Raw genomic sequence first — 112951 nt, 5'->3', positions numbered from 1 at the left:
CCCTACATGCGCGGGCGCATGAGTGGCGTGCACACCTATATCGCGCCATTCGGGATCGGCCAGGTGATGGATGGCGGTGCAGTCGGCGAAGTGATCGAAAGCAATTTCGACGGGCTGAAGCCGGGTGACCATGTCAGCTCGATGCATGGCTGGCGCGAAGCCTATACGGCGCCGGGTGCCGGACTGACCAAGATCGACACCTCGATCCTGCCACCGCAGGCCTTCCTCGGCATTGCCGGCATGCCGGGCCTGACCGCCTATGTGGGCCTCAAGCGCATGATCGACCTGCAGCCCGGCGAGACCCTGTGGATGTCGGCCGGTGCCGGTGCTGTCGGCTCATCGGGCATCCAGTTCGCCAAGGCGATGGGCGCAACCGTGATCGCCACGGCCGGTGGTGCGGAGAAGTGCGCCTTCGTGAAGTCTCTCGGCGCCGACCATGTGGTCGACTACAAGGCGACCGACGATCTGACCGCCGCCATTACAGCGGTCGCGCCGGACGGCGTTGACGGCTATTTCGAGAATGTCGGCGGCACGCATTTTACAGCAGCCCTCAACACGTTGCGCCGCAAGGGCCGCATCGCCGCCTGTGGCATGATCCAGCGTTATAACGACACCAGCGCCGCCACCCTGCCTGACAATCTGACCATGATGATCGGCAAGTCCCTGACCATTCGCGGTTTCATCGTCTCCGACCATGCCGACATGTTCACCGATTTCGTGAGCGATCTCGGCAACTGGATGGCCGCGGGCAAGATCAAGCCCGCCGAAACGGTGATGGACGGTATCGAGAATGCCCCGGCTGCCTTCTCCGGCCTGTTCACCGGCCAGAATACAGGAAAGATGCTGGTCAAGATCTGATGACGAGCCAGGGCCAGGGAGACGGGGGCGTTGACGACAAGGTCGGCAAGACCCGCGTCCTCGAGGACGTGCTCGACGAGGTACTGAGCTTCAATTACCGAAGCCTACGCACCTTGCGGGACATCTTCCTGCGCCCCGGCACCGTCGCCCTGGCTTTCCTCGACGGCGACAGGAAGCGCTACACACCGCCCATGCGCGTCTGGTTCGGCGTGCTGACCTGGATGTTCCTGTTGTCAATGGTCTGGGGCGGATGGGGTGAAATCATCTGGCGGATTTCCGGAGACGGCGCGGCGTTCGGAGACGCTGTTCGCGAAGGGCGTCGCGACATGGACGCGGTCCGCGCAGCAATTTCCACCATGGCCGCCCTGCTCTATGTCCCGATTGAAGCCTTGCTGGTCCTGCCCGGCGTGATCGCGCTGAAATCCATGCGCAAGGGCATCAACTTCCTGCGGTCCACCCAATGCTATTTCATTCCGGTCACGGCAGGCGCCGTCTCCAGCACGCTGGTCCTGATCGCCTCCAGCATTTGGCCCGACATCCTGAAATGGGCCTTTCCCATCAATACCGGAATATTCGTGCTGATTGCCGCGCAGGTCGTCCATGCCGGCTTTTCGTCGGGTATTGCGGGATTGATCGGCAAGACTGTCCTGCTGACCGCTGTCGTCACGGCACTGTCGATGCTGGCCCGGATGCTGACCCTTGTAATCAGCATTTTCTGGGCGCTGGCCCAGGTACCGCCTGTCAGTTGACCGACCCGTCCTGACTGGCCGCGTCGGGCAGCTGCAGCCAGAAGCAGGCGCCGCCGCTATCCGCCGCCCGATACCCCAATTCACCGCCCATCAGCTCGGCCAGCTCGCGTGAGACGGCGAGGCCGAGCCCGGTGCCGCCATGGGACCGTGTCGAGCTGCCATCAACCTGGCTGAAACGCTCGAACACCGTCGTCTCGCTGCCGGGCGGCACGCCCGGGCCGTCATCCTCGACGCAAATTCGGACCGTGCCGGCCGTGCCGGGCTCGACCCTGACCCGTGGCGCATGCCCGGCAAACTTGAACGCGTTCTCGACGAGACTGGCCAGAACCTGCACGGTCTTACGGTAATCAGCTGTGACCTCCATCAGGCCGCGATCAAGCGCCTGCACAACAATATCGTCACGAAAATTCGCCGGACCACCCACGCTGATCGCTTCGGCGGCGGCCTGCCCGATATCGAACCGGCTCACGTCCACTGCGAGGGTTCCATCCTGGAGGGCCGCGGCATCCAGAATGGCATTGATGGTGTGCAACAAGGAGCGGCCGGACCGGTCAATCGTGTCCAGCCATTCTGTGGTTTCTGCCGGCCCGACACCAAGACGGAGAATTGTGACCCCGCCTAGAATGCCATTCAGCGGTGTCCGCAATTCATGCGATGTATTGGCCAGGAACTCGGTCTTCGAGCGGTTCGCGGCCTCTGCGGCAGTCCTGGCCTGTTCCGCCTGCAGGACAGCCTCACGCAATTGTTCATTGGACTCGCGCAAGCGGTCGGCATTGCGCTGCCGCTCGGACAACTCCATCGCCAGACCGATATACTCCGCGACAGCGCCGGCAAAAGCGACATCTTCCTCGTGCCAGGGGCGTTGTTCGCCGGTCTTCTCACAGCAAACCACGCCGCGCAGTCCGCTGAGGTCACGGATCTGGGCATCGAGCATCGAGTGGATGTCGAGCACATCCAGATAACCGACCGCGAACTCGCAGGTTCGCGGGTCTGCTCGCGCATCATCCGCCGCGATCACGCGCGCGGTCTTGAAGGCATCGAAATAAGAAGGAAAATCGAGTGCATTCAGGATGCCCTCGCTCGACAAGCGGTCATCCGGCGCCTCGTGCAGGCATTCGCAGTGCAGGGCGGTGTCATCATTCCGGAGCAACCAGATACTGGCCCGCTCGACCTGCAACATGGCGGTCAGCGACTGGACGGCAACGCGCATGAAGGCGGTCACGTCATCGCCGGTCTGCCGCCCGACCTGCATCAGCCGATCGAGTTCCGCATTATAGCGACGCAGGCGTCGCTCTGTCGTTCCAGACTGTTTCATGGCTTCTGGGCCAACGCCCGCCCTGCTAGTGCTGATTGAGAAAGGGTTCGCAAATCTTGCTGATTTGCTCCGGATCGTACGGGCGTTCGATCACGCCGGCGAGCGGAAACGGCGATAATTGCTCCAGCAATCCCTGGCTCATCGCAGCGGTGACAACCAGAATCCGCGGCAGCAAGTCGGCGCGTGTACGGCTGATATCCTCGACGACCTCGATGCCACCGACAATCGGCATCATGACATCAAGCACCACCAGATCATAATCGACATCGACGATCCGCGTCGCTGCACCGACACCGCTCGTCAACTCGTCAATCTCGCATTGGCCACTCAGCGACCAGCGGAAAATTTCACGATTAACGGCATCATCATCGACTATGAGAATTCGGTTGCGCACCCGGTCGCTGCTCCCTGCCCGTTGGACGCAACCTTTCGCATCTTGATGCAAAACGCAATCAACTCAGGGTTAACGCCGGGTCAGGCGCCCGAGGGTCCAGCCGGCAGCGATCGCCGCGGCAAGTGGGGCCAGCGTCTCTCCCGCACCTGCGAATACCGCAAGCAAATAGACCAGCAAACCTGCTGCAAGTGCGAACGGGAGCATGCGAATCGGGCGATTCGTCGAAGCGGCGTTATGATGCGGTTCACCCTGATACATGCTGTTCAATGTACGCAATTTGGGGGCCGAACTGTGAAAAACCGCGTTTTACCGGGGAAATTGCAGCGATTTGGCCCGGATTCGCCTGTTGCAGCTTGCAATCACGGGCGGTTCTTGGCCTTGATGGACCGTCAACGAACACGCGACTACCGGACGGATACGATGACCGTACTTGCCGGACCGCGAACAACTGGGGGGAACCCTATGAACAAGTCTGATCTTGCCAAAGCCGTCGCCGAAAAAACCGGCCTGTCCCGTGCACAAGCGGGCGAAGCTGTTGATTCCGCCATCGAAGCCATCGTCGGCTCGGTGAAGGGCAATGACAGTGTCCAGATCGCTGGCTTCGGCACCTTCTATGCCAAGCACCGTGAAGCCCGTGAAGTGCGCAACCCGCGCACCGGCGAAACGATGATGTCCAAGGCTCGCACCCAGGCGGCTTTCCGCCCGGCAGCGGCTCTGAAAGACATCTGATCCAGCCTTTCAGGTACCGATCAAGTGAAACGCCGTCCGGAGATCTCCGGACGGCGTTTTTCTTTGTCTGGTATGTGACGCCGAATTCAGGCCGCGTTGGCAGCCGAGTTGTTGTTGCGGACCCGCTTCAGGCTCTCGGCAATGCGGAAGGCCATGTCGAGCGCCTGGTCGGCATTCAGGCGCGGATCGCAATGGGTGTGATAGCGCGCCGCCAGATCAGCCTCGGTGACCGTCTTGGCGCCGCCGACGCACTCGGTCACATCGCGACCGGTCATCTCGAAATGCACACCGCCGGGATAGGCCCCCTCGGCATAGAGTACATCCATGAAGCCCTCGAGTTCGGACAGGATGCGGTCAAAGTCGCGGGTCTTGTAGCCATTTGAGGTTTTGTGGGTGTTGCCGTGCATCGGGTCGGACGACCAGACCACCTTGCGGCCGGCCTTGGTCACGGCGGCGGCGAGCTTGGGCAAGTTCTTGACCACATTATCGGCGCCCATGCGCACGATCAGGACGAGGCGCCCGGCCTCATTGTCCGGGTTCAGCGCGTCGATCAGCGGCAGCAGGTCGTCCGGCTGCATGGTCGGGCCGCATTTGACGCCGACGGGATTGGCGATGCCCCGCGCATACTCGACATGGGCCCCGTCGAGCTGACGGGTCCGCTCGCCGGTCCAGATCATGTGCGCCGAGGTGGCATACCACTGGCCGGTATTGGGGTCGCGGCGGGTCAACGCTTCCTCGAAGGGCAGATGCAGCGCTTCGTGACTGGTGAAGAAGTCGACCGCTTCCAGCGACGGCGCACTGTCGCGACCGATGCCGCAGGCCTTCATGAAGGCCAGGGCTTCGGAGATGCGCGCCGCGGTCTCGGCATAGCGTTCCGCCGCCGGGCTGTCGCTGACGAAGTCCTGGGTCCACTGGTGGACATTGTGCAGGTCGGCATAACCGCCTGACGCAAAGGCGCGCAGCAGGTTCAGTGTCGAGGCTGACTGGTCATAAGCGCGGATCAAGCGCTGCGGATCGGGCTCACGCGCTTCCGGCGTGAATTCGGGTCCATTGACGCTGTCACCGCGATAGCTGGGCAATGACACGCCATCAATGGTCTCCATGTCCGCCGAGCGGGGCTTGGCGAACTGGCCCGCGATCCGGCCGACCTTCACGATCGGCTTGGAGGCGGCAAAGGTCATCACCACCGCCATCTGCAGCAGCACACGGAAGGTGTCGCGCACCCCCTCGGTCGAGAACTCCTTGAAGCTCTCGGCACAATCACCGCCCTGCAACAGGAAGGCCTTGCCCGCCGTCACATCGGCCAGCTGGCGCCGCAGGCGTCGTGCCTCGCCGGCAAAGACCAGAGCCGGACGCGCCGAAAGCTCGGCAATCGCGGCATCCAGCTTGGCGGCATCCTTGTAGTTCGGCATCTGACTGACGGGTTTGGAGCGCCAGGATTGGGGGGACCAGGTCATGTTACTCTGCTGCTTTCAACTCCGGCGGTGTCCACTTTTCCTTCATGGTCACCAGCTCTTCCGCACTGGTCGGATGCACGGCGCATGCCGCGTCATATTGATCCTTGGTCAGGCCCGCCTTAACGGCGATCCCGGCCAGCTGGATCATCTCAGGCGCATCCGGCCCGACAATATGCACGCCCAGCACCCTTTGTGTCTCCCCGTCGACGACGAGTTTCATCAACATCCGGGATGCATCCGACGTGAGCGATGATTTCATAGGCCGGAACGAGGTCTTGTAAACATCAACCTGTGCAATTTTTTTGCGCGCATCTACCTCTGACAGGCCGACAGAGCCAACAGGAGGCTGCGTGAACACCGCTGACGCAATGTCTTCGTGATCATAGGCAGTCGGGGTGTCACCAAACACGGTTGCCGCAAAGGCCGCCCCTTCACGAATGGCCACCGGGGTCAGATTGACCCGGTTGGTGACGTCGCCAACGGCGTAGATATTGTCCGCGGTGGTCTTGGAATAGGCATTGACCTTGATGGCACCGTTGGGGTCGAGCGCCACACCGGCCTTGTCGAGACCCAAGCCGTCAACGTGCGGGCTGCGTCCGATCGCGTACATGACGACATCAGTGTCGATATGGTTGCCATTATCCAGGTGCACGCGCTTGCGCCCGTCCGGCAGGGCTTCGATCTTCTCGAAGACCGTGTGGGTGATCACCCGGACGCCCGAGCGCACCAGTTCTTCATGCACATGGCTGCGCACATCATCGTCAAAACCGCGCAGCACGGTGTCACCGCGATAGACCTGGCAGACCTCAGCGCCCATGCCGGCGAAGATCTGCGCGAACTCGCAGGCGATATAGCCGCCCCCGGCGATCACGACATGCCGGGGCAGGCTTTCCAGGTGAAAGGCCTCATTGGAGGAAATGCCCAGCTCGGCGCCCTCGAGCTCCGGCACGTAAGGAGTCCCGCCGACCGCGATCAGGATCTTGTCGGCGGTAACTGTCCGGCCCGATTTCACCAGACGGATCGTGTGCGCGTCCTCGAACTCGGCCCGCTCCTCGATCACCTCGACACCGGAATTGTTGAGATTGCGGCTGTAGATGCCCGACAGGCGATCGATCTCGGCATCCTTGGCAGCGATCAGCCTTTCCCAGCTGAACGAGGTCTCGCCGACACTCCAGCCATAGCTCTCGGCCAGCTTGAATGTCTTGGCGAACTCGCTCGCATAAACCAGGAGCTTCTTGGGAACGCAGCCGCGGATCACACAGGTCCCGCCGACCCGATACTCCTCGGCCACAGCGACACGCGCCGCGCCATGCTGTTTGGCCATGCGGGCCGCGCGAACGCCGCCGGAACCGGCGCCGATAACGAAGAGGTCGTAGTCGTACTGGGTCATTCAAAATGCCTCATTGCGTGCAGCAGAGCCTAAAGCTCCATCACCCGCGCTTCACCGTCCTCGCCGACGATGACAACACGAGCGAGATTGATGAACAGGCCGTGCTCGACCACACCGGGGATGGCCTTCAGCGCCCTGTCAACAGCACCGGCATCCGGGATCGCCTCGCAGGCGCAATCAAGAATGTAATTTCCGCCATCGGTGACCAATGGCTCCAGCCCGTCGCCCTTGCGGCGCAACTGGACGTCCGGCGATTTGATCCCCGCCCTGCGCAAAGCCTCATAGACCTGGCTGGCAGTCAGTGAAAAGCCGAAGCGGTCGACCTCAACGGGAAGCGGGAACTTGCCCAGGGTCGCAACCAGCTTGCTCTCATCGACCATGACGATCATCAGATCGGACGCATGGGCGATGATCTTCTCGCGCAACAGGCAGGCGCCGCCGCCCTTGATCAGCTGGAACCGGCCGTCGACCTCGTCGGCGCCATCAATGGTGATGGCGATATTGTTGACATGGTCGACATCGATCAGCGGCACGCCATTCTCGGCGGCAATCTGGGCGGTGCGCTGGGAGGTCGGCACACCGCGCACGTCCAGACCGTCCTTGATCTTCTCGCCCAGCAGGCGGAGAAAAATCTCTGCCGTCGAGCCGGAGCCGAGCCCCAGCGTCATGCCGCTTTCGATATAGTCGAGCGCAGCGGCCGCCGCGAGCGTCTTCTGGCGCAGGGCCGTCATTGGTCGACGCCACCGAGCAACACGTATTTGAGTTCCGTAAACTCCTCGACGCCCCACTTGCCGCCCTCGCGGCCAATGCCGCTTTCCTTGACGCCGCCGAACGGGGTCGAGGCCGCGCCGACCATGGGCGCGTTGACGCCGATCATGCCGTATTCAATGCCCTCGGTCAGACGGTGCACCCGGCCGACATCCTGCGTGTAGATATAAGCGGCGAGGCCGAACGGCGTGTCATTGGCCATCTTGATGATGTCGGCCTCTGTTTCCGCACGGTAGATGGACGCCACCGGTCCGAAAATTTCCGAACACGAAACATCCATCGCCGGATCACCGCCATCGATCAGGGTCGGGGCATAGAAGGAGCCGCCCAGCTCCTCTATCAGGGGCTTGCCGCCGGTGACAATGCGGGCGCCGGCATCGCGGGCTTGGCTCACCAGCTGGTCGACACGGGCGACCGCTTTCATGTGGATCAGCGGACCGACCGTGGTCTCAGCGTCAAAACCGTCACCGGCCTTGAGCTTGGAGACGCGTGCTTCGAGCGCCGCGACCAGCTGGTCGGCAATGGCCGGCTGGGCGATGATCCGGTTGGCCGAGACACAGGTCTGGCCGGAGACCCGGAATTTCGAGGCGATGACACCGTCGGCCGCCTTCTCGATATCGGCATCATCCATGACGATGAAGGGCGCATTGCCGCCCAGTTCAAGGGCCACACGTTTCACCGTCGAGGCGGCCTGGCTCATCAAAAGCTTGCCGACCGCCGTCGAGCCGGTGAAACCGACCATGCGGACATCGCTGGAACTGGTCAGCACGCCGCCGATGGACGGCGCATCACCACACACCACATTGAACACGCCATCGGGAATACCGGCGCGTTTGGCCAGCTCCGCCAGGGCCAGGGCCGAGAGCGGGGTTTCCGGTGCCGGCTTGATCACCATGGTGCAGCCAGCCGCCAGGGCCGGCGCGCACTTGCGGGTGATCATCGCGACCGGGAAATTCCACGGGGTGATACAGCCGACCACACCGATCGGCTGACGGATCGTCCAGCCACGCGAGCCCGGGAAAGGCGTCGACAGGGTCTCGCCATGCACGCGCTTGGCTTCCTCGGCCGACCACTCGACGAAAGAGGCGCCATAGGCGACCTCGCCTTGCGCTTCCTTGTTCACCTTGCCCATTTCGAGCGTGATCAGGCTGGCGAGATCCTGCGTGTTCTCCAGGATCAGCTGGTGCCATTTCATCAGCAATGCAGCGCGCTGGAAGGGCGAGACCTTCTTCCAGGTCTCGAAGGCGCGTGTCGCGGCGGCAACGGCCTGGCGGGCCCCCGCCTCACCGACATCACCAATGGTGGCGATGACTTCATTATTGGCCGGGTTGAGCACATCGACACCACCTTCACCGCCGACCCATTGGCCATCGATAAAGCTGTCAGTCCGATAAAGGCTGGGGTCCTTGAGGCGTTCCGTCACACTCATGTCTGGCTGTCCTTCCTGGCCTTGCGGGCTTGCTTTGCGGCATTGAAACGGGCCGCCCAGCCCGGCTTGTGGGTTTGCGGGGTGCGAGCGAGCGCAAGCGCATCAGCGGGCACATCCTGGGTAACAATCGTGCCGGTCGCCGTGAAAGCGCCATCGCCGACCGTAACCGGAGCGACCAGGCACGTATTCGATCCGATGAAGGCATTGTCGCCGATCACGGTGCGGTGCTTGTCGTATCCGTCGTAATTGCAGGTGATGGTCCCGGCCCCGATATTGGCGTTCGCGCCAACCGACGCATCGCCGATATAGGTAAGGTGCGAGACTTTTGCGCCCTCTGCGAGCTGCGATTTCTTGATCTCGACGAAATTGCCGACCTTCGAGCCTTCTCCCAGCTCCGCGCCAGGGCGCAAGCGCGCGAACGGTCCGGCATGGGCGCCGCGTTTGAGATGCGCGCCCGCAATATGCGAATGGGCGTGGACGACCACGTCCTCCTCGATCACCACACCGGGGCCAAACACCACATTGGGCTCGATCACCACGTCACGGGCGATCTGCGTGTCATGGGCGAAGAAGACCGTCTCCGGGGCAATCAGGGTCACACCGTCCGCCATCATCGACTGGCGCATGCGCGACTGGAAGGCCGCCTCGGCCTCGGCCAGGTCGGCGCGGGAATTGACGCCCAACACCTCATCGGCATCGGCCACCACCACGGCGGCGCGCAGATCGCGGGCCCGGGCCAGGCCAACGACATCGGTCAGATAATACTCACCATTGGCATTGTCATTGCCGACTTCGCCGAGCAGGTCGAACAGAAGCTCTGCCGGTGCGGCCAGCACACCGGAATTGACCAGGCCGACCGCGCGTTCGGCCTCACTGGCATCCTTGAACTCGACAATCCGGTCCAGGTCTCCGGCCTCATTGGTGATCAGGCGGCCATAGGCGGCAGGATCATCCGGTTCAAAACCCAGCACGGCGACCGATGCACCGCCTTCCAGCGCCTCGAAGACCCGGGCAACGGTTGCGGCAGTGATCAGCGGTGTGTCGGCATAGAGGACAATCGCATCGCCGGACAGGTCAGCCAGCGCCGCGCGGGCGGCGAGCACGGCGTGGCCGGTCCCCTTGGGCGGGTCTTGCAGCGCGGTGCGTGTTCCCAGCGCCTCGGCCGCATCGCGGACGGCAGGCGAATGGGCCCCCCAGACCGTGACAATGTCGGACGCACCGCAATCACCGGCCAGGGCGACCGCCCAATCCAGCATGGGTCGGCCTGCAACCTTGTGCAGGACCTTGACCGTTTTCGACTTCATCCGCGTTCCTTGGCCGGCAGCGAGGATGATAGCGGAGCGGGATCGGGACATTGCGGCTTCCTTGGCTGGTGGAATCGGCGACTTCGACCTGTCAGGCGCTATAGCCTATCGCTGTGGTGCGCGTAACCTAGCTTCTCCTGCACTGCCCGTACAAAGGTCTGATTTCATGCTCGACTCCCGTGACGCCGCCCTGTTTGCCGACGCCGCGATCGCCTTTGACCTCGACGGCACGCTGGTCGATACCGCGCCCGACCTGCTGCGGGCCCTGAATGCGGTGATCGAGCCGCGCGGGCTTGAACCGGTGGCTCTGGCAGCGGTGCGGGCAATGGTCGGACGCGGCGCTCTGGCGCTGCTCGAACGTGCCCACGCGGCCCAGTCGGTAAGGCTTGAAGATCCCGAAGCGGCGGTCGCCGACTTCATCGAGATCTACCAGTCTGACGTCGCCGCCCACTCAACACCATTCGAAGGTGTCGAGACCACGCTCGCCTGGCTTCGGGCACAGGGCTGCCGCCTGTCGGTTTGCACCAACAAGCCATCTGTCCTGTCGGACATGTTGATCGGGGAATTGGGACTGTCGGGCTATTTCGACCGCATCATCGGTCCCGAGCGGACGACGGCAAAAAAGCCTGCCGCGGATCACCTGCTCGACGCCCTGGGGGACGGCTATGCTCGCGCCGCCCTGGTCGGTGACAGTGAGCCTGATGTCGCGTCAGCTGCGGCGGCCACCCTGCCCAGTGTCATCATGAGCTATGGCTACAGCGAAAGACCGGCCGGCTCCTTGGGAGCCGACCGGGTCATTCATGCATTCAGCGATGTACCGCTGGCGCTCGCCGAAATCTGGCGAGGCTCGACCTGATCAGGCCGAGCGACGCTCGCGGCCTGCGTCATTGGCTGCGCGGGTCGGCATGCCATTGACGAGGTTGGAGCGCACATCCGTGCGGGCAGAGCGCATGGCGGGCATGAAGCCAGCTTCCACGAGATCCACGGAAACATCATAGCCGCGCTCGGCCCAATAGGCTTCAATTCGCGCTTTAAGACGACGCGCACCTTCGGGCGTGCACAGATCATTACTCATGAACAAAACCTCCTACTCGGCCGAAGCTTCCCCCGGCCGGGAATTGCGTCCAATCTGGTGATTGACGGGACGGGCCACGACGGCCGCGTTCCAGCTTGGTGGAGGCTGATATAGGCAGACTGGTCATATGACGAGAGCATGACGGTGTGGCAAGTTGTCGCACCTTGAGCGCGACACATCTGCGCTTCAACTTCCACATGTGGTTGACCGGGTAGAAGTGCCTGCTTATACGCTCGCTTTCCGGAAACACCGGGCGATTAGCTCAGCGGGAGAGCACCTCGTTCACACCGAGGGGGTCACTGGTTCAATCCCAGTATCGCCCACCATTTCCACTCCGCATTGATCCCTGAAAACAGTATTTCGCGCCAGCCGACCTGACTGGTGCACCGCTTGGGCGAGCGATTCTCGCCGCGACATCTACCCTGCGTCGCTTCCGCGCAGTCAATTTCTGCACGGATTTCTTGCGAAACATTCTCAGAAGTGAGAGGAGTGGAGCACGTCAATAATATTGGGTGCGACATGAATTCCGTGAAACTCCTTGCCGCTGCCGCCGGGCTTGCCCTGGCAGCCTGTTCCCAGCCGGCCACCGATAGCGCGTCCGGCGATTCCGAAGCCGCCGCCGAAGCGCGTGTCGTGAACGTCTATAGTGCCCGCCACTATTCCAGCGACGCGGCCATCTACGCCGCCTTCACCGAATCGACTGGTATCGAGGTCAATCTGGTCTCGGCCAATGGCGACCAGCTGATCGAGCGTGTCCGCGCCGATGGCGAGCGCAGCCCGGCCGATGTCATCATCACCGTCGACGCCGCCCGCCTGCACCGGGCCGAGCAGGCCGGCCTGTTCGCATCCGCCGACTATTCCGACCTGGCCTCCGGTATCGGGGCCAACCTGATCGATCCGGAAGGCTATTGGGTCAGCTTTGCCAAGCGTTCCCGCGTGATCGCCTACTCGAACGACCGCGTTCAGCCGGGCGAGATCGCGACCTATGAAGACCTCGCCGATCCGCGCTGGGAAGGCCGCATCTGTGTCCGCGAGAGCGGCAATGCCTACAACCAGTCCCTGCTCGCCGCGATGGTCGCCCATCTGGGTGAGGACGGGGCCCAGGCCTGGGCCCAGGGCATTGTCGACAACATGGCCCGCGAACCGCAGGGCGGTGACCGCACCCAGATCAACGGCATTGCCGCCGGTGAGTGCGACGTCGCCATCCTCAACCATTATTACTATGCGATGATGGTCAATTCCGAGGATCCGGCCGCCCAGGCCGCCGCCGCCGCGGTCACGCTCTTCTTCCCGAGCCAGGAGACCACCGGTGCCCATGTCAACGTGTCCGGCGCCGGCATCGCCGTGAACGCCCCGCACCCCGAAGAGGCGCGTGAACTGATTGCGTTTTTCCTTGGCGACTACGCCCAGCGCGCCTTTGCCGAAATGACCAATGAGATTCCGGTCCGCGGTGATGTCAGCTGGGACAATCCGACGCTGGCCGCCATGCTGCCCTTCACCGAGGACAGCCTGAACGTCTCCGAACTGGGTGACCACAACGAAACCGCCCAGCGCATTTTCGACCGGGTCGGCTGGCAGTAGTGGACAAGGCGGGATCACCATCCCGCCTGCCGGGCCGGACATCCGGCCTGGCAGTCCTGGCGGCGCTGGTCTGCGCCGCGCCGGTCCTCGCCGTGGCGTGGATCGCGCTGACCCGCGACAGTGGTGACTATCTCCAGCACCTCGCCCAGACCCGCCTGCCCGTCTACCTGACGACCTCGGCCCTGGTCGCCCTGGTCGCCGGTGGCGGGGCCGGCCTGATCGGCACAGTACTGGGCTGGCTGATCGCCCGAACAGAGTTTCCCGGCCGCAAGGCACTCAGCTGGATCCTCATCCTGCCGCTGGCGGTGCCGGCCTATGTCGCCGCCTATGCCTGGCTCGACCTCAGCCAGGCCGGTGGCCCGCTCGACGCGCTTACCGGCGGCTTGTTCCCGACCATTCGCGGCGGTGTCGGCGCCGGGATGATGTTCGCGCTCGTTCTCTACCCCTATGTCTACCTGCTGGCCCGCGACACCTTCGCCGGCCAATCCGCCGACGCCTACAATGCCGCCCGCACGCTGGGCGCCGGCCCCCTGACCGCCTTCTGGCGCACCTCCCTTCCCATGGCCCGCCCGGCGGTGGCCGCTGGCCTGGCGCTGGTGGCGATGGAAAGCCTGGCCGACTATGGCACCGTCTCGCATCTGGGCGCCCCGACCCTGTCGATCGGGCTGATCCGCGCCTGGAGCGGCGCCGGCTCCCTGGTCGACGCGGCCCGCCTGTCGCTGGTTCTGGTCTTCATCGCCATCGTCGTGTTCGGCCTCGAACGGGCCCAACGCAGTCGCGCCCGCAGCGTCAACGCCGCCGGACGGCACAAGCCGGCACCGCGCCTCACACTGCGCGGTGGCGCCGCCATCGCCGCGCTTCTCGCCTGTCTGGCGCCGCTGGCGCTTGGCATGGTCATACCGCTGGGCCGACTGGTCTGGCTTGCCGCCCACACCGAGACCGCAACCGGGCTGGCCGCCGCCAGCCTGCACAGCCTGACCCTGGCCGGGATCACCGCCCTCATCGCAGCTGCCCTGGGCCTTGCCACGGCCTATGCCCTGCGCAGCCGTACCGCCATCGCCACCCTGGCCGCCCGTGCCGCAGGCCTGGGCTATGCCGTGCCGGGCGCTGTCGCCGCGGTTGGTGTGATCGCCATCCTTTCGGGCACGCAGGCCCTGATCGACCCGGCCTGGCGCAGCCTGACCGGCGAGGTCTTCCCGATCCTGTTGACCGGTACCGGCGCGGCGCTGGTCTTTGCCTATCTGTCGCGCTTTGCCGCCGCCGCGATCAGCCCGGCCGAGACGGCCCTGGCCCGCGTCACGCCCTCGCTCGATGGCGCGGCAAGAATCCTCGGCGCCACGCGTCAGCGCCGCGTCTGGCATATCCACTGGCCGCTGATTGCTGCCGGGGTGACCTCAGCCGGCCTGCTGGTCTTTGTCGAAGTGCTCAAGGAATTGCCGGCGACGATGATCCTGCGCCCGTTCAACTACGACACGCTGGCCATCATCGCCCATAATTTCGCCAGCGATGAGCGTCTGGGCGAGGCGGCCCTGCCCTCCCTCCTCATTCCGCTGGTCGCCCTGCTTCCCATGATCTTCGTGGCCCGCTACCTATCCAGACAGGATCGCTAGCCAGAACGCCCCGGGGGAACGCCGCATGGCGGACACACGCACAGTGTTGAGCATTCGCGGCGCGGAACGCCGCTACCGGGCCGACCACGCTGCCCTGGCTGGTGCCGACCTCAATCTGCATGCCGGACGCATCACGGCTCTCCTCGGCCCCTCAGGCAGCGGCAAATCCACCCTCCTGCGCGCCATTGCCGGACTTGAGCGGCTGGAGGCCGGCTCGATCTGCCTGGGCGCGACCGTCTGGAATGACCACACCACCCATGTCGCGCCGGAGACGCGCCGGGTCGGCATGGTGTTCCAGGACTACGCCCTCTTCCCGCACATGACCGCCCTGGCCAATGTCGCCTTCGGGCTCACCGGCCCCGACAAGACCGCCCGCGCCATGACCCAGCTGGAGGTCGCCGAACTCGGCCACAAGGCCAAGGCCTATCCGCACGAGCTGTCCGGCGGCGAGCAGCAGCGGGTCGCTCTCGCCCGCGCCCTGGCGCCGCAGCCGGCTGTGGTGCTGCTGGACGAACCTTTCTCCGGCCTCGACCGACGCCTGCGCGGCGAGCTGCGGGAACGCACGGTCGACACGCTGCGTGCCGCCGGCACCACCGCCCTGATCGTCACCCATGACGCGGAAGAGGCGATGGCCGTCGCCGACGAGCTGGCCCTGATGGATGGCGGCCGCATCATCCAGACCGGCCCGCCGGACGATGTCTGGATGACACCGGTCAGCGCCACGGCTGCGAAGCTGCTGGGCGATGTCGAGATTATCGAGGCACAGGTCACGAACGGTCAGGCGGAGACCCCGTTCGGGCCTGTTGATGCCAACGGATTCGAGGACGGCCAACCCGTCTCTGTCCTGGTCCGCCCGCGCGCCTTCACGCTGAGCCTCGATCCTGATGGTCCCTGCACCATCACCCGCCGTCGCTCCGCCGGCCCACACCTGACGCACCGCTTTGCTGGCGCAGGCGGCGAATGGTCGGCCCAAACGCCGGCACCGTCACCGATCCGCGAGGGCGATCGAGTGAGTGTGGAGCTGGACCCCGTCTATGTGCGGGTTGTGGCGGCGTAGCGCGTAGGCGCACACTTTCAGGCGGGAGAACGACCGCTACTTCCCGCCCGGCCAGCTCAAATTCAGCGACGGGCGCACGGCTTCCGGGCGGTCCTCGACCTCGAAACTGACCGCCACCATCCACGGCTTGTAGTCCGGATCGACCTTGACGAAGGCGGCGACGACCTCGTCGCGATAAATGGTTTCGATCGGCTGGGCGCGGCCCGGCCAGATGCGGAATTTGATGCGTACGAATTCGCGTCCGGACGTCAGCGCCACCCGGCCGACATTCGACGGGCGCGACAGGAATATGCCGGGGAATTGCTCGTGAAACCCGTGCATCAGCTCAGTCGCCCGCGCTTCGGCCTTGTCCTTCGCCTCGGCATCACCGGTCAGGGTCACATCGACAATGCAACGGATATAGCCGCGCGGATAATTGATCACATTGGTAATGGTACGGTTGGGAATGAAAACGCTGGCGCCTACCGCATTCTCAAGCTCCACAAAACGCATCGTGATCGACTGGACGATCCCCGTCTGGCCGGAAATCTCGACCAGGTCACCGACATCGAGCAGGTCGGAGAAGATGAAGGTGACCCCGTTGACCAGATCCTGCACCACGCCCTGGGAACCGAAACCGATGGCCAGGCCGATCACCGAGGCACTGGCCAGGTAGGCGGTCAGCGACACGCCCAGCTCAGCGAGTATGAAACCCAGCGTCAGGAACCAGACCGAGAACATGATCGCGCTGGCCGCCATTGAGGTCACCGAGCGAAGCTTGGAGTATTTGCGCTCGGTCCGCGTCGCGATGATGAGATCCGCCACCAGACGGATACCGAATACGAGGATATTGGCCAGCACGGCAATGGCCGCAAAGACCAGCAGACGCCCCCATAGCGGTGCGGTGTCGAGTGTTTCGGACAGGGGGGAGGTGACGTATTCCAAGTCCAGGTCTCCGGATGCGGGCGGGTGGTAGCGCTCTGAGGGACGATGCATGGGCGCATCGCCAAGCGGACACTCTCCTATCCCGTCCCGCCTTTGTCATCCCCGCAGTATGTCCGGCGAAGGCCGGACGGATGGCGGGGACCTAACTGCCTGCAACCACATAGGTCCCTGACTTGCGCCCGGCCTTCGCCGGGCATTCATCAGGGATGACAAAGGGGCTGTATGCGGCCACACAGCAAAACGCCCCCACCATCCGGCAGGGGCGTTTCAGTGCAAGCGTCATACAGTGTGGCCTAAGCGACTTTCGCCAGCTTGGCGGCGCGCTTTTCCTCGATGCGCTGACGGGCGATCTCGTCGGCGATGAGGTTGGAGGGGCGGCCCTCGCGGTCCGACTGGTCGAGGATTTCAGCCAGCGTCTGCTCGAGACCGACCAGCTTGCCCTTGACCCATTCCGGATTGAAGTCACCGGCAATCTCGCCCATCACATTGATGATGCCGCCGGCATTGAGGACATAATCCGGTGCGTAGATGATGCCGCGCTTGAGGACTTCGGCGCCCATTTCGCGGGTGGCCAGCTGGTTGTTGGCGGCACCGGCAATGATCTTGGCCTTGATGCGGTCAATCGTGTCCGGATTGATCACCGAGCCCAGCGCGCACGGGGCAAAGACATCGACATCGAGGCTGTAGATATCGTCGAGACCGACGATGGTGGCGCCGTGCTCGGCCTTCAGACGCTCGAGGCCATCCTGGTTGATATCGGTGATGAAGAGTTCCGCGCCGGCCCTGGCGAGATGGCCGGCCAGATAGGTGCCGACATGGCCGGAAGCGCCCTGGATGGCGACTTTCACGCCGGCGAGATCGGACTTGCCCAGGCCACGCTCGACACAGACCTTGAGGCCGCGGAACACGCCTTCGGCGGTCACCGGTGACGGGTCACCCGAAGCCGCCTTGCCTTCCGGCAGGCCGACCACGTGTTCGGTAGAGGCGCGTACGGCCATCATGTCGTCCGGGCTGACACCGACATCCTCGGCCGTGATGTAGTGGCCGTTGAGGCTGTCGACGGCGCGGCCGAAGGCTTCAAACAGCGCCTTGCGGTCAAACGGGCCTTCCGGCTTCATGATGACGGATTTGCCGCCACCGATCGGCAGGTCGGCCATGATGTTCTTGTAGCTCATGCCCTGGGACAGGCGCAGCGCGTCCTGGAGGGCGGCTTCGGAATTGGGATAGGACCACATGCGGCAGCCGCCGCAGGCCGGGCCGCTGACCGTCGAATGGACACCGATGATGGCTTTCAGCCCGGTGACTTCGTCGGTCGCGAAAAGAATTTTCTCGTGATTGTCGAAAGACGGATGCTCGAGAACGCTCATGAGCCACAAACCCTTTTGTTCAGCTGTTGCGGCTGCCGTTTCCGGGGCCGCGATTTCGGGCGCCGGAATACCGCTTCAGACGCCAACACACAAGCGGTCAGAAACACCCAAGGATAGGGTCAGGATAACAAATCTTTCATGCGGCATCGCAGCATTGGGAGAATTATTTCCCCAAACCACGGGTTTTTGCGCAACCAGGCACTATTCCGCCAGGACGGGTGGGGTAGTGGCAGGAAATCCGGCGCATAGCGCTCCGCCTGGCGCACGGTTTCCGTCAGCGTTTTGTGCGCCCGCGAACCCAGCCAGAAACGAGTGGCATACTGGCCGACCAGCAAGGTCAGCCGGACATTCGGCAGGTTTTCGCGGACCCGCGCCTGCCAAAGTGGCGCGCATTCGCGGCGCGGCGGCAGGTCACCTCCCTTGGCATCCAGTCCGGGAAAGCAGAACCCCATCGGCACGATGGCCAGCTTGGTCGGGTCATAAAAGCTCGCCTCGTCGATTTGCAGCCAGTCGCGAAGGCGATCACCGGACGGGTCGGTGAAAGGTTTGCCCGACGCGTGTACCCGTGTGCCCGGCGCCTGCCCGACCAAAAGGATGCGGGCATCGCGATGGGCCTGGATCACCGGGCGCGGTTCATGCGGCATCTCTCCGGCACAGACACGGCAGGCGCGGATATCCGCCAGCAGGGTATCGAGATCAGGCGCGGCCAATCCGCCAGACACCCTTGAAGGCCTCGGGATCCTCGACCGGCTTGCCCTTGCGCAGAATGGTCACCTTGCCGGCCTTGGCCAGACGAATGGCGGCCTGGCGGACATGGCCGAACTTGCGATTGAAACGCTCCGGATCGACCGCCTTGGCCACATCGGCGGGCGAGATCGATCGGTTTTCCGGCGCTGCAGCGACCAGCGCCAGGATGATGTCCTCGATCGGATCGGGACCGGTCAATTCGGTTTCAGGCGTTTCGGTCATGCGGGGTCGGCCTCAGCTGGTCTTGGGCGGCAGGGAATAGGTCGCACTGGCATGGGCGATCAAGTCGTCTGTGCCGTCGACCTTGATATCACATTCGGTGACCGCCAGTCGCGAACCCAGTTTGAGCAGGCGGCATTCGCCCACCACCGGGCCGGGCGGCGCCTTGCGCAGGAAGTTGATATTGAGATTGGTGGTCACCGCCAGCGCCTGCCGGCCGACATGACCGAGAATGACCGCATAGGCAGCAAAATCGGCCAGGGTGAACAGGGTCGGTCCGGACACCGTCCCGCCCGGCCGCAAATGCTCGGCCCGCGCCTCGGCAGAAACCCGCGCCCGCCCCGGCTCGATGACATCAATGCCAAACCGGATCCCGCCCTGATTCCATTGCGGGAAGACCTGGTCGAGATAGGCGGCCACGGCCGCCGCATCCAGTTCAACCGTGTAGGCCATATCCATATTCCGGCCCTTTCCCCCGACCTGCATCGCAGGCGAGACACGGCCGGTCCCTTATTGTCTCATGTCGGCGAAACACTTGCCTTCGCGGGCGCGCGCGGCAAGCCGCAATGCCAGCCCGCCCCCGCCAGCCAACGGACCTGCCATGCGCCGCGATCATCGCCCCTATTGGATGCACCAGCTCTGGGAGCGGTTCGAGAACGCCTGGGCGCGTCATTTCGTCTGGCCGCATTTCGCGGAGATCGGCAAGGAACCGAAAATCGTCCAGCCCTGGGCCGTCGAGGTGTTCGGGCCGAATGTCACCGTCGGCGACTATCTCCACGTGATCGCCAACAAGGCCGACCAGGTGCGCCTCACCGTCTGGGCCCCGCAGACCCAGGCGGGACGGATCAGTCTCGGCGATCATGTCTTCCTCGCCCCCGGCACCCGCATCCTCGCCGCCGGCGAGATCGAGATCGGCGATGCCTGCCTGATCGCCAACAAGGTCACCATCACCGATTGCGACTGGCATTCCATCCATGACCGCGTCGACCCGCAGCCGGAATTCAGACCGGTCAAGCTGGGCAGGAATGTCTGGATCGGCGATGGCGCCTTTGTCGGCAAGGGCGTGACCATTGGCGATCATTCCGTCGTCGGCGCCCGCTCGGTCGTCACCAAGGACGTCGAGCCCTGGACCATTGTTGCCGGCAATCCGGCACGTGTCATCAAACGCATCGACCCCGACGCCCCGATGAAAACCCGCTCCGACCTGTTCGCCGATGCGGAAGGGTTGGACCGCTTCATGGACACGGCCTACCGGCAGTCCCTGGCGGGGAATTCGACGATTGGGTGGCTGAGAAGCCGGCTGTGGCCGGCGCGGGGGGATTAAATCTCGCACCGGGACTACCCCACCCATTTTTCCCGGAGGTGCGCAGCGCCATCCGGGACCAACGAGAGACTCATCGCTTGCCGGAAAGTCTCGTCGGTCCCGGCTCTTTGCCCCGCTATCGCGGGGCTGCGGCCGGGAAAAATGTGGTGGGTTTGAGAGTGACGTCGCTGAAGACCCCGCGCGTGTCATCCCGGGCGGAGCCCTGACTTGATCAGGGCGAAGACCCGGGACCTATAAGCCCGGTGCGGCCAGCTTTCGCGATAATAGGTCCCGGATCTCCGCCCGGCTCGAGGCCGGGCATATGTCCGGGATGACAAAGTTTTGTGCCTGGATTCGGAGTTTATCCCCGCTGCGCACCCCCTTTCCTTCTCCCCTGGGAGAAGGTGCGCGTAGCGCGGATGAGGGGGAAACTCCTGCGGGCACCGGGATTTTACCCTCACCCTCTTCATCATTTTTCCCGGAGGCGCACAGCGCCATCCGGGACCGACGGGAGACTCATCGCTTGCCGGACGGTCCGGTTGGTCCCGGCTCTCCGCCCCGCTTTTGCGGGGCTGCGGCCGGGAGAAATGAGTCTGAGTTCGGTATGGGCTTCGATTGTCATCCCTGATGGACGCCCGGCGAAGGCCGGGCGAAAGTCAGGGACCTAGCTGATCGCAGGCACATAGGTCCCTGTCCTGCGTCCGGCCTTCGCCGGACATTCGACAGGGATGACAAATCGGTATCCGACTACCCGAACAATCCCTGCGGCAGCACGCCAATCGCGGCGCCTGTCATCAGCGTCGCCAGCGTGCCGGAGATCAGTGCTTTCGGGGCCAGCTGGAGGATGTCCTCGCGCCTCGAAGGTGCAATCGCGACCAGGCCGCCGGTCAGGATGCCGACGCTGGAAAAGTTGGCGAAGCCGCAAAGCGCGTAAGTCATGATCAGGCTGGTGCGCGGCGACAGCTCGTTGCCGATCTGGGCCAGGCGGTCATAGGCATAGACTTCGTTGAGCGCCGTCTTCAGGCCCATCAGGGAGCCGGCCTGGGTCGCTTCCGACCAGGGCACGCCGGCCAGCCAGACGATCGGGGCGAACAGCCAGCCCAGGATGCGGTCGACCGAGAGCGGGGCGCCGAACATGTCGGGGGCCAGGCCCAGCATGACGTTGAGCAGGGCGACCAGAGCGGTGAAGACCAGCAGCATGAAGATGATGTTGAAATAAAGCCGCATCCCGTCCGACACGCCGGTGGTCAGCGCGTCCATGGAGGAGTGATAGATCTGGGTCGGCACTTTTTCCTTGGCCTCGGCCTCCGGCGTCGGCGCGTCACCCGGCATCATCAGGCGCGACAGGAGGACGGCGGCGGGCACCGAGATCAGCGAGGCGGTGAAGATATGGCCGGCGGCACCGTCAATGATGCCGGAAAGCTGGGACACGTAGAGCGCCATCACCGAGCCGGCCACGGTGGAAAAACCGACCGTCATGATCAGGAAGAGGTCGGAGCGGCTCATATCGGGCAGGCGTGGCCGGATCAGGACCGGACTTTCGGTCATGCCGAGAAAGATATTGGCTGCGGCACCCAGGCTGGCCGAGCCGGACAGGTTGAGCAGGCGCTGGAAGGCAAAGGCAAAGCCGCGGACCAGCACTTCCAGCACCCGCCAGCGCCATAACAGGGCGGACAGGGCCGACAATACGATGACCATCGGCAGCGCCTGGAAAGCAAACAGGAAGGTGCCGCCACCGGCCTCCGGGTCGATCTCGAAGGGGATGGCACCGCCGGCGAGATAACCGAAGACGAATTGCGCCCCCTCATTGGTCACCTCCTGCAGCACGGCGACGACGCCGGTCAACGATTGCAGGAAGGCGCGGAACGGCGCGACGGTGTAGAGCAGAGTGGCGATGACGAGCTGCAGCGCGATGGCGCCGACAAGCAGGACGATCGGCAGTTTTTTGCGCGGCCCGAGCAGCCAGGCAATGCCTGCCAGAAGAAACAGGCCCGCAAAACTGCGGCCCTGCAGCAAAAGATCGTCCATGGAAGTCCCCGCCGGTCAAAGCGGGACCTTATTCCGCCGGACCGGGCCGCTGCAACCTCTTGCCACAACGCGCGGCCCGCGAAATGCTGCGGCGCATGAATGCGTCGCCCGTCAAACCACCGGTCCGGACACCCTGCGTGCAGGTCTGCTTCGTTGATCCGCAAGCCCGATTATGCGTCGGCTGTTTTCGCACGATGGAGGAACTGGGGCGCTGGACACGCTTCAGCGATGAAGAGCGCGAGGCGGTGATGGCAGCCCTGCCGGAGCGGGAAAAAGCGTATCAGGCGGCGCGGGCTGCGCGTCAGGGGAAGCGATAGTCATGCAAGAAACCATGCTGGGCCGCATCATCACGCGCCTCGCCATCCCCGCCCTCGCCCTGGCCATGGCCCTGCTGGGACTGCGCCTGGTCAGCTGGCCGCTCTGGGCCGAAATCGCGCCTCTGGTGAAGACGGTCTTTATCGGCTTCGTCCTGATCCTGCTTGGCCTGGCACTCGCCGGGTCGGCCCTGTCACCGGACGGGCGGCGCCACCGCAACCTGATCGCCTGGCTGTCGATCGGCATTGCCGCGGTCGCCGTCAACATCCTCAACCGGGACTATGCCGACTGGCAGTATGAGCAGGTCTGGGGCGCCACCCCCGCAGTGCCGGGCCGTTCGGCCAGCAGCGGACTGGGCGTACAGCTGTCCGATGGCGCAATCGTGCTGGAGCGACAGTTCGACGGGCATTTCTACATCACCAGCGAAATCAATGGTGCCGAGGTGACCTTCATGATCGATACCGGCGCCACCGGGGTCGCGCTCAGCCTGGCCGATGCCCGCCGCATCGGCATCCGCACGGACCGGCTGGACTACACAATCCCGACCTCCACTGCGGCCGGTCGGTCGATGGCCGCACCGGTGGAGATACGCTCCCTCACCCTGCCCGGTCGCAGCTTCGACTCCGTGCCGGCGCATGTGATGAGCGGCGGCGAGCAGTCGCTGCTGGGCATGACCGTTCTGGAGCGCTTCGAGTCGGTCGAGATCCGCCGTGACCAGCTGATCCTGCGCTCGAACTAGCTGGCCGCCAGCCAGGCTTCGCGGACCAGCATCACGCCGACAATCACCAGGCCGACGGCGAAGCAGCGCTTCAGCGTCTTTTCGGGCAGGGAATGCGCCAGCTTCGCCCCGAGCGGAGCGACGAAAAAGGCACTGCCGGCCAGAAGCGCAAAGCCGGGCAGGTTCACATAGCCCAGCGAGTACGGCACCGCATCCTGGTCCCAGCCATTGAGCACAAAGCCGATCGCACCGGGCAGGCCGATGGCGACGCCGAAACCGGCAGCGGTGGCGACCGCCTTGTGGATCGGCTTGCCGCACAGGGTCATCAAGGTGACGCCGAACACACCGCCACCAATTCCCATCAGGGCCGACAGGATACCGATCAGACCGCCCAGCCCCCAGCGCAGCGGACCGCCGGGCAGGTCATCGGCCAACCGCCAGTCAGGCCGGCCGAAGAAAAATTGCGCCGACAGGATCATGGCGGTCACGCCAAACAAGCCGGTCAGGAAATTGCCGGGCAGGAGATGGGCGATGCGCGAGCCGACCAGCGTGCCGATGACGATCCATGGCGCCCAACCGCGCAGCACCGCGAAATCGACCGCGTCGCGCTTGGCGTGGGCGGCGACGGAGCGGGCCGAGGTGGCGATGATCACCGCCAGCGATGTGCCGACCGCGACCTGCATGATGCGCGGGTCGTCATAGCCAAGAAACTGGAAGGCGAAATACATGGCCGGCACCATCACGATGCCGCCGCCAATGCCGAACAGGCCGGCGATCAGTCCGGCGAAGGCGCCCGTCGCCGCCATCGCCACAACCAGGATCCAGATATCGGTCATTCAGGCCGCCTCGTCCCGCGGCGACACCGCCGCTTGTGCTTCGTCCAATACATCCAGCCCGGCACCGGCGCGGGTGGCCTTTTCCGACAGGATGCGACGCCATTGGCGAGCCCCCGGTTCGCCCGCATACAAGCCCATCATGTGGCGGGTGATGTCGTGCAGGCGGCCGCCCTCGTCGAGACAGGCCGCGATATAGGGCCGGAAGGCGGCCAGTGCCTGAGAGCGCGTGGCGACCGGGTCGGTCTCGCCAAACACCGCGCTGTCGACCCGGGCCAGGATCCACGGCGTGTGATAGGCGGCACGACCAATCATGGCGCCGTCGAGGCCGGTACTCTCACTGATCGCATGATCGAGATCTTGCAGGCCGCCATTGAGGATGATCTCCAGCTCTGGCCGTTCAGCCTTGAGCCGGTGCACAAGCGCATAGTCAAGCGGCGGCACCGAGCGGTTTTCCTTCGGGCTCAACCCTTTCAGCCAGGCCTTGCGGGCATGCACGGCGAAGCTGGTCACGCCGCGCGCCGCGACCGTGTCGACCAGGGTGAACAGCGCCTGCTCCGGTTCCTGGTCATCAACACCGATCCGGCACTTCACCGTGACCGGCACCGACACCGCGTCCTGCATGGCCGCAACACAATCGGCGACCAGGTCGGGCTCCTGCATCAGACAGGCACCGAAACGGCCCGACTGGACCCGGTCGGACGGACAGCCGACATTGAGATTGATCTCGCAATAGCCAAACCCTTCGGCCGTTTTCGAGGCCTGGGCCAGCTCACCCGGATCGGAACCGCCCAGCTGGATGGCGACGGGGTGCTCGGCCGCGTCGAACCCGATCAGTCTCGCCGTGTCGCCATGGATGATCGCCTTGTCGACCGCCATCTCGGTATAGAGAAGCGCCCGTCGCGTCAGGACACGGTGAAAGGCCCGGCAATGCCGGTCCGTCCAGTCCATCATCGGCGCCACCGACAGGCGGCGGGAAAAGGCAGGATGTGACGTCATGAGGCGCCACATAGCCTGTGCAGGCCTGCCGGGCAACGCGGCTTGATCGCAAATGCTCAAATCCAACCGGTTCCGTTCACCCGGTTTAAACGGGACTGTGTTTGTGTAAGGGCGGCGAGGGAGTTCTCATATGGCGAAGGCAGTCTTTCACAAGCACCAGCGGGTCTTTGTCGGCCCGGTCGGGACCTGGGCCCTGGTCGAGCAGGTCAAGCCCCATTGGGTGAAGGATGTCGAGGAGCCGATCCGCATTGCCTATGATTGCGGGCTGGGACGCGACTTCACCGCCGATGAGCTGGCCGCAGAACAGGCCGATAATGTCGAGGCCGGACACTGGCGCGTGCTGCGCGCCAAGAACAAGTGGCAGACGATCGAGGAGTGCGCCGGGCATCCCTTCCCCGGTACATTCCCGGTCGTTGTCACCGAAGCGATGGACTGGGGTGGCTGGCGTGTGCCGGCGGCCGAGTATGATCGCGACCCGCACCGGATCGAGGCCCAGGGGCGCCTGCTGGCCAACAGCCCGCGCCTGCTCGAGATCGCCGAGCAATTGGCGGCCATGGCCGGCGAAGACGGTGATTTGCCTCCGGCACTGGCCGAACTGTCGCGCAGCGCCGAACGCGTACTCAGGGACATCAACACCAAACCCGCCAAGACCGGGAACACCCCGCAGTCACGCGCGGCCTGACACTTCGCGAATTTTAAGGGCGTTCTAACGATTGCCGGGCGAAACTCCTCGTCCTGTGCACACGATTGGAATGCTCATGTCCCTGGTCGAGCAACGAAACCGCTTTTTGTCCTTCGCTTTCGCTTCGGCGGATATACTCGTCGAGACAGACAGCAAGGGCTGCGTGACCTACGCCGCCGGCGCCATCGCCACGCTTGGTGAACCGCAACTGTCAGGCTCCGGTGAAGACCTTGCGAAACGGTTCGACCGCACCTCCCGGCCGATTTTCCAGGCCATCATGCATCGCCTCAAACCCGGCCGTCGGCTGGGCCCGGTCCGCATCGCCATTAGCGGCCGCCAGTGCCGCCTGAGTGGCTGGATGCTGGGCGATGATGACCGGATCCGCTGGAGCCTGTCCTACGAAGCCTTCGACGCCCCGGACGAACTGGACCCCCAGGCCTTTGAGCGCAGCGCCGAACAGGCGATCGAAAAAGCACGCTCGGCCGGCGTGGATATGGCGATGTCAGTGTTGCGCGTCGATGCGGGCGACGCGCTGGACCGTCTCGTCGGCGAAGCGCGCGCGGCGGCAATCTACCAGTCAATCGCGGCGTCCTGCGCGCTGGCCGTCGGCGATGAAGGCGTCGCGCGTCAGGTCGACGAGGAACGCACTGCCTTGATCCACGACCGAACAGTCGACCTCAACAAGCTGCGCGCTGAAGTCGAGGCCTCGCTCACTGACTCGGGGCTGGATAGCGTCGAGGTCAGTATCGATTCGGTTTGCGACGCGCCGAACCTCGAGCCTGGCGTGGCCGTGCAGGCCTTCGTCTACGCGATGAATGAAGCGGCGCAGAGCGATCGCGTCCTGGATGTGGCCAGCCTTCAGAAGGTGGCCGAAACCATGATGCATGAGAATGAGCGTCGACTGACCGAGCTGCGGACCACCATCGCCGGCCGGGTCATCGAGCCGCATGCGCAACCGGTGGTCAATCTGGAAACCGGCGAGACCCACCACTACGAGCTTCTGCTTCGGTTACCCGACGGCAAACCGGTCCAGGACAGTGTCGGCTTCGCAGAAAGCACGGGGCTCATCTACGAAATCGACTATGCGATGACCGAAATCGCTGCTGCCTTCCTGCGTGATGATTTCGATCGCCCGGCCCTGGCCGTGAACCTGTCTGGGAAATCACTGACCAACATGGCCTGGGGCAAGCGCTTCCTGGCCTTGCTCGCCGACCTCAAGATCGACCGCAAACGGCTCAGCTTCGAGCTGACCGAGACCGCGACCATCACCAATATCAAGGCCGCCAACGCGATCATCCAGAAAATCCGGGAGCGCGGCCACGAGGTCTGCCTCGACGATTTCGGCGCCGGCGCTGCGGGCTTCCATTACCTGCGCGACTTCCCCGCCGATGTCGTCAAGATTGACGGCTCCTACATCAAGCGTTTCGAGACGTCCAAGCGCGACGCGACCTTGCTGAAGGGCATGATCAATGTCTGCCGCAGCCTTGGCGCGAAGACGGTGGCCGAGATGATCGAAACCGAGGCTCAGGCCAAAGCCCTCAAGGCTATGGGAGCGACCTTCGGACAGGGTTACTATTTCGGTAAGCCTGCGCCGCTAAACTCGTTGAAAGACCGCAAGAAGCAGGCGTCCCGGGCGGCGTAACCCAACAAGGTAGGCAGACCATGGCCGTTGACTTCAGCCGTGTGCGAGTTTTGATCGTTGATGATAACGGCTACATGCTGACGATCCTGCGCACCATTTTGCACGGCTTTGGCATCAAGCAGATATTCGAGTCGAAAGACCCGGCCGACGCCTTCGACATGGTCCGTTCGGATGCGGTCGACATCATCATCACCGACTATCAGATGGAAATCCTGGACGGGCTGGACTTTGTCCGCTTGGTGCGGACCGCCGATGACAGCCCCAATCCGCTGGTCCCGATCATCATGCTGTCCGCCTATTCGGAAAAATCCAAGGTGATGTCGGCACGCGATGCCGGCGTGACGGAGTTTTGCTGCAAGCCGGTGACGGCAAAGGAAATGTTTTCCAAGATTGCCTCGGTGATCAACGAACCCCGCCCCTTTATCCGCAACAAGTCCTATTTCGGTCCCGACCGCCGCCGCGCCGGTGCCGACGGGGCCGCCTACAAGGGGCCGGAACGACGCAAGGCGAGCCAGAAAGTCGGTGCCGACACCGAAGCCGGCGGCGACGGCTCCGACGCCAGCGCCGGTTGACCGGGGCGAGCCTATCGATAGCCCGCGTTGACAGGTCGACACCGGCCCACAACGCACCTTAGTTTGAGACCATGAATCAGATGCGGTTCGATCATCGTCCGTCCAAGGCCCCGGCGGCCAAGGACAGGACGCCGCAATCCCCGTCCCGGGGATCGAAAGGTCGTGACCGCAACCCGCCCACCGACAAGCCTGCCAAGAAACGTGGCAGCGGCGTGTCCTGGATCATCCTGGCGATGGTTCTATTCACCCTCGCCTATGGCGGCATCCTTCTGGTCAAGATCCAGCAGGAGCGCGAGATTCTGATCACCGAGGCCGAACGGTCCCAGGCCAATGCGGCGGGGTATCTGGCCGAGCGTGTGACCGCGCGCATCGCCGAAGCCCGCTACGCTCTCGCCTTCGCCGCAGCAGATTTGCGCGATGCGTCGCCGCAATCGGTCGAGGGGCTGACCCGAGCCCGGCTTGCCGCCATCAACGAGTCCGAACTGGTGACCGATGTCGCCCTGCTTCTGCCCGGCGGCCAGGTCATCGCCGTTGGCACACCGGCAGACGGGCTGCGCGACATCACCGGTGCCGCGCTCGACGCGCCGTCCGGTCTGACCGCCCAGGTCACGGGCGGCGTCGCTCATCTCATTCTCGCTGTTCCCACGCCGCTGAGCGACGGAACAGTGGGGGCATTCGTGGCACGACTGAGTACGGAATCAGCCTTGCCTGACTGGGGAGATGACCGTGTGGTCGCCTTGGCCGATGCGCAAGGCGGCATGCTGGCAATCCGCCCGCGCATGCCCAGCGCCCGCCCCGGCACCCAGCTGGCCGAGCGTTTCGGCCTGCAGCCCGGCTTTATCGACTCACTGGCCGCCGGCGGCGGCGGTGCCACCTCCGACGCCCGCTTCGGTGAGGAACGCGTGACCTTCGCCGTCGCCCCGATCACGGGCACCGAATTGCGTGTTTACGCCCTCGGCGCAATGCGCATCAACCAAGACGCATGGTACCGCACCATTTCATTTTACGGGCTGATGTTCATCGCCCCGATTTTTGTGGCACTGGGCCTGTGCGCCCTGGTCTTCATGCAGATGGGCCGCCTGCGCTCGACCCGGCAGCAGCTTGAAGACAATGAGCAACGCTTCCGCGTCGCCATCGAGGGCGCGCGCTGCGGTGTCTGGGACTGGAATCCCGAGGCCGACACGGTTTTCGTCACCGACAGCCTGGCCCGTATTCTCGGCCTCGACGCAGCGACGGAATGTACCGGTCAGCAATTCCTGCAGCTCTTCTCCAAGCCTGACCGGGAACGCCTGCGCGCAGCCATGCGCGGGGCTCCCGCCGGCGCCGAGGTCGATCATGAAGTGCTGGCCGCGCGGTCCCCGGTCTGGCTGCAGATGCGCGGACGCATCCTGCCCGGCGGTGAAGCCAATCATACCCGGATCATCGGCGTCGCCATTGATGTCACCGAACGCAAGGGCGCCCAGGCCCGGGTGGCCGCGGCCGAAAACCGGCTGCGCGCGGCGCTGGAATCCATGTCCGAGAGCTTCGTGTTGTGGGACAGCCGCCAGCGCCTGGTGCTGTGGAACCGCAAGTTCCGTGACCTGTTCGACTTCACCGACGGCATGCTCAAGCCGGGCATGAGCTATGACGCCGTCGAGCAGGCCGCCGCCCGCGCCATCAAGACCGTTCACGGCGGAAGCGAGGGCAAGGCCGCCTATGAGATCGAGCTGTCGAACGGCCGCTGGCTGCACTATTCCGACCGTCCGACCGCCGATGGCGGCCTGGTCTCGGTCGGCGCCGATATCACCGATCTGAAGCATCACGAGGCCGCCCTCACCGAGAATGAGAGCCAACTTCGCAAGACCGTCGACGACGTCAAACGCTCCCAGGCCCGTATCGCCGATCTGGCCAAGAAGTACGAAGAAGAGAAGATACGGGCCGAGGAAGCCAACCGCTCCAAGTCCGAATTCCTCGCCAATATGAGCCATGAGCTGCGCACACCACTGAACGCCATCAATGGTTTCTCCGAAATCATGATGCAGGAAATGTTCGGGCCGCTCGGTGATGATCGCTATGTCGGCTACATGAAGGACATCCTGTCCTCGGGCCGTCACCTGCTGGAACTGATCAACGACATTCTCGACATGTCGAAGATCGAAGCCGGCAAGATGCAGCTTCAGCCTGAACCGACCGATGCCAGCGAGCTGGTCGAGCAGAGCATCCGCATTGTCCGTGGCCGGGCCGAGGAAAAACAGTTGAAATTGCGCGCCGACGTGTCGGATCTGCCGGAGATCGAGGTCGATCCTCGGGCCTTCAAGCAGGTCATGATCAATCTGGTGTCCAACGCGGTGAAGTTCACGCCCGAAGGCGGCCGGGTCACGGTGCGCGGTTTCCTGTCTGGCCTGGGCGTGGCCTTCCAGGTCTCCGATACCGGTATCGGCATCGCCAAGGACGACCTGCCACGCCTCGGCCGCCCGTTCGAACAGATCGAGAGCCAGCACTCCAAGAGCTTCCAGGGCTCCGGCCTGGGCCTGGCCCTGTCCAAGTCACTGATCGAACTTCATGGCGGCACATTGTCGATCGACTCGGTTCTCGGCGAAGGCACCACCGTGTCGGTCGTCCTGCCGATCAGCCAGGACCAGCCCATTCCGCGCGACGCGATCAAATCGGTAACCGGCGATACCGGCCATGACGATGTCGACACGATCGAGGACGACGGCATCGACACACACGCACCACTTGGCCTGTCAGCCAGCCTGCCGACGGATGACGGTTTCGATGTCGATGATGAATTCGTGGATAGCGAGACGCCGCCCCGGTTCGCCGCCGGCGAATAGGTTCACACTATTGCCGCGGTGGCGGCGGCCCCTCGCGACGACGATCACGCGGTGGCCCGCGGCGTCCGATCCGCTCACGCCCCGCCTGAAGCGCGGCGGCACGGGTCTCGGCATCCAGCCCGGCGACCACGTCCAGGACAATGGTCTCAATCTGCATCTCGATCGCCCGCTGGCTGGCGTGCATCCGCGCCATCGCATCGGCAACCGCCTCCGCGTCAAACTCTTCAGCGACCAAAAGCGCGTCGAGTTCACGGCGAACGTCCATGGCGTCACGGCCAGGTCCACGCATGTCCAGGAAAGCGTTCCGCAGCCGGGCGCGAGCCTCGGCGCGGGCCTCGTCGGGCAAGGCATCAACAAAGCTGCGCAGGTCAAAACCCTGACGCGAGCCCGGGCCGGCGCGGCGGCCGACTTCGCGGGCCTCCGGAGACGGCATCTGCCAGCGTGGTCCGTCGGCGGTCCGATGCACCACATAGCCGGCCAGGGCACCATTGATCAGGACCGAGCCGACCAGGGCTATGATCCAGGGCAAGGCGGGTCTCATGCGTCGTCTCCCAACCAGTCGACCCAGTCCTGCTCATAGCCGGTAAAGGCGTCGGCATAGATCGTGTCCATATCATCCTGTGGCACCGTCACAGCGCCGCTGGCAAAACCCAGGCAGACACCCAGCACCAGCGCGGCGGCGACCGCCGACGGCGCCATCCAGTCCGGCATGGCTGGGCGCGGCAGGCGAGCCAGCACCCGGCGCTCGAGCAGGGCCGTGTCGGCAACCGGCTCAATCATTCGATCCAGCAACTCATCGAGCACCATCTCGTCACTGGTCGCGACGGCAACCAGTTCGGGACGCGCCAGCGCAAAGCCTTGCGCCGCCTCGCGTTCATCCGCCGGCCAATGGGCCGGGTCGGCTCCATAGGCTTCGAGAATCCGGAAAAATCGTTCCTCAGTCATCATTCGTCACCGTAACGGGCGTCACCGCCCCGTGCATAGCTGGCGATCAGATCGGGGGCGTCGCCCAACAACACCGTTTTGAGCTTGCGCCGACCGCGTGCCAGCAGGGATTCAAGCGCATCCACACTTACCGACATGATCTCCGCCGCTTCAATATTGCTCAACTCCTGGAAGTGCACCAGTTCGAGCGCCTGGCGTTGGCGGTCCGGCAATTGCCGCACCGCCGTGGCAATACGATTGCCGCTTTCCGCCTGTTCCATCTGCGCGTCCTGCCCGGGCGTATCATCGGCCCGTTCCGGCAGGGTGTCGGTCAGGACCTCACGCCGCTTGCGCAGGCGGTCATAGCAGAGATTGAGGGCAATCCGGCATACCCAGCTGGACACCCGCGCCTGACCAGACTGCCAACGGCCAGCCGCTTTCCAGACGCGCAGGAAGGTCTCCTGGGCGATATCCTCGGCTTCCATCGGATCACCCAGCGTACGCCGGGCGAGACCGATGATCCGGGACATGTTGGCCGCCATCAGCTCGCGTGCCGCATCGCGATCACCCGCGCCGATGCGCGCCATCAACCTGTCTTCCGCCGCCCGGATGTCGGCCATCGCCGACGCTTCGACCGGCGGGCGTTCGCGGACACGGCCGGAGATGGGTCCGGCATTGGCCGGTTCATCTGTCTTCATGCCGTGTCCGTCAAACATCCGCGTTGCTGCTAGTTCCGCCACCACCGGCGACGGTTCTCACGGCGTTCCTGACGCCTTTCCGATGCGGCGTCCAGCTCGTCCGGCGTGATCACGCCATCCTCATCGGTGTCGAGCATCCCGAACAGGCGGTTTTCGCCGTCGAGGAATTCAGCCCGGGAGATCCGGCCATCCTCATCGGCATCGAACTGCCGGCCCGGTCCTTCGCCACCTCGACCGCCACGACCGCGCATGCCGCGACGTCCGCGACGCTCGCGATCATCACCGTCTTCGGCTTCGGCCTCGCGAGCGGCCCGCAGGCGCTGGCGGATCGGAGACTGGTCCGCCTCGTCGAGATAGCCGTCGCCATTGCGGTCCATCCAGGCGAACATTTCGCCCTGCAGGGCATCGACTTCGGCCCGGGTGATCGAATTATCGCCATTGGCGTCAGCCGCCCGCAGCATCATGGCGGAGCGCATCGCGGGATTGCCGCCACGCTCACCGTGGTCCCCGCGATGCGGGCCGCCGTGTCCCTGGGCCTGGGCGGCTGCCCCGGCCAGCATCAGGCAGGAAGTGCTCATCAGTACAATCAGTTTGAAGGGTTTCATGACGTCGTCCTTGTCGTTCATAGCCTCGCTGTGAATAGAACGGGGCTGACGCCGCAATCCGTCGCCCGGATGTCACATTTTTCCGATCCGGCGCTCGAACACCTTGCGGACGGCCCGCATGCGCCGGTCCAGAGCCGCTTCCAGCGCCTCGATTTTCGCACATCCGGCCAGCTCGGCCAGTCGCGTGGCAAAGCCGCTGCTGGCCTGGGCGGGATCAAAACCGGACCCGTGGGCGCAACGGATCATCTGCAGGACGCCAAGCTGAAGCTGCAGGGTCTCGGTCAGCAGCTTGACCTCGCCCGCGGGCAGCACGCCCGCCTCTCCCAGGGCCTGAAGGGCCTCGCGGGTCGAGGCCCGCACCACATCCTCCCGGTCGGCATGGATGAGCTGGAGTGTCTGGGCGATGAATTCGATGTCCTGCAAACCGCCGGGGCGGGCCTTCAGGTCCCAGATGGATGAGGGTGGCTTGGCCTCGGCCAGCCGCTGGCGCATCGCTCGCGCATCTTCCCGCACACCCTTGCCATCGCGTGGCCGGCACAGTGCCCGTTCAAACGAAGCCGTGACGGCGTCGGCCAGCGGCCCGTCGCCGGCAATGATGCGGGCTCGGGTCAGCGCCATCATCTCCCAGGTCCAGGCCTCGTGCGGATAATAACTGTCGAAGCGCGACAGCGAGACCGCGACCGGCCCGGCCTTGCCGGACGGCCGCAATTGCATGTCGACCGTATAGAGCTCGCCCTCTTCAGTCGGAGCCGACAGCGCGCTGATCAGGCGGGTGGCGAAACGGCCGAACCAGCCCGAGGCGGTCTCGTCACCCTGATAGATGATCATGATGTCCAGATCGCTGTCGGCCGCCAGTTCGCGGCCACCCAGCTTGCCCATGCCCAGGATGACGCCCTCGCCCGGCATGGGGCCGAAACGGCGTTCGGTCTCGTCCTGCGCCGCACGGGCCATTGCTGCCAGCGTCGCATCGGCCATCGCCGAGAAAGCAGCGCCGGCGGTTTGCGCAGTGGCCATCCCGTTGAGGATCTGGGCACCGATGCGGAAGCGCTCCTCACGGACCCGTCGCCGCGCCGAATTGAGACGGTCCTCATACCCTCCGGCCCGCTCCAGCGCCTCGTCGAGCACCCGCTTGAAACTGTCGGCCGGGTCCTGCCCCAATGGTACGGAAAAGCGGTCATCCAGCATCGCATCCAGCAAGGCCGGACGACGCGCCAGATCTGATGCAAGGCGCGGCGCCAGGGTAAGAATGCCGATCAGGTCTGCGGCCAGGCCCGGCTCGTTGGACAATAGTGAGAGAGGTTGCACGCCCATCGGCAGGTTCTCGAAGAAAGCAGCAAACCGGGTCATCGCAGCATCCGGCTCACCAGTCGCCGACATGCGGTCGACCAATTGCGGTGCGATGCGGGCAAACAGGGTCCGCGCGCGGCTGGATCGCACCGCCCTCACCCGGCCACCGGCCCAGCCATTCAGTGTCGCCCAGACCGAGCCCGGCTGCGAGAAGCCCAGGGTCTGCAAGGTCGTGATGGTGTCCGGGGTCGGCTCGACCCCGGTCAGGATCAGCGACCCTGCCGATGAGGACAGCGCCTCATCGCCCTCGAACTGGTCGGAAAAATGACCGTGCACCCTTTGCAGGCAGGCTTCGACGGCCGTTTCGAAGGCCGCGACATCGGCAAAACCCGACAGAGCCGCCAGATCGGCCCGGTCCTCATCCTCCAGCGGCACGGTCTGACTGGGTTCGTCCTGGCGCATCTGGATCCGGTGTTCCCAGCTGCGAAGGTCTCGATAATCCCGCGCCAGGGCATCAACAACGTCCGGCTCGACCGCACCGGTCACGGCCAGCGCGCCCAGAGCCGCCAGCGTCGAGGGTTCGCGCACCCGCTCGTCCCGGCCCCCGAAGACCAGTTGCGGGATCTGGGCATAGAACTCGATCTCGCGAATGCCGCCCCGCCCGAGTTTCAGGTCATGTCCGGCGGGTCGGATCTCGGCCCGGCGCCCGACCGTCTGGATCTGGCGGGCGAGCCCGCGAATGTCGTCAATGGCGGCATAATCCAGCGAGCGTCGCCAGATAAACGGTTGCATGTGGGCGAGGAAGCGGGCCGCGGCGTCACGGTCGCCGGCACTGGCGCGGGCCTTGATCCAGGCCGCGCGTTCCCAGGTCTGACCCAGGCTCTCATAATAATTCAGCGCCGCCTCGGTGGAGATGATGACCGGCGTCGCGCCCGGATCGGGCCGCAGGCGCAGATCGACCCGGAAGACATAACCCTCGGCCGTTACGTCCTGCAGCGATTTTACCACCGCCTGGATCAGGCGCGGCAGTCGTTTGCGCGGTTCCTCGCTGTCGGGCAGCGACAGGCTGTCCGGATCGTAGACGGCCACAAGGTCGATATCGGAGGAGTAATTGAGATCGCCCGTGCCCATCTTGCCCAGCGCCAGAATGACCACGCCCGGAATCGGATTGTCGGGATTGGTCACCGGATGGGCCCGGCCCTGTTCGGCCAGGAAGCGGACATGGGCGTGCAGCGCGGCCTGCAGCGCCGCATCCGCCACCCGCGTCATCGCACCGGTCACCTCGCGAACGTCCCAGACACCGGTCAGGTCGGCCAGGGCCGTGACCAGGTGGGCATCACTCTTGGCATGACGCAGCGCGATATCGAGTGCGGACGGGTCGCCCGCCTCGGCCCCGGCCCGGTGCAGATCGGCGATGACCGATGAAATCAGGGCGTCAGGCGTCCGCACGAGGCAGGCCTCGAGTGTGTCCGCCCGTCGCTGCGCCAGCCGGGCCAGATAGGGGGCAGCCGCGAAAACCGTATCGAGAAAATCCCGGGCCGGGCCGATCGCCTGGCCGACCGTGTCGGGCAGCGCCGCAATCATGTGAGCCGCGGCGCCCGGCGTCCGGCCAGGCAGCGGCGCAAGCCCCGCTGGCAATACACAGTCCGGATGAGCGGCCAAGTCAGTCATGGCAAGCAAACTGACCCGATCCGCCCGACAGGTGAAGGTCTAATTTTGCGGTAGGCCGGCGCTGGCTCACCCCTCAGCGGGCGCCTTGGGAAAGCTGAGTGAGGCGCGCAGGCCGGGACCATGGCCGTCGGACACGACGCCGGGCCCTTCCGCCAGTTCGAACTCGCCATTGTGCACGTCGACAATGGCCTGGACCAGGGACAGTCCAAGCCCGGAACCCGGCTGGGTGCGGGAATTGTCCAGCCGCACAAAGCGCTGGGTGACACGATCACGGTCGGCAGCCGGAATGCCCGGCCCGGTATCGGTGACCGAGAACTCGATCCGACCGCCACCCGTCTCGCGCAGGCGCAGGGTCACCGCCTCGCCGGTCGGGGTGTATTTGACCGCATTGTCGAGAATATTGGCGAGGGCCTGCGACAGCAGGCCCCGATCGCCCAGCATCGACAGGCCGCTCTGGATCTCGCTGTTGAAGGCCAGCCCTTCATCCTCGCAGACAGGCTCGTAGAGCTCGGCCAGGTCGGCGGCGATATCGGCCGGGTCGAGGCGCTGGATCGAGGCACGGCTCTCACCCGCCTCCAGACGCGACAGCGACAGGATGGCGTTGAAGATGCCCAGCAGCTCGTCGGTATCGGCAACGGCACGTTCAAGCGCCTGCTCGCGCGTGTCGGCGTCTCCATCCTCGCGCAGCGCCTCGTCGAGCCGGTTGCGCATGCGGGTCAGCGGAGTGCGCAGGTCATGGGCGATGCTGTCGCCCGTGTGGCGCATGCGGTGCATCAACGCCTCGACCCGGTCGAGCATGTTGTTGAAATTCTCGGACAGCTCGTCCAGCTCGTCGCCGGTGAAGTTTCGCGGCGCCCGGGGTTGCAGGTCCCCGGCCTTGACCCGCCGGGCGACCGTATTGATGCGGTCGAGGCGGCGCACGAAACGCCGGCTGACGAAGATCCCGGTCGCCACACCCAGCGCCAGTGCCAGCGCCGAGGCGGCCAGGATGGTGTTGAGCATCCGCGATATCAGTCGCGTTTCCTCGTCGACATCGAGACCGACATAGAGCCGGTAACCGGACGGCAGCTCGATGATACGGCCCCGAGCGGTGCGATCATCCTTGCCGTCCTCACCATCACTGTCACCGGCGGCAGGCCGTCGATAGGTGAACTGGACCCGGCCTTCATCATCGGGCTGGACCTCGGGCAGATAGGTCAGATTACCCGACAGGCTGCGCCCGGTGGGGTGGACGAGCAGGTAGAGATAGTCGGCACCGCCGCCGACGGTTCGTTCAAGGATATAGCGATTGACCGTGCGTATCCCGCCAGCCTGGAAGCTGGCATCCAGGGCGACGACTTCCTCGTTGATCGCACTATCGGCACGGCGCAGCACCATGCCGGCCGAGGCCGCATAGACAAAGCCCAGCGTGACAAAACTCGACAGGGCGAACAGGGCCGCCGACAGAAGCGTCTGCCGGAAGGCCGTTGTCCGAAGAAAGGCGGCACCGCGCGCCGTCATGCCGGATCAGGCCTGCAGACGGTAACCGGCTCCGCGCACCGTGTGCAGCAACGAGCGCGGGAAGGGTTTGTCGATCTTCGAGCGCAGACGCGAAATGTGCACATCAATGACATTGGTCTGGGGGTCGAAATGATAGTCCCAGACTTTTTCCAGCAACATGGTGCGGGTCACCACCTGGCCGGAATGCTTCATCAGGAATTCCAGCAAGCGGAATTCGCGGGGCTGGAGCAGGATGTCCTCGCCCTCACGGATCACCGTGCGGGCCAGCAGGTCCATTTCCAGATCACCGACCACCAGCTTGGTCCGGACGGTATCCGGATCACGGCGACGGGCCAGGGCCTCGACGCGGGCCAGCAATTCGGCAAAGGCGTAGGGCTTGACCAGATAGTCATCGCCGCCCGCCTTCAGCCCTTCGACACGGTCATCGACCTCGCCGAGGGCAGAGAGGATGAGGACCGGGGTGCGATCATCGTCGGCGCGCAGCGCCTCGACCATCGAAAGCCCGTCCATGCGCGGCATCATGCGGTCAACAACGAGCACGTCGTATTCCGCGGCGCGGGCCATTTCCAGGCCCTCTTCGCCGTCACCGGCATGGTCGGCCACATGGCCGCTTTCGCGAAGGCCCTTGCGGATATAGCTGGCTGCTTCGCGGTCGTCTTCAACGATCAGAATGCGCACCCCGATCTCCTTTTCTCTAGTCGGCAGAGCCGAGTTGCAGGGCGACATAGCGCTGACCGCCACGTCCCTCGACCAGCAGCAGGATGGCGCTGCGACCGTCTTCACGGGCTTCATCGGCGATGGCACGGAGGGCCTCGGCGTCGGCAACAGAATTGCCACCCGCTTCCAGGATGATGTCGCCGACCTGGACACCCTTGCGGGCGGCCTCGCTGCCCGGCTCGATCTCGTCGACCACCACGCCGCTGACTTCAGCGCCAAGGCCGCGGACCTCACGGTCCTCCTCAGCGAGCGGCGCCATCGACATGCCGAACACGGAAGTCCGTGCCGGAGCCGCATCAACACTGCTCATGCTGGCCAGTTGTTCCTCGCCCGGGCGATCACCCAGCGTGGCACGGATGGTCCGCTCGCGGCCGTCACGCAGCACCAGGAAGCGGACATCGCCGCCGGCCTGGATATTGCCGACGCGGCGGGTCAGGTCGCGCGAACCGTCAACGGCCTCGCCATCGATTTCCAGCACCACATCCTCGCGCTCGAAACCGGCGCGGTCGGCGGGGCCGCCCTCGACGATCGAGCTGATGATGGCGCCGGTCGTGCCCTCAAGGCCCAGCGCTTCGGCAATGTCCTCGGTGACATTCTGGATCGAGACACCCAGCCAGCCGCGCGCCACCCGGCCATCATCGCGCAGATCGCCGACGATGCGGGCCGCGACGTCGGAGGGAATGGCAAAGCCGATGCCGACATTGCCGCCAGACGGCGAGAAGATTTGCGAGTTCACGCCGATCACATTGCCGTTGAGGTCAAAGGTCGGGCCGCCGGAATTGCCGCGATTGATCGAGGCGTCGGTCTGGATGAAGTCATTATAGGTGGAATTGCCGATCGGACGACCGATGGCCGAGATGATACCGGCTGTTGCCGTACCGCCGAGACCGAAGGGATTGCCGACCGCGACGACCCAGTCGCCAACCCGGTAGTTCGGGTTCTCTTCCAGCCGCACAAACGGGAAATCAGTCTCGCCATCGACCTTGAGCAGCGCCAGGTCGGTCTGCGGATCGGTACCAATGACGCGGGCAGGAAACTCCTCGCCCTCGGCCGTTCCGATGGTGATCTCGTCGGCATTGGCCACCACATGGTGATTGGTCACCAGATATCCGTCAGCCGAGATGAAGAAGCCGGATCCCAGCGACTGGCGCGGTTGCGGCTGCGGCGCCTGGCGCTGGCCGCCGAACTGGCGCTCCATCCATTCGCGCATTTGCGGGGGGAGATTGTCGAGGTCGGGTCCATTGCCGCCGCCAAAGGGCGAGCTCTCGACCAGTCCGCTGACCTGAACCGTGACCACGGACGGGCTGACGGTTTCGATCAGGTCGGCAAAGGACAGCGGTGCGCCGGCCGGGACGGCAGCCGCCAGGGGCGGCGCCTCGGACGACTGGACGGCGTAGGCCTCGCCCATCGAGCGATCCAGGAGACTTCCTGCTGCCAGCGCGGACAGGACCAGAAGCGAAACTCCGCCGAGGCGGCGTATGCGATCAACCGAAATCATGAGTGTCGACGACCTTTCCATTGCGATTAGGAGCACAATTTCACGCGGCGGGACTAACCCCCGCGTGACTCAAACATTACAATAACATTACAGATGGTAACTTACCCGTCATCTTTCAAACGGGTCCGCACGACAACCGGGCTGTGCAGGGTCCGATGCACCGGGCATTTGTCGGCGATCTCGAGGAGGCGGGCCGTCTGGGCCGCATCAAGCTCACCCTCCAGCGTGATCTCCCGCTCGAAGATGTCGACATGGCGTTCCTGGCCGTCGACGCAGTCGGCGCAGTCATCGGCATGGCCCTTGTGATGACCGGTACTGACCGTGACCCGGTCCAGCGGCAGGCCCTTGCGGTCGGCATACATGCGCAGGGTCATCGAGGTACAGCTGCCCAGCGCTGCGCTGAGATAGCCATAGGGCGACGGACCGGCATCCAGGCCACCGACCGAAGCCGGCTCATCGGCCAGCATCACATGCTCGCCGGCAACCACATGGTTCTCATAGGGGCCGGCACCGGTTTCCCGGACGACGACCACCCCCTCGCCTGCGGATTCCGGCGGCTCGGGCCGGGTCTCGGGCAGATAGCGCTCGGCCCAGGCGGCAATCATGTCGGCGGCGTATTCGGCATCCGGCCGGTTTCCCAGCAGATGATCGGCATCATCAAGGCTGACAAAGCTCTTGGGGTGTCTGGCGGCGCGAAACAGCCGGGACGCATTGTCGATAGCGACAATGGCATCGGTGGGGGCATGCAACAGCAGCAGGGGGCGGTGCAAGGCCGCCGCGGCGTCTTCCACCCTGTGCCCGCCAATATCGTCGAGAAACTGCTTCTTGAGCGTGAAGGTCCGACCGGCCAGTTCCACCCGGGCCACGCCCTCGCGTTCAATGGCGTCGACATCGGCGGCAAACTGCTGCGTCACATGCGCGGCGTCGGCCGGCGCACCGATCGTCGCCACCGCACGAACCGATGGCAGCTGACCCGCCGCCGCGATCACCGCCGCCCCGCCCAGTGAATGCCCGATCAAGAGGGACGGCGCCGCGTGCTCGGCTTCCAGATAGCCGGCAGCGGCGATCAGGTCGGCGATGTTGGAGGAGAAATTGGTATTGGCGAAATCGCCATCCGACTGTCCCAGCCCGGTGAAGTCGAAGCGCAGCACAGCGAAACCCGCAGCCGTCAGCCGCCGGGCGATCCGGCTTGCTGCGAGAATGTCCTTGGAACAGGAAAAGCAATGCGCGAACAGCGCATACGCCCGCGGCCGGCCATGCGGCATTTCAAGCCGGGCGGCGAGCGTCTCGCCAAGGGCGCCTTCAAAATCAACACGTCGGGTCTGTGCCATTGCCTGTCTCCTTCAGCCAGCTTGGAGGTAAGGCGTCCACGATGGCATGCAAGACACAAGCGCTTGAGCGCGAGGACAGGCCTCAGCGACTATCGCCATCGCCAGCTGCCGACGGCGTCTCGCCCTCACCCTGCCAGACGCCGGCCTCACGCAGGGCCTCAGCGACTTCCGGCGGCATATAGGTCTCATCATGCTTGGCCAACACCGTGCGGGCCTGCAACACGCCGTCAGCAGCGAAACGCCCCTCGACCACAACCCCCTGCCCTTCACGGAACAGGTCGGGCAGCAGGCCGGCATATTCCACCTGCACATTCTCGACCCGGTCGGTGATCACGAAACGGGTCGCGCCGCTGGCCGCCTCGCCCACCGATTCTTCCAGCACCAGTCCGCCGACGCGGATCCGGGCTTCGATGCCTGGATGTTCCGCCGCGATCTCGCTGGGCGAATAGAAGAAGACCACGGCACTGCGCAGCGCCATGAGACCGAGCCCGACCGCAACCACCAGAACGATCGCCGAGGCGGCAATGGTAGCGAGACGTCGATTGCGATGCCGCATCATTCCGGCTCCCGGCGTTGAAAGATGAGCATGAGATTATTGGCCGGCATGTCGACCCGTTCGACCAGGACGAGGCCGTGCGAAGCCAGCAGCGTCGTGACCGCGTCCAGCGGGCGCACACCCCATTCCGGATTGCGTGATTTCAGCGACGCGTCAAAGGCCAGGTTTGACGGCGCGGTCTCGTCGCCGAGCAGATAGGGGCCGTACAGCACGAGATGGCCGCCCGGCCGCAGCCGGTCCTGCGCCAGCGAGGCGAGAGCCTCGGCCACCGCCCATGGAGCGATATGGATGACATTCATGCAGACCAGCGCGTCGAAACCGTCAATCGCGACAAGCGTCTGCGGGCGCAGGAGATCGATTTCGAGCGGTGCCAGGATCGCGCCACCGACCTCACCGGCCCAGGCGGCCTGGCTGTCGCGCGAGGCCGCATCGGGGTCGCTGGGCTGCCAACTCAGATCCGGGCGGGCCTGACAGGCCGCCACCGCATGCTCACCGGTTCCCGAGCCGATTTCCAGCACCGAGGCACCGGTCGGCAGGACCCGGGCCAGAACCTCGGCAATGGCATCGCGATTGCGCGCCGCGCTGGGCGAATACAGGCGACCCTGCTCGCTCGCGCGATCCTCAAGGGCAATGGGGGATTTGGGAGGCTGGACCATGACAACGAACTACGTTGCACAGAGCGGCAGTGCAAGGCGGAGGGATGCAGTCGGGACGCTATGCCGCGGTCGCGGCAACACCGCGCCGTCGCAGCAGCGACGCGGCCTCGTCATGCCCCGCACTTTCCATCAGGCGGATGGTGATATCCAGCCCGTCCTGAGCGGTGGTGCGGTTCTGGCCTTCACTGGAGGCAACCAGATCGACCAGCATCTCGCCGGCCTCCTGCATGCGCTTTTCGGCCGCATCGGCGATGCGTTTCTGGGTCGAGGCGATCGCAGCGGCCGTCGCATGTACCCGGCATTTTCCGAGGAAGTAGAGCAGGCCATCGGCCTTGTCGACGGCGGCGGCGGGCGGGATCTGGGCCGGTATGACCCTCCCGCTGCGCCCGCGGCGCGGTTCGGGCAGACCGGCATCGAGCGCCAGGGGGACCTTGGCGAGGATCTTCTCGACATTCGTCGAGGCCTCGGCCCGCAATCCGAACAGGGCGCGGCCCCAGCGTCCATCCTTGCGGATACCGAATTCGGCCGCCATGCCGGTTGAAAACGCGACGAAACGGTCAAACACCAGATAACAGGCCTTGGCCTCTTCGAGCGTTTGCGGCGGCTGTTTCAGACGGGCTGCGAAATAGCCGGTATCGCCGAGCACGGCGTCGCCGACCGCGGCCAGCTCCGTCTTCTGCACGACCAGGTCATCATCCCGGCGACCGATCCGCTTGACCACGCGGAAAATCTGCCAGGGACTTTCCAGTCGACCCATGGTCAGGAGCAGGACCCACAAGGCGGCCTCGGCATTCGATTCCACCATCTCCTCATGCAACTGCTTGACCAGCAGCGACAGCTCGTCGTCGAAATCCTCGATCTTGTCCGGCAATTGGCCCATGGCGCTGGCGATTTGCTCGCAATTGTTCAGCAGGATGATCGCATCGCTCAGCATCGCCCGGCCTTCGCCGCCGAACCGTTTGAGCAACGCGGTCATGTCCTTGGGCACGCGATCGGCCTTGTGAACCGCATCTGCCAGCGCCGCACCGGCCTGACGGCGAAAATCGAACCAGATCGGATCCCGCTCCGGCCGTTTGCACTTCTTGGCAGTCTCGACCATGTCCTTGGCCAGATGGCGCCCCATCCAACCCCAGATCTTCGACAGGTCCTCGGCCGAGAAACGAAAACGCGACGGCGGGATCAGCGCCGAATCGCCAACCAGGGGACGCAGGGGGGCCAGGACATAGGCCTTCGCCATGTCGCCCGCGGGCGGCCGCATGGCTTCCTCAAGCTCGGAAAAAATGGTGTCGAGCGCCGCCGACGCCGGATCACTCGCGGCGGCCGCCTTGGTTGTGGCTCTTAATGCCGCCCGCATTTTCTCGGGCATGCTGCGCCACAGCGCTTCGAGTTTGGCTCGCTGAGAAGGCGAGAGATTGGCCATGATCCAGAATACACAGTCTTTTGCTAATCCTAGTCTTCAACCACTTCGGTTAATGACCACTTAGCGACCAGTCGCCGGCAATCCAATACGGGCCGCCAGTCCGCCGAGTTCTGATCTCGACAAGCTGAGTTCTCCACCATAGGCCTTGGCCAGATCCGAAACAATTGCCAGACCAAGACCCGAGCCCGGTGCCTGCTCGTCCAGCCGGACCCCGCGCTGCAGGGCGGCTTCGCACTGCTGCGGGTCGAGGCCCGGACCGTCATCCTCGATTATCACGGCCAGTTCCCGGGCCGCCGTCCGGCGGGCCACCACATGGACCTCACCGCCCGACCACTTGCAGGCATTGTCCATCAGATTGCCGATCATCTCTTCAAGGTCCTGGCGCTCACCCTTGAAATTGAGACCCTCCTCGGCCTCGACGGTAATCCGGATACCACGTGCGGCATTGATCTTTTCCAGCGTCCGCGCGAGGTCGCTCACAGTCGACGCAACCGGCGTACGCGCACCGACGGCCTTGGCGTGGGCCGCGGCCCGGGCGCGGCGCAGATGATGTTCGACCTGTTCAGTCATCACGCCGGTCTGCCGTTCGACCATGTCGGCCAGCGCCCCTTGCGAGGTCCGCGCCTCATTGGTCAGAACGGCAATCGGTGTTTTCAGCGCGTGGGCGAGGTTGCCGACATGGGTGCGTGATCGCTCGACCAGCTCGCGCGAGTGATCGAGCATGGCATTGAGCTCGTCGGCCAGCGGCTGGAGCTCGACCGGAAACTCGCCATCAACGCGCTCCTGATTGCCCTCGCGGACTTCCGCGACGCTGGTCCGCATGCGCAGGACCGGCGCCAGACCGATCCGGACCTGGAAGAAGACACCCGCAGCAATGGCAGTGGCAAAGCCCAGGAACATGATGCCCGACGTGATGGCGAAATTTCGGACATCGCGGTCCGCGATTTCTCGATCCTCGGCCGCCATCATGATGACCATGTCCGCACGCGCCGGCAACTGCACGGCCTGTCCGGTGAGGCGCAAGGGCTCACCGCTTGGCCCCTTGGTGTCGAACGACATCACCTGTCCCGGGCTGGCCAGCAAGGAGGCCATCAGGGCGTCGGGCGGTGTCAGGGTCTCGTCCCACAGCGACCGGGACACGACCAGCGCCTGGTGTCCGCCGCCTTCCATGACGGGAGCGTCGAAAATCTGCCAGTAGCGGCCGGAGAACACGCGGTCATAGGCGGGGTCAGAGGGCCGACGGGCAAGGACAATGCCACCGCCTGGATCCGTCTCGGCGGCCGCGACGAGGGCCTCGACGACGCTGCTCAACCGGTCGTCCATCGTGCGCAGGACCGAGCGCTGATAGAGCGTGGTCAGGGCGATGGCGCCCAGAAGCAGAAGGGCCAGCGCCCAGGCAGCGGCGCCGGCAAACAGTCTGAAAGCGAGGGAGGCCCGGCGCTTCACGAAACCGGGCGTGCCACCGGATCAACCAGTCGATAGCCCAGTCCGCGCACGGTCTCGATCCGGTCGGTGCCGATCTTCTTGCGCAGACGTCCGACAAAGACCTCGATCGTATTGCTGTCGCGATCGAAATCCTGGTCGTAGATGTGCTCGACCAGCTCGGTGCGCGAAATCACCCGGTCCTGATGATGGGCCAGATAGGACAGCATGCGGAATTCGTGCGAGGTCACCTTCACCGGTGCGCCGTCGATAAAGACGCGGGCGCCGCGGGTGTCGATGGACAGGCCGCCGCATTCAATCGTCGCCGTGGTGTGACCAGCGGCGCGGCGCGTCAGGGCGCGCATGCGGGCCAGCAATTCCTCGGTATGGAAAGGCTTGGTGAGATAATCATCGGCGCCGGCATCAAAGCCCGCCACCTTTTCCGACCAGCGATCGCGCGCGGTCAGGATCAGCACCGGGAAATCGCGGCCGGCCTGGCGCCAGCGTTCCAGGACGGTGACGCCGTCCATCTTGGGCAGGCCAAGGTCCAGCACCACAACATCATAGGGTTCGGTGTCGCCCATGAAATGCCCGTCCTCGCCATCGACGGCTGCGTCGACGGCATAGCCGGCATCCTCGAGGGCCCGGCCAAGCTGACGGTTCAGATCCGGATCGTCTTCAACAACAAGCGCGCGCATGCACTCCCCCTATCGTTCAAACAGTATCTGCCCGGTCCGGGCATCGGCAACCACATCGACGCGGCGGCCGTCTCGGGTGAGAATCTTGATGACATAGCGCGGAGACGCGCCGCCCTCGAGCTCGGCATCGAGCACGTCGGCGCCGGGATAGCGGCGGCGCACTTCCGAGATCACCCGCAGTGCCGGCACCACATCACCCTGACGCCGGGCATCGCGGGCTTCAGGCGCGGTATAGCGGTCCTGCAGATTGGCATAGCCGGCCGGCTCCACGACAGCAGCGTCGTTTCCATCGGCCCGGGCGGGGGCTGCGAAGACGCTCAGAGCGCCAGCAAGGATCACAAGGTTTCTCAACATGGCACTCACAATGACGGGCTCCCCCTGAACCCGTGCTGAACAACATACTACCAAAACATCACCGTCACGAATGCAGACCCTTGCGCGGGTCATGGCCATCGGGCGGTGACCATTTTTCGAGGAAGGCCTTGAGGGCCTCATCACTCGACGGCAACGCGACCATCAGCCTGACCAGCTGGTCGCCGCGCTTGCCCTTGCTGCCCGCAAATCCCTTGCCACGCAGACGCAGCAAGGTTCCGGTCGAGGAGCCGGGCGGCACCCGCACATCAACCGGACCGTCAATGGTCGGCACGCGCACCTTGGCACCCAGCGCCGCTTCCTTGAGGCTGATCGGCAGCTCAAGACGGACATCATCGCCCGCGCGCGAAAAGAATTTGTGTTCGGCGACCTTGATCTCGATCAGCGCATCGCCCGGCTCGCCACCCATGGCAGAGGCCTCACCCTGACCGCGCAGGCGCAGCACCTGGCCATCACTGGCACCCGAGGGCACCGCGACATCGAGCGTCCGTCCGCCCGGCAAGCTGACCCGGTGCTTGCCGCCCTGGGCCGCCTGCATGAAATCGACGGTCACGGTCTGGCGCACATCAGCCCCCTTGCGCGGGGCCTGCCGCTGGCGTCCGCCACCGCCCTGTCCGCCAAAATCGGTGAACAGGTCGGAGAATATATCCTCAAACCCGCCGCGGCCCTGATGGCGCGACTGGCGGAAATTGAACGGCTTGCCGCCTGGGCCGCCGCCCATGCCTCCCATCCCGCCCATGCCCGGATGGAAGCCGGCCCGCGCCGCAGCGTCATATTCGGCCCGCTTTTCCGGGTCGGACAACAGTTTGAAGGCTTGCGAGACGTGTTTGAAACGCTCCTCGGCGGCGGCATTGCCGGGATTGGAATCGGGATGCAGCTCCTTGGCCAGCTTGCGATAAGCCTTGCGGATTTCGTCGGCGGTCGCCGTTTTGGAGACGCCGAGCGTCTTGTAGGGATCGTCCATACCCGTCTTGCCTTGCCGGTAAAGCCTGTCGGCCGCGAAGGCCATGCTTCATGTAAGGGGCTTTGCGACTGATATCAAAGCACAGCTCACAGATCGACCTCAGCCTCTGCCACCTGCCCGGGGCCGACGCGCGCCGACAGCTGCGCCACCCGCACGGTCAGATGATCGGGCACAGCCCCGAATGCCGCGACCAGATCGCTGTCGGTGAGTGTGAGAGACGGGGCCGTGAGGCCGTCCAGCAGATGCACATTACCGGCATCATCCAGCTCAACCTGCCAGGCCTCGCCCGCCTCGCCCAGCGGCACGTCGGGCGCCGACCAGTCATCCCCGCCGATACGGGTCTGCCGGATCCAGCTCAGGTTCAATGTGCCGGCGGTGCGTGTGTGGGCGAGATGGACCGGGGCCAGCGGTGTCAGGTCGGAGGCGACCGGCGGCACCTCGCGCCGGGTCGCGGCATCATCGCCCGGCGCGAAGCCGGCAGCGACGGCGACGGGTTCGAGCGGCACACCGCGCTCGTGCGGGGCCAATGTCAGCGCCTCACAGGCCGCATCCAGCACGACCAGACGGGCACCACTGACGGCTGTCCGTGACACACCATTGCCCAGCCCGCGCAACAGGCCGGTCAGCTGATAGCGCCCGGGCGCCTGCAACTGCGCATCGCAAAAGCCGATCACCTCCCAGACGCCGGGCGCGGCCTCGATGGCGATCCGGTTGGCCCCGTCCAGCACGGCGGCCGGGTCGGCACTGGCCAGCGTGCCCCAGTCCAGATCGAGCAGCACCGCATGGGCCCGGTCCCAGCGACCGACCGGCCCGGCGGGCAGGTCCCCGGCCAGCCAGCCAAGCCTCGCCGGACGGGTCAGGGTCACGGCGTGACGGTCAAACAGATGGATATCGACAGCGCCCGGCCATGACTGCGCCCAGGCGGCCACAAGGGGACCGTCCCGGCTCTCACCGGACTGGAGCGGCAGGTCGAGTAACTCCAGGGCCGGGCGCATTGACGTGCCGGGCAGAGCCGGGTCGGCTCCGGTCTCGCCTGCCGCAACGGTGACAGACTGCCCTGTCGGTCGGTGCAGGCGGGCCTGACGCACGGCGTCACCCTCCAGCGCCGCGACCTGCCAGACCGCGTCATCGACCGCGATCCGGTCACCCACCTCCACCGCCAGGAATTCGGGCGGCAGGACCAGATCGAGCCGCTCGGCCTGCGCGTGAACTGCCAGCAGGCGGTCGCCGCACCAGCGCCGGGCGGTATCGGCATCGGCAATCACCGGCACGATGAGCGAGCGTGTCGCCACCGTCCCCAGCGTGCCCCGGGCCGAGGCATGGCCGGTGCGATAGCTGGCGCGGTCGTCGTAAAAGCCCAGAGCGATATCACGGACAAGGTCCAGCGGAGCGGGATGGACGCGGGTGACGCTGTCCTCGCCCGTATCGACCGGGTCGGTGAGAGTCAGTGTATCGGCACCGCTCGCCACCCCGGCGGAGACAAAGCGCACACTGTCGGCCCCCTCGAGGACGGAGACACCCAAAAGGTCAAGCAATGGCGCCAGCGCGTCACGCGCCGGCATTGGCCGGTCCATCACATAGCCGGCGACCAGATCATGGGTGGCGGACACGTCGCGTTCGGCCAGACCGGCCGCATCGCACAACTCGTCAATGATGCGCGCGACCGGGACCAGCCCGGCGCGGCCATTGAGCCAGTGGCCCAGCCGCCAGTTTTCCCCGTCCGACCAGATTTCCGAGCGCGCCGGGAAGTCCGGCCAGGGTCGCGCATCGAAGGCCCAGACATGGGTCCACTCCGGCTCGATCATCGGGCCGCCATACAGCGCCGAGACCGGATTGGCGGCCGGATCATCCCAGTGCGCCAGCAGGACTTCCAGATAGCGCCGCTGGATCAGGTCATCGCGTGCGCCGGTGGAGTGATGGGGCGGTGCGCTCTCGGAGCTTTTCGGATCGATGAAGACATTGGGCTGATTGGCCCCCTTGTCGACCGCCGGACAACCGGTCTCGGTCAGCCAGATGGGTTTCGAGGCCGGGATCCAGCTTGTGGGTGCGACCGCGCGAACCCCGCCGGGCCGGTCGTGATGGGCGTTCGACCACCAGCCGATGAGGTCCTTGTAGCGCCAAACCCAGTCCTCGCCATGCACCGCATCGCTGATCGGCGTGCGCAGCTGGGCGTCGCGATCCTCCGGCGAGGCGTAATACCAGTCATGCCCCTCCCCGCCCGTCACCTGGCTGGCGAGATAGCTCTTGTCATGCGGGCCCAAGGCCTGCGCCGCGTCGAGATGGTCATCGCCGTCGCGCCAATCGGCCAGCGGGATGTAGAAATCGATCGCCACGGCATCAATCGCGGGGTGGGACCAGAGCGGGTCGAGATGGAATATCTTGGCCCCACCGCCGCTTTGATGACCGTGATACTCGCTCCAATCGGCCGCATAGGACAGACGCGTGGACGGGCCGAGCAGGCTGCGCGCCTCGGTCGCCAGCGCGCACAGCGCCGCGACCGCCGGATAGTTCTCACCGGCCCCGGATGTGGTCAGCGCCACCATTTCCGAACCGATCAGGAAACCGTCCACGCCGCCCGCCGCCTTTGCCAGGGCGGCGCAATGCAGGATGAAACGCCGATAGCGCCACGCGTCCGGACCGGCATAGCTCACCGTCCCGCCATTAACCGTGAAATCCGTCGCCTGCGCGGTCCCGAAAAAGGCGTCCACCTGAGCCGCAACACTGCCCGCCCCGGGCCGGATACGGCCGCGCCAGGGATAGGCGGGCTGCCCGCTACCGCCATCGGGGTCCGGCAGGGAATTGCCGTCAGCGATGTCCATCAGGATGAAGGGGTAGAGCGTGACCGCAAAGCCGCGCGCCTTGAGCGCCCCGATCAGCGCCACCACACCGGCATCATCCGGCGTGCCGCCATAGACCGGACGGTCATCAATCCGGCCGACCAGCCAGGCCGTGTCGCGCTCGGCGCCAGCCGCGCGCCAGGCTGTCGGGCGCGTCTCAGTGTCGCGATCCTCAACGCCGGGCCGGATCTCGCATTCCCCGCAGCGCAGGTCATCGCCGAACCAGGCCAGCACGATCTGCACCGAGCGGCAGGCCGGCAGGTCGCGTTCCAGATCATCGAGCGCGGCCAGCACATCACTCAGGCCGCGGGCATTATTGCGATTGACGGCTGTCTCCGCACCGGGCCCCTCCAGACGCATGACCGGGTCCGGGCTCAACGCGAACTCACCGCAGCCGGGGATGAGATTGACGCCGCGCACCTGCTGCTCCAACCCGTCCGATCCGACACCGCGAAACACCTCGACCGACAGATTGGGCAGGCGATGCCCGAACTCATCCAGCGGCAGGTCTTCGAGCACCAGATAGGCGGTGCCCCGAAAACCCGGCGCGTCAGGGCCTTCGATCGCGGTGATCAAGGGGTCGGGCAGCTGGTCGTCGCGGCCAGCATGCCAGCGCACCGGATAGCGTGACTGGTCGAGCAATGCCCCATTGGCCCAGATCCGCCCGATCCCGGAAATCTCGCCCTCACACAGACCGACGGCAAAGGAGAGCGAATAGGTGAAACCGGTCTCCTTCGGCCCGGACTTGCCGCCGCCGGAGGTCTGGGCGTGCTCGGTGAAACGGGCGGCCCAGATCACCTGGCCGGCCAGACGGGCCCGGCCCCAGACCTGGGGCATGGCAGCGCCATCGGTGGAGGTCTGGACCGGCAGTTCGAGCAGGCGCGGCCCCTCGCGTCCGGGCAGCAGCGAATTGATCGCCGCGCTGGCCGCGATCCGTCCCAGCGTCGGCAGGGCAGCGCGGGCCGCTGTCAGGGCAACCCGGCCGGCAGTCAGGACAAGTTGGGCCATGTCATCTCCTCGCGGGGTTCGGCAGGGGGCAGATCGGGAAAGGCGAAGGCAGCAACCAGTCGGCGCTGCCACCAGGGTGTCAGCGCGGTCTCGACGACGCTGCGCCGCCAATAGGCGTGGATGATCCGGTCGCGCTGCGACAGCACTGCGCAATGACGCGCCGTCCCGCCGGGCCGGTCGGCAAACAGCAGCACATCGCCCGGGCGCGGACTGTCCTTGTCGATCTCCACGAAATGGGCACAGACCGCCGCCATCAGCGCTTCGGCGAGCGGTGTCCCGGCGACATCAGGGCCATAGGGCGGAACGGTCTGCGCTTCCTGGCCGTAAAGCGTCCGCCAGATCCCGCGAATGAGGCCCAGACAGTCACAGCCCGCGCCCAGGCAACTGGCCTGGTGACCATAAGGCGTGCCGATCCAGCGCCGCGCTTCGGCCAAGGCCCGAACACGGGCCTGAACACGGGCGGTGACGTGGGCGGTGGCGCGCTTGCCCCGCCTCATCCGACCAGCCCCCGGGACGAGCCATCGCGGACCGGCTCGCTGGCCGGTGAGGCCTGCAGCACATCATTGCCGACCATGTGCGGGAAGCCGCGAAAATTGAGCGTGTTGGCGAAACGGTCGCGGCAGGTGGTGAAAGCCTGGTCACAGCCCAGCGCAAAACCGGGATGGCTGCCATCCACCGAGCAACGATGATCACCCAGCACCGCATCACAGCGACGGGCAAAGACCCGGCCGCAAACCCGGCCCAGCCGGTGGGCAAGACCCAGCAGCTCGGCCTCGAAGCGGTGATCAACGCGGCGGATCTCGCCCAGCTCGCCCTGCCCGGTCTTCACGCCGACCGGCGGATCGCTGGCCCAGTCGACGCGCCAGCTTTCCACCCGCGCACCGGACCAGATCCCGGCTTCCAGATCGTCGCGCCGCAGGACGTCATCATCCAGCGCGCCGACCAGACCGCCCTGATCCGGCGCCAACCCGGCTTCCGCCGCGACATCGCTACCGCCAAAACCACTTCCGGCACGGCAGGTCACGCCCTCAAACACCAGATCATGGTCATGATCGGTGAAGCCGAAACGGGACGCGTCAGCGCGCGTCACGATCCAGCAATCACACACTGTGGTGACGCCCTCATCGAGCGCCGCCTGGATTGATGCAGGCACGGTTTTCATGATTACCTCCGGCAGGCTTTGCGGCCGTGTTCAGACTCTGATTTCGATCAGGGGGATGGAGAGCGCCGACGCCGCACCGGGCTCGTCGAGGGCGAGGTCGAGCCGCTCACTGGCAAAGCGCACCGGCACATCAAAGGCAAAACCGGCCGTGACCGCCTGCCCGGACGCTGGCGGATCAGCCAGCGTGACCCGCCCGTTCGCCGTATCGAGCGTGAAGTCGAAAGTCTCCACGCCCTCCACGGCAACCCGGACCGAGCCCTCGACCGGCTTGGTGATGGTGCGCGTCCAAAGCTCGCCGCCGCTCTCATAATGCTTGACCAGCTGGAACTGGGTCACTGCTCCATCGCCGGTGCCAATCAGCTGGTCGGCCGGATCCGGGGCCTGGTCCGGCGCGGCGGAGCGATTGTCGAACGGATCGCGAAAGCGAAACCCGTGCAACGGCCCGCGCCGCGCCTCGAAAAACCCGATCAGTGTGTGGATATCGGTCAGCGAACGCACGCCCGGCCCGACATCATAGCGGCGGCGACTATCGGCCCAGGACGTGTTGCGTTGCTCGCGGCCGGAGACCAGCGGCACGATGTCAGTGCGCCGCTCCGGCCCGCCGCTGGCACCGACGGAAACCGAGAACGGAAAGCGGACCTCGTGAAACACAGTCATGACCAGCGCCTCCCCTCATCCACCGCCCGCGCCAAGGAGCGGGCGATCCGGCCCCGCGATTGGGCAATGGCGCGTTCGCTGCTGTCGCTTGATCCCGGCGGCAGGGTCAGGTGGATATGGACAGTCTGACCGCCACCGCCGCTGCCCGATGGGCTGACCTGACCGGCCACGCCCGGCGTGAAGAGTTCGGGACCGCGCTCACCAACCAGATAGGCGCCGCCCGGCTGCACCGGCCCGCCCTCGGCGCGGGCACCATCCGGCGTGATCGCCCCCAGCGCCCGATCGATCAGCCCGGCCAGCGGTCGTTCGATCACCTGCTGGGCAGCCAGTCGGGCGAGGTCCGCCAGGATCGCCTCGGTCATGCGCGAGAAGTCCGCCTCGCCGGAGCGGGCCGCCCGACCGAGCGCCTGCTCGATCCGGCTGCCGGCCCGCTCGAAAGCGGTCTCCAATGCCTCGGCAGCGCGTTGGCCCGCTCCGTCGGCAAAGTCCTCCAGCGGGGTATCCGGACGGGATGAGGTCATGGCCTTGCCTCCTCTGTTGTGTCCGCAAATTCAGGATCAGGAAAACGGGTCCGCAGCGCCTCCAGCCCGGCCCGGTCGAGCGGGGCCTGGCCGCCGAAAGCCGTCAGGGCGCGCCATTCGACCAGCGACAGGCGCCAGACCTGTTCCGGCACCAGTCCCAGGGCGAGGCCGGCGCGCAGGACCAGCGCCCAGTTCATGGCGCGCTGCCAAGGTCGAAACAGTCAGCCACCGCCGCAGCGGCATCGCCGATATCGATCGGGGCGGCCTTCAGCTCATCCAGGCCGATCACCTCGCCGCCGCCGCGCGCCAGCACTTCGACGATCAACAACAGGCGTCCGGCGCCCAGCGTCTCGCCAGGCGGGCAGAGCGCTTCGATTTCCGCCAGGGCTCCCAGGGTGAGGCAGAGCGTCAACGTGCGCTCACCGATGACGAGTTCGACCTCGCCGCGTTGCCGGTTGGCCATCTCACAGCGCCTCGAAGACCAGCGGTCCGGCCGAGGCCAGGCTCATCGACCAGCTCGCCTCGCCATCATGGCGGCCGGCATAGTCCAGTGCCGCGACCTGGAAGGCGCCGGTCAGCGTGCCGAAATCAGGAATGAGCAATTGCCAGCTGTCCGCTGAGCGGTCGAAAAAGGCCTGACGGATCCGCGCATCGGCTGCCGCATCGACAAACACGCCCGAGCCGGAAACAGCACAGGTCTTCAACCCCGCCCCGTCCATCAGCTCGCGCCAGCCGCCGACACTGTCGGCATTCGTCACATCGACCAGACGGGCATTAAGCGAAATCGTCTTCAGCCGCAGGCCGGCGGCCGCCGTGAAGACCGGCGGATCTCCGCCATCACCGATACGGATCAGGATATCGCGGCCGGATTGGACACTCATGGCAGGGCTCCTTCTTGGGTTTGGCTTGCACGGCCCACAACCGCGCGCAGGCGCAGAAGGCCGCGTTTCAACCGCCGCTCGCGGGTCGAGAAGACGTCGCGATAGGCGGGGTTGAGTGTGATCAGGCGCCAGGGCTCGGGCAGAGCGGGTTCGGGCAGGTTTGGAAGTGCAGCAGCGCTGACACTGTCGGCCAGGGCGTCGAGCACTGGTCCCGGCTCGCCATCGCGATACCAGACGTCCAGCCCGAGCCTGACTTCCAGCAGGCGGACGCCGTCGGCACCGCTCTCATGGGTCTCGATACGGCCCCAGCTGGCATGCGGAAAAGCGGCGCGGGTCGAGCGCTCGTCATAAAGGCGGATCGGATCTCCCAGCAGGAGCATCACCGCCGGGTCACTGGCAAACTGCGCGGTCAGGGCTTCGCGCAAGGCCTCAATGACGCCGCTCACAACATCACCGGGCGATAAGGCGCGATCAGAGCCGCCACGCCAGGCGGCAGGGCACTGGCGCCATTGGTTTCAGCCAGATGCACGGTGAGCTGGAGAATCGCTTCGCGCAGCGGCGCCGGTACATCCCCGGGCTGGTCGCCATAGCCGCAGCGAAAGCGAATCCCGATCCCTGCCGCCGCCCGGCCCGGCAGAGGCCAGCTCTGCCCCGGCCTCAGAACGAGGCGTCCCGGATCGCTCAGCGTGTCGACAAAAAACGCCGCCGGATCAATCTCCGACGGCGCATCATCCAGCCCGTACACCGTGACCGCCTCCAGCGCGATCAGGGGCGGTTTCAACAGGCGAAACCGTGTCCCGAAGGCCGACAGACGCCCCTCGCCCCACCACACATCGCGCCGCTCCAGCCAGGTCTGGGCGATCAGGGCCCGCCCCGTATCCCGCTCGACACGTGCCCGCGCGGTTTGTATCCAGTGGTTGATCGCGTCATCCTGCGACGCATCCGTCACCCGAAGGCGATCCCTGGCTTCGGACAGGCTGACAGGCTCCGTGGTGGGCGGGTCAAGGAGTGTGAGGGACATGGGGGAGAACTCCAGGAGTGAAAGAAAAGGCAATCGGCGCATGAAGCTCGATCAAAACGACTTCATTCGACTGTTTGTTCTGGTCGTTGTGCCGTTTGCGAGCTTGTTGCTGATACCAGTCGTGCTACCTCAAGCCGGCCCTTTGATCTGGGCCGGCGCGGCCGTGATCTGGGTGCCACTGGCCGCCATCTCGTGCTGGTTTCAAGCCTACCCGCTCCTCGTCCTGTGGACGCTGATGACCCAGCGACGCTGGGTCGATAGTGATCTGGACGACCGCATTGCCGCGAGCTTTAACCTTCCGGGTAATGCCGACCCGCGCCCCAGCGCGGACTGAGCCATACATTCCTTGTCGGCCAGCAGGCCGTATCCGGTTTTCCAGCTCAGGGGTGAAACCGTGCAGCGGCGGCTGCGCCGCCCTTGACCTGGAAAACCGGATACGGCGACGTCCCGGCAAGGGATGTATGGCGGGGTGGGCGCCCGGAGGGGCGTCACACCAACGCTACAAACATTTGTCATCCCCGCCGGATGTCCCGCGAACGCGGGACGCAGGGCGGGGACCTAACTGTCTGCAATCACATAGGTCCCTGACTTTCGCCCGGCCTTCGCCGGGCGTCCATCAGGGATGACAAACAGGTTCCCGAACTCAGCTCACACCAAACTTCAGCAGCTTGATCGCTTCGAAATCCTGCACTCCGCCGCCGACGCGCTTGGTGGTGTAGAAGAGGACATAGGGTTTGGCGCTGAACGGGTCGCGCAGGACTTCGACGCCCTGGCGGTCCAGCACCAGATAGCCGCGGGCGAAGTCACCAAAAGCGATCGAGGCGCTGTCAGTGCCGATATCGGGCATGTCCTCGGCCTCGGTGACCGGATAGCCGAGCAGGGTCGAACTCGCCCCCTCGCCCAGCGCCGGCTGCCAGAGATAATTGCCGTCGGCATCCTTGAAGCGGCGCACGGCGGAGACGGTCTGGCGGTTCATCAGGAAGCGGCCCTTGGCGCGATAGGCGGTCTTGGGTGCATAGATGAGATCGATCAACGCGTCGGCGGGATCTGTCGCGTCAAACCCGCCCGCCGTGCCGGTGGCGACATAGCCGAGCTCGCCCCAGGCTTGGGTGCCCTCGGCGACGGCAGTGTAGTCCAGCAGGCCACGCGGCTTGTTGATGCCGTCGCCGGAGACAAAGGCGGCGCTTTCCTGGGCGGCGAAGACGTCGCGGACCTCCTCGGCCAGCCAGTCCTCGACATCGACCATGGCGTCATCGAGCAATTGCTGGGTGGCGGCCGGCATGGCGTAAAGCTCGGCGGCGGGAAACTCGATCAGTTCGAGACTGGGCGCATCGGTTTCCGGGCGGGCCGCCGTTTCGGACACCCAGCCCGTCGCCGCCCCGCCGCGCGAGACCGGCTTGCGGAAGGTGCCGGACGCGGTCTGGCGCACCGTGGCGATGGCGCGAATGGGTGAGGCTTCGGCCAGCAGCCGGTCGATCCGGGCCTCGGTTTCGGCCGGCACGACATGACCGCCCTCACCGGGCGTGCCGGCCGTGGCGGACTTGCCTTCGGCCAGCTGGCCGCTGCGCATATAGGCGGCAAAGCCCGTCGAGGCCGCCGACCTGTCGGCACCCGGAGCGAGGCCGGGACGGGCCGCTTCATGGACGAGACGGTCGAGCGCGGATTTCTGGCTGTCGAGCGCCTTGTCGATGCGGGCGACCTTGTCCTCCAGCAGCACATCGGCAGCGGCGCGGGTCTCGATCTCGGCGAGGCGCTGGTCATTGGCCTGTTTGAACTGTTCGAAGGCAGCCAGCAGCTCGCCCATCACCGCGCGGCTGTCACCGGTCGCGGCGGTCATCTTGGTTTCCTTGCTCACATAAATCTCCTGGGGTTGGAAAAAGGGTGGGAGTTGTCAAAAGGTGGAAAGTCAGGCGGCGACGCGGTTGCGCGCCGGAGCCACAAGGCGCAGGCGCGCCTGGGGCAGCATGGGGAAGGTCACGATGGAGACCTCCCAGAGATCGATCGCGGTCAGCACCCGGCCGCGCGCCTCTCGCGGCGTGGCGGCGCGGGTGCGAAAACCGATGGAAAGCCCGTCTACCGCGCCGCGCCGGACCAGCGCCGCCGTCGCCCGGCCCCGGGCCCCGGAGGTCAGGATCTCGCCGCGCACAAACAGGCCGCGCGCGTCCTCGGTGATCGAAGTCCACAGGCCGACCGGCTCGGACGGGTCGTGCTGGAACAGCATGGGGATGGTGCGGCGGGTGGCGAGCGAAGCAGCAAAGGCGCCACGCGCCACCACATCGCCGCCAAGGTCAGCCAGCCCGAACAGGCTCGCATGACCCTCGATGACGAGGGTGTCAGTCATGAGGGGGCTCCGGGTTTGGGAGGAAATGACGATTTACGGGGCGCGCCCCCACGCATTTTTCCCGGAAGCGCGCCAGCGCTATCCGGGACCAACGGGAGACTTAGCGTTTCAAGGCACGTTCGGTCGGTCCCGGCTCTCCGCCGCGTCTTCGCGCGGCTGCGGCCGGGAAAAGTGCGTGTTGCTCGGGCAGATGGGAGTTGGAATAGAGTTGGAAATTCAGCGCCGTCGGCGCGTAATCATCCATAAATCCCTTGTCAGCCAGCAGGCCGCATCCGGTTTTCCAGCTCAAGGGTGTAACCGCACAGCGGCGCTTCGCGCCCTTGACCTGGAAAACCGGATGCGGCGACGTCTCGGCAAGCGATGAATGGATGGGTGAGCGCAGCGGCGCCTCACTTTAAAATCGACGAAAAATCACTCCTCCATCCGCCGCTCGATCCGCACCAGGCTCTCCCTGGCCAGGCGCATCTCGGCTTCCAGTCTCGCCAGCCTTTCCGCCAGCGGGCTGGCGCGGTCGCTGACATGTTCGAGCTGGTCGAGGCGTTCGCCGACGCGGCCGGACCAGATCAGGGCGCCGGAGGTTTGCAGGAGGATGGCGAAGATCAGGCCGAGGGTGACCTGTTTCTGGACCGTCCAGTTGTCGATCTCACGCATGGCGCGCCTCCCCGGCTTCCTCGAGCGCGGCAAAGTCCGGCCGTATCTCGAGGTCAGGCACAGACCAGGGCCGCAGCCAGACGCTCAGGGCGCGGGCCATTTTCATCACCAGCGGACGCACGGTCTGGCGCAGGAAGGCGGCATTGGCTTCGGCGTAATTGGCGTGGGTATTGTCGCCGGGCAGGCCCAGCAGAAGCGGCGGCACGCCGAGCCCCAGCGCGATCTCGCGGGCGGCTTCGCGGCGGGCGGTGGTGAAATCCATCTCGGCCGGGCTGAGCGCCATCGGCGTCCAGTCGAGCCCGCCTTCCAGCAGCAGCGGCCGGCCGGCATTGGCGGCGCCGGTATGGCTGGCTTCCAGCTCGGCCTTCAGGCGTTCGAACTGGTCCGGCGAGAGCTGGCCGTTTTCGCCCTTGAAGACCAGCGCCCCGGACGGCCGCGCCGCATTGTCGAGCAGGGCGCGCGCCCAATCGGAGCCGGCAGTATGAAGATCCAGCGCCCGGCCGACCGCCTCCAGCGGTGACAGGCCGTAATGATCATCGCCGGGATGAAAGAGGCGGATGTGGAAAACCGGGCTGCGACCCGAGACCCGGTCCCGCTGGAAACGCCGCTTCCGGCCGGCGGCGGCGTATTCCCACCCGTCCGGCCAGCCGGTCGGCCCGGCCAGCACACGCATACGATCCGGCCGCAGAAGGTGTAGCGCGCGGGGTTCATCGGCCAGGCTGGCAAGTTCCAGATAGGCATTTCCCGCCAGCTGTAGATAACCATAGAGACTTTCCCACAGCTCCGGCCCGGACTGGTCCGGATTGGGCATGTCGAGCAGGCGGGTGATGGCACCGTCCGACGCGGCGAGCGGCACCGAGGCCGCCGCCTCCGCCGTCAGCCGGACACAGCGATGGACAATGGCATTGCGGGCATAGCCGGCCTGCATCATCGCCGGCAGCGCGCGCGGCGACCAGGCCGACCGCGTCCCCGCCGTCAGGGCAATCAGACGGCTGGACAGAGCCGATTTTTCCTCCCGGCCAAACAGCCGGTCGAGCCAGTGGGGCATGGTGGGCTCCTTTCTGGATTGAAGTTTGAAACGGGTGACTAAAGCCGCCGCAGACGCGGCGCGCCCGTCCGGCCCAGCACGAGATCGCTGATCGCCCAGACCAGCGCATCGACGCGGTCGGGGCTGGATTTGGGGCCGTCGGGCGCTCCAAAGGCGCACATCTGGTCTTCCAGCGCCGGGAAGGGTCGCGCATGGCGGACCCGTCCGGCGGCATAGAGGGCCGCAACCGGTTCGGCGCGGGCACGCTTGCCGCGGCTGGCATGGACGAGGCGCACCGGCAGTCCCGGCGCGGCGGCCTGCAGGACCGAGCGCACCATTTCGCCGCCCTGGTTGGCTTCGGCGATGAGGGCGTCGGCGCTGTAATCGTCAAAGGCGGAGGCCGCCCGCGCGGCCCAGTCGGCGGGCAGAGCGGGACCGAAGGACAGGTCCGCCAGCACCACGGCAATCCGCGCCGGGCCCTCGCCGTGCGCGCCGGCCACCACAATCCCGCATTCATCGGAGCGCGGACCGCCGGTCGCCGGCGGGTCGAGCGCAACGACGATGCGGTCCAGCTCCGGCATCTGCCCGGCAGCAAGGCGCGCCGCCTCAATCTTGGGCCGTGTCCACAAGGCGCCATCGGGATCATCGATCAACAGGCCTTCCACCTCCTGCCGCCCCAGCATCGAGCCGCCATAGGCGGCGTTGAGCGCCTCGACAAAGCCGGGCGCCAGATTGGCGGCATTGGCAGCGGTCGGCTGATGGGTCACACGGATGGGACCGCGCGGATCCCAGGCCTTGACCAGGGCTTTCAGCGCCGGGATCGGGCGCGGTGTGGTGGTCAGCAATATCCGCGGCGCGCCGCCCAGCCTCACCCCCATGCGCAGCGTGTCGAGGACACGTTGCGGGTCCGGCCAGGCCGCGAACTCATCACCCCAGGCATAGTCAAATTGCGGCCCGCGCAGCCCGTCCGCATCCTCGGCGGAAAAGGCATAGGCCTGGCTGCCGGATGGAAAGACCAGACGCTTTCGGCTGGCCTCATAGCGCGGTCTTTCCATTGCGCTTCCCAGATGTTTCAGGCCCGAGGGCCCCTCAATCATCACTTCGCGGACATCATTGAAAGTCGGCCCCACCAGGGCGATCCGGCTGACCGTACGCAGCGCCCGGTGGCGCACCCATTCGGCGCCGGCGCGGGTCTTGCCGGCACCGCGCCCACCCAGGAAGAGCCAGGTCAGCCACTCACCCGGCGGCGGCAGTTGCGGGCCCGTCGCGCGGTGGCGGAAGTCGGTATGGATCGCGTCTCTTTCCTGACGATCCGCCTCCTTGTGCCACGCCCTCTCCCGCTCGCGCATCGTCTGCATCCAGAATGTATCGACGAAGGAAAGCATCGTCGCGAGCTTGCTGGGCTGCGTCATCGATCGCGTCCTCTTCGTCTGTTGTCTTGGGTGTTGAGAGGCTTTCCGATGCTTCGGTCCTGGCGCGGTCGACCTTGCGGAGCGCCGCATCGGCATTGGCCAAGCGTGTCGCCTTGAGGGGGTCGCCCCTCAGAAACTCGATCTCCACCTGCCGACGGCGACGCTCCAAAGCCTCGTCGCGGATCGCATCCAGCTCTCCTGGGTCAAGCGCCCGCAGCTCATTGATCCGCTTGCGCATGTGGGCGGTTGTGAGGTTGAAGGATTTGGCAATCGCCTCGACCGTCTCGCCGTTCAGGAACATCAGATATCCAGGATAGATATCCATCTTGTCGCGGCGGCCGCGTCCGGGTTTTCCAGTCATGCCGAACAATAGGCCGACGCCGCGACCGGGCGGATATCGTCCACGAAAAAACCCGCAACCGACTGGACGGTCACGGGTTCTTCGGGACAGATACGGGGATAGTCGCGGGTTTATCCCCGCGATCGGACCCCGCCGGGGGGAATGTCACTGGTTTCATGGCAAAGGACGATCGGTGGCGCGTCCTGCTTGATGGCCGTTGTGACGAATTTGGCTCGAATTTGAAACACCGGACCGCGAGCAGGGTTGCGCGCCGGTAAAGCCGATCGTGAAAATGCCGGGCATTCGGGACGGGCGGGAGCCACTCCCTTGTCATCCCGGGTGGACGCCCGGCGCAGGCCGGGCGCAGGCCGGGCGCAAGCCCGGGACCTGGCTGGTGGCGGGCACATGGGTCCCCGCCATGCGTCCGGCCTGCGCCGGACATCCTGCGGGGATGACAAGTGTGGGAGGGGCGTTGTTGCCAGGCTGGCGTGAGCCGCCCCACTGCACGACGGCAACTCCCAACCGTCATCCCACGGTCGATGCGCAGCAGCGATCCGGGGGACCTTTGCTTCGCCGGTGACAGGGTGGACGAGGTCCCCCGGACAAGCCGGGGGATGACGGTGGAGTTGGGGGAGATTTCGAATTGCATTGAAATCTCTGCGCCCCCGACTCACACATTTTTCCCGGAAGCGCGGCAGCGCTATCCGGGACCAACGGGAAACTCATCGCCTCCAAACAAGGTCGGTTGGTCCCGGGTCTTCGCCCGGGAAAAATGAAAAACCGGATCAGTCAGACTGACCGAGCCTCAATCCTCATCCCCCTCACCCGGCCATTCCGTGATCCGCGCTTCCCAGTCGACACTGTCGGGATCGGAGAACTGGGTTTCGGACGTCACCCGGCCGATCACCGACATGCCGGCCTTGCGGGTGCTCTCGGGGTCGCCGGTTTTCAGCGGGTGCCAGTCGAACAAGTCGCGGCCTTCGGCGATCAGGCGGTAGGCGCAGGTTTGCGGGATCCATTTGAGTTTGGGGACATTGTCCGGCGTCAGGACGACGCAGTCGGGCACATGGGTGTGACGGTTGGCGTAGTGGCGGCAGCCGCCCTTGTTGCAGTCGTAAAGCTTGCAGGCGACATCGGTGTCCAGGTTGAGGCCGGTATCCTCGTCTTCCAGCTTGATCAGACAGCATTTGCCGCAATGGTCGCACAGCGACTCCCATTCCGATTTGCTCATCTCGCCGAGAGATTTCATCTTCCAGAAAGGCAATGACATGACAAACGCCTGAATTTGGCCTCGATTGGCAGGCCTTAGACTAAGCCCGAGAGGGGTGGCTATAGCATGTATCAGGAGCCGTTTCGCGCGGATCACATGATGGAACGTGACCGACGCACACGTCGCACGCGCCTGATCCTCGGCGGCGTGCTGGGCTCGCTTGTCCTGCTGGGCACGGTGTTGGGCGTGACCGGCTGGCATTGGGCCTTCCACGACCTGCCGGCCGCTCCGACTTCGGCCTCCGAACTGTGGTCGACCCGGCGCGAACCCTCGGTGACGCTGCAGGATCGCGACGGTCATGTGCTGGCGGTACGGGGCCCCTTATATGCCCGTGCGGTGGCGCTGGATGCCCTGCCCGAGCATGTACCGCAGGCCTTCCTGGCGATCGAGGACCAGCGCTTTTACGAGCATGACGGCGTCGATCTGCGCGGCGTTTTCCGGGCCTTGTGGGTCAATTTCCAGGCCGGCCGCTCGGTCCAGGGTGGTTCGACCATCACCATGCAGCTGGTCAAGAATCTGATCCTGACGCCGGACCGGCATCTGCGCCGCAAGATCCAGGAAATGCGGCTGGCGCGGCAGCTGGAAGACCATCTGACCAAGACCGAGATTCTCGAGCTTTATCTCAACCGCATCTATCTGGGCGCCCGCGCCTTTGGCGTCGAAGCGGCGGCGCAGCGCTATTTCGACAAGCCGGCGACCGAGTTGACCCTGGCCGAGGCGGCACTTCTGGCGGCCCTGCCCAAGGCACCCAGCCGGCTTGACCCGACGGTCAATCTGGCTGCCGCCCAGGCTCGCGCCGCGACCGTGCTCGACGCCATGCTGGAGGCCGGTTTCATCGACCAGGCAGCCCATGATGCCGCCATCGCCGAACCGGCCGCACCGGTCGCCGACACCTCCGACCCCAATGCCACGGCGGTCTGGGGTCACGCCTTTGACTATGCCCTCGCCGAAGCCGCCGATCTGGTCGCCGCCGACGTCCCCGATCTGGTCATCCGCACCACGCTCGACCCGGCCCTGTCGCGGGCGGCACACGACGTCATCGAGACTGTGCTGGACGAAGAGGGCGAGGCCCAGAATGCCGGCGAGGCCGCGATCATGCTGCTGGCACCGGACGGGGCGATCCGGGCCTTTGCCGGGGGCCGCGACTATGCGACCAGCCAGTTCAATCGCGCCATCCAGGCCCAGCGCCAGCCCGGCTCGGCCTTCAAGCCCTTCGTCTTCGCCGCAGCGCTGGAGGCGGGCTATGATCCGTCCTCGGCGGTATGGGACGAGCCGATCGACCTGGAAGGCTGGACGCCGCAGAATTTCTCCGGCGGGTTTCGCGGTCTGGTGACCCTGCAAGAAGCGCTGAAACGCTCGATCAACACGGTCGCGGCCCAGGTCGCAGACCAGGTTGGCATTGCCCGTGTGGTCGAGGTCGGACAGCGCTTCGGCATCCGCTCGCCCTTGCCCGAACTGCCCGCCATCGCGCTCGGCGCCGCGGAAGTGAATCTGCTCGAACTGACCTCGGCCTATGCCGTGTTCGGCAATGACGGGGCCCGCCGCGAGCCCTATTTCATCACCTCGATCACCAATTCACGCGGCGACATCCTGTTTGAACATGTCGACACGCCGGCCCAGCGGGCAACGACGGCCGCGACCGCCCGCTCGATGTCGACCATGTTGCAGGATGTGGTGCTGAGCGGAACCGGCCGGCGGGCCGCCCTGCCAGGCCGCGCCTCGGCCGGGAAAACCGGGACCAGCCAGTCCTTCCGCGATGCCTGGTTCGTTGGCTATACGGCCGATTTCACAGCCGGGGTCTGGGTTGGCAATGATGATGACACACCGATGGACGACGTCACCGGCGGCGGCCTGCCGGCGATTATCTGGCAACGCTTCATGACCCGGGTGCATCAGGACCTGCCGGTGCGGCCGCTATCGGCCCCGGCGCCGCGCACACGCTCGGAACGGGAAGAGCGGCTGGCCGCCTTCTACTCCGACCTGTCAGCGTCCTTCTCGGTGATACTGGCTGACGGGGCTTCGCCCACCGAGCGCTGAACCAGGGCCGTCAGCTCGGCGATCTGGGTCCGCATGCCGGCGATTTCCGCATGCAGGACATCGCGGTCGGCATCGGCTTCCAGGTCGCGCGCTTCCTCATCATCGAAATGCTTGGCCTGCAGGCTGTCGACGATGATGGCGATGAAGAGGTTGAGGACCGCGAAACTGGTCAGGACGATGAAAACGAGGAAGAAAACCCAGGCCCAGGGATGAAATTCCATTACCGGGATGGCGACATCAGTGGCCCAGCCTTCCAGCGTCATCACCTGGAACAGGGCAAAGGCACTCTCCCCCAGCGAGCCGAAACGTTCCGGATTGGTCTCCGAAAAGAATTTCGTCGCCATGACGGCGGAGACGTAGAACATCAGCCCCAGCACAGCCATCACGGCGCCCATGCCCGGAATGGCGCGCAGCAGGGCTTCCACGACCTTGCGCAGGTCCGGCATGACCGAGAACAGGCGAAAGGCGCGCACGATACGCAGCGCCCGCAGGACCGAGAAGCCGCCGGCGGCCGGCAGGATCGAGATGATGATCACGGCGAGGTCGAACCAGTTCCAGCCATTCATGAAAAAGCGGTGGCGATAGACGATCAGGCGCAGCGCAATCTCGACCACGAATATGATGACGATGGTGCGGTCCAGCAGCGGCATCCAGGTCGTGAACCAGGCGCCCTCATAAGGGTAGGTCTCCAGACCCAGCGTGATCGCGTTGAGCACGATCAGCGTCATGATGAAATTGCGAAAACCCGCGCTTTCGACAAAAGCCTTCATTTGATCCCCCAAAGCCGCCGACACGCCGCCTGTCCTGCGGCCATGCTGCGCTGCTCCTAGCCCTGTCTCCGTTGAAATTCAATCATCTGCTGCCAGATCATGGTTTTAATAAAACCGCAGATAGTTCGAATTTTACCGGACGGCTTATCCACGATTTAAGGCGGCATCACTAGACAGGGCAGAAATTGCTATCAGGAAGCCCGATGCGGACCCACCGCCACGACCCGTTGCCCTCCAGCCAGAAGGCTGAAGCCGATGCGCCACTCGCCGATGAAGTGGTCGTCGCCTATCAGCCCATCCTCAACGGGGCGACGATCGCGATCCTGCTGTTCGTGCTCTATGATCTGCTGACGCGCCTGATCTTCCCGAACCCGATCTATGACGGGCCCATGCTGGTGATGAACGTCGTCGGTCTGACGACCCTCAGTATTGTTTACATGGCCTTGCGTCGAAACCTGTCCAGTCGGCATCTCGAGATCGCCGGCGGCATCATCTGCCTCGTCCTCTTCCTCAACTCCAATCTGCAACAATTGTTGTCGTTCGAGCAGGAAAACCTCGTCTACTCGATCTTGATGATGCCGATCTTCGCGACCCTGCTGCCCCGCCGGCGTGCGATTGTCATCGCCGTGGCTTTCTGCTGCGCAGCATTGGCCTATCTGGTTCATGTCAATCTGCCGCACATGACGAGCAATTACCTCTCGGTTGGCCTTGCTGGCGTGATGGCGGCTGTCGCCATCGCGGTGATCATCCGCAATTCCGTGCTCAACGCCGTCAAGGCCCGCCTGGAAGCGGTTCGGGACCGTGAAACCGCAGAGCAGCTCGAGCGTGATGCCCGTCACCTTGCCGAATGCGACGCGCTGACGGGCCTGCCCAACCGTCGAAGCTTCTTCCTGGCCCTGGACCAACATATTGAGCGGCTTCGCAGCCATGGCGAGCCTTTCATCCTTGGCCTGGTCGACCTTGATGGCTTCAAACCCGTCAACGACACCTACGGCCACGCGGCTGGTGACGAGATGCTCAAGATCGTGGCCGAGCGACTGTGCGACATCGCCGACGAGACGGTCACCCCGGCCCGCCTGGGAGGGGACGAATTCGCCCTGCTCGCCGCAATACCCTGCACGCTCAATGAGACAGCCCTGGCGCTTGGACACCGGGTCGAGGCGGCCCTGTCAGAGCCCTATGAACTGGGCGAATACACGTGCAAGTCATCAGGCTCGGTCGGCCTGTTGATCTGCAATGATCCGCAGGTCAGCGCGCAGGAACTGATGGAACGGGCCGACCACGCCCTTTATTTCGCCAAGCGCGCCCTGCAGGGCAAGGCGGTGGTCTTCAATGCTGCGCTGGAACAGGAAATGACGGCGTCCAGCCAGCTGGACAAGGCCCTTCGCCGCAGCGACCACGAGGCGGAGTTCAGCGTCAAGTTCCAGCCGCAATACGACCTGGTGAAGTCGAAGGTCACAGGCTTTGAGGCCCTGGCACGGTGGGACTCGCCCGAACTCGGCAGCGTCACTCCCGACCTCTTCATTCCTGCCGCCGAACGGGCCGGGCTGATCCGCGGCCTGACCCAGACCCTGCTGAGCAAGGCATTGCGGGAGATGGCGAGCTGGCCGACGGACATCACCCTGTCCTTCAACCTGTCAGCGCATGACCTGATGTCCCCGCAGGCGATGGACAGCCTGCTCGATACCGTCAGGCAGAGCGGCCTGCCGGCCAGCCGGATCGAATTCGAGATCACCGAAACGGCGATGATGAGCGATTTCAACCAGGCGCGCCGGGCGATCGACCAGATCTCGGCCGCCGGCCATTCAATCGCGCTGGACGATTTCGGCGTCGGCTATTCCTCGTTGCAATACTTGCAGCAACTGCCGGTCTCCAAACTCAAGATCGACCGCTCCTTCGTCAGCCAGATGCTGGAGGACAGTTCATCCTTCAAGATCGTGCGGACCATGCTGGCCCTGTCACAATCGCTCGATCTGGGTTGTGTCATCGAGGGCGTCGAGACGGAGGCCCAGGTCCATATCCTGCGGACGCTGGGAGCCCGTCACGTCCAGGGCTATCTGATCGGGGCACCCATGGATGCCGACCAGATCGACCCCATTCTCTCAACGCCAATGCCCCTGCGCAAAGCGTCTGACCCAGCCCGTCCGCCGAGCCTTCGACGGGCACGGGCATGACCGGACGCGGCCTGGTCGCAGTGCTGGTCCTGGCCGGTCTCGCCGTCACACCGGCTGTCGCCGATGACGTACTGCATGGCCATGCCCGCCGCGGAGCGGTCTATCAGACCCTCGCCGCCGACAGCCTGACCCCGCGCGCCTGCGCCGCCCTGTGCGACGCCGACGGGACCTGCCAGTCCTGGGTCTGGACGCGGGCCGAACTGACAGGATCCGAGCCCGCCTGCAGCCTGTTATCTGCCGCCCCGACCCCCTACCCGGCGCCGGGTCGCGTCACCGGCTTGTCGCAGGCGATCGCAAGCCGGATCGATGCCGCCGCCGAACGGCCTCCCAGCGATCGTGAAATTCCGGCCCTGCGGGCGACCCTGGACGGACCGCATTGACCGGGCAATTCGCCACACCTGAACAATTTGAACCATCCGCCGCACGATTTTTTTACCCGCACCCCGCACACTTTGCCCCTGTTCCGTTTGGAGTCCGACATGGCGGTCATCAGCAAGCTCAACACCCTCGTCGATCTGGCACGCGAGAAATCGAGTGACCGTCGGCGCACCCTGTTGCGCGAAGTGACCGATCTCTTCTTCGAGGAGACGCCTGAGCGAGACAGCGCCGTGTCCGGCCGGTTCGACGACGTGCTCTCCGCACTCGCCGAACAGACTGCCGTCGATGCCCGCGAGGAATTGTCACAACGCTTTTCCGGAACCCCCCTGGCGCCGCGCGGCCTGGTGCTGAAACTGGCCCAGGACGCGATCGAGGTCGCCGGCCCGATGCTGTCGCAATCCTCGGTCCTGTCGGAAGACGATCTGCTCTCGATCGCCGAGAAGAGCGGGCAGGATCACCTGAAGGCGATGTCAAAGCGCGACGCCGTGTCCGAACGCCTGTCCGACACCATCGTGCGCCGTGGTGACGATGAGACCGTCGCCACCCTGATCTCGAATGACGGCGCCCAGCTGTCGCGCGAGACCTACGAGACCGTGTCGGAACGCGCCGAGAATTCGGAAGTCCTGCAGGGCCCGCTGGTCAAGCGCAAGGACACGCCCAACGACATTCTCGCCGACATGATGCTGACCGTGCGCAATCACCTGCGCGACCACATCATGGAACGTTTTGACAGCGTCGACCCGGCCATCATCGACCAGGCCATGGCGGTCTCCAAGGCTCGCCTTGCCGCCCGTTTGCAGCAGGACAAGGCCGTCGAGGAGGCGCAAAAATTCGTGCGCTCGATGGCCATGCGCAAAAAGCTCGACGGCGCCCTGCTGGCCCGCCTCCTGCGCGAGGGTGACAGCGTCAAATGCCATGTCGTCTTCGCCGAAATGACCGGCGTCGACTACATCGCCGCCAAGCGTGCCCTCGAGCAGGACAGCATTGATCCGCTGGCCCTGATCTGCAAATCCGCCGGCTTCGACAAGGCGCTCTTCGTCACCCTGGCCGTGCTGCGCCACAAGAATTCCGACGATGCCTTCCGCGACGCCCGCGAACTCGGCCAGCTCTACGACAAGGTCACCGCCGACGACGCCGCCCGGGCCATGCGTTTCTGGCGCATGCGCCGGGACATGGCGGCTTAGGCAAACCCTTCCCCGACCGTCGGGCACATGCCAGTCTTTCGGCATGCCCGAGCCCTTCCACCCAGACATCGCAACCCGCGCAATGGCGCAGCTGGACACCTGGCTCGCCGAAGCCGGCCTCCGTTTCGAGATTGCGCCTTCCGACTTTGCCGTGCTTCACAGCGACGCCGTCGACATCCTCGTCCACAGCGAGACCTTGCCATCGCTCCGGGTGACCGTGTTCGACGAGTATGGCGATCTGGGTACCGCCGACGCCATCCTGGCGCTGGTGTTGATCGGACGCGGGTTTGGTGAGCTGGCCGATGCCGTGGATCTGGCCAGCTGGGCCAGGGCGGCAGGACTCGATGCTGATGATCCGGGCGTGGCGCTCCTGCATCAGCAATTGAACGCCGCCCGGTCGAGTTTCCTGGAGGCCTGGGGCGCGATACCGGACGTGGTGCCGGACCTGGACTGGCAACTCAATGCCGGGATTGCGCAGGCCTTGCGGCGAGAAGCGGGGCTTTTGCCAAAGGGGTAAAGCCGTCCCAACACCTTGTCATCCCCGCTGGATGTCCGGCGAAGGCCGGACGCAAGGCGGGGACCAACATGTTGCCATCAGCTAGGTCCCTGACTTTCGCCCTGCCTTCGCAAGGCGTCCATCAGGGATGACAATCCGCCAATACACTGCTTCAACCCTTGCCAGCCTCGCTCGCCAGCACGGCTTTCGCGCCATCATCACCGGGCGGCGAAAACACCTCGGCGCCGCCTTCCACATAGACACTGGTCGAGGGGAAGGCGAATTCGGTGCCGGCGGCTTCGACGGTATCCTTGATGAAGAAGGCGAGATCCTCCTTCAGGCGCAGCCATTCTCCCCAATTGGTGGTCTTGGTGAAGCAATACAGCATGAAATCGATCGAGGACGGGCCGAAACTGTCGACCCGCATGAAGGTCGAAACCTCCGGCGCCTGGGCGTATTCGGGATGGCTCTGGACATAGCCCAGCACCTTGTCACGGATCTCGCGCAACTGGTCTGAGGTCGTGTCATAGCGCACGCCGATGATCCAGTAGGTGCGGCGATGGGTCATGCGGGTGAAATTGGTCACCGCATTGTCGGACAGTTTCGAGTTGGGGACATAGACCGGGCCCTTGTCGAAACGGCGCACGACGGTGGAGCGGAAATTGATTTCCTCGACCGTGCCTTCGACGATCCCGTCCACCTTGACCCAGTCACCGGGCAGGAAGCGCTTTTCGGTCAGGATCAGAATGCCGGCGATCAGGTTCTTGAACAGGTCCTGGGCGCCGAGGCCGATGGCCACGCCGAACAGGCCGAGACCCGCGACGATGCCGGCAACCGGGATATCCCAGACCTGCAACACGGCCGCCGCGCCAACCACCATGAAGACGATCCGCAAGGCCTTGGTCATCCAGTCGACCATCACCGGCGTCAGCGCGTTGCGCAGCCCCTTCAGGGCGTGCGACAGCGGACCGACTGCATTGTGCAGGGCCCAGAACAGGGCGATCACGACCAGCGACTGGACGAATTGATGCCCGCGGACGGCACCCTCGGCTCCGATCTGCAGGATGTTCAGCGCGAAAAACAGCGAGATGATCACCGGGACCAGTTTCATCGGCCCGGCTATCGCGTCGACCACGGCGTCGTCGAATCCGGTCTGGGTCTTCTCGGCCAGACGCTTCAGCGCCCCGACAAGCCAACGGGCGATCATGCCTCGGGCGACAAAGCCGATCAGAACGATGGTCAGTGCCAGCAGGCCCTGGCCGATGCTGACACCGAGAAAGGAGGAATTCCAGACATCGATGGCGATGCCCCAGAGCTCGCTGGCCTGGCCGGTCAGGCTGTCCTCGGTCGACATCGCCGGTGCGTTTCTCGTCATGCGGACCGCTCCTTGGCGCGGTGGAAGGTCAGGTCGGGGAATTTCTCCTCGGAATAGGAGACTTCCCAGGCCGATTTGGCGAGGAAGACCGGGTCACCATTGATATCCTCGGCCATCGCCGATTTGTGACGGTCGGCGAATTCCTCGATCTTGACGCGGTCACCGCTGAGCCAGCGGGCCGTGTCATAGGGCGCCGGCTCGAAATCGACCTCGAGACCGTATTCGGCCGCCACACGCTCGCGCATCACATCGATCTGCAGCGCGCCGACGGCACCGACGATGAAATCGCCGCCCAGGGTCGGACGGAAGAGCTGGGTGACGCCCTCCTCGGCGAGGCTTTCCAGTGCCTTTTTGAGGTGTTTGGCTTTCAGCGGATCAGCGAGACGGGCCCGGCGCAGGATTTCCGGCGCAAAGTTCGGAATGCCGGAGAAGCGCAGCTTGCCGCTTTCCGACAGGCTGTCACCGACCCGCAAGGTTCCGTGATTGGGCACACCCATCACATCACCGGCAAAGGCCTCGTCAGCGATCTCGCGATCCTGGGCGAAGAACAGGATGGGCGAAGAGACTGTCAGCTGTTTGCCGGCCTCGGTCTTCAGCTTCATGCCGCGTTTGAACACGCCGGAACACAGGCGCACGAAGGCAACCCGGTCACGGTGATTGGGGTCCATATTGGCCTGCACCTTGAACACGAAACCGGCAACTTCCTTGCCGCCCGGCTCCAGTTCCACCGCCTGGCCATTCCTGATCGCCGGCATGGCCGCCGGACCCGGAATTATGTCGGCCAGCCCGTCCAGCAGTTCGCGCACGCCAAAGCCACGCAGGGCCGAGCCGAAGAAGACCGGCGTCATATGTCCTTCCAGGAAGCTCTGCATCTTGAAGGCCGGGCAGAGTTCGGACGCCACTTCGGCACCCTCGTCCAGCTCGGCCTGTTCCTCGGCGGAGATATGTTCGAGGATTTCGTCTCCCTCCAGCGCCCAGCGCGGGCTGGCCTCGGTCGGGTCGCGATCATCGGAGGGTTTTTGATAACCGACCAGTTCGCGCGTCTTCAGATCGAGCACGCCCTTGAAGCGGTTACCGGAACCGGACGGCCATTGCATCGGCACGGTGTCCAGCGCCAGCTTGTCCTGGATGTCTTCCAAGAGGTCGACCGGATCAAGCGCCTCGCGGTCCATCTTGTTGATGAAGGTGACGATCGGGATGTCACGCAAGCGGCAGACCTCGACCAGTTTCAGGGTCCGCGGCTCGACGCCCTTGGCGGCGTCGAGCACCATGATGGCGCTATCGGCCGCGGTGAGCGTGCGGTAGGTGTCCTCGGAAAAGTCCTCGTGGCCCGGCGTGTCCAGCAGGTTGAAGAGCAGGGCCCGGTGCTCGAATGTCATCACCGAGGCCGAGACCGAAATGCCGCGCTCCTGCTCGATCTTCATCCAGTCCGACTGGGTGCGGCGGTTTTCACCGCGTGCCCGCACCTGACCGGCCAGCCGGATCGCGCCGGCAGACAGCAGGAGTGTCTCGGTCAGCGTGGTCTTACCGGCATCGGGGTGGGAGATGATCGCGAAAGAACGGCGGCGCGCCCATTCCGGAGCGTGAGAAGTCAGGGCCGGAGCGTCTGAAGTCGGGGTCGTCATGATGGGCTCACAGGTGATGCAAGCCGTCCGGTTACCCTGTTACCGCCCCGCTAGGCAAGCCACCTCACGCGGCAAGCCAGACCTGGTCATTGATCTGGTGGGCGGTCAGTTCACCATTGGTCTGGTCGCGCCAGAGCGAGGCCAGCGTGGTCATCGAGACATTGGCATAGCGCAGGCCAACATCGGCGGCGCTTGCAGCGCCGTCCGCCCGAACCGCCAGCAAGGCATTGGCACCCGGCGCAACGACGCTGATCAGGGCCATGATGTACTGCACCTGGTCGGGTCGCGAATGGGCGATATCTGGATTGGCGAACACGGCCTCACGCACCAGGCTGTTCAGCTGGGCGGCGGTCAGGGATTCGACCTGCGCCGGTGTAAGCGGCAACTGGTCGGCCTTCAGAATGGACTGCAGGTCGCCCAGGTCGAACACGACATCGTTGAACAGGAACAACATGACGGACTCGGAGCTAGTAGAACGGTTTGCAATCCACAACCTAGCGCCATCCCCTTAAGGATTGGCTACCCCGGACCGGGCAATTCGACCGGTTCGGTCAGAAAATGCCGACCGTGACGGTCCTCGATTTCGATCACCCAAAGATCCGGGTCCTGATCCGCCCGCTTGTGGCACCACGCATCCAGACTGGCCTCGTCGGTCTCGGCTCGCCGACTCCAGACCCGTTCACCCTGATCGTCCCGTGCCGGGACATAAAGCTGTGCCAGAGACCGGTCGACCACCACCTTTACGAGCACCGACCCTGCATCTTCGTCTCCCCGGCGAATCACATAAACCGACGCCAACCCCAATTCAGCCCTGCGAATCAAGGCGTCCACCCAGAATTTCGTCTTCAGCACACTCATTTCGATTGCTGGCAGCCCAATTGCTTAATAGTTTGTAAACGGGTGAGGGAGCGTTTCATGTTTGTACGAGTATTGTCGTCTGCGGTCGCCGCTATGGCTATCGTTGCGTCGGGTGCCTTGGCGGCTTGGGGGCCGTCATCAACATCAGACACCGCTCAAGCTGATAGCACACATGTGCAGGCGCTTGACGCGATTCCCGTCAACACGGAAGAACGCAGTCTCGCCGATCTCGACGGTGGTGGCGATGCCTTCATCCTCTCAACCTCGCGCGAACGCACTGAAATCCGCTTTTCCCTGCCGCCGCATGTCGACACGTCGGAAGCCTGGCTGCGTCTCGCCGCCCGTCCGGCCAGCGATGGCACGGCCGGCCTGATCCATGTGTCCATCAATGGTGGTGAGGCGATCACAATCCGCCCGCAGGCCCGCCCGATCGAAGCCCGTTTCGCCCTTTTCTCCGCCGATTTCCGTCCCGGCCAGAACACGCTCGAGATTGCCTACTCCACCGACACGCCGGCTTCCGGCTGGATTGTCGATGCCCGCCGCTCGCAAATGCGCCTGACGCTCGAGCCGGTCGCCCCGATCGAGACGCTGGAAGGACTGGAAGCGGCCCTCGCCTCCGATTTCGCCGCGCCTCGCCGCATCGCCCTGATCACCGATATCAGCCGCGAGCGGGTGACACTGGAAGCCCTGGTCGCCCAGGGTCTGGCCCTGCGTGCCGGCCAGGTCCCGCTCTTCACCAGCCACGCCGATGAGGCCGACCTGGTTGTCCGCATCGCCGACAATGACCGCCTGGCCGCCGAAGACCGCGCCGCCCTGCGCTCGGGGGATCGCTCTTCCGGTCCGGAGATCGCCTACCGTCATGACGGTGTACCGCACCTGGTGATCACCGGCCGCAATCTGGACGAAGCCACGGCCGCGGCACGCTTGATGGCTGCGCGCTCCTTCGTCGGCTATGACCGCAGCTTCATTGCCGCCGACGCCATGACGGCGACCCGCCTTGGCACCCGCCAGATCCGCGATGCCCGCAGCGTCCATACCGAAGCCGACTTGCGTACCTTTGCCGATAGCGGTCTGCCCTTCAGCGCCGACCAGGGCTCACGCACGGCCGTCCAGTTCTCGACCCGCCTCGATGCCGACCGTCATGGCGCCCTGTCCGTGCTGGCCCGCGCTGCCCTGATCAGCGGCGAAGCCTGGCTCTATGCCTGGTATGGCGATGCCGACGAGAGCGCACCGGTCAATCACAACCTGCTGGTCATCGGACCGGCCTCGACCCGGATCGCCGCCGTCGACCGCAATGCACCGCCCGAGCTGCGCGCCGCCCTGCGCGCCGCCGAACGCTCGCGTGGCCAGCGTGGCCTGATGCGTCTGGCCGCGGCGGCCTATGCGGATGCCGCCGATGCCGAAGTCGGCACGGAAGTCGGGATCGGTGTCGCCTCGCTGTTCCGTGACCAGGCCCAGGATGGCCGCTGGATCGCGACGCTGACCGCGCCGGACCAGGCCTCGTTCGAAGCCGCCGGCCGCTCGCTCGCCCGCTCCAACCTGTGGTCGGCGCTGGAAGGCCGGGCCGCCGTATGGAGCGCCCGCGGCGTCACCGCGCTGGATTATGCCATCGTCGCTCCGACGCTGAACGAACGGGTGCAGGAATTCGCCGTCGACCATACCCGCGACGCCGCTTTCGTGCTGTTCGGAGCTGCCATCCTGCTGCTGATCCGGGGCTTCTTCGGACGTCGCAAGCGGGTCCGCGTCGAGGCGTGAGGGATCAATCTTAGCGATTGAATTCGCTAAGCATTAACCACCCTTCTTCACGCGGCATCAAACCCGCCCTGCTAGACAGGATCCATGCAAACGGGATCTGTCATGCACGCCTTCGTCAAAACACTCTGTCTCGGAATGGGCCTCGGTCTGGGGCTGGCCAGCGCGACCGCGCCGGCCCTCGCCGACGACGCGGCCGCCGCCATTTTCGGTGAGCGCCAGCTGGCCATGGCCGTCGACACCCGTTGTGGACTGTTTACCCAAAGCCAGCGCACCGCCCTTGACGCGGCCCGCCTGCAGGCGCGCGGCCTTTTGCTGCGCGAAGGCGTCTCCCTGCATGCGCTGGACGACTATACCCGCGAGCTGCAACGCCAGGCCGCCGGCATCGCCTGCAATGACCCGGCGGTGGGCGACCTGCAACACCGCGTAGTCGAGGGCTTTGTCGGCTGGGTCCGCATTCCGGCGATGGATTTCCCCGGCACCCATTTCACCTGGACCTCCAGCCGCGGTGTCATGCCGGACATGCCGGTCTGGTCGATCGTCCAGGACCAGGCCGATCTGAAGATCGGTGTTTCCACCCGCGAAGGCCAGCGCCAGCTCAGTCTTGTCCTGCCCGGCAGCGAGCGCGCCACCTCGGCCATTCTCGTCCTGCGCGACATGGACCGCCAGCCAACCCTGTATGACGCCACCATGGGCGGGAGTTATTCCGGCCCGACCGACGCCCCCTGGGCCCGCTGGACCCCGCCCCGCTTTGCCCAGACCCGCATCTGGGCCAGTGGCCGCGATACCGGTCGCACCGCCGCCACCCTGGCCGGCGAAGACAGCGCCACCCTGTTCGACTTCCCGATCTCCGCCGCCGACGCGATGGCGGCACGAGACCCGCGAGAAACCGCCCGCATCGAGCTGATGGACCGGCACGGCAATATCGTCGCCAGCCACTATATCGAAATCGGCGACTTTGCTGCCGCGCTGGCTTTCCTGCGCGGTGCCGATCGGGGTGATGTGCGTAGTTAGACGCGGGGTTCTCCCCTGCTGTCATCCCCGCTGGATGTCCGGCGCAGGCCGGACGCAAGGCGGGGACCAACATGTTGCAACCAGCTAGGTCCCTGACTTTCGCCCTGCCTTCGCAGGGCGTCCATCAGGGATGACAAGCTCCCGTGTCACGTCCTCACCGCAGCCAGCACTGGCCGGATCGGGCTGTACCCGCTATGACCCCGGCCAAGAGCGCGGGCGTGATGTCCGGCGGGTGATCGGGCGGCGTTGATGCGCGGCTCTGGGCACCCCATTTTCCGGCCACTTCAACGCCCATTGGACCTTACCGATGCTGACGATTTCCAATCTCGACTATCGCATTGGCGAGCGGTCCCTGTTCGAGAATGCCTCGGCACAGATCTTTTCCGGCTGGAAGGTCGGGCTGGTGGGCCGCAACGGGACCGGCAAGTCGACCCTGTTGAAGCTGATCCGCGAAGAGATCGAGCACCCCTCCTCCGACGCCTCGATCCGCATGAATCGCGGTGCCCGCATGGGCTGGGTGGCGCAGGAAGTCGAACCCTCCGACGAGACCATACTGGACGTCGTGCTGGCCACCGATGCCGAGCGTCATGCGCTGATGCAGGAGTCCGAGACCGCGACCGATCCGGACCGCATCTCCGAGATTTTCATGCGCCTGGCCGATATCGACGCCTGGTCGGCGGAATCGCGGGCGGCGGAAGTCCTGATGGGACTGGGCTTCACCGATGCCGACCTGTCCCGTCCGACGCGCGAATTCTCCGGCGGCTGGCGGATGCGCGCGGCGATAGCCGGCGTGCTCTTCTCTCAGCCCGACCTGCTGCTGCTCGACGAACCGACCAATTATCTCGACCTGGAGGGTGCCGCCTGGCTCGAGACCTATCTGAAGAAATATCCGCACACCGTGGTCATCGTCTCGCACGACCGGGAAATGCTGAACCGCTGCGTCACCCACACCCTGGCGCTGGAACACAAGCAATTGTCGATCTCGCCCGGTGGCTATGACGCCTGGCTGCGACTGCGCGCCGCCAAGACAGCGCTGCTGGAAAGCCAGCGCGCCAAGCAGGACGCCGACCGCGCCCGCCTGCAATCTTTCGTCGACCGCTTCGGTGCCAAGGCGTCCAAGGCCAGCCAGGCGCAATCGCGGGTGAAAATGCTCGAGAAAATGCAGGACATCTCCATCCCGATCGCCGAGCGAACGACGCCGTTTTCCTTCCCCGCCTCGACCGACAAGCTCAATGCCCCGCTATTGCAATTGCGCGATGCGGCGGTGGGGTATGGCGAGGGGGCGAAGATTCTCGACAAGATCGATCTGCGCCTTGATCCGGATGACCGCATCGCAATTGTCGGCGCCAACGGCCAGGGCAAGACGACCCTGGTCAAATCCATTGCCCGGCGCCTGCCGCTGATGGGGGGCGAGCGCACCGCTGCCCGCTCGCTCCGGATCGGATATTTCTCGCAGGACCAGATGGACGAGCTGCACACCGGCGAGACCGTGCTCGATCATATCCGCGACGCCCTGCCCGAGGGGGCCCTGCCCTCCCGCTGCCGCGCCGTGGCGGCCGGGATGGGCTTTCCGCACGAGAAGGTCGAGACCAATATCGAGAAACTGTCCGGTGGCGAGAAAGTGCGTTTGCTGCTCGGCCTGATGGCGCTGGAAAAACCGCACATCCTGATCCTCGACGAGCCGACCTCGCACCTCGATATCGACAGCCGCGAAGCCCTGATCTACGCCCTCAACGAATACAATGGCGCCGTCGTGCTGATCACCCACGACGTCTATCTCGCCGAAGGCACGGCCGACCAGCTCTGGCTGGTCAAGGACGGCCGGGCGACACGCTATGACGGCGACCTCAATGACTACCGCAAGCTGATCCTGCAAGCGGACAAGAGATAGGACGGGACTGGGTGCCCCCGCGTGCAGCGCCAGCCGGGCTCAGTCAGGAAATTCGACGTAACGCCAATAATGCCCGATCAGCTTGACCGCGGCCTCGAATTCCTTGCCGGCGCGGGCCTTGAGGATATAGGCAGCGACATGGTGATCAAATGCCGCCGTTCGGTCCTTGTCAGCGTTCGAGGTGGTCAGCACCATGACCACAGCCCGGGTCAACGCTGGATCGGCCCGTAATTCCTCGAGGAATTCGATGCCGTTCATCACCGGCATGTTCAGGTCGAGAAGCACAAGATAAGGGCGGCCAATCCCCAACGCCCCATCCTTCTCCCGCAGGATGGCGAGCGCTTCCTCGCCATTGCGGGCCCGCACGATCGGATTGGCAACCCGGGCCTGTTGCAGCCCCCGGGCCACGGCCTCCGCGTCGATATCATCGTCCTCGACCAGCAGGATGGACACTTCACGATTCAGGTGCATGAGCTTCCCTCACTACAAGTGGAAATCGAACAACAAACCGGGATCCGCGTCTCTTGGTCGGATCTGATTCGACACGGACACTACCATCCAAACGCGCAACGGCCTTGGACACAATCGCCAATCCCATGCCGCTGCCCTCGACAACATCCTTGGCCTTGAGAGTCTGGAACATCTCGAAGACCCGCGCTTGCATCTGGCGCGGAATCCCCGGCCCGTCATCGGTCACGGTGAGCGTCCAGTCATCAACATCACCGGCCACGCTCAGCTGCAGATGCCCGACCTCCCGGTCATGATGCTTGACGGCATTGCGGACGAGATTGGCCACAATCACAAAGAGCAAATTCTTGTCGGTCCGCGCTGCCAGGCGCTCGCCATTGACTTCGAACGTCCACGCTTCCGGGAGGTCCTGCAAGGCGACCGTGCGCCGGACTTCCTCCAGCACGTCAACGGTCGTCAGAACCATCGCATTGCGCCCAATTCTGGAGAAATCCAGCAGCGCATCCAGCAGGTCCTGCAGGCGACCGATACGCGAGTGGATCAGCTCGAGATATCGTCGGGCATCATTCGACAAATTCTCGGCCATGTCCTGCTCGAGCCAGTCCGCCAATTGCCGGATGCCGCGCATCGGCGATTTCAGGTCATGCGAGGCCAGATAAACAAAACTGTCGAGCTCGGCATTGGCCTGTTCGAGCTCACGGTTCGTGTGGGCGATTTGCCGATTCTGCGACATTGAGACAAGAAAGGCCCCGGAGGCAAGCAAGGCCAGACCGCCCGAAATCAGACCGAGAACCAGCACCAGATCGGCAATCGCCTGGCGGGGCTGCAGCACGCCGACGGCATCCTGTCCGATCCCGACAAAGAATGCGCCATCCATGATCTGGACCTGATCCCACATCACCATCCGGGCCGTCGTGTCCGCCAGGATGAGATCCACCTCACTCAGCACCGGCGAAACCGGCAGGGCCGAGACGACCTCCGACAATTCGAACACGGCATTCATGACCCCATCAAACTCACCGCCCTGCAGATAGACCGGCGACATGGTGACAAATCCACTCCCGCCCTGCACGAATTCGAGTACGGGCGTTGCCCCTGTGCGGCCAGTATCGCGGGCGCGCTCATAGACCGCACGCCGATCCTGAAAGCTGAACAGATCGAGGCCGACTGCCTGCTCATTGCCGGCTACCGGTTCCACCCAGGTCAATATGCCATCGGTACCAGCCCAGCTGACCGCCTGGATCATCGGGTGGTCAGTCGCGTAGCGCAGCGCATCGGCGCGCCATTCATCCTCCGCCAGCCCGCCGACGCGCGCCCACCGCTGGGCCATGCCTTCCACCGCCAGAATCCGGTCGGTAATGGTTCCCGAAAGCTGTCGCGCGACATATCCCAGTTCGAGTTCAATCTGTGCACGGCGGGCATTGCGAGCATCATCGCGAATGGCGCTATGCGCAGAGGCGAGCACGATTATCAGCGCCAGGCCGAAACCGCCCAGCAGGCCGAACATCGGCAAGCGCCGCCGCCTCAGCAGGGCCACCAGCATCGACTCGCAGATCGGAACCGCCAGACAGGTTGCCGCGATCGTGGTCAGCACACCCATCCGCGTTTCCGGCACGAAACCGAAAACCTCCGCGGCGCCGATCAGGTAACCGATCACCGAGGCCGCGATAGCCCCGACCGATGCGGCACTGCATACGAATGCGGCAATCGCCGCGCCCGGCAGGGGGCGACCCGCAACCCGTATCTGTGGCAAGGAGACGGCCAGCCCCATCAACAGGATTGCCAGCGCCGAGTTGGGCGACATGCGACCGGGGACGGCACCCGGCTCGACAAATTGGTGGGCGTGAAACAACTCGTCCAGGGCCAGACTGAATCCGGTCGCAATTTCCACCAGGCAGAGCCCGGCTATGCCGGCCCCCAGTCCCGCCAGGAGTCCCGCCACCAAGCGATACCGCAAGCTTCCGGCGACCGCCCCCAGCCCCACCAGCAACAGCGCCAAGGCAGTGTTGAACTGCATCGGAGACAAGGTTGGCGTCAGCCGCACCACCGCCTCCAGACCCAGCTTCCAGCCAATCATGACAGCGACACAAATCGCGATCGAAACCAGCGCCAGGATAAGGTGCCCGCGATGGCGCCCGACCCGGGTGAGCAGGGCAGAAATGTGTGTGGGTGGGCCTTGTGTCATCAGATCAGGCCTCGGGCAGGGTGAAGGTAAACAGACTACCGCCGCCGGGTCTTGCCTCGCACCAGATCCGGCCGCCATGGGCATTGATGATCTTGCGGGAAATCGCCAGCCCCAGACCGTGCCCGTCAACCGATTGGTGATGGGCACGCTGCATGGGTTCGAATATCCGGTCCCGGAGATCGGACGGAACGCCCACTCCGTTGTCGGCGACCTCGACCGCCAGGGTGCCCGCAACGTGGCGGGTTCGGATCGCTATTTCGGGGATTGCAGATGCCCGGTATTTGACCGCGTTCAGAATGAGATTGCGCAAGACGCGCTCGATCTGGATGCGATCCATGGGCGCCTGTCCGGTCACGCTCACACGAATGCTGGCGGCGATCGCGTCCAGCTCAGCCCGGGTCGAAGCGACGGCATCATCGGCGACATCCTGCAGGGCGACGACCGGGGTCTCGCCGATCGCTTCACCGGCTATCGCGTAGTCCAGCATCGAGTCGATCATCTCTGCCATCTTGAGGCCCTGGGTCCGGATTTTTGAAGCGAACTCCCGGGCCTGGGGAGATACGTCATCGACGGCTTTTGCCAGCAGGGCGGCAAAGCCGGTAATACCGTTCAGCGGCGATTTGAGGTCATGAGCCGCGTTGAACGCAAATTCACGCATCGCGATTTCCTTGGCCCGGGCCTCCCGGCGCAATCTCGCCCGCTCGGACGCACTGACCAATGCCCAGGCAAACCGCGAATCGGTCATGTCCTCCTTGCTCAGATAGGCATCCGCTCCCTCGATAATGGACGACGCGGCCAGCACCGGGTCTGCGCTTCCGGTGACCATGATCACCGGCACCAGCTCAAGCGCTTTTTGCCGGCGCAGCGCGCGAATGGTACTCAGCCCGTCCTCGTCCGGCATGGCGAAATCAACAAAAGCTGCGTCAAAAGCCGGATCCTCGGCGACCAGGCGAAGCGCGGCATCCGCGGTCGCCGCATGGCAACACACCGCTCCCGGCTCCATCTGACCCAGCTTGCGCTCGATCACCATCCGGTCGAGGTCGTCATCATCGATGATCAGGAAGCGTCTGGGCTCCGAGCCGGCGGGGTTTGTCTCCAACGCAAGTGCTCCGGTTGCGGGGTCGATCACGCAATCGAATCGACACAGCTAAAATGTCACGCCCGCGCCGAGCGCAACACAGGACAGTCCTGTCGCAAAACAAATAAATCATTCAGACCGCAGACTTGCCATGGCAGGCAGCGACCGGATCGGATTCGGCACCCGGATTCGGCACCCGGATTCGGGGCACCGTGCAGGCCAGTCATCTGACGACCTGCACTGCGCGCTCCTGGCCAGCCGATCACGCATTCGCGCCTCACCCCCACATCTGCATGACCGCCCTGCTGCCGCATCATTGGCCTTTGCCGGTAATCTCGTGCTAAAGCCCCGTCTATTCCGGCCAGTCGCCCTATCGGCGCCCTTACCGGGACGACGATGGAACCCGGTCGCTGATGGGTGCGACCGGCATTAGGCACTGGAAACAGCTATATATGACCTTGAATCCCCGCATTGCGCCGGCCCTTGCCGCTGCGCTCGAGAAAAAGGGCTATGCCGCCCTCACCGAAGTCCAGTCCGCCGTGATCGCGGAAGAGGCCGAAGGGCGTGACCTGCTGGTTTCGGCCCAGACCGGCTCCGGCAAGACCGCCGCCTTCGGCATGGCCATGGCCAAGACGCTTCTGGGCGATGACGACCAGTTCAACCGGCCCGACTTGCCGATGGCCCTGATTGTCGCGCCGACGCGCGAACTGGCCCTGCAGGTCCAGCGCGAACTGGCCTGGCTGTATGGCGAGGCGCGCGGCCAGATCGCCTCCTGTGTCGGCGGCATGGATCCGCGGGCCGAGCGCAAGGCGCTGGAGCGCGGCTGTCACATCGTGGTCGGCACGCCGGGCCGCCTGCGCGACCATATCGAGCGCGGCGCGCTGGACATGTCCCAGCTGAAAGCCGTGGTCCTGGACGAAGCCGACGAGATGCTCGATTTCGGTTTCCGCGAAGATCTTGAATACATTCTCGACGCGGCCCCGGCGAGCCGTCGCACCCTCTTGTTCTCGGCCACCGTGCCGCGCGCCATTGCCGATATTGCCCGCCGCTTCCAGAAGGATGCGCTGCGCATCTCGACGGTGTCCGAGCGCGGCCAGCACGCCGATATCGAATACCGCGCCCTGTCGGTCGCCCCGTCCGATCGCGAGAATGCGATCATCAATGTACTGCGCTATTACGATGCCGAGCGCGCCATCATCTTCTGCGCCACGCGCGAAGCGGTGAACCGTCTGGCCGCCCGCTTCGGCAATCGCGGCTTTGCCGCCGTCGCCCTGTCCGGCGAGCTGACCCAGAAAGAGCGCACACACGCCCTGCAGGCCCTGCGCGATGGCCGCGCCCGCGTCTGTGTGGCGACCGATGTCGCCGCCCGCGGTATCGACCTGCCGGGTCTGGAACTGGTCATCCATGCCGACCTGCCGACCAATTCCGACGTGCTGCTGCACCGCTCGGGCCGGACCGGCCGGGCCGGTGCCAAGGGTGTCTGCGCGATCATCGTGCCGCACACCCGCCGCGGCCGCGCCAATCGCCTTCTGCGCGATGCCAAGCTGCAGGCCGAATGGGCCGAAGCGCCGAGCTCGGATGATGTCCGCGCCCGCGACCGCGAACGCCTGATGGCCGACCCGATCCTGACCGAAGCGGTCGATGAGGCGATGAAAGTCGACACGGACGCCCTGCTCGAGAAATTCACCGCCGAGCAACTGGCCGCCGCCTTCCTGCGCGCCCGCCTGGCGACCCTGCCCTCGGCCGAGGACCTTCTGTCCGGCCCGGCAGCACAGAATGACCGTCCCGAGCGCAAGCCGCGCGAGAACTTCAAGGCCAGTGTCTGGTTCCGCCTGTCGGCCGGTCGCAAGGCCAAGGCCGAGCCGCGCTGGCTGCTGCCGCTGATCTGCCGCCTGGGACATGTCACCAAGCGCGAGATCGGCTCGATCCAGATCGGCGAGACCGAAACCCGTTTCGAGATCGACGCCGAACATGCCGACCGCTTCGCCAAGGCGCTGGCCGAGAATGGCGGCGGCGAGAACAATATCCGCGTCAGCCCGGATGACGGCTCGCAGATGGAACGCGCCGGTCCCAATGACGGCCCGACCGATGCCCGCACGCCGAAAATGCGTCACCGCGAGAAGTCGCGCCATCGCGAGACCGACAGTGACGGCTATCCGGTCAGCCGCAATCGCGATGACAGCGCCCCGCGCTCCTATGAGGACCGCAAGCCGCACGACCAGCGCGAACGCGAGGGTGAAAGCTCTGGCGACAAGCCGCGCTACGAGAAAAAGCCGTATGAGAAGAAGCCCTACGGTGACAAGAAACCGTTCGGCGACAAAAAGCCCTATGGCGACAAGAAGCCTTATGGCGACAAGAAGCCGTACGAGAAGAAATCATTCGGCGACAAGAAACCCTATGGCAAGGCCGCCGATGGCGACCGTCCCTACAAGGGCAAGCCAAAGCCGGACTATGACCGCGCCGAAAGCCCGGTTGGTGGCGATGAGAAACCCTGGGAGAAAAAGCCCCGGGCCGACAAGTCCGATTGGAAAAAGGACGACAAGCCGCGCCGTCCCCGTGCCGACAAGCCAACATCCTCGAGCGACGACCGCCCGGCCGCCAAGGCTCGCCCCGCTGGCGACCTGACCAATCCCAATGCCCGCCCCGACAAGGGCGAGGACAGCTCCTGGGCCCGCAAGCGCAAACCGGCCGCCGGTGGCTTCAAGAAAAAGGGCGGCGGCTATGACAAGCCCGCCGGCAAGAAGCCCGGCTTCAAGAAGGATGGCGGAAAACCGTTCGAGAAGGGCGCCACGCTGAAGCGCAAGCCGAAGGGTTAGACGGCTCCCTTTCCCCAACGCGTGGGGAGGAACGGGCCGCACCACGTTTCCTTGTCATCCCTGCCGGATGTCCGGCGAAGGCCGGACGCAGGGCAGGGACCTAAGTGGTCGCTACCAGCCAGGTCCCTGACTTTCGCCCGGCCTGCGCCGGGCGTCCATCAGGGATGACGACATGTACCTGCAGCCAAGAAACGGCGCGCCAGCGCCCACGTCCCCATTCATCGCTTGCCGAGAGATGGCCAGACGCGATTTGCGAGCTCAAGGGTGTAACCGCGCAGCGGCGCTTCGCGCCCTTGACCTCGCAAATCGCGTCTGGCGCGCTGGCTGACAAGCGATGTAAGGGCAGGTCTGCGCGAGGCGCAGCCTTCGAATACCCACACCGACATTCAACAATCGCCGCCCAGCAGCGGCCCGCGGGAGCCGTGCTAGCCCTTCGACTGAAGGGCTGCCCTCCCGGGCAAGCCGGGGATGACGGTGGAAATGTTTGAAGTGCCGACGAGTCGCGAGACTCAGCGGCTAGGCCACATCCGCCTTCACCACCGTCATGTCCTGGCTGGCTTCCTGGGCCCGCTGGATCTGCTGGCGGACGTCGAGGCCGGGATGGGGTTCCACGTCGGCCTTGTCTTCGGCGAGGATGGGCAGGGAAATGGTCACCGTGGTGCCCTCGCCCTTGCGGCTGGCGATATTCATCGAGCCGCCATGCAATTCCGACAGGGCGCGAACCAGTGACAGGCCGAGGCCCGTGCCGCGCTTTTCGATGTCACGCGCATTGGCGGCCTGCTGGTAGGGCTGGCCAAGACGGGCGGTTTCTTCCGGATCGATGCCGACACCGCTATCGCCGACGGCCATCACAAGCTGGCCACCGCTGGCCCGGGCCATGACCACGATGGCACCGCCCTTCGGCGTGAACTTGACGGCATTGGACAGCAGGTTCAGCAGGATCTGGCGCAGGGCCTTGCGGTCACCATCGACCAGAAGCGGGCCGTCATGGCGCTTGATCTTGAGATTGATGCCGGCCTCTTCTGCCTGCAGGCGCATCATCTTGGCCGACAGGTTGACCACTTCCCCGATATCGAAGGTCTCGCGGACCAGCTCATAGCGGTCGGCCTCGATCTTGGACATGTCCAGCACGTCGCCGATCAGCTCCATCAGGTGCTGGCCGCTTTCATGAATCAGGTCGGCATATTCGGCGTAGCGCGCCGGCAGCGGCCCGAACAGGCGCGCCTTCATGACATCGGAAAAACCGATAATGGCATTGAGCGGGGTGCGCAGCTCGTGACTGACGGAGGCCAGGAATTGCGACTTGGCGCGGGCGTCCTCTTCGGCGGCCTCGCGGTCGTGCCGGGCCTGGGTCAGCGCGGCCTGCAGGGCCGGACCACTATCCTTGGACAGGGTGATGACCGAGCCGCCATGGATGGGCCGCGTCTTGACGATCACGTCTTCGCTGTGACCGCGCGGCCCGCGCACAACGAGTGGTCCCTCGACATCGCGCAGCGCGGCACGGCGGCCAGAGGCGGCCAGCTGGGCGCGGTCATCATCGTCGAAACCGAGATCGGCCAGCGGCAGGCCCTTCAGGTCACGCGGCAGGCCGGGCGACAGGTCACGCAAGCCCCGCGAGGCGGCCAGGATATGGCCGTCAGCATCGCAAGCGACCAGCGGTACGGGTGAGGCGTCGAAGGCCTTGGCGCGGACACGCCCCCGTTCAGCCTCGGCGCGCGCCAGGTCGGCATCATGCACGGCACGCAGGGCACCAAAGGCAAAGCCGGTCGACAGGGTGAGCACGCAGCCCAGTACGAAGGGCAGATGGAATTCGATGGCCATCGGCGCCGGCGCGACAAAACCGGTCAGCTGCAGGCCGCTGATGACAAGGGCGGCCAGTCCGGACTGGGCCGCCGCCTTGATCACACCGTCGCGCTCACCGCAGGCGGCCGCCATGGCCGGGGCCAGCAGGAAGGCCAGCACGCCGATCCCGGTGACACCGCCACCGGTCAGGGTCACGCCGACCGCAAAGCCGGTCCAGACCAGCGCCAGCAGGAAACGCTCGAAGGCGCGGTCCATGCGCGGGACGAGAATGAAGGAAAGCAGGGCCGGCGCGGCGATGGCCGCGACCAGCAGCGACTTCTCGACGGCGGTCCCGTCAATGATTGGCCACAGCCGCGGCAAGGCAGCCGCCAGCGTGCCAAGCCAGATCAGGTTGACGAGCATTCCGCCCTGGCGTGCGAACCAGGCTGTTATGGCAGGCGATTTCGGCTTCATCTTGAACCGGTGCGACTCGCTTTTGTAGCTGCATGGAATCTTCGCCTTCGACGTTAACAAATGCTGAATCTTAAACTTTGTCCGTTTACCGGTCTCATTGGCTAAGCCTCATGATAATTCATCCGCATCTGCCCCTTGGATGCGCCATCAAGGCGAGGCAGTATGAGACGGGTTCAAAGGAGCATGTGTGATGTTGACGACTGTCCTTGCTATTGGCGCGCTGAGCATGAGTATGAACCTGGCTGCCCAGGACAATACCGCGCCGGATACCGCGGCCCCGACAAGCAACGCTCCCGCCTCGGCGCCCGTCCTGCAACTTGACCAGGCCACCCCGCGCGAACCGACCCTGATCGAACGCTCGGCCGGGGAATACGCCGCCTATCATTCCGTGATTGCCGACCTTCATTCGGCACCGATCGCCTCGGGACGCGATCTCGACGATGCCATGAACCGGTTGACCGCCTTTTATGGCGAGGAACGCCTGGTCCGCGCCTGGATCGCCTATGCCGCCATCATCGCCGCCCGCCATCCGGAATATCTCGATGAAGTCCGCGAGCTGGCAGACTATTACGGCCCCGAAGCCGCGATGACCGGCCTGATGTATGACCCGACCTACGCCACCAGCTTTGCCTCGTCCGAGGACGCCCAGGCCTCCGTCGTCGATGCCATGGCCGCCGACAGCGCCGAGATCATGGATGTGTCGGTTCGTTACCGCGCTGCCGCCTATGACCTGCAGAGCGAGCGCTGGGCCAATCGCAGCCATGGCGACCGCACCGATCGCCTGGCCGAGCTGTCGCACATGGGCAGCGCGCCGATCGACATGACCGATGAAGTGCTGATGACGCTGAGCGGCGGTTTCGACCAGGGCCTGCCGGCCTCGGCCCTGTTTGACCGCATCGAGTCGGTCCCCCTGTCCGACCGCCCGTCGGTCGCGCCGCAGCTGACCCTGACCGTGGGTGAAGCGGCACCCGACCCCGATCGCGACCGCATCGGCCGCATCCTTTCGGTCGCGGCGCTGCAATCGCTGAACAATGACGACCCGGCCCGCACCGACCAGGTGGTCGAGGCCCTGCTGTCGGATCCGGTGGTTGAACGCTGCCTCGCCTGGGTCCGGCTTGACCTGCAACAATGCGTCGCCGCCGGGCATTTCATGTATGAGGACAGCTTCTGCATCGCCGAACACGCGCTGATGGATGTCAGCCGCTGTCTGGGAAGCAGCGCGAATTGAGTCAAATTTGATCGGAAAGGTTTGCGGTTTCCGGCCAATCCTTAACAAATCGTGTCCCGATCAGGGACAAGATAGAATTTGTCGACAATTTTACACAAAATTCGCGGATCGAATTCGCACACCGTTTTCGGTAAAGCCCGTAATCGCTCGCTATTACTCAGAATTCTTCCTAGCCTCTATCCTGCATTGAGACCGGTACACCCGGTTTCGGTCATGAATGAGGTCGAAGATGATGTTCCTGCTGCGCGCTGCCTTCTGGGTTGCTGTCGTCAGTTTCTTTGTCCCGCAGGATTTTGCGGGCGAAGCGATGGATCTGCCGTTCAACACGGCAGAAACGCGGATCGACGCCTCGGCCAAGGTGTCGGAATGGTGCGTCGACAATGAAGTCATCTGTGAAGCCGGCTCGGAAGCCGCCCGCCTCGGCACCTTCCTCGGGGGCATGGCAATGGACCGGATCGGTGACGCCATCGAAACCCATCAGGACCGCCAGACCGCCAGCCATTCCGCTCCGTCCAACGCATCCGCCCCGTCCCGCGCGAAGTCCTGACCGCGACCATCCCGACCCGCCCGACGCACTGACCTGACGACCCTCTGACTGCCCGCAAACCGCACAGACGGCTTGCCTCGCCGCCTCGCCCGCACTACGTCGGCGCTGACATGACGGCACAAGACATCCAAACCGAAATCGACGATCTCGTGGACGAGTTCGACCTCCTGGACGACTGGGAGCAGCGCTACCGCTATCTCATCGACATGGGCAAGGCGCTGCCGGACATGCCCGAGGACGAACGTTCCGAGGACAATCGGGTCAAGGGCTGCGTCAGCCAGGTCTGGCTGGTCACCGAGACTGCCGGCAATACCCTCACCTTCCGCGCCGACAGCGACGCCCACATCGTGCGCGGCCTCGCCGCCTTGATGGTGCGCCTCTATTCCGGCCGCACGGGCGAAGAAATCCTGTCCGTCGACGCCCGCGACGTGCTGGCAAAGATCGGCCTCGCCGAACACCTCTCCCCGCAACGCTCGAACGGTCTGGCCTCGATGATCAGCCGGATACGGGGTGAAGCGGCGGCGATTTGAGGGGACGGGCTGGCCCGCCCCCTTTGTCATCCCCGCTGGATGTCCGGCGAAGGCCGGACGCAAGGCGGGGACCTAAGTGGTTGCAACATATAGGTCCCTGACTTTCGCCCGGCCTGCGCCGGGCGTCCATCAGGGATGACAAGCGTTTGGTGGCTTGCCTGTCGCCGTCATCCCCCGCTGGGCGAGCCGCCGCTCGCATCCCGCCATACACTCCATTTTTCCCGGACGCGCCCAAGCGCGATCCGGGACCTACGGGAGACTTGTCGCTTGCCGGGTCGTTTCGTGGGTCCCGGGTCTACGCCCGGGAAAAATGTTGCGGGGGGACCCATGTGGTGGCCACCAGTTTGGTCCCTGACTTTCGCCCGGCCTGCGCCGGGCGTCCATCAGGGATGACAAGCTTTGGTGAGACCGCCCTCCCTCAAACCAGCCGATAGATCTCCGCCAGCCGTGTCAGCGCCAGGCCGAGCACGGTCCGCCCGGACCTTGCCGCCCAGCCGAAACGGCGCTCCAGCGCTGCGGCGCTGTCTTCGTGGACCAGGGCGGCTTCGATGACGCGGGCGAAGGCGGGGCCGAGGGCGTCCAGCGCATTCATCACCCGCTCCTTGGCGGCCAGGGCGCTTACCGCTGCGTCCTCGGGACCATGACGGCGGCCCTCGCTGCGGCGCTGGGCGGTGGGGGACCAGTTGCGGGTGACCGGGCTCATCAGGGTTGATCGGTGATAGTCGGCGATAAAGCGCTCGCCGGCCTGGCGCTGATGAGGCTCGAGGCCATCGAGCCAGGGACCGAGCGGGCCTTCCCGGCGATTGGCCCTGGCTGTTGAGACGTGACCTTCCCGGTCCATCACCGGCCGTTCCTCCATCTCACGATGTCGACTGGCCGGGTCGGGGTCTTCTCCGCGTGTACCAGCTTTCAGGGCCGCTTGACCGTCGGCGGACAGGACCAGGCCATTGTCCCGCCTGGCCAGCCAGCCACAGCGCATCGCCTCCTCGAAACGGCTGGGCGACAGGCGTGAGGTCGGGCGGCGGCGGCGATCTCCTTGCGGCAGCACCACCGCCCTCGCCTCGATATCCCCGGGCGGCACCATGCGGGCGCCCGGCCGGGCCAGGGCGCGCATCCAGCGCGGCGCGCTCATGTCAGGCGCTCCGGGCGTTCAAAACGTTCCAGACCGGCCAGACGCTGCAGCCCGCTCAGTCGCGGCGCGGTGCGCAGGGCGGCTTCCAGCGCGTCCATATAGTCGTCAAAGGCGCGGTCATCGCGCCGGTCCTCGATGCGATGACAGGCATGGGCCGCTGTCGTGCGGTCGCGCCCGAAGGCGAGCGCCACGCGGGTCAGCGGCAGCTCGAAGGCAACATGGGCCAGATACATCGCCGCCTGCCTGGCCAGAGCGGCCTCCCGCGATCGCCGGGTCGGTGCCTCCAGCTCGCGCTGCGAGATCCCGAAGGCGTAAGCCACGGCGCTCTGGGCCAGGCGGGCCCGGGCGACATCCTCTTCCAGTCTGCACATGATACGGCTCATCCGAACGCTCCCGTTCTGACGCGGCGCCCCGATGGCCGCGACCGACGTGATGCTAAGATGGCTACACCCAGGTGGGGATAATATTCCTATTTTTGTTGTAAAGAAAGAGGACGCAACCTGTGCGGGTTGCGCCCTCTTCTAATCCGCAAGTGCCTGAGACTTAAGGCGCGAGATAGGCGATCAGCAGGACGATCGCCAGGAGGGCGCTGGTCCAGATGGCCAGCAAACCACTGGGGATATCCCGGCTCAAGGCACCGATAGGACTGAAAACCTCGAACAGTTTTCCGCCGGTCCGGCGCCGGACTCCGCCCAGCACATTGCCGATCGAGGCCCAGAGACGGCTGAACATTGCGTGGCACCAATTGAGCGTGTTGGCCAGGAAGCGGCGGTAGAACCAGTCAGTGTCGATATTCACACCGCGCTTTTCGTCCGGATACCATTTCATCCGCACCAGGAAGGCGAAGGCGAACATGGCCCCCAGCAAGAGCTGCATCTGTCCGACGATATGGTCGAAGGTGTAGGGCTCATAGTGCAGCGCCGCCTCCGGGAAAGGCACGAGCTCGTAGAGCACGCCGTAATTCACACCCAGATAGACACAGATCAGCGCCGCCATCCCCATCGCCATCAGCATGTTGACCGGTGCTTCGCGGACGCGATGGCCACGGTCGTGACTGAAGAAGGCGAAATACGGGATCTTGATGCCCGAATGCTCGAGCACACCGGCGGAGGCAAAGACCAGTACCAGCCAGACCATCCAATGGCCCTCCTGGGCCACGGCGGCCAGGGTCAGCGCCTTGGCGACAAAGCCGGAAAAGAGCGGGAAGGCCGAGATCGAGGCCGCCCCGATCAGGCAGAATACCGTCGTGGCCGGCATCGACTTGAACAGGCCGCCCAGCTCGGAGGCTTTCACCGTGCCGACCCGCAGCAGCACCGCGCCCATGCTCATGAACAACAGCGCCTTGTAGATGATGTGCACAAAGGCATGCGCCGCCGCGCCATTGATCGCCAGCTCGGTGCCGACACCGATGCCCACGACCATGAAGCCCAGCTGGTTGTTGAGCGAATAGGACAACACCTTGCGCAGATCATTCTCGACCACGGCAAAGAAGACCGGGAAGGCCGTCATGATGGCGCCGATCCAGATCAGCTGGTCGGTTCCGGCATAGCCCCGCGCCAGCGCATAGACGGCCAGCTTGGTGGTGAAGGCCGAGAGGACGACCGCGCCGGTGATGGTGGCCTTCGGATAGGCGTCCTGCAGCCAGTTGTGCAGGAAGGGGAAGGCGCATTTGATGCCGAAGGCGATGAAGATCAGGAAACCGCCCAGCGTCTCGATCGAGAGTGTCTCGTCGAAGGCCCAGCTACCGGTCTCGCTGGCCCGGATCACCGCACCGGTCAGCAGCAGCACGCCGGACAGGACGTGGATGGCCAGATAGCGCAGGCCGGCCTTGTAGGCGGCATTGTTGCGGGCGCCCCAGATCAGGAAGACCGAGGAAATCGCCGTCAGCTCCCAGAACACGAACAGGGACAACAGGTCACCGGCAAAGACGGCGCCCAGGCCGGCACCGGCATAGATCAGCCCGGCTGCATCGGCGATGCGGTCCTTCTCGTGCAGGCCATAAAGCCCGTTGATGAAGGCGGCGATGATGAAGATCAGGCCCCAGATGCGCGACAGCCCGTCGAAGCGGAAGGTTTCCATCGTGAAACCGCCCAGCTCGATGAGCCCGCCGACATGGTCACCCGAGGGCGCATTGAACCACAGGCCCAGCGCCAGCACCGGCGCGATCAGGGCCAGGCCCTTGCGTGCGGTATGGAAGGGGAAGGCCGCGGCCAGCAGGCCGGCGATGATGACCGGCCAGGCCGGTGAGACGTCGTAGAGGGCTTCGATCATGACTGGCCCTCCTCATCGGAACTGTCGCCGTCCCAGTAATCCTCTTCCCGGCCCAACAGGCCGCGGATCACGAACCAGCCGATCATCACGGCCAGCACGAAGGCGCCGAAGCCCCACATGGCGTAGAAGCCGTAGAATTCGGCCAGGTGGACGTATTCATGGCGGTGATGGAAGAAGTCGACGGCGACAAAACCCAGCGTCGCGACCAGGAAAATCCAGATCATCGAGGACTTCAGCCAGCCCGAGTCGAGCCACAGGAAAGGCCGGGCGACCGGGTGGATCAGTTCATCATGTTTGCCGTTAGGATCGCTCACAGTGCGGCCTCCGCAGCAAGGGTCGACGACAGGAAGACCGGCGCCAGATAGTCACGCAGCGGTCCGATGAGGAAGAAGAGCACCACCACGCCGGCAGCCGTGATGACCGGCGGCAGGATGACCAGCATCGGCGGCTGCTTCTTCAGCTTGGCCTCGGCCGGCGGCGAGAAGAAACCGCGCGCGGACAAGGGCAGCAGATAGGCGACATTGAGGATGGAGGAGGCAATCAGCGCCACCATCAGCCAGCCATGCCCGCTTTCCCAGGCGCCCTGCAACAGGAAGAGTTTCGGCCAGGATCCGCCCAGTGGCGGCAGGCCGATGATCGACAGCGCCCCGACGGTGTAGGCAATGAACAGCCAGGGCATGTAGCGGCCCAGCCCGTCCATCTGCGAGATCTCGGTCTTGCCGGTGGCGGTATAGATCGCGCCGGCACTCATGAAGAGGGTGATCTTGCCCCAGGCATGCATGACGATCTGCAACGCGCCGCCCAGCATGGCCAGCGGCGAGCCAAGCATCACGCCCAGCGTCACATAGGACAGCTGCGAGACGGTCGAAAAGGCCAGACGGGCTTTCAGATTATCCTTGGTCATGGCGACCACGGAGGCCAGCACGATGGAGATGCCGGCAATCCAGGCCAGCGCATCGGCGGCCGGGGTGATGGCGATCAGCGCCGGTCCGAAGATATAGGTGCCAACCTTCAGCATGGCGAAGACACCGGCCTTCACGACGGCCACCGCGTGCAGCAGGGCCGAGACCGGGGTCGGCGCAACCATGGCATTGGGCAGCCAGGGATGGACCGGCATCAGCGCCGCCTTGCCGATCCCGAAGGCGAACAATACCAGCAATACGCTGGAGATTGCCGGCGTGATCTCGTTGATGGCCAAAAGGCCCCCGGCGACGAAATCGGTCGATCCGGCGAGGAAATGCGTGGCGATGACCGCCGGCAGCAACAGGCCGATCGAGGTGCCCAGCAGGATGGACAGGTAGATCGCGCCGCCGCGCTTGGCCTTGGCGTCACCCTTGTGCGTGACCAGCGGATAGGTCGACAGGGTGAGAACCTCGTAGAAGAGGAACATGGTCAGCAAATTGCCCGACAGGGCCACGCCCATGGCACCGGCAATGGCGATACAGAAACAGACATAGAAACGCGTCTGGTTCTTCTCGTTATTGCCGCGCATATAGCCGATCGAATAGAGCGAATTGACGATCCACAGACCCGAGGCGACAGCGGCAAAGATCGCGCCCAGCGGTTCCAGCTTGAAGACCAGGTGCAGGCCCGGCGCCAGGGTGGCGAGATCGAGGGTCGGATGGCCCTGGGCGATCTCGACCAGATAGGCGACATTGAAGGCCAGCAGCACCGCCGCGATCAGCGTCGCTGCCTCGCGCAGATTGGGCCGCGAGCCCAGCAGGGCCACGAAGACACCGCCCAGGGCCGGCAGGACCAGGGCGAGGGCGAGAGAGAGTTCAGGCGTCCACATCAGCTCAATTCCCTCCCATCACGGCTTCCGCCGCGGACCGGGCCAGCCAGACCAGCGGGTCGGCGTGGAAGAAGAAATAGACATTGGCCAGGGCCAGGAAGCTCATCGGCACCAGCACCATCCACGGTGCCAGGCGACGCTGCATCAGCTCGCCATGATGGCTGGGCGGAGCGTCCATCCAGATCGCCGACAGCAGCCGGGCGACATAGGCCAGGGCCAGCAGCGAGGACAGCATCAAGGCCGCCACAGCCCACCACCAGCCACGTTCGAGCGCGGCGGTGACGAGATACCATTTCGAGGTGAAACCGACCGTCAGCGGCACGCCGACCAGCGACAGGCCGGCAATGGTGAAGGCGGTCGCCGACGCCGGCATGGTCTTGCTCATTCCGGCCAGGTCCTTGACCCGGCGGACGCCGAAATTGAGTGCGAAAGCGCCCAGCGCCATGAACAGGGCGCCCTTCATCAGGGCGTGGTTCATCAGGTGCAACAGGCCGGCCGACAGGCCCGAGGCCGTACCCATGCCCAGTCCCAGCATCATGTAACCGACCTGGGCCACCGAGGAATAGGCCAGCAAACGGCGCGCATCGGTCTGGAAGACCGCCTGCAGGGAGGCGACGACCATCGCAATCGTCCCGACCACGGCAAACAGCCAGGTGAAGGACATCGACACGAAGCTGACATCGGGATGGAAGACCGAGAACAAAAAGCGGATCAGCGCGTAAAACGCCACCTTGGTCGCCGTCGAGGCGAGGAAGGCGGTGACGAAGTTCGGCGCAAAGGCATAGGCGTTGGGCAGCCACAGGTGCAGCGGGAACATCGCCGCCTTCAGGCCGAGGCCGACCACGATGAAGGCGAAGGCCGCCTGGGTGACCCGGTTGTGACCGGTCTCTTCCAGGATCGCGGCCATGTCGGCCATGTTCAGCGTTCCGGTCGCCATATAGAGGAAGCCGACACCGATGACGAAGAAGGTGGCGCCGATCGTGCCGAGGATCAGGTAGTTATAGCTGGCCGTCAGGGCACGGCGATCCTTGCCGGCGCCCATGGCGATGATGACATAGGTCGAGATCGAGGAGATCTCGAGGAAGACGAAGACGTTGAAGGCGTCGCCGGTGATGGTCACGCCCAGAAGGCCGGCGAAACAGACCAGGAAGGCCGAATAGAACAGCGCCTGCTTGTTCTCGGCGATCTCGTCGGCAACGCTCGGCAGGGCGTAGATGACGCACAGGAAGCCGACAATCCCGACCACAAGAAGCAGCGGGATATTGAGCATATCGACGCGGTATTCGATGCCCAGCGGCGGTGCCCAGCCCCCCAGATGATAGGAAATCACGTCCTGCGTCGCGACCTGGCCCAAAAGGTTGAGGGCGAGGACGGCGACCAGGGCGGAGGTGATCAGCGTCACCAGCCAGCCCAGCCGGCCATTCGGCATCAGGGCGGACACTGCGGCCATGATCAGCGGGATGACGACGATCAGCGCCGGCGCGTGCATGGCGATGCCGGCGGGCAGGAAATCGGCCAGAAACTGCATTATTCGGCGCTCCCGGATTCAAGCGAGTAGTCGGCGGTGTTCAGGGCGTCATCCTCGATGGTCCCGTAGGCCTCCCGGATGCGCACGACCAGCGCCAGACCGACCGCCAGGGTCGCCACGCCGACCACGATCGCGGTCAGGATGAGGACGTGCGGCAGCGGGTTGGAATAGGCGATTTCAGCCACCTGGTGGGCAGCGTCGACGGCATGGTCGGCGGCCTCGGTGGCGTGCTCGCCAGCATCCGCGCCATGCGCGACGGCGGCTTCGGCACCATATCCGGCCTCGGCTCCATGGCCGGCGTCTTCACCATGATGGCCGTCATCGGCGATGATGGGCGGCGAACCGCCAAACACCTTGCCGATGGTGATGTAGAGCAGGAAGACCGAGGTCTGGAACAGCGACAGGCCGACCAATCGCTTGACCAGATTGCCGGTGGCGATGACCACATACAGCCCGATCATCATCAGGATGATGATGGGAATGTAGTTGAAGCGCTCTGCGAGGATCTCCAGCATCGCTACCACTCCTCATCCGGGATGTCCGGCACACGGCCGGCGAAGGCATAGAAGATCGCCAGCATGACCGAAGCGACCGTGGTCAGCACGCCCAGCTCGACCAGCAGGATGCCGTAATGCTGACCGGTATGGTGACCCTGGTCGGGATGCAGCGCGTCATAATCGAGGAAATTGAGCGGTTCGCCGGCGCCGTTCATGAACAGGGTGGCGACGCCGACACCGGCATAGATCAGCACGCCCAGCGCGGCGCCATAGCGCACGGCACCCGGCGGCACGGCGCGGCGGGCCTCGTCCATGCCGAAGATCAGCGCATAGAGGATCACGGCGACGGCGATGATCACGCCCGCCTGGAAGCCGCCCCCGGGACCGAAATCACCGTGGAACTGCACATAAAGGCCAAAGATCACGATCAGCGGGATCAGAAGTTTGGAGACAACGCGAAGGATCAGGTGCGGTGACATGTCAGTCCTCCTCCTCTTCCTTGCGGCGGCCGCCGGAGCCAAAGCCCAGCAGCAGCATCACACCCAGCGCAGCCGTGAAGACCACGACCGTTTCGCCGAAGGTGTCATAACCGCGATAGCTGGCCAGCACGGCGGTGACGACATTGGGCACGGCGATGTCCTGCGGCGTGCGTTCCATGAATTCACGGCCGAGATAGGCATTGGCCGGGCTTTCCGCATCGCCATAGACCGGCATGTCGGGAATGGCGAAGAACAGTGCGGCACCGGCTGAAGCGACGACAGCGAAGGCGGCCCAGTGACGCCCGGCCCCGGCCGGCTCGCTCTCGCGCGCCGTCAGCAGCATGGCGCCGAGCATCAGAACGGTAGAAATACCGGCCCCGACAGCGGCTTCGGTAAAGGCCACATCGACCGCGTCGAGCGAAACAAACCAGGCGGCGCAGAGCAGCGAGTACACGCCCATCAGGATGACCACGGCGAACAGGTTGCGCAGACGGACAATTGAGAAACCGACAGCCAGCAACATGGCGATCAGCGTGTAGTCCAGATACTGGGTCAGGTCGGCGTGGCTCATTTGGAAGCCTCCGAGGACGCCGCATCAGCGGGATGTTTCGGCTTGAAATGGGCCAGATCCGGCTTCTGCCCGGCCCGGTGGGCCGCATTGGCGATGGCATGGGTGGCGGTCGGGCTGGTCAGGAAGAGCAGCAGGCCGACCAGGGCCAGCTTGGCGGCCGTCTGCCAGTCGCCGGCCTGGGCGATCAGGCCGACAATGATCAGCTCGGCACCCAGCGTGTCGGTGACACCGGCCGCATGCATGCGGGTGTAGAAATCGGGCAGGCGCATCACACCGGTGGCGCCGGCAATCACGAACACCAGGCCCACGGCCATGGCCCCGATCGCGAACACGTCACGGGCATGCTGGAAAATCTCGGCGGGGCTCATTTCTCGTACTCCCCATCCAGCGCCTTGCGCAGCGACATCTGCGCCAGGGCGATCTCCAGCGAGCGGTAGCGGAAGAATTTCAGGATGGCGATGGTCGCGACGAAATTGATCAGGGCGTAGAGGAGCGCGATGTCGATCGCGTCCTGACGGCCCACCAGCGCCGCAAAGACGAGTAAGAAGAGAACCGTCTTGGTGCCGAATGAATTGGCGGCCAGCACACGGTCATACAGGGTCGGCCCGGCGAACAGGCGGGCCAGCATGATGGCCATGGCCAAGACGACGCCGATGGCGACGAAAAAGATCAGGATATGCATCAGTCCGTCCTCTTCTTGCCATCCGACGCGATGTCGGAGCGGGCGCCCATCTCGGCGAATCCGGCCGGATCGGTGAAGGATTTGTCCAGCGCGTGGACCAGGAAACCGTCATCCTCGACATCGACCGTCACCGTGCCCGGGGTCAGGGTGATCGAGTTGGCGAACACGCAGCGGCCCAGGTCGGTGCGCTGCTCCGCCGGCGCCCGGATCAGGCGCGGCTCGACTTCGATTTCCGGCTTCATCACCAGCCGCAGAACCGCCAGATTGGCCTTGACGATCTCGCCGCCCAGCCAGCCCCAATAGGTGAACAGGGCCAGCGCCGGACCGATCGGCACGGTCTCGCGATCGACAATGCGCATGCGGTAGGTCAGGGCGACCGTGCCGATAATGCTGAGCACGCCCAGTCCCATCACGATGGGATAATCCCCCGACAGGGTGAACGGGCCGGACAAGGTGAGCCAGAGCGCCACCAGAATGGCGGTCAGGCTGATGCCATAGAACATGGAAACTCCCCGCGCGATAACGCTGCTTCCCGGTAATTAGCCCGACAGGCGAGCCTTGACCAGACGAAGCGGCGGGGAAGATGCAGACGCACTCGTCGTAGGGTTTTTCTTGCCGGGCGTCACAACGCGGCGTGACCGGGGTCACAGCCCCGCCCCGGACCACGCATCACTATGACGCGACGAAAGGCCAAGCCGGCGGGGGCCACATTGGCGAAGCATCCGTGCGTTTACATTCTGGCCAGTCAACGAAACGGCACCCTCTATATCGGGGTGACCGGGAATATCGCCATGCGCGTCATGTTGCATCGCGAGGGCAAAGGCTCTGCCTTCATGCGGAAATACGGGGTCAAGCACCTCGTCTGGTATGAATTTCACCAGGATTTCGGCTTTGCCATCGAACGCGAGAAGCGACTGAAGGTATGGCGGCGAAAATGGAAACTGACTCTAATCGAGCAGATGAATCCTGGCTGGGAGGACCTCTATGAGAGCATCCAGATGTGGGCGCCTATGGACTAAAACCTCCCTCCAACCGTCATCCTGACGAAAGTCAGGACCCAGATGGACGGTCCGAATGAAAACAGGCGGTCGCATATTCCCTCTCAATCCGTCGGCGCCGACTGGGTCCTGACTTTCGTCAGGATGACGATCGGGCGAAGCCGATACGGATTCATTGAGCCGCCACGCATACCGACACACTGGACGGCGCCACTCAATCATCCGGGAAACCGGGGACAGGCAACCGGCGCAGAACCGCGACACTCATCCTTGTCACCCCTGCCACCCGCCTGCGCGGGCGCAGGTTCCCGCCCGGCGCAGGCCGGGCGAAAGTCAGGGGCCTAGCTGGCGGCCACATGTAGGTCCCCGTCCTGCGTCCGGCCTTCGCCGGACATCCGACGGGGATGACAAGCGGGGTGGAGCTTCGCAAAGCTGCCCCCTATTTCCCGCCCTTGTCTTCCATTGACAGGTTCCAGTAGCGCAGCACGGTCTGGGCTTTTTCGACCGAGAGGCTGTCATAGACCTTGCGGGCCTGCGGGACGGGTTCGCTGGTCAGGGAACGACCGAGACCGCGCCAGAAATTCTCGAAACTGGGCCATTTCAGACCGGTTGCCTTGCACAGGACCGCGATTGCTTCGCCAGCCATGTCGTCGACCATTTGCAGGACCAGCCGACGGTCGACATTGGCCAGGGTCGAGATTTCGGTGACGATTTCCGGCAGGGCACCGTCCATCGCCATGGCTTCCAGCGTGCCCTCCAGCGAGCCATAGGGGCTCAGCTCGGCGGCTTCGCGATTGCGCTGGCGGCGATCGATATAGCGCAGGATGCGGGTGACCATCGGGTCGGACCAATCCTCGGCGGCGGCCATCGGGAAGATATCCTCGGACGCATCGATCAGTATGGTCCGGTCAACGGCAAAGCGTTCGAGTATCTGCGCCCGCGCCATGTGCTCGCAGGTCCAGAACAGGCGGAAGGCCTGGGTCGGACGCAGCTCCTCGCGCTTGATCAGAAGGTGGGCGAGATTGCCCTCCTCCGCCGCCATGCCGACCAGATGGTCGACCGTGGGCATGGCCAGGACACAGGTCTTGTTGCGCAGCAGGCGTTCGATCACCGGCGTTTCGCCAGCCGCCGCCAGCGAGGCCGACACGGTCGCCGACAGGTTCTCGCGATTGGCCAGGGCCAGTCGGTGCTGCAGCTTGCCGACCCGCGCGATCTCCATCATGTCGAAATCGGACAGGGCGAGGCAATCGGCAAGGATCGGCTCGGCGACCTCAAACTCGTCGCAGGCCAGGGTGCGCAACAGACGATGCGGCGCATCGGTCAGGCCTGACAGGCGCTTGGCGCAGCGTTTGCGCAGATCAATATCGCTGGCCCGGATCACATCAAACAGAAGGTCACCGACGATCCAGCGCTCTCGCGGCGTAATCCGGCTAGACGGCAAGCCGACAATATCGGCCAGCCGCTTGGCCAGTACGGCGCGGGTACGCGTGGTCACGGGCTCGCTGAGCTCAAAGGGTTCGGCATTCGCCATGATGGGGCCTGTCAGATCCGGTCTGACAGGCAGGATGAGGCCTGCGCGTTAACGAATCGTGGGTGTGTGCGGCGCGGACCGACCTGTCACCCTTTGCTGATGACAGGCAGCTTCTCCCGGTCCATCCAGACCAGCACGGCCGAGATCGCGCCGAACACAACCGCCATGCCAAACAGCATTGGCGAGCGCTCATAGCCGCCATCCGCGGTGAAGGCGACCGGCGCGTTGATGCCCAGCCAGGGCGAGAGGTGGAAGACGATGGCACCGGCAATGACGGCCAGCGACAGGGCCGCTCCGAAACCCTCAAAACGCTTCATGAAGACGCCGACAAGCAGGAGCGCGGCAGCGAGAATCTCCAGCACGCCCGTCAGCATCCGCACCTGCGGTTCGAAGAAGGCCAGACCCGACGCTTCGGCGATATGGCTGAAGACGGGATTGGCCGCGCCAAATTTCTGTAACCCCATGAAGATCAGGAAGGCCGCCAGCAGGAGGCCGAAGCCGGGTTTGATGAATTTCATTATTCGCCTCATTTGACCCTGTTGCGGGTGTGGTTGATTTGCTTAAGGCCAACATGTTGCTAGACAAGGCGCAATACAAATCACGCCGGATCACAAGAACGGCGACCCACAGTCCGCACGAGCTCCGATCACACCTTGCCCGTCTTTCGCCCCCTTGCCGGCAATCGCAAGCTTCGCATGCCGCCCTTCGGTGCCTATCTGGTGCTGGTGGCGGGCTGGTTTTTCGGCTTCGGCCTGCAGACCACCCTGTTCCCCGGTGTCATCACCTTCACCCTGCAGGAAAGCCCGGAGCGGCTCGGACTGGCGCAGGCCGCGCTGACGGCACCGATGATGCTGCTCCTGCCCTTCGCCGGCGTCCTCGCCGAACGCAAGGACCGGCGCGGCATTGTCTTCTATTTCTACATTTTCGCCGGCCTGTCGGCGGGCGCGCTGGGCCTGATGCTGCTGACCGGTCACCTGACCTATTGGGTGATGGTCGGCTTTGCCCTGCTGATCGGGGTCGCCGGCGGCTTTGTCATGCCGGCCCGTGACAGCGCCATCAATCCGGTGGTCCGCATCTCGGCCCGCACCCGTCATGGCGGGATTGAGCTGCAGCGCGCCGTGGTGATGGCCTCGGCGGTGCAGTTCGGCGCCCAGATCGCCGGCATGGCAGTGGGCTATTTCGCGGCCTATACGGGCCCGGGCGCGCTCTTTCTTATGCAGGCGGCCGGGCTGTGCATTGGTGGCATTTCCGCCGCCTTCCTGCCGCGCCTGGGTTCCAAGCGGGACACCTCGACCGCCCACCCGATGGCCGATCTCGCCGATGGCGTCAAAGCGGTTTTCACCTCGCCGGTCCTGATGCCGATGACACTGATCATGATCGCGCTGGGCATTCTGGTGGTCGGCGGCTCCTTCCTCGTCCTGATCCCGCTCATCATCCGCGAAAGCTATGGCGGCGGCTTTCCGGAGATTGCCAGCCTGATGGTCGCCTTCTGGGTCGGCGCCCTGGTGGCCAATGTGGCACTGGTGAAATTCGGTCAGATCGAACGCCCCGGACGGGCGCTGATCCTGGCCCAGGCGGTGACGGTGATGGCGACCGGTGCCTTTTATTTCCATCTGCCCTTCTGGTCGCTCTACCTGCTGGTCTTCGGCTGGGGGCTGGGCGCCGGCGTGGCCATTTCGCTGTCGCGCTCGGTGGTGCAGGAACAGGCCCCGCCGGACAAGCTGGCCCGCGTCATGTCGGTCTATCAGCTCGGCCTGTTCGGCGGCATGCCCGCGGGCGCGGTCCTGATGGGCGTGGTCGTCGGGCAGCTGGGCCCCAATGTCTCGGCCCTCATCCCGATGTTCGGATTGGGAGCCGTGCTGTTGGTCATCTGCCTGACCACCCCCATATTGTCAGTGAGGCGAGGCCAGCCCCACGCGCTGCCCGCTGCCGGGACCACCCCCACGCCCCCCGCCACGCCCCCCGTCACGCCGGAGTAAAGACATGCCGCGACTGAGCGCAGCCGAGATCGAGGCCCTCAAGGCCAGGCTTGACCCGCACACCTATGCCATTGCCTTCGAAGAAGGCACCGAGCACGCCTTCACCCACCCGTTCAACGCCGAAAAGCGCGACGGCAGCTATCATTGCAAGGTCTGCGATACGCCCCTGTTTGCCTCGGACCACAAATATGACAGCGGCTCGGGCTGGCCCTCCTTCTGGCAACCGCTGGACAGCGACACGGTCGAGACCAAGACCGACTTCAAACTGCGCCTGCCGCGAACCGAAATCCATTGCGCCAATTGCGGCGCCCATCTGGGCCACGTCTTCCCGGACGGGCCACAGCCGACCGGTCAGCGTTTTTGTACCAATGGCGGCGTGCTGGACTTCCAGCCGGCCGCCAGCGAAGAATAGACCGGTATCTTGAGGGGAATTTCATGCGTTATTTGCCGCTTGCCGGGCGTCTCGGTGCGGGCCTTCTCGGCCTCGCCCTTGCCGCCTGTAGCCAGGAGACTGCCATGACGACCGACACTTCGGCCGCCAATACTTCATCCGTCACCACGCACGGGGCGCTGATCACCCGCGCCCAGGGGCTCGAGGCGCCGCGCGCCGAACAGCGCCCGGTCACGATCGAACAGGTCGGCTTCACCCGGGTCGACGAGTATCAGTGGATCAAGGACGAGAACTGGCAGCAGGTGATGCGCGAGCCTGAGGTGCTGGACAGCGATGTCCGCGAGCTCCTCGACGCCGAGAACGCCTATCTCGACAATGTCATGGCACCGACCGAAGCGCTGCAGGAACGAATCTTCCAGGAGATCCGCGGCCGCATCAAGGAAGATGACAGCTCGGTGCCCGAGCGCGATGGCGACTATGCCTACTACACCCGCTATCGCGAAGGCGGCCAGTATCCGGTCTTCGCCCGCCGTCCGGTCAATCCGGAAACCGGCGAGCCGATGGGCGATGAGGAAGTCCTGGTCGATGGTGACGCCGAAGCAGCCGATTTCGACTATCTCGATTTTTCCGACATGGAACACTCGCCCGACCACCGCTATGTCGCCTTCGGCGTCGATGTGCGCGGCTCGGAATATTACGAGATCCGGGTCAAGGATGTCGCCACCGGCGCCATCGTCGCGACCCTGACCGATGAAAGCTCGGGCGATTTCACCTGGGCCAATGACAGCGCCACCCTGTACTGGGTCTGGCGCGACGATAATGGCCGCTCCAAGCGCGTCTATCGCCAGCCGGCCAATGGCGGCCCGTCCGAACTGGTCTATGAGGAGCCCGATGACGGCTTTTTCGTCTCGGTCGGCCTGAGCGATAACAACAACCACATTGTCATCAATGCCGGCGGTCATACCTCCAACGAGATGCGGCTGATCGACGCCAATGATCCGGCTGCCGAGCCGGTGCTGATCGCGGCGCGCGAGGATGATGTCGAATACTATCTCACCGAAGCCTCGGACCGTTTCTACTTCCGCACCAATATCGACGGCGCGGTCGACTACAAGATCATGTCGGCCCCGCTCGACAATCCGGGCCGCGAAAACTGGGAGGACTTTGTCCCGCACCGCCCCGGCACGCTGATCAATGGCGTGATCGGCTTTGCCGACTGGCAGGTCCGCGTCGAGCGCGAAAACGCCCTGCCGCGCATCGTCGTGCACGAATACGCCACCGGTGAGGAATACAATATCGACTTCGACGAGGAGGCCTATTCGCTGGGCGCCTCGGCCGGATACGAGTTCGCGACCGACATTCTGCGCTTCTCCTATGAGAGCCCGTCGACGCCGGAAGAAACCTATGACTTCAACCTGCGCAGCCAGGAGCGCACGCTGCTGAAGCGCCAGGAAGTCCCCTCAGGTCACAATCCGGACGACTATGTCGTCCGCCGCATCATGGCGCCGGGTCATGACGGGGCGCAGATCCCGGTCACCATCCTGCACCACCGCGACACGCCGATCGACGGCAGCGCGCCGCTGATGCTCTATGGCTATGGTTCCTACGGGATCACCATTCCGGCCGCCTTCCGCGTCACCCCGCTATCCTTGGTCGATCGCGGCATGGTCTATGCCACCGCCCATATCCGCGGCGGCATGGCCAATGGCTATCAATGGTATCTCGATGGCAAGCTGGAGCAGAAGATCAACACCTTCCGGGACTTCGTCTCTTCCGGTGAAGCCCTCGCCGAGCTGGGCTATACTTCTCGCGGCCAGATCGTTGCCTATGGCGGCTCGGCCGGTGGCCTGCTGGTCGGTGCGGCGATCAACCTGCAGCCCGACCTGTTTGCCGGTGCCATTGCCGCTGTTCCCTTCGTCGACGTGATCAACACCATGTCGGATCCCGAATTGCCGCTGACGCCGCCGGAATGGCCGGAATGGGGCAATCCGATCGAGAGCGCGGACGATTATCAGACGATGATCGAATACTCGCCCTACGACCAGATCCAGGAAATGGCCTATCCCCATGTCCTGGCCACGGGCGGCCTCACCGATCCGCGCGTCACCTATTGGGAGCCGACCAAATTCGTCGCCCGGCTGCGCGATCGCCGCACCGATGACGGCCTGACCCTGCTCAAGATGAATATGGGCGCCGGCCATGGCGGCGCCTCAGGCCGCTTCGACAGCCTGCGCGAAACCGCCCTCAACTGGGCCTTCGCCCTGATGGTCGTCGGCCTCGCCGATGATGAAGTGGACGCCATCGCGGCGGAGTAGCGGCGCGTGTGAGTGAAATGGAAAAAGCCCGGGCCTTGGACCGGGCTTTTTTTGTGCGTTTCCCCTTGCCGTTGTCATCCCTGATGGACGCCCGGCGAAGGCCGGGCGAAAGTCAGGGACCTAACCGGTGGCGACCTGTTAGGTCCCCGTCCTGCGTCCGGCCTTCGCCGGACATCCGACGGGGATGACAAACGGCGTCAGACCTTATCGCTTTCCCATGCCCGCATGCCATCCGGCACGACCTCGCGCGGATCAATGCCGCCCATTTCCCAATAGAGGTCCCGCCAGTCGGGATTGGTCGTCTCGATCAGATTCACTTTCCAGGCCCGCCGCCAGCGCTTGATCCGCTTTTCCCGCGTGATCGCGTTATTGACGAGCTCATGGCTCTCGAACCAGACCAGCTGATCGACGCCGTAGCGCGCCGTGAACCCGCCCGCCTTGCGAACCTTGTGCGCATAGACCCGCGCCAGCAATTCGCGCGTGACCCCGCAATAGAGCGTGCCGTTCTTGTGGGAGGTGAGCAGGTAAACGTGAAACATGAATGCAATTATAGATTGCATCTGATGCCTTGTCATCCCTGATGGACGCCCGGCGCAGGCCGGGCGCAAGTCAGGGACCTATGTGGTTGCGACCCGTTAGGTCCCCGTCCTGCGTCCGGCCTTCGCCGGACATCCGACGGGGATGACAAACATTGGATGGGTGGCGTGGGGGGTACAGCCCCCCACGCCCCTTACTTACCCATCAAGGCGATAGTCCAGCCTTGTCGTCGCACCGCGGAAATAAATGGGCTCGCCATTTTCGATCTGCGGGTTGTAGCGCCAGCGGCTGACGGCGTTCAGTGTCGCCTGTTCGAAGGCGCGGCTGTCGCAGGCCAGGGACCGGATATTGGTCGTTTGCCCCTGCGGCGTGATGTCGAAAATCACTGTGCAGCTGCCGGAATTGCCCCGGGAGGCCTCTCGGGCCGGGAAGACCGGCTCGATACGGACAATGGGCATGGGAGAACGATCCGGCGTGACCAGGCCACCTGTGTCGCTGATCTCCGTCGGCGCCACCGGCGGCAGGGCGTAGGTGACGCCCTCGCCCGGATCGGTCGGCACCGCGCGATCCACCGGCAAGCGTTCAATCGGCGGCGGCGGTTCGACCGGCGGGATTTCCGTGATGTCGATGCGGACATCCAGCTCGGTGTCATCCGGAACGTCGTTGATCACGAAACGCGGCGTCTCGCTTTGCTCCACCCGCTCCACTCCCGGAACGGCGATCAGGTCTTTCATCATCAGGAAAAGTCCGATGGTGACCGCGCCGGCTATCGGCAGCACCATCGGTGTACGCAAGTGTTGGATCATGGCTGTCATTGAACAGGCCTCCCCACGGGCGCGTTCTGCATGGCCTCACAGAGGTATGCCCCAAGATCCGGCCAGGGGCCCGGCACCGTCCACCGGCGCCGGGTTGGCCGGTGCGGGTCGGCCTCACAACACGAGGCCTCGCCGCACTGTCAGCCTCGCCCGTGGTCGGGGCGGAAGCGGGGCGCAATCGCGGTCAATTGGGGCGATTGCGGGGTTATCGCTTGGCGGCTCAGATGCGCTCGGGGTCGGGCAGGCGATTGCCATTGGTGTCGAACCAGGGCTCACACCGCTCCGGGATGTCCAGTATGCGGTTACCCTCGCTGTCATACTCATCCGGCGAGACGACAATCTGCCGGCGGGCCCGTTCGACCTCGATTTCGCAGTCCTCGATGGTGATCTGGCGTTCCAGCTCTGCTGCAACAGCGAGGATGGCGCGCTTGCTGGCGATGAATTCGAGCCAGCCTTGTGCGCCAGCGCGGGAATACTCCCATTCCAGGGCCCGGTGGAAGGCGCGGGCGGCGCCGCCCAGATCATTCTGCTCCATGCGGGCATTGCCGACATAGGTCCAGATATCACCCGGGCGCGACAGGCCGCCGCGATTGAGGGCCTGCACGAAAATGGCCTCCGCTTCTTCAAAGCGGCCGGCCTGGTAGAGGGCCTCGCCATAGGCCTCGAAGTCGGGCCCGGCGCCGGAAGTGGTGGCGACGCGTTCCAGCACCGGCATGGCCCGCTCCCACTCGCGCGCATGGCGCCAGAGATTGGCCAGCAATTGCATGTTGGCGGTCGAGCGTTCGACCCGCCCGGCATTGAGCTCGCGCTCCAGCATCACAGCCCCGCCATAGGGGTAGTCATACCAGGAGTAATACTGGGCCAGACGGACCAGCTCGGCGCTCGAGGTCAGCATGCCGTTCAGATACATGATCCGGTTGACCTCGAAGGCATCGGCCTCGCGACCGAGCTGTGCCAACAGGCTGGCATAGCTGGTCCAGTTGGCCTTCTCGGTCGGCCAGCGCGTGACCATCGCTTCCATCAGGGCGAGCTGGTCGGGCAACATCGCGAGTTGTTGGTAATAGTAGAGCAGGAGCGAATAGGTCTGGCGGTCGGCGCCGCCGGCTTCCTCTTCCTCGGCCCTTGCAAAGGCGAAGCGGGCATAGGGCAGACCGCCTTCATGGTCCTCGACCCGGGCATGGGCCTGGGCCAGGCGCGCGGCCAGATCACGGTTGAGCGGCACACCGCGGGCGATCGCCGCCTCGATCAGATTGATGCCGGCGCGGTAGTCGTCGGCGACCATCAGCAGCTGGCCGGTATTGATGCGCAGGGCGTTGGCATCGTCCTCGGGCAGGACCGCCAGGGCGATGGTCGAGCGCCAGTCGCTGATGGCCCCCGCGAGATTGTCCAGCTCGTAACGGGCCCGGCCGCGCTGGCGCAGCAGGACGGCGCGCTCATAAGGGCTCAGCGAACCATTGTCGATCATCTCGCTATAGCCGGCCTCCACCTCGCGCCAGCGTTCCTCGCCCTCCATCTCGATCAGCTCCAGCAACCGGTTGCCGACCGAGGGCGACAGCACGCCCGGCGAGTTGTCCATCCTGGCCGCGTGGACGGCCGGCAGTGTCAGACCGGACACCGCTCCCGCCAGGGTCAGGACCGCCGCGGCCCTGACCACGCGCTGCCATGCGGCCGCAAGGGCCGCTCTGATTGAAATCTCCATGTGCCTCTCCCCAATCCATGACGCGAACTCCCCAGCCCGGCATTACCGTCATGTCATGAAAGCTTCGGCGCGGTTCGAGGCGGGAATGGGGCGATTTGGGGTTGTTTTGATGGCAGACCGAGCCGTCGATTGCAGGGCCGCCCGGCGCCACAACGAAAAACGCCCCGGCGAATTGCCGGGGCGTTGATCATGTCAGACCTGAACGACGGGATCAGCCGGCGTCGGCCGCGTCGGCTTCAGCCTCGGCGACGGCGCTGAGCTGTTCGCCGTGGACATTGTAGAGATCGGAACAGCGTTCCGGCACGTCCACCACGATGCGACCATTCTCGTCGACATCACCCAGCAGGGTCGCCGTCTCCATCAGGTCACTGATCGAGAAGCGGCACTCATCCTGACGGACCTGTTCACGGATCCGCACCCGGTCACGGGCAGCCCGCTGGCGGTTGGTGATGAAGGTCGCCCAGCCATTGGCGGTACGCCGCGAATACGGGTAACGCGCGCCTTCGCGGAAGGCAGCCAGGGCCGATTCTTCACGACCCAGTTCGGCCCGCACATTGCCCAGCAGCGTCCACGCATCGCCCGGACGGTCGAGACCACCGCGGTTGAGCGCTTCGGTGAAGGCATCTTCGGCCTCGTCCAGCTGACGGCGCTGCCACAGGGCTTCGGCCAGCTTGAGGAAGTCATCGCCATCGCCGCTCAGTTGAGCCAGCTGACGCAGGACCGGAATGGCCCGTTCCCACTCACGCGCCTGGCGCCACATATTGGCGAGCAGGTTGAGATTGTTGCGGGTCCGCTCGACAGCACCGGCATTGAGCTCGCGCTCGAGGATGACAGCACCGCGATAGGGGTATTCATAGAAGGAGTAATACTGGGCCAGCGCCACGATCTCACGGCTCTCGGTGAGCATGCCGTTGATGTACATGATCTTGTTGGCTTCAAACGCATCCTGCTCGCGACCCGTCTGGGCCAGCAGGGAGGCGTAGGAGCGCCAGTTATTCTTCTCGGCCGGCCAGCGCCCCACCATCTCCTCGATGATACGGAACTGGTCCGGAATGCGCTCGAGCTGCTGGTAGAAGAACAGCATCAGCGAATAGTCACCACGAACCCGGTCGGCCCGCGCCTGGGCATTCCAGAAACGCTCGGCCCACACAACGCCATCCCTGTAGCGCTCGGCCTGGGCATAGGCCTGGGCCAGCATACGCATGATGCGCGGGTTGAGACCCTCATTGCCAAGCACGGCAACGGCCGACTCCAGGGCGCGGATGCCCGAGTTGTAGTTACCTTCCGCGATATAGAGCTGGCCGATATTGATCTGCAGATCGGCAATTTCCTGCGGCAGCATGGCACCGGTGCCAATGGCCGATTCCCAGTCCTGGATGGCCCGGGTGATCTGATCCATCTCGTAATAGGCACGACCGCGCATCTGCAGCGAGATCATCCGCTCATACGGATTGATGCTGGAATTGCCCAAGGCCCGCGTCAGGGCCGTGACCGACTCCTGGAACTGGCCATTGGCCTGGAATTCCTGGGCTTCGAGCACGATCTGACCGATCGCAGCCGAGAAGACACGCTCGGCCTGGTTCTGCTCGGAGTCTTCCTCGTTATTATTGTTCCGCCGGCGCTGGGCATCGGCGTCGGAAATCATGACCCCGGCCATGGTGACGGCGAGGGCAAGGGTCGCGACAGAGCGCAGCAGGCCCGATGTATCGAAACCGTTGAAACGGATCATCGATGGCTCCTTCATACCGCCCCCAACTCCCCGGGGTCGGCTTTCCAAAAACTCACTGGGATGCGGACCGCTTCGGTCCTGGTTCATCCCTGGCGACGGTTCAGCCCTGGCGGCCAGTGGAGCGCGGCAGACATAAAGCCCGCCGCGCCCGGATCACTATTCGGCCAATCGGAAGTCGAAGCGGGTTTCCACGCCACGACGGGCGACAGGAACACCATTTTCGACTTTCGGGTTGTACCGCCAACGTTCGACAGCCCGGCTCGATGCGCGCTCGAAGAAGGAGCTGTCGCAACGATAGATGTCGATATTGGTCGGCGTACCGTCCGGCGTCACATCGAAACGGACCCAGCAGCTGCCTTCGATCCCGCGCTCTGCCGCACGAAGCGGGTATTGCGGCTCGATCCGGACCAGCGGCTGTGCGTCACGGTCGGAGACCGAGAAGCTGACACTGTCCGAGTTCAGCTGAGGCGCTTCGAAGTCAGGAATGGCACCCATGACGGTGGCCAGACCTTCTGACGGCTGCTCGGCACGCTGCCGCTCGATCTGCGGCGGCGGGGGTGGCGGGTCGACCTGTTGCACATCATCGATCGTGGTGTCGCGGACACGGGCTTCCACCTCGGCCACTTCATCATTGATCGAGAAGGTGACGTCATCGACTTCGTCAGGCTGATCGACTTCATCAACCTTGATGAGGTCCTGCATCACATAGAACAGGAACACCGTGACGATGGCCGCAACCGGAACGCCGATAACGAGACGTATGAAACTTCCCATTTTCTTTCCTCCAGCTACTGCAACGTCGAAATCTTCACTTCGACTTCCATCTCCGTAAGGAGCTCCTGGACGTCGAGGATCAGACCGATATTGGCACCTTCATCACCCTGGATCATGGCCTTGCCCAGCGGGTTCTCTTGCAGCAATTGCTCGATAACCCCGCGGAGTTCGTTCATTTCATAGACCCGGTTGTTTACCCAAATCTCGTTGTCCGCTGTCACGGCTACAAGCATGGACGGGGTTTGTCTCTCTTCAGTCACGGCGTCGGGGCGGATGGTATCCACGCCCGGCTCCTTGATGAAGACAGAGGTGACGATGAAGAAGATCAGGAGAATGAAGACGACGTCCAGCATGGGCGTCATGTTCAGCTCGACTTCTTCCTCGTCGGTATTCACGCGGCTTGCACGTCTAGCCATGGAAACCTCCCCTAACCTTCGTTCTGACGCTGGATCGAAACCGGCACGCCATTGGCGCCCATTTCATCCCAGATCTGAACGATGATGCCGTGATGGGCTTCGTCATAGACCTCGAGGAGGACAGCGGAGTTCGGCTCTTCCGCCCGGAAGCGGTTGACGGCCGAAAGCACGCGGTCGACATCGGTGCGGACCTGGTTGACGAAGATCTCGTTGTCGTCATCGACCTGGATGACGATCGGCGGCGCAGGCTGCTCTTCAGGCGGTGTCTCCGAATCGGGTGGAGGTCTCATGTCGATACCCTCTTCCGACAGGAAGGTGGCAGTGACGATGAAGAAGATGAGCAGGATGAACACGATGTCGAGCATCGGCGTCATGTTCACTTCAGCCTGGTCATCCTTGTGCTGCTGACGACGCCTCATGACACAGCCCCCTCACCAATCTCGAGCTCATCAGCAAGCTTCGACACGCGACGCTTGGCGAGAAGTTCGATCTGGTTGGCGAAGATGAGGCCCGAAAGGGACGCCACCATGCCAGCCATGGTCGGGATCGTGGCCCGGGACACACCGGCCGACATGGCCTGGGCGTCCGAGGAACCCGAAATCGACATGACGTCAAAAACCGAGACCATGCCGGTCACTGTTCCCAACAGTCCGAAGAGCGGAGCGACAGCGACGAGGGTTTTCACCAGCTCGACATTCTGATCGCAACGCGATTTGACCTCCGAGATGAGTTGGTCGCGGATGGCGTGGGCATACCAGCTATTCCGGTCTGCCCGCGCATTCCACTCCCTCTTCGCCGATTTCGCAAAGCCCTCATGGGCCATGTAGAAATAGGCGAAGCGCTCGAGGATAAAGGCCCACATCACAAATGTTGTTGCCATGATGACAACCAGGACGGGGCCCCCGCGCTCGAGGAACTCCTGAAGGCCGGTTTGTACGGCCTGGAAATCCATAACGCTTCCTCCGATTAGCCTTGTGCGCGTTCTTCAGCGTGACGGGCGATCATGCCTGCCGCCTGCTCTTCGAGCACCTGCTGAACGCCGCGCGCGAAGCTTTGCGCGAAGCTGTGGATGAACAGAAGCGGGATCGCCGCGATGAGACCCAGAACCGTGGTCATCAGGGCTTCGGAGATACCACCGGCCATGATGCGCGGATCACCCGTACCGAACAGGGTGATCTGGGTGAAGGTCTTGATCATACCGGTAACGGTACCCAGAAGACCCAGCAGCGGTGCGATACCGGCAGCCAGCTTGAGGAAGTTGAGACCGAATTCGAGCTTCGGCGTTTCCTGCAGGATGGCTTCGTCGAGCTTGAGTTCCATGGTCTCGACGTCTTTGTCCTTGGCACCTTCATAGGCCAGCATGACGCGGCCCAGCGGGTTGCCCTTGGAACCGGAAGACTTGCGCTTCTGACCGCCGACGGCAGCCTGGGTCATCAGCAGCGAGATCATGCGGAAGATACCGAACAGGGCGGAGATGACGAGCAGGCCGATGATGACCTTACCGACATTGCCCGACTGCTCGATACGCTCATTGAGGTCCGGAACGTCCTTGTAGATGTTCAGCAGGGCGCCACGCGACGGATCAACAACACCTTCGACGATCTCACCCGTGTCCGCATTGAACAGGGCCGAGGCCGCGCTGACAAAGTTGGCCGGCGGTTGGGCCGCCATGTCGGTCAGCGAGTAGGCACCGGTGTTCTCACTCTGGCTCCAGAGCGCGAAACGCTGGTTGTTGTTGTAGTTGGTGAAAGCAACAAACGCACCGACACGGGTGATCGGCACAGCTGCGCCATCGCCCAGACCGGTGACACGTCCGTTATAGGTC

Annotated in this window: 112 protein-coding genes and 1 tRNA gene (2 of these 113 running past the window's edge); 32 read left to right on the top strand and 81 right to left on the bottom strand. The window is 64.7% G+C overall.

Going from position 1 to position 112951, the window contains the following annotated elements:
• Both MMAR10_RS05080 and MMAR10_RS05075 read left to right on the top strand, forming a co-directional pair.
• A protein-coding gene (locus MMAR10_RS05080; protein ID WP_011642919.1) for an NADP-dependent oxidoreductase crosses the window boundary here: on the top strand, positions 1–858 show its 3' portion. 138 nt of this gene lie to the left of the window's left edge; 858 of the gene's 996 nt are visible here — the last part of the coding sequence; its start codon lies beyond the left edge, outside the window; the stop codon is at positions 856–858.
• Positions 858–1607, top strand: a complete 750-nt coding sequence (locus tag MMAR10_RS05075; RefSeq protein ID WP_011642918.1) for a DUF3667 domain-containing protein — start codon at positions 858–860, stop codon at positions 1605–1607. Before MMAR10_RS05080 ends, MMAR10_RS05075 begins: the two co-directional genes overlap by 1 nt.
• Here MMAR10_RS05075 and MMAR10_RS05070 read toward each other — a convergent pair.
• A complete protein-coding gene (locus MMAR10_RS05070) occupies positions 1600–2922 on the bottom strand; it encodes a GAF domain-containing sensor histidine kinase (protein ID WP_011642917.1) in 1323 nt (440 codons plus the stop codon). The genes MMAR10_RS05075 and MMAR10_RS05070 overlap by 8 nt on opposite strands.
• A gap of 25 nt (positions 2923–2947) precedes the next feature.
• Positions 2948–3316, bottom strand: a complete 369-nt coding sequence (locus MMAR10_RS05065) for a response regulator (protein ID WP_011642916.1) — start codon at positions 3314–3316, stop codon at positions 2948–2950.
• Between the two features lie 462 nt (positions 3317–3778).
• Here MMAR10_RS05065 and MMAR10_RS05055 point away from each other — a divergent pair, with 462 nt between their 5' ends.
• Positions 3779–4045: an HU family DNA-binding protein gene (locus MMAR10_RS05055; protein ID WP_011642915.1), complete on the top strand. Its 267-nt coding sequence runs from the start codon at positions 3779–3781 to the stop codon at positions 4043–4045.
• 86 nt (positions 4046–4131) lie between these two features.
• Here the strand turns inward: MMAR10_RS05055 and MMAR10_RS05050 are convergent, their stop codons facing one another.
• From MMAR10_RS05050 to glmU, 5 genes are read right to left on the bottom strand one after another with little or no spacing between them, the layout of a single operon-like run.
• Complete coding sequence (locus MMAR10_RS05050) at positions 4132–5502, bottom strand: class II 3-deoxy-7-phosphoheptulonate synthase (RefSeq protein ID WP_011642914.1); 1371 nt, start codon at positions 5500–5502, stop codon at positions 4132–4134.
• A 1-nt stretch (position 5503) separates the two neighbouring features.
• Positions 5504–6892: a glutathione-disulfide reductase gene (gor, locus tag MMAR10_RS05045; protein WP_011642913.1), complete on the bottom strand. Its 1389-nt coding sequence runs from the start codon at positions 6890–6892 to the stop codon at positions 5504–5506.
• Between the two features lie 29 nt (positions 6893–6921).
• Entirely contained in the window at positions 6922–7623 is a 702-nt protein-coding gene (gene rpiA / locus MMAR10_RS05040) for a ribose-5-phosphate isomerase RpiA (protein ID WP_011642912.1), read from the bottom strand.
• On the bottom strand, positions 7620–9089 hold the full coding sequence (locus MMAR10_RS05035; RefSeq protein ID WP_011642911.1) for an NAD-dependent succinate-semialdehyde dehydrogenase: 1470 nt from the start codon (positions 9087–9089) through the stop codon (positions 7620–7622). The genes rpiA and MMAR10_RS05035 overlap by 4 nt, the downstream gene beginning before the upstream one ends.
• Positions 9086–10444 carry a bifunctional UDP-N-acetylglucosamine diphosphorylase/glucosamine-1-phosphate N-acetyltransferase GlmU gene (gene glmU / locus MMAR10_RS05030; RefSeq protein ID WP_011642910.1) on the bottom strand — a complete coding sequence of 453 codons (1359 nt, stop codon included), beginning with the start codon at positions 10442–10444 and terminating at the stop codon, positions 9086–9088. The genes MMAR10_RS05035 and glmU overlap by 4 nt, the downstream gene beginning before the upstream one ends.
• A 115-nt stretch (positions 10445–10559) precedes the next feature.
• Here glmU and MMAR10_RS05025 point away from each other — a divergent pair, with 115 nt between their 5' ends.
• On the top strand, positions 10560–11249 hold the full coding sequence (locus MMAR10_RS05025; RefSeq protein WP_011642909.1) for an HAD hydrolase-like protein: 690 nt from the start codon (positions 10560–10562) through the stop codon (positions 11247–11249).
• Here the strand turns inward: MMAR10_RS05025 and MMAR10_RS05020 are convergent, their stop codons facing one another.
• Positions 11250–11468 carry a hypothetical protein gene (locus tag MMAR10_RS05020; protein ID WP_011642908.1) on the bottom strand — a complete coding sequence of 73 codons (219 nt, stop codon included), beginning with the start codon at positions 11466–11468 and terminating at the stop codon, positions 11250–11252. It lies immediately after the preceding gene.
• Positions 11469–11719: 251 nt separating this feature from the next.
• Between MMAR10_RS05020 and MMAR10_RS05015 the strand changes: the two genes are divergently transcribed.
• The 4 genes from MMAR10_RS05015 (at position 11720) to MMAR10_RS05000 (ending at position 15716) form a co-directional block, all read left to right on the top strand.
• A tRNA-Val gene (locus tag MMAR10_RS05015) sits at positions 11720–11794 on the top strand.
• A 193-nt stretch (positions 11795–11987) separates the two neighbouring features.
• Positions 11988–13049, top strand: coding sequence for a Fe(3+) ABC transporter substrate-binding protein (locus tag MMAR10_RS05010; protein ID WP_011642907.1), 1062 nt, complete (start codon positions 11988–11990; stop codon positions 13047–13049).
• Complete coding sequence (locus MMAR10_RS05005) at positions 13049–14659, top strand: ABC transporter permease (RefSeq protein WP_011642906.1); 1611 nt, start codon at positions 13049–13051, stop codon at positions 14657–14659. Before MMAR10_RS05010 ends, MMAR10_RS05005 begins: the two co-directional genes overlap by 1 nt.
• Before the next feature lie 25 nt (positions 14660–14684).
• On the top strand, positions 14685–15716 hold the full coding sequence (locus MMAR10_RS05000) for an ABC transporter ATP-binding protein (RefSeq protein WP_011642905.1): 1032 nt from the start codon (positions 14685–14687) through the stop codon (positions 15714–15716).
• 36 nt (positions 15717–15752) lie between these two features.
• On the opposite strand, the gene MMAR10_RS04995 is transcribed toward MMAR10_RS05000, so the two are convergent.
• From MMAR10_RS04995 to MMAR10_RS04975, 5 genes are all read right to left on the bottom strand, one after another.
• The gene (locus tag MMAR10_RS04995; protein ID WP_011642904.1) at positions 15753–16691 is read right to left on the bottom strand and encodes a mechanosensitive ion channel family protein; all 939 of its coding nucleotides are present in this window, start codon (positions 16689–16691) and stop codon (positions 15753–15755) included.
• Positions 16692–16933: 242 nt separating this feature from the next.
• Positions 16934–18007, bottom strand: a complete 1074-nt coding sequence (locus tag MMAR10_RS04990; RefSeq protein WP_011642903.1) for a Leu/Phe/Val dehydrogenase — start codon at positions 18005–18007, stop codon at positions 16934–16936.
• A gap of 119 nt (positions 18008–18126) precedes the next feature.
• Positions 18127–18717 carry a uracil-DNA glycosylase family protein gene (locus MMAR10_RS04985; RefSeq protein ID WP_011642902.1) on the bottom strand — a complete coding sequence of 197 codons (591 nt, stop codon included), beginning with the start codon at positions 18715–18717 and terminating at the stop codon, positions 18127–18129.
• Positions 18704–18976, bottom strand: coding sequence for a DUF3253 domain-containing protein (locus MMAR10_RS04980; RefSeq protein WP_011642901.1), 273 nt, complete (start codon positions 18974–18976; stop codon positions 18704–18706). The genes MMAR10_RS04985 and MMAR10_RS04980 overlap by 14 nt, the downstream gene beginning before the upstream one ends.
• A gap of 12 nt (positions 18977–18988) precedes the next feature.
• A complete protein-coding gene (locus tag MMAR10_RS04975; RefSeq protein ID WP_011642900.1) occupies positions 18989–19432 on the bottom strand; it encodes a PaaI family thioesterase in 444 nt (147 codons plus the stop codon).
• A gap of 142 nt (positions 19433–19574) precedes the next feature.
• On the opposite strand from MMAR10_RS04975, the gene MMAR10_RS17245 reads away from it, so the two are divergent.
• Positions 19575–20297 carry an acyltransferase gene (locus MMAR10_RS17245; RefSeq protein WP_041636805.1) on the top strand — a complete coding sequence of 241 codons (723 nt, stop codon included), beginning with the start codon at positions 19575–19577 and terminating at the stop codon, positions 20295–20297.
• Positions 20298–21023: 726 nt separating this feature from the next.
• On the opposite strand, the gene MMAR10_RS04965 is transcribed toward MMAR10_RS17245, so the two are convergent.
• Entirely contained in the window at positions 21024–22304 is a 1281-nt protein-coding gene (locus tag MMAR10_RS04965; RefSeq protein WP_011642898.1) for a NupC/NupG family nucleoside CNT transporter, read from the bottom strand.
• A gap of 83 nt (positions 22305–22387) precedes the next feature.
• Here MMAR10_RS04965 and MMAR10_RS04960 point away from each other — a divergent pair, with 83 nt between their 5' ends.
• Together MMAR10_RS04960 and MMAR10_RS16055 are read left to right on the top strand one after the other, a co-directional pair.
• On the top strand, positions 22388–22621 hold the full coding sequence (locus MMAR10_RS04960; protein ID WP_291767662.1) for a DUF1289 domain-containing protein: 234 nt from the start codon (positions 22388–22390) through the stop codon (positions 22619–22621).
• Positions 22622–22623: 2 nt separating this feature from the next.
• On the top strand, positions 22624–23358 hold the full coding sequence (locus MMAR10_RS16055) for a retropepsin-like aspartic protease family protein (RefSeq protein ID WP_011642896.1): 735 nt from the start codon (positions 22624–22626) through the stop codon (positions 23356–23358).
• Here the strand turns inward: MMAR10_RS16055 and MMAR10_RS04950 are convergent.
• Complete coding sequence (locus MMAR10_RS04950; protein ID WP_011642895.1) at positions 23355–24173, bottom strand: sulfite exporter TauE/SafE family protein; 819 nt, start codon at positions 24171–24173, stop codon at positions 23355–23357. The two genes, MMAR10_RS16055 and MMAR10_RS04950, sit on opposite strands and share 4 nt — an antisense overlap.
• Positions 24174–25169, bottom strand: coding sequence for a tRNA dihydrouridine(20/20a) synthase DusA (gene dusA, locus MMAR10_RS04945; protein ID WP_041637307.1), 996 nt, complete (start codon positions 25167–25169; stop codon positions 24174–24176). It lies immediately after the preceding gene.
• Positions 25170–25299: 130 nt separating this feature from the next.
• Between dusA and MMAR10_RS04940 the strand changes: the two genes are divergently transcribed.
• The 4 genes from MMAR10_RS04940 (at position 25300) to MMAR10_RS04925 (ending at position 30881) form a co-directional block, all read left to right on the top strand.
• Positions 25300–25851 carry a hypothetical protein gene (locus MMAR10_RS04940; RefSeq protein ID WP_011642893.1) on the top strand — a complete coding sequence of 184 codons (552 nt, stop codon included), beginning with the start codon at positions 25300–25302 and terminating at the stop codon, positions 25849–25851.
• A gap of 70 nt (positions 25852–25921) precedes the next feature.
• Positions 25922–27493 (top strand): EAL domain-containing protein, encoded by a 1572-nt coding sequence (locus MMAR10_RS04935; protein WP_041636803.1) that lies wholly within the window; start codon positions 25922–25924, stop codon positions 27491–27493.
• A gap of 20 nt (positions 27494–27513) precedes the next feature.
• Positions 27514–28065, top strand: coding sequence for a response regulator (locus MMAR10_RS04930; protein WP_011642891.1), 552 nt, complete (start codon positions 27514–27516; stop codon positions 28063–28065).
• 71 nt (positions 28066–28136) lie between these two features.
• Complete coding sequence (locus tag MMAR10_RS04925) at positions 28137–30881, top strand: PAS domain-containing sensor histidine kinase (protein WP_150099713.1); 2745 nt, start codon at positions 28137–28139, stop codon at positions 30879–30881.
• Positions 30882–30888: 7 nt separating this feature from the next.
• Here MMAR10_RS04925 and MMAR10_RS04920 read toward each other — a convergent pair whose 3' ends face one another.
• From MMAR10_RS04920 to MMAR10_RS04795, 26 genes are all read right to left on the bottom strand, one after another.
• Positions 30889–31422 carry a periplasmic heavy metal sensor gene (locus MMAR10_RS04920; RefSeq protein ID WP_011642889.1) on the bottom strand — a complete coding sequence of 178 codons (534 nt, stop codon included), beginning with the start codon at positions 31420–31422 and terminating at the stop codon, positions 30889–30891.
• Complete coding sequence (locus MMAR10_RS16050; RefSeq protein WP_011642888.1) at positions 31419–31826, bottom strand: hypothetical protein; 408 nt, start codon at positions 31824–31826, stop codon at positions 31419–31421. The genes MMAR10_RS04920 and MMAR10_RS16050 overlap by 4 nt, the downstream gene beginning before the upstream one ends.
• The gene (locus MMAR10_RS04910; RefSeq protein ID WP_233353870.1) at positions 31826–32503 is read right to left on the bottom strand and encodes an RNA polymerase sigma factor; all 678 of its coding nucleotides are present in this window, start codon (positions 32501–32503) and stop codon (positions 31826–31828) included. Before MMAR10_RS04910 ends, MMAR10_RS16050 begins: the two co-directional genes overlap by 1 nt.
• A gap of 29 nt (positions 32504–32532) precedes the next feature.
• Complete coding sequence (locus MMAR10_RS04905; protein WP_190273957.1) at positions 32533–33108, bottom strand: hypothetical protein; 576 nt, start codon at positions 33106–33108, stop codon at positions 32533–32535.
• A 72-nt stretch (positions 33109–33180) separates the two neighbouring features.
• Positions 33181–36066: a bifunctional [glutamine synthetase] adenylyltransferase/[glutamine synthetase]-adenylyl-L-tyrosine phosphorylase gene (locus tag MMAR10_RS04900; protein WP_083759512.1), complete on the bottom strand. Its 2886-nt coding sequence runs from the start codon at positions 36064–36066 to the stop codon at positions 33181–33183.
• Between the two features lie 66 nt (positions 36067–36132).
• On the bottom strand, positions 36133–37566 hold the full coding sequence (locus tag MMAR10_RS04895) for a sensor histidine kinase (protein ID WP_011642884.1): 1434 nt from the start codon (positions 37564–37566) through the stop codon (positions 36133–36135).
• A 6-nt stretch (positions 37567–37572) separates the two neighbouring features.
• The gene (locus MMAR10_RS04890) at positions 37573–38244 is read right to left on the bottom strand and encodes a response regulator transcription factor (RefSeq protein WP_011642883.1); all 672 of its coding nucleotides are present in this window, start codon (positions 38242–38244) and stop codon (positions 37573–37575) included.
• Between the two features lie 16 nt (positions 38245–38260).
• Positions 38261–39781: a Do family serine endopeptidase gene (locus MMAR10_RS04885; protein WP_011642882.1), complete on the bottom strand. Its 1521-nt coding sequence runs from the start codon at positions 39779–39781 to the stop codon at positions 38261–38263.
• A gap of 101 nt (positions 39782–39882) precedes the next feature.
• Positions 39883–41112 carry a bifunctional alpha/beta hydrolase/OsmC family protein gene (locus MMAR10_RS04880; RefSeq protein ID WP_011642881.1) on the bottom strand — a complete coding sequence of 410 codons (1230 nt, stop codon included), beginning with the start codon at positions 41110–41112 and terminating at the stop codon, positions 39883–39885.
• A gap of 82 nt (positions 41113–41194) precedes the next feature.
• The gene (gene ccmE / locus MMAR10_RS04875; protein ID WP_011642880.1) at positions 41195–41671 is read right to left on the bottom strand and encodes a cytochrome c maturation protein CcmE; all 477 of its coding nucleotides are present in this window, start codon (positions 41669–41671) and stop codon (positions 41195–41197) included.
• Positions 41668–42324: a DUF938 domain-containing protein gene (locus MMAR10_RS04870; RefSeq protein ID WP_011642879.1), complete on the bottom strand. Its 657-nt coding sequence runs from the start codon at positions 42322–42324 to the stop codon at positions 41668–41670. Before MMAR10_RS04870 ends, ccmE begins: the two co-directional genes overlap by 4 nt.
• Before the next feature lie 58 nt (positions 42325–42382).
• Positions 42383–43690 (bottom strand): hypothetical protein, encoded by a 1308-nt coding sequence (locus MMAR10_RS04865; protein WP_150099711.1) that lies wholly within the window; start codon positions 43688–43690, stop codon positions 42383–42385.
• A gap of 114 nt (positions 43691–43804) precedes the next feature.
• Positions 43805–45190 carry a sensor histidine kinase gene (locus MMAR10_RS04860; RefSeq protein WP_011642877.1) on the bottom strand — a complete coding sequence of 462 codons (1386 nt, stop codon included), beginning with the start codon at positions 45188–45190 and terminating at the stop codon, positions 43805–43807.
• The gene (locus MMAR10_RS04855) at positions 45187–45864 is read right to left on the bottom strand and encodes a response regulator transcription factor (protein WP_011642876.1); all 678 of its coding nucleotides are present in this window, start codon (positions 45862–45864) and stop codon (positions 45187–45189) included. Before MMAR10_RS04855 ends, MMAR10_RS04860 begins: the two co-directional genes overlap by 4 nt.
• A gap of 9 nt (positions 45865–45873) precedes the next feature.
• The gene (locus MMAR10_RS16045; RefSeq protein ID WP_011642875.1) at positions 45874–46218 is read right to left on the bottom strand and encodes a PepSY domain-containing protein; all 345 of its coding nucleotides are present in this window, start codon (positions 46216–46218) and stop codon (positions 45874–45876) included.
• 64 nt (positions 46219–46282) lie between these two features.
• The gene (locus MMAR10_RS04845; protein WP_041637299.1) at positions 46283–47200 is read right to left on the bottom strand and encodes a DnaJ C-terminal domain-containing protein; all 918 of its coding nucleotides are present in this window, start codon (positions 47198–47200) and stop codon (positions 46283–46285) included.
• Positions 47201–47286: 86 nt separating this feature from the next.
• Positions 47287–51045, bottom strand: coding sequence for a baseplate multidomain protein megatron (locus tag MMAR10_RS04840; RefSeq protein WP_011642873.1), 3759 nt, complete (start codon positions 51043–51045; stop codon positions 47287–47289).
• On the bottom strand, positions 51027–51542 hold the full coding sequence (locus tag MMAR10_RS04835; protein ID WP_011642872.1) for an NlpC/P60 family protein: 516 nt from the start codon (positions 51540–51542) through the stop codon (positions 51027–51029). Before MMAR10_RS04835 ends, MMAR10_RS04840 begins: the two co-directional genes overlap by 19 nt.
• Positions 51539–52207 (bottom strand): DUF2163 domain-containing protein, encoded by a 669-nt coding sequence (locus MMAR10_RS04830; protein WP_011642871.1) that lies wholly within the window; start codon positions 52205–52207, stop codon positions 51539–51541. The genes MMAR10_RS04835 and MMAR10_RS04830 overlap by 4 nt, the downstream gene beginning before the upstream one ends.
• A 30-nt stretch (positions 52208–52237) precedes the next feature.
• Positions 52238–52864: a DUF2460 domain-containing protein gene (locus tag MMAR10_RS04825; protein ID WP_011642870.1), complete on the bottom strand. Its 627-nt coding sequence runs from the start codon at positions 52862–52864 to the stop codon at positions 52238–52240.
• Positions 52861–53385 (bottom strand): phage tail tape measure C-terminal domain-containing protein, encoded by a 525-nt coding sequence (locus MMAR10_RS04820; RefSeq protein WP_011642869.1) that lies wholly within the window; start codon positions 53383–53385, stop codon positions 52861–52863. Before MMAR10_RS04820 ends, MMAR10_RS04825 begins: the two co-directional genes overlap by 4 nt.
• A complete protein-coding gene (locus MMAR10_RS04815; protein ID WP_011642868.1) occupies positions 53382–53582 on the bottom strand; it encodes a phage tail assembly chaperone in 201 nt (66 codons plus the stop codon). Before MMAR10_RS04815 ends, MMAR10_RS04820 begins: the two co-directional genes overlap by 4 nt.
• Complete coding sequence (locus MMAR10_RS04810) at positions 53579–53848, bottom strand: GTA-gp10 family protein (protein WP_011642867.1); 270 nt, start codon at positions 53846–53848, stop codon at positions 53579–53581. The genes MMAR10_RS04815 and MMAR10_RS04810 overlap by 4 nt, the downstream gene beginning before the upstream one ends.
• A gap of 1 nt (position 53849) precedes the next feature.
• On the bottom strand, positions 53850–54266 hold the full coding sequence (locus tag MMAR10_RS04805; protein WP_011642866.1) for a phage major tail protein, TP901-1 family: 417 nt from the start codon (positions 54264–54266) through the stop codon (positions 53850–53852).
• Complete coding sequence (locus MMAR10_RS04800; protein WP_011642865.1) at positions 54263–54712, bottom strand: DUF3168 domain-containing protein; 450 nt, start codon at positions 54710–54712, stop codon at positions 54263–54265. Before MMAR10_RS04800 ends, MMAR10_RS04805 begins: the two co-directional genes overlap by 4 nt.
• Positions 54709–55287 carry a head-tail connector protein gene (locus tag MMAR10_RS04795; RefSeq protein ID WP_011642864.1) on the bottom strand — a complete coding sequence of 193 codons (579 nt, stop codon included), beginning with the start codon at positions 55285–55287 and terminating at the stop codon, positions 54709–54711. The genes MMAR10_RS04800 and MMAR10_RS04795 overlap by 4 nt, the downstream gene beginning before the upstream one ends.
• Positions 55288–55327: 40 nt before the next feature.
• On the opposite strand from MMAR10_RS04795, the gene MMAR10_RS04790 reads away from it, so the two are divergent.
• Positions 55328–55621, top strand: a complete 294-nt coding sequence (locus tag MMAR10_RS04790; protein ID WP_041636799.1) for a hypothetical protein — start codon at positions 55328–55330, stop codon at positions 55619–55621.
• Positions 55622–55930: 309 nt separating this feature from the next.
• On the opposite strand, the gene MMAR10_RS04785 is transcribed toward MMAR10_RS04790, so the two are convergent.
• From MMAR10_RS04785 to MMAR10_RS04755, 7 genes are all read right to left on the bottom strand, one after another.
• Complete coding sequence (locus tag MMAR10_RS04785) at positions 55931–57142, bottom strand: phage major capsid protein (protein WP_011642862.1); 1212 nt, start codon at positions 57140–57142, stop codon at positions 55931–55933.
• Between the two features lie 51 nt (positions 57143–57193).
• The gene (locus MMAR10_RS04780) at positions 57194–57628 is read right to left on the bottom strand and encodes an HK97 family phage prohead protease (RefSeq protein ID WP_011642861.1); all 435 of its coding nucleotides are present in this window, start codon (positions 57626–57628) and stop codon (positions 57194–57196) included.
• A 411-nt stretch (positions 57629–58039) separates the two neighbouring features.
• Entirely contained in the window at positions 58040–58279 is a 240-nt protein-coding gene (locus MMAR10_RS04775; RefSeq protein ID WP_011642860.1) for a hypothetical protein, read from the bottom strand.
• On the bottom strand, positions 58272–59327 hold the full coding sequence (locus tag MMAR10_RS04770; RefSeq protein WP_011642859.1) for a phage portal protein: 1056 nt from the start codon (positions 59325–59327) through the stop codon (positions 58272–58274). The genes MMAR10_RS04775 and MMAR10_RS04770 overlap by 8 nt, the downstream gene beginning before the upstream one ends.
• Before the next feature lie 38 nt (positions 59328–59365).
• Complete coding sequence (locus MMAR10_RS04765; RefSeq protein WP_150099709.1) at positions 59366–60655, bottom strand: DNA-packaging protein; 1290 nt, start codon at positions 60653–60655, stop codon at positions 59366–59368.
• A complete protein-coding gene (locus MMAR10_RS16875) occupies positions 60543–61079 on the bottom strand; it encodes a hypothetical protein (protein WP_041636797.1) in 537 nt (178 codons plus the stop codon). Before MMAR10_RS16875 ends, MMAR10_RS04765 begins: the two co-directional genes overlap by 113 nt.
• Positions 61080–61863: 784 nt before the next feature.
• A complete protein-coding gene (locus MMAR10_RS04755; RefSeq protein ID WP_011642857.1) occupies positions 61864–62328 on the bottom strand; it encodes a YcgN family cysteine cluster protein in 465 nt (154 codons plus the stop codon).
• A gap of 96 nt (positions 62329–62424) precedes the next feature.
• Here MMAR10_RS04755 and MMAR10_RS04750 point away from each other — a divergent pair, with 96 nt between their 5' ends.
• Positions 62425–64365 carry a transglycosylase domain-containing protein gene (locus MMAR10_RS04750; RefSeq protein WP_233353869.1) on the top strand — a complete coding sequence of 647 codons (1941 nt, stop codon included), beginning with the start codon at positions 62425–62427 and terminating at the stop codon, positions 64363–64365.
• Here MMAR10_RS04750 and MMAR10_RS04745 read toward each other — a convergent pair.
• Positions 64299–65135: an ion transporter gene (locus MMAR10_RS04745; RefSeq protein WP_011642855.1), complete on the bottom strand. Its 837-nt coding sequence runs from the start codon at positions 65133–65135 to the stop codon at positions 64299–64301. The two genes, MMAR10_RS04750 and MMAR10_RS04745, sit on opposite strands and share 67 nt — an antisense overlap.
• A 203-nt stretch (positions 65136–65338) precedes the next feature.
• On the opposite strand from MMAR10_RS04745, the gene MMAR10_RS04740 reads away from it, so the two are divergent.
• The 4 genes from MMAR10_RS04740 to MMAR10_RS04725 all read left to right on the top strand — a co-directional run bounded on the left by MMAR10_RS04740 (position 65339) and on the right by MMAR10_RS04725 (position 69388).
• The gene (locus tag MMAR10_RS04740) at positions 65339–67309 is read left to right on the top strand and encodes a putative bifunctional diguanylate cyclase/phosphodiesterase (RefSeq protein ID WP_011642854.1); all 1971 of its coding nucleotides are present in this window, start codon (positions 65339–65341) and stop codon (positions 67307–67309) included.
• On the top strand, positions 67306–67689 hold the full coding sequence (locus tag MMAR10_RS04735; RefSeq protein ID WP_011642853.1) for a PAN domain-containing protein: 384 nt from the start codon (positions 67306–67308) through the stop codon (positions 67687–67689). The genes MMAR10_RS04740 and MMAR10_RS04735 overlap by 4 nt, the downstream gene beginning before the upstream one ends.
• A gap of 99 nt (positions 67690–67788) precedes the next feature.
• Positions 67789–68871 carry a DUF2336 domain-containing protein gene (locus MMAR10_RS04730; RefSeq protein WP_011642852.1) on the top strand — a complete coding sequence of 361 codons (1083 nt, stop codon included), beginning with the start codon at positions 67789–67791 and terminating at the stop codon, positions 68869–68871.
• 82 nt (positions 68872–68953) lie between these two features.
• The gene (locus MMAR10_RS04725; RefSeq protein WP_041636796.1) at positions 68954–69388 is read left to right on the top strand and encodes a hypothetical protein; all 435 of its coding nucleotides are present in this window, start codon (positions 68954–68956) and stop codon (positions 69386–69388) included.
• Between the two features lie 151 nt (positions 69389–69539).
• On the opposite strand, the gene MMAR10_RS04720 is transcribed toward MMAR10_RS04725, so the two are convergent.
• The 4 genes from MMAR10_RS04720 to MMAR10_RS04705 form a co-directional block, all read right to left on the bottom strand.
• Positions 69540–70742, bottom strand: a complete 1203-nt coding sequence (locus tag MMAR10_RS04720) for a mechanosensitive ion channel family protein (RefSeq protein WP_011642850.1) — start codon at positions 70740–70742, stop codon at positions 69540–69542.
• Entirely contained in the window at positions 70739–72367 is a 1629-nt protein-coding gene (locus MMAR10_RS04715; protein WP_011642849.1) for a peptide chain release factor 3, read from the bottom strand. The genes MMAR10_RS04720 and MMAR10_RS04715 overlap by 4 nt, the downstream gene beginning before the upstream one ends.
• A gap of 64 nt (positions 72368–72431) precedes the next feature.
• The gene (locus MMAR10_RS04710; protein WP_041636794.1) at positions 72432–72821 is read right to left on the bottom strand and encodes a hypothetical protein; all 390 of its coding nucleotides are present in this window, start codon (positions 72819–72821) and stop codon (positions 72432–72434) included.
• Positions 72822–72886: 65 nt separating this feature from the next.
• Entirely contained in the window at positions 72887–73225 is a 339-nt protein-coding gene (locus tag MMAR10_RS04705) for a DUF1491 family protein (protein ID WP_011642847.1), read from the bottom strand.
• A gap of 57 nt (positions 73226–73282) precedes the next feature.
• Here MMAR10_RS04705 and MMAR10_RS04700 point away from each other — a divergent pair, with 57 nt between their 5' ends.
• From MMAR10_RS04700 to MMAR10_RS04690, 3 genes are all read left to right on the top strand, one after another.
• Entirely contained in the window at positions 73283–74980 is a 1698-nt protein-coding gene (locus tag MMAR10_RS04700) for a hypothetical protein (RefSeq protein WP_011642846.1), read from the top strand.
• 102 nt (positions 74981–75082) lie between these two features.
• A complete protein-coding gene (locus MMAR10_RS04695) occupies positions 75083–75991 on the top strand; it encodes a hypothetical protein (protein ID WP_011642845.1) in 909 nt (302 codons plus the stop codon).
• Positions 75992–76298: 307 nt separating this feature from the next.
• Positions 76299–77882, top strand: coding sequence for an ABC-F family ATP-binding cassette domain-containing protein (locus MMAR10_RS04690; RefSeq protein WP_011642844.1), 1584 nt, complete (start codon positions 76299–76301; stop codon positions 77880–77882).
• Positions 77883–77921: 39 nt separating this feature from the next.
• Here MMAR10_RS04690 and MMAR10_RS04685 read toward each other — a convergent pair whose 3' ends face one another.
• From MMAR10_RS04685 to MMAR10_RS04675, 3 genes are read right to left on the bottom strand one after another with little or no spacing between them, the layout of a single operon-like run.
• Positions 77922–78353 (bottom strand): response regulator, encoded by a 432-nt coding sequence (locus MMAR10_RS04685; RefSeq protein WP_011642843.1) that lies wholly within the window; start codon positions 78351–78353, stop codon positions 77922–77924.
• On the bottom strand, positions 78337–80535 hold the full coding sequence (locus MMAR10_RS16040; RefSeq protein WP_011642842.1) for a sensor histidine kinase: 2199 nt from the start codon (positions 80533–80535) through the stop codon (positions 78337–78339). The genes MMAR10_RS04685 and MMAR10_RS16040 overlap by 17 nt, the downstream gene beginning before the upstream one ends.
• Positions 80536–80539: 4 nt before the next feature.
• Positions 80540–81634 carry a sensor histidine kinase gene (locus MMAR10_RS04675; RefSeq protein ID WP_150099706.1) on the bottom strand — a complete coding sequence of 365 codons (1095 nt, stop codon included), beginning with the start codon at positions 81632–81634 and terminating at the stop codon, positions 80540–80542.
• A 431-nt stretch (positions 81635–82065) separates the two neighbouring features.
• Between MMAR10_RS04675 and MMAR10_RS04670 the strand changes: the two genes are divergently transcribed.
• Positions 82066–84429 carry a DEAD/DEAH box helicase gene (locus tag MMAR10_RS04670; RefSeq protein WP_011642840.1) on the top strand — a complete coding sequence of 788 codons (2364 nt, stop codon included), beginning with the start codon at positions 82066–82068 and terminating at the stop codon, positions 84427–84429.
• Between the two features lie 516 nt (positions 84430–84945).
• Here the strand turns inward: MMAR10_RS04670 and MMAR10_RS04665 are convergent.
• Positions 84946–86685, bottom strand: coding sequence for a PAS domain-containing sensor histidine kinase (locus tag MMAR10_RS04665; RefSeq protein WP_049755657.1), 1740 nt, complete (start codon positions 86683–86685; stop codon positions 84946–84948).
• Positions 86686–86911: 226 nt separating this feature from the next.
• Between MMAR10_RS04665 and MMAR10_RS04660 the strand changes: the two genes are divergently transcribed.
• The 3 genes from MMAR10_RS04660 (at position 86912) to MMAR10_RS04650 (ending at position 88990) form a co-directional block, all read left to right on the top strand.
• Positions 86912–87913 carry a hypothetical protein gene (locus tag MMAR10_RS04660; protein ID WP_150099705.1) on the top strand — a complete coding sequence of 334 codons (1002 nt, stop codon included), beginning with the start codon at positions 86912–86914 and terminating at the stop codon, positions 87911–87913.
• Between the two features lie 229 nt (positions 87914–88142).
• Complete coding sequence (locus MMAR10_RS04655) at positions 88143–88460, top strand: hypothetical protein (protein WP_011642837.1); 318 nt, start codon at positions 88143–88145, stop codon at positions 88458–88460.
• 110 nt (positions 88461–88570) lie between these two features.
• Positions 88571–88990 carry a SufE family protein gene (locus MMAR10_RS04650; RefSeq protein ID WP_011642836.1) on the top strand — a complete coding sequence of 140 codons (420 nt, stop codon included), beginning with the start codon at positions 88571–88573 and terminating at the stop codon, positions 88988–88990.
• Between the two features lie 418 nt (positions 88991–89408).
• Here the strand turns inward: MMAR10_RS04650 and MMAR10_RS16035 are convergent, their stop codons facing one another.
• From MMAR10_RS16035 to MMAR10_RS04590, 12 genes are all read right to left on the bottom strand, one after another.
• Positions 89409–90122, bottom strand: coding sequence for a DUF6456 domain-containing protein (locus MMAR10_RS16035; protein WP_011642835.1), 714 nt, complete (start codon positions 90120–90122; stop codon positions 89409–89411).
• Positions 90119–90505, bottom strand: a complete 387-nt coding sequence (locus MMAR10_RS04640; RefSeq protein WP_011642834.1) for a helix-turn-helix domain-containing protein — start codon at positions 90503–90505, stop codon at positions 90119–90121. Before MMAR10_RS04640 ends, MMAR10_RS16035 begins: the two co-directional genes overlap by 4 nt.
• Positions 90506–90665: 160 nt before the next feature.
• A complete protein-coding gene (locus tag MMAR10_RS04635; protein ID WP_011642833.1) occupies positions 90666–92393 on the bottom strand; it encodes a Na(+)/H(+) antiporter subunit D in 1728 nt (575 codons plus the stop codon).
• Positions 92390–92707 (bottom strand): hypothetical protein, encoded by a 318-nt coding sequence (locus MMAR10_RS04630; RefSeq protein WP_011642832.1) that lies wholly within the window; start codon positions 92705–92707, stop codon positions 92390–92392. Before MMAR10_RS04630 ends, MMAR10_RS04635 begins: the two co-directional genes overlap by 4 nt.
• Positions 92704–94185 carry a proton-conducting transporter membrane subunit gene (locus tag MMAR10_RS04625; RefSeq protein ID WP_011642831.1) on the bottom strand — a complete coding sequence of 494 codons (1482 nt, stop codon included), beginning with the start codon at positions 94183–94185 and terminating at the stop codon, positions 92704–92706. The genes MMAR10_RS04630 and MMAR10_RS04625 overlap by 4 nt, the downstream gene beginning before the upstream one ends.
• A gap of 4 nt (positions 94186–94189) precedes the next feature.
• Positions 94190–95713, bottom strand: coding sequence for a monovalent cation/H+ antiporter subunit D family protein (locus MMAR10_RS04620; protein ID WP_011642830.1), 1524 nt, complete (start codon positions 95711–95713; stop codon positions 94190–94192).
• Entirely contained in the window at positions 95713–96228 is a 516-nt protein-coding gene (locus MMAR10_RS04615) for a cation:proton antiporter subunit C (protein WP_011642829.1), read from the bottom strand. Before MMAR10_RS04615 ends, MMAR10_RS04620 begins: the two co-directional genes overlap by 1 nt.
• A gap of 2 nt (positions 96229–96230) precedes the next feature.
• Positions 96231–96689 carry a Na(+)/H(+) antiporter subunit B gene (locus MMAR10_RS04610; RefSeq protein ID WP_011642828.1) on the bottom strand — a complete coding sequence of 153 codons (459 nt, stop codon included), beginning with the start codon at positions 96687–96689 and terminating at the stop codon, positions 96231–96233.
• 1 nt (position 96690) lies between these two features.
• Positions 96691–97260, bottom strand: coding sequence for a DUF4040 domain-containing protein (locus tag MMAR10_RS04605; protein ID WP_011642827.1), 570 nt, complete (start codon positions 97258–97260; stop codon positions 96691–96693).
• The gene (gene mnhG / locus MMAR10_RS04600; RefSeq protein ID WP_011642826.1) at positions 97257–97628 is read right to left on the bottom strand and encodes a monovalent cation/H(+) antiporter subunit G; all 372 of its coding nucleotides are present in this window, start codon (positions 97626–97628) and stop codon (positions 97257–97259) included. Before mnhG ends, MMAR10_RS04605 begins: the two co-directional genes overlap by 4 nt.
• Positions 97625–97942 carry a monovalent cation/H+ antiporter complex subunit F gene (locus MMAR10_RS04595; RefSeq protein WP_011642825.1) on the bottom strand — a complete coding sequence of 106 codons (318 nt, stop codon included), beginning with the start codon at positions 97940–97942 and terminating at the stop codon, positions 97625–97627. Before MMAR10_RS04595 ends, mnhG begins: the two co-directional genes overlap by 4 nt.
• Positions 97942–98445 carry a Na+/H+ antiporter subunit E gene (locus MMAR10_RS04590; protein WP_011642824.1) on the bottom strand — a complete coding sequence of 168 codons (504 nt, stop codon included), beginning with the start codon at positions 98443–98445 and terminating at the stop codon, positions 97942–97944. The genes MMAR10_RS04595 and MMAR10_RS04590 overlap by 1 nt, the downstream gene beginning before the upstream one ends.
• A gap of 171 nt (positions 98446–98616) precedes the next feature.
• Here MMAR10_RS04590 and MMAR10_RS04585 point away from each other — a divergent pair, with 171 nt between their 5' ends.
• Positions 98617–98961 carry a GIY-YIG nuclease family protein gene (locus MMAR10_RS04585; RefSeq protein WP_011642823.1) on the top strand — a complete coding sequence of 115 codons (345 nt, stop codon included), beginning with the start codon at positions 98617–98619 and terminating at the stop codon, positions 98959–98961.
• Positions 98962–99379: 418 nt separating this feature from the next.
• Here the strand turns inward: MMAR10_RS04585 and MMAR10_RS04580 are convergent, their stop codons facing one another.
• Together MMAR10_RS04580 and MMAR10_RS04575 are read right to left on the bottom strand one after the other, a co-directional pair.
• Entirely contained in the window at positions 99380–100471 is a 1092-nt protein-coding gene (locus tag MMAR10_RS04580; RefSeq protein WP_011642822.1) for a DUF2336 domain-containing protein, read from the bottom strand.
• Positions 100472–100557: 86 nt separating this feature from the next.
• Complete coding sequence (locus MMAR10_RS04575; RefSeq protein WP_049755656.1) at positions 100558–100989, bottom strand: DoxX family protein; 432 nt, start codon at positions 100987–100989, stop codon at positions 100558–100560.
• A gap of 135 nt (positions 100990–101124) precedes the next feature.
• On the opposite strand from MMAR10_RS04575, the gene MMAR10_RS04570 reads away from it, so the two are divergent.
• Genes MMAR10_RS04570 through MMAR10_RS04560 form a run of 3 tightly spaced genes read left to right on the top strand, consistent with a single transcriptional unit; the run spans position 101125 to position 105156 of the window.
• Positions 101125–102450 (top strand): MFS transporter, encoded by a 1326-nt coding sequence (locus MMAR10_RS04570; RefSeq protein ID WP_233353868.1) that lies wholly within the window; start codon positions 101125–101127, stop codon positions 102448–102450.
• 4 nt (positions 102451–102454) lie between these two features.
• Positions 102455–102862, top strand: a complete 408-nt coding sequence (gene msrB / locus MMAR10_RS04565; protein WP_011642819.1) for a peptide-methionine (R)-S-oxide reductase MsrB — start codon at positions 102455–102457, stop codon at positions 102860–102862.
• A gap of 23 nt (positions 102863–102885) precedes the next feature.
• Positions 102886–105156, top strand: coding sequence for a S9 family peptidase (locus MMAR10_RS04560; protein ID WP_011642818.1), 2271 nt, complete (start codon positions 102886–102888; stop codon positions 105154–105156).
• 197 nt (positions 105157–105353) lie between these two features.
• Here MMAR10_RS04560 and MMAR10_RS04555 read toward each other — a convergent pair whose 3' ends face one another.
• From MMAR10_RS04555 to MMAR10_RS04515, 9 genes are all read right to left on the bottom strand, one after another.
• A complete protein-coding gene (locus tag MMAR10_RS04555; protein WP_041636787.1) occupies positions 105354–105695 on the bottom strand; it encodes a GIY-YIG nuclease family protein in 342 nt (113 codons plus the stop codon).
• Between the two features lie 195 nt (positions 105696–105890).
• Complete coding sequence (locus tag MMAR10_RS04550) at positions 105891–106508, bottom strand: energy transducer TonB (protein ID WP_011642816.1); 618 nt, start codon at positions 106506–106508, stop codon at positions 105891–105893.
• A 220-nt stretch (positions 106509–106728) separates the two neighbouring features.
• Positions 106729–108207, bottom strand: coding sequence for a hypothetical protein (locus MMAR10_RS04545; protein ID WP_011642815.1), 1479 nt, complete (start codon positions 108205–108207; stop codon positions 106729–106731).
• A 211-nt stretch (positions 108208–108418) separates the two neighbouring features.
• Positions 108419–109936: a tetratricopeptide repeat protein gene (locus MMAR10_RS04540; protein WP_041637280.1), complete on the bottom strand. Its 1518-nt coding sequence runs from the start codon at positions 109934–109936 to the stop codon at positions 108419–108421.
• A 156-nt stretch (positions 109937–110092) separates the two neighbouring features.
• Positions 110093–110710 carry an energy transducer TonB gene (locus MMAR10_RS04535; protein WP_011642813.1) on the bottom strand — a complete coding sequence of 206 codons (618 nt, stop codon included), beginning with the start codon at positions 110708–110710 and terminating at the stop codon, positions 110093–110095.
• Between the two features lie 14 nt (positions 110711–110724).
• Positions 110725–111126 (bottom strand): ExbD/TolR family protein, encoded by a 402-nt coding sequence (locus MMAR10_RS04530; protein ID WP_011642812.1) that lies wholly within the window; start codon positions 111124–111126, stop codon positions 110725–110727.
• Positions 111127–111137: 11 nt separating this feature from the next.
• The gene (locus MMAR10_RS04525) at positions 111138–111545 is read right to left on the bottom strand and encodes an ExbD/TolR family protein (RefSeq protein WP_011642811.1); all 408 of its coding nucleotides are present in this window, start codon (positions 111543–111545) and stop codon (positions 111138–111140) included.
• A complete protein-coding gene (locus tag MMAR10_RS04520) occupies positions 111542–112078 on the bottom strand; it encodes a MotA/TolQ/ExbB proton channel family protein (RefSeq protein WP_011642810.1) in 537 nt (178 codons plus the stop codon). The genes MMAR10_RS04525 and MMAR10_RS04520 overlap by 4 nt, the downstream gene beginning before the upstream one ends.
• 14 nt (positions 112079–112092) lie before the next feature.
• On the bottom strand, positions 112093–112951 hold the 3' portion of the coding sequence (locus MMAR10_RS04515; RefSeq protein WP_011642809.1) for a MotA/TolQ/ExbB proton channel family protein. It continues 530 nt past the right edge of the window; only the last 859 of its 1389 coding nucleotides appear in the window; its start codon lies beyond the right edge, outside the window — the gene reads right to left on this strand; the stop codon is at positions 112093–112095.

This window comes from Maricaulis maris MCS10 (assembly GCF_000014745.1).
Classification (GTDB): Bacteria; Pseudomonadota; Alphaproteobacteria; order Caulobacterales; family Maricaulaceae; genus Maricaulis; species Maricaulis maris_A.
The sequence above is the reverse complement of the archived record's forward strand: the minus strand, read 5'-3'. Positions and strand labels throughout refer to the sequence as shown.

Coding starts and splice junctions, on each gene's coding strand:
- MMAR10_RS05075 (WP_011642918.1), top strand. CDS start 858: ATGACGAGCCAGGGCCAGGGAGACGGGGGCGTTGACGACAAGGTCGGC.
- MMAR10_RS05070 (WP_011642917.1), bottom strand. CDS start 2,922: ATGAAACAGTCTGGAACGACAGAGCGACGCCTGCGTCGCTATAATGCG.
- MMAR10_RS05055 (WP_011642915.1), top strand. CDS start 3,779: ATGAACAAGTCTGATCTTGCCAAAGCCGTCGCCGAAAAAACCGGCCTG.
- MMAR10_RS05050 (WP_011642914.1), bottom strand. CDS start 5,502: ATGACCTGGTCCCCCCAATCCTGGCGCTCCAAACCCGTCAGTCAGATG.
- gor (WP_011642913.1), bottom strand. CDS start 6,892: ATGACCCAGTACGACTACGACCTCTTCGTTATCGGCGCCGGTTCCGGC.
- rpiA (WP_011642912.1), bottom strand. CDS start 7,623: ATGACGGCCCTGCGCCAGAAGACGCTCGCGGCGGCCGCTGCGCTCGAC.
- MMAR10_RS05035 (WP_011642911.1), bottom strand. CDS start 9,089: ATGAGTGTGACGGAACGCCTCAAGGACCCCAGCCTTTATCGGACTGAC.
- glmU (WP_011642910.1), bottom strand. CDS start 10,444: ATGTCCCGATCCCGCTCCGCTATCATCCTCGCTGCCGGCCAAGGAACG.
- MMAR10_RS05025 (WP_011642909.1), top strand. CDS start 10,560: ATGCTCGACTCCCGTGACGCCGCCCTGTTTGCCGACGCCGCGATCGCC.
- MMAR10_RS05020 (WP_011642908.1), bottom strand. CDS start 11,468: ATGAGTAATGATCTGTGCACGCCCGAAGGTGCGCGTCGTCTTAAAGCG.
- MMAR10_RS05010 (WP_011642907.1), top strand. CDS start 11,988: ATGAATTCCGTGAAACTCCTTGCCGCTGCCGCCGGGCTTGCCCTGGCA.
- MMAR10_RS05000 (WP_011642905.1), top strand. CDS start 14,685: ATGGCGGACACACGCACAGTGTTGAGCATTCGCGGCGCGGAACGCCGC.
- MMAR10_RS04995 (WP_011642904.1), bottom strand. CDS start 16,691: ATGCATCGTCCCTCAGAGCGCTACCACCCGCCCGCATCCGGAGACCTG.
- MMAR10_RS04990 (WP_011642903.1), bottom strand. CDS start 18,007: ATGAGCGTTCTCGAGCATCCGTCTTTCGACAATCACGAGAAAATTCTT.
- MMAR10_RS04980 (WP_011642901.1), bottom strand. CDS start 18,976: ATGACCGAAACGCCTGAAACCGAATTGACCGGTCCCGATCCGATCGAG.
- MMAR10_RS04975 (WP_011642900.1), bottom strand. CDS start 19,432: ATGGATATGGCCTACACGGTTGAACTGGATGCGGCGGCCGTGGCCGCC.
- MMAR10_RS17245 (WP_041636805.1), top strand. CDS start 19,575: ATGCGCCGCGATCATCGCCCCTATTGGATGCACCAGCTCTGGGAGCGG.
- MMAR10_RS04965 (WP_011642898.1), bottom strand. CDS start 22,304: ATGGACGATCTTTTGCTGCAGGGCCGCAGTTTTGCGGGCCTGTTTCTT.
- MMAR10_RS04960 (WP_291767662.1), top strand. CDS start 22,388: ATGCTGCGGCGCATGAATGCGTCGCCCGTCAAACCACCGGTCCGGACA.
- MMAR10_RS16055 (WP_011642896.1), top strand. CDS start 22,624: ATGCAAGAAACCATGCTGGGCCGCATCATCACGCGCCTCGCCATCCCC.
- MMAR10_RS04950 (WP_011642895.1), bottom strand. CDS start 24,173: ATGACCGATATCTGGATCCTGGTTGTGGCGATGGCGGCGACGGGCGCC.
- dusA (WP_041637307.1), bottom strand. CDS start 25,169: ATGACGTCACATCCTGCCTTTTCCCGCCGCCTGTCGGTGGCGCCGATG.
- MMAR10_RS04940 (WP_011642893.1), top strand. CDS start 25,300: ATGGCGAAGGCAGTCTTTCACAAGCACCAGCGGGTCTTTGTCGGCCCG.
- MMAR10_RS04935 (WP_041636803.1), top strand. CDS start 25,922: ATGCTCATGTCCCTGGTCGAGCAACGAAACCGCTTTTTGTCCTTCGCT.
- MMAR10_RS04930 (WP_011642891.1), top strand. CDS start 27,514: ATGGCCGTTGACTTCAGCCGTGTGCGAGTTTTGATCGTTGATGATAAC.
- MMAR10_RS04925 (WP_150099713.1), top strand. CDS start 28,137: ATGAATCAGATGCGGTTCGATCATCGTCCGTCCAAGGCCCCGGCGGCC.
- MMAR10_RS04920 (WP_011642889.1), bottom strand. CDS start 31,422: ATGAGACCCGCCTTGCCCTGGATCATAGCCCTGGTCGGCTCGGTCCTG.
- MMAR10_RS16050 (WP_011642888.1), bottom strand. CDS start 31,826: ATGACTGAGGAACGATTTTTCCGGATTCTCGAAGCCTATGGAGCCGAC.
- MMAR10_RS04910 (WP_233353870.1), bottom strand. CDS start 32,503: ATGAAGACAGATGAACCGGCCAATGCCGGACCCATCTCCGGCCGTGTC.
- MMAR10_RS04905 (WP_190273957.1), bottom strand. CDS start 33,108: ATGAAACCCTTCAAACTGATTGTACTGATGAGCACTTCCTGCCTGATG.
- MMAR10_RS04900 (WP_083759512.1), bottom strand. CDS start 36,066: ATGACTGACTTGGCCGCTCATCCGGACTGTGTATTGCCAGCGGGGCTT.
- MMAR10_RS04895 (WP_011642884.1), bottom strand. CDS start 37,566: ATGACGGCGCGCGGTGCCGCCTTTCTTCGGACAACGGCCTTCCGGCAG.
- MMAR10_RS04885 (WP_011642882.1), bottom strand. CDS start 39,781: ATGATTTCGGTTGATCGCATACGCCGCCTCGGCGGAGTTTCGCTTCTG.
- MMAR10_RS04880 (WP_011642881.1), bottom strand. CDS start 41,112: ATGGCACAGACCCGACGTGTTGATTTTGAAGGCGCCCTTGGCGAGACG.
- ccmE (WP_011642880.1), bottom strand. CDS start 41,671: ATGATGCGGCATCGCAATCGACGTCTCGCTACCATTGCCGCCTCGGCG.
- MMAR10_RS04870 (WP_011642879.1), bottom strand. CDS start 42,324: ATGGTCCAGCCTCCCAAATCCCCCATTGCCCTTGAGGATCGCGCGAGC.
- MMAR10_RS04865 (WP_150099711.1), bottom strand. CDS start 43,690: ATGCCCGAGAAAATGCGGGCGGCATTAAGAGCCACAACCAAGGCGGCC.
- MMAR10_RS04855 (WP_011642876.1), bottom strand. CDS start 45,864: ATGCGCGCGCTTGTTGTTGAAGACGATCCGGATCTGAACCGTCAGCTT.
- MMAR10_RS16045 (WP_011642875.1), bottom strand. CDS start 46,218: ATGTTGAGAAACCTTGTGATCCTTGCTGGCGCTCTGAGCGTCTTCGCA.
- MMAR10_RS04845 (WP_041637299.1), bottom strand. CDS start 47,200: ATGGACGATCCCTACAAGACGCTCGGCGTCTCCAAAACGGCGACCGCC.
- MMAR10_RS04840 (WP_011642873.1), bottom strand. CDS start 51,045: ATGGCCCAACTTGTCCTGACTGCCGGCCGGGTTGCCCTGACAGCGGCC.
- MMAR10_RS04835 (WP_011642872.1), bottom strand. CDS start 51,542: ATGAGGCGGGGCAAGCGCGCCACCGCCCACGTCACCGCCCGTGTTCAG.
- MMAR10_RS04830 (WP_011642871.1), bottom strand. CDS start 52,207: ATGAAAACCGTGCCTGCATCAATCCAGGCGGCGCTCGATGAGGGCGTC.
- MMAR10_RS04825 (WP_011642870.1), bottom strand. CDS start 52,864: ATGACTGTGTTTCACGAGGTCCGCTTTCCGTTCTCGGTTTCCGTCGGT.
- MMAR10_RS04820 (WP_011642869.1), bottom strand. CDS start 53,385: ATGACCTCATCCCGTCCGGATACCCCGCTGGAGGACTTTGCCGACGGA.
- MMAR10_RS04815 (WP_011642868.1), bottom strand. CDS start 53,582: ATGAACTGGGCGCTGGTCCTGCGCGCCGGCCTCGCCCTGGGACTGGTG.
- MMAR10_RS04810 (WP_011642867.1), bottom strand. CDS start 53,848: ATGGCCAACCGGCAACGCGGCGAGGTCGAACTCGTCATCGGTGAGCGC.
- MMAR10_RS04805 (WP_011642866.1), bottom strand. CDS start 54,266: ATGAGTGTCCAATCCGGCCGCGATATCCTGATCCGTATCGGTGATGGC.
- MMAR10_RS04795 (WP_011642864.1), bottom strand. CDS start 55,287: ATGTCCCTCACACTCCTTGACCCGCCCACCACGGAGCCTGTCAGCCTG.
- MMAR10_RS04790 (WP_041636799.1), top strand. CDS start 55,328: ATGAAGCTCGATCAAAACGACTTCATTCGACTGTTTGTTCTGGTCGTT.
- MMAR10_RS04780 (WP_011642861.1), bottom strand. CDS start 57,628: ATGACTGACACCCTCGTCATCGAGGGTCATGCGAGCCTGTTCGGGCTG.
- MMAR10_RS04775 (WP_011642860.1), bottom strand. CDS start 58,279: ATGCGTGAGATCGACAACTGGACGGTCCAGAAACAGGTCACCCTCGGC.
- MMAR10_RS04770 (WP_011642859.1), bottom strand. CDS start 59,327: ATGCCCCACTGGCTCGACCGGCTGTTTGGCCGGGAGGAAAAATCGGCT.
- MMAR10_RS04765 (WP_150099709.1), bottom strand. CDS start 60,655: ATGCGCGAGCGGGAGAGGGCGTGGCACAAGGAGGCGGATCGTCAGGAA.
- MMAR10_RS16875 (WP_041636797.1), bottom strand. CDS start 61,079: ATGACTGGAAAACCCGGACGCGGCCGCCGCGACAAGATGGATATCTAT.
- MMAR10_RS04755 (WP_011642857.1), bottom strand. CDS start 62,328: ATGTCATTGCCTTTCTGGAAGATGAAATCTCTCGGCGAGATGAGCAAA.
- MMAR10_RS04750 (WP_233353869.1), top strand. CDS start 62,425: ATGATGGAACGTGACCGACGCACACGTCGCACGCGCCTGATCCTCGGC.
- MMAR10_RS04745 (WP_011642855.1), bottom strand. CDS start 65,135: ATGAAGGCTTTTGTCGAAAGCGCGGGTTTTCGCAATTTCATCATGACG.
- MMAR10_RS04740 (WP_011642854.1), top strand. CDS start 65,339: ATGCGGACCCACCGCCACGACCCGTTGCCCTCCAGCCAGAAGGCTGAA.
- MMAR10_RS04735 (WP_011642853.1), top strand. CDS start 67,306: ATGACCGGACGCGGCCTGGTCGCAGTGCTGGTCCTGGCCGGTCTCGCC.
- MMAR10_RS04730 (WP_011642852.1), top strand. CDS start 67,789: ATGGCGGTCATCAGCAAGCTCAACACCCTCGTCGATCTGGCACGCGAG.
- MMAR10_RS04725 (WP_041636796.1), top strand. CDS start 68,954: ATGGCGCAGCTGGACACCTGGCTCGCCGAAGCCGGCCTCCGTTTCGAG.
- MMAR10_RS04720 (WP_011642850.1), bottom strand. CDS start 70,742: ATGACGAGAAACGCACCGGCGATGTCGACCGAGGACAGCCTGACCGGC.
- MMAR10_RS04715 (WP_011642849.1), bottom strand. CDS start 72,367: ATGACGACCCCGACTTCAGACGCTCCGGCCCTGACTTCTCACGCTCCG.
- MMAR10_RS04710 (WP_041636794.1), bottom strand. CDS start 72,821: ATGTTGTTCCTGTTCAACGATGTCGTGTTCGACCTGGGCGACCTGCAG.
- MMAR10_RS04705 (WP_011642847.1), bottom strand. CDS start 73,225: ATGAGTGTGCTGAAGACGAAATTCTGGGTGGACGCCTTGATTCGCAGG.
- MMAR10_RS04700 (WP_011642846.1), top strand. CDS start 73,283: ATGTTTGTACGAGTATTGTCGTCTGCGGTCGCCGCTATGGCTATCGTT.
- MMAR10_RS04695 (WP_011642845.1), top strand. CDS start 75,083: ATGCACGCCTTCGTCAAAACACTCTGTCTCGGAATGGGCCTCGGTCTG.
- MMAR10_RS04690 (WP_011642844.1), top strand. CDS start 76,299: ATGCTGACGATTTCCAATCTCGACTATCGCATTGGCGAGCGGTCCCTG.
- MMAR10_RS04685 (WP_011642843.1), bottom strand. CDS start 78,353: ATGCACCTGAATCGTGAAGTGTCCATCCTGCTGGTCGAGGACGATGAT.
- MMAR10_RS16040 (WP_011642842.1), bottom strand. CDS start 80,535: ATGACACAAGGCCCACCCACACACATTTCTGCCCTGCTCACCCGGGTC.
- MMAR10_RS04670 (WP_011642840.1), top strand. CDS start 82,066: ATGACCTTGAATCCCCGCATTGCGCCGGCCCTTGCCGCTGCGCTCGAG.
- MMAR10_RS04665 (WP_049755657.1), bottom strand. CDS start 86,685: ATGAAGCCGAAATCGCCTGCCATAACAGCCTGGTTCGCACGCCAGGGC.
- MMAR10_RS04660 (WP_150099705.1), top strand. CDS start 86,912: ATGAGTATGAACCTGGCTGCCCAGGACAATACCGCGCCGGATACCGCG.
- MMAR10_RS04655 (WP_011642837.1), top strand. CDS start 88,143: ATGATGTTCCTGCTGCGCGCTGCCTTCTGGGTTGCTGTCGTCAGTTTC.
- MMAR10_RS04650 (WP_011642836.1), top strand. CDS start 88,571: ATGACGGCACAAGACATCCAAACCGAAATCGACGATCTCGTGGACGAG.
- MMAR10_RS16035 (WP_011642835.1), bottom strand. CDS start 90,122: ATGAGCGCGCCGCGCTGGATGCGCGCCCTGGCCCGGCCGGGCGCCCGC.
- MMAR10_RS04640 (WP_011642834.1), bottom strand. CDS start 90,505: ATGAGCCGTATCATGTGCAGACTGGAAGAGGATGTCGCCCGGGCCCGC.
- MMAR10_RS04635 (WP_011642833.1), bottom strand. CDS start 92,393: ATGATCGAAGCCCTCTACGACGTCTCACCGGCCTGGCCGGTCATCATC.
- MMAR10_RS04625 (WP_011642831.1), bottom strand. CDS start 94,185: ATGTGGACGCCTGAACTCTCTCTCGCCCTCGCCCTGGTCCTGCCGGCC.
- MMAR10_RS04620 (WP_011642830.1), bottom strand. CDS start 95,713: ATGCAGTTTCTGGCCGATTTCCTGCCCGCCGGCATCGCCATGCACGCG.
- MMAR10_RS04615 (WP_011642829.1), bottom strand. CDS start 96,228: ATGCTGGAGATCCTCGCAGAGCGCTTCAACTACATTCCCATCATCATC.
- MMAR10_RS04610 (WP_011642828.1), bottom strand. CDS start 96,689: ATGTCACCGCACCTGATCCTTCGCGTTGTCTCCAAACTTCTGATCCCG.
- MMAR10_RS04605 (WP_011642827.1), bottom strand. CDS start 97,260: ATGAGCCACGCCGACCTGACCCAGTATCTGGACTACACGCTGATCGCC.
- mnhG (WP_011642826.1), bottom strand. CDS start 97,628: ATGAGCCCCGCCGAGATTTTCCAGCATGCCCGTGACGTGTTCGCGATC.
- MMAR10_RS04595 (WP_011642825.1), bottom strand. CDS start 97,942: ATGCATATCCTGATCTTTTTCGTCGCCATCGGCGTCGTCTTGGCCATG.
- MMAR10_RS04590 (WP_011642824.1), bottom strand. CDS start 98,445: ATGTTCTATGGCATCAGCCTGACCGCCATTCTGGTGGCGCTCTGGCTC.
- MMAR10_RS04585 (WP_011642823.1), top strand. CDS start 98,617: ATGACGCGACGAAAGGCCAAGCCGGCGGGGGCCACATTGGCGAAGCAT.
- MMAR10_RS04580 (WP_011642822.1), bottom strand. CDS start 100,471: ATGGCGAATGCCGAACCCTTTGAGCTCAGCGAGCCCGTGACCACGCGT.
- MMAR10_RS04575 (WP_049755656.1), bottom strand. CDS start 100,989: ATGAAATTCATCAAACCCGGCTTCGGCCTCCTGCTGGCGGCCTTCCTG.
- msrB (WP_011642819.1), top strand. CDS start 102,455: ATGCCGCGACTGAGCGCAGCCGAGATCGAGGCCCTCAAGGCCAGGCTT.
- MMAR10_RS04560 (WP_011642818.1), top strand. CDS start 102,886: ATGCGTTATTTGCCGCTTGCCGGGCGTCTCGGTGCGGGCCTTCTCGGC.
- MMAR10_RS04555 (WP_041636787.1), bottom strand. CDS start 105,695: ATGTTTCACGTTTACCTGCTCACCTCCCACAAGAACGGCACGCTCTAT.
- MMAR10_RS04550 (WP_011642816.1), bottom strand. CDS start 106,508: ATGACAGCCATGATCCAACACTTGCGTACACCGATGGTGCTGCCGATA.
- MMAR10_RS04545 (WP_011642815.1), bottom strand. CDS start 108,207: ATGGAGATTTCAATCAGAGCGGCCCTTGCGGCCGCATGGCAGCGCGTG.
- MMAR10_RS04540 (WP_041637280.1), bottom strand. CDS start 109,936: ATGATCCGTTTCAACGGTTTCGATACATCGGGCCTGCTGCGCTCTGTC.
- MMAR10_RS04535 (WP_011642813.1), bottom strand. CDS start 110,710: ATGGGAAGTTTCATACGTCTCGTTATCGGCGTTCCGGTTGCGGCCATC.
- MMAR10_RS04530 (WP_011642812.1), bottom strand. CDS start 111,126: ATGGCTAGACGTGCAAGCCGCGTGAATACCGACGAGGAAGAAGTCGAG.
- MMAR10_RS04525 (WP_011642811.1), bottom strand. CDS start 111,545: ATGAGGCGTCGTCAGCAGCACAAGGATGACCAGGCTGAAGTGAACATG.
- MMAR10_RS04520 (WP_011642810.1), bottom strand. CDS start 112,078: ATGGATTTCCAGGCCGTACAAACCGGCCTTCAGGAGTTCCTCGAGCGC.